Annotated in this window: 98 protein-coding genes and 1 tRNA gene (2 of these 99 cut by a window edge); 51 read left to right on the top strand and 48 right to left on the bottom strand. The window is 39.7% G+C overall.

Features of this window, described 5'->3' with window-relative positions:
- The 5 genes from alr to arfB form a co-directional block, all read left to right on the top strand.
- A protein-coding gene (gene alr, locus J1G40_RS00970) for an alanine racemase (protein ID WP_265240402.1) crosses the window boundary here: on the top strand, positions 1-1,018 show its 3' portion. Its footprint begins 89 nt before the window's first position; only the last 1,018 of its 1,107 coding nucleotides appear in the window; the start codon falls outside the window, past its left edge; the stop codon is at positions 1,016-1,018.
- Positions 1,019-1,097: 79 nt separating this feature from the next.
- Positions 1,098-1,502 (top strand): large conductance mechanosensitive channel protein MscL, encoded by a 405-nt coding sequence (mscL, locus tag J1G40_RS00965; RefSeq protein WP_265240401.1) that lies wholly within the window; start codon positions 1,098-1,100, stop codon positions 1,500-1,502.
- Positions 1,503-1,712: 210 nt separating this feature from the next.
- Entirely contained in the window at positions 1,713-2,702 is a 990-nt protein-coding gene (locus J1G40_RS00960; RefSeq protein WP_265240400.1) for an aspartate-semialdehyde dehydrogenase, read from the top strand.
- A 183-nt stretch (positions 2,703-2,885) separates the two neighbouring features.
- Complete coding sequence (locus J1G40_RS00955) at positions 2,886-3,860, top strand: ABC transporter ATP-binding protein (protein WP_265240399.1); 975 nt, start codon at positions 2,886-2,888, stop codon at positions 3,858-3,860.
- A 10-nt stretch (positions 3,861-3,870) separates the two neighbouring features.
- Positions 3,871-4,278, top strand: a complete 408-nt coding sequence (arfB, locus tag J1G40_RS00950) for an alternative ribosome rescue aminoacyl-tRNA hydrolase ArfB (protein ID WP_265240398.1) — start codon at positions 3,871-3,873, stop codon at positions 4,276-4,278.
- A gap of 5 nt (positions 4,279-4,283) precedes the next feature.
- Here arfB and J1G40_RS00945 read toward each other — a convergent pair whose 3' ends face one another.
- From J1G40_RS00945 to pdxA, 10 genes are all read right to left on the bottom strand, one after another.
- A complete protein-coding gene (locus J1G40_RS00945) occupies positions 4,284-5,120 on the bottom strand; it encodes a fumarylacetoacetate hydrolase family protein (RefSeq protein WP_265240397.1) in 837 nt (278 codons plus the stop codon).
- Between the two features lie 72 nt (positions 5,121-5,192).
- The gene (locus J1G40_RS00940) at positions 5,193-5,654 is read right to left on the bottom strand and encodes a 3-oxoacyl-ACP synthase (protein WP_265240396.1); all 462 of its coding nucleotides are present in this window, start codon (positions 5,652-5,654) and stop codon (positions 5,193-5,195) included.
- Between the two features lie 33 nt (positions 5,655-5,687).
- The gene (locus J1G40_RS00935) at positions 5,688-6,314 is read right to left on the bottom strand and encodes a hypothetical protein (protein ID WP_265240395.1); all 627 of its coding nucleotides are present in this window, start codon (positions 6,312-6,314) and stop codon (positions 5,688-5,690) included.
- A 152-nt stretch (positions 6,315-6,466) separates the two neighbouring features.
- Positions 6,467-7,585, bottom strand: coding sequence for an NAD(P)/FAD-dependent oxidoreductase (locus J1G40_RS00930; protein ID WP_265240394.1), 1,119 nt, complete (start codon positions 7,583-7,585; stop codon positions 6,467-6,469).
- A gap of 75 nt (positions 7,586-7,660) precedes the next feature.
- Positions 7,661-9,013: an acetyl-CoA carboxylase biotin carboxylase subunit gene (accC, locus tag J1G40_RS00925; protein WP_265240393.1), complete on the bottom strand. Its 1,353-nt coding sequence runs from the start codon at positions 9,011-9,013 to the stop codon at positions 7,661-7,663.
- A 95-nt stretch (positions 9,014-9,108) separates the two neighbouring features.
- Entirely contained in the window at positions 9,109-9,594 is a 486-nt protein-coding gene (gene accB, locus J1G40_RS00920) for an acetyl-CoA carboxylase biotin carboxyl carrier protein (protein ID WP_265240392.1), read from the bottom strand.
- Positions 9,595-9,623: 29 nt separating this feature from the next.
- Positions 9,624-10,619, bottom strand: coding sequence for a beta-ketoacyl-ACP synthase III (locus tag J1G40_RS00915; protein ID WP_265240391.1), 996 nt, complete (start codon positions 10,617-10,619; stop codon positions 9,624-9,626).
- A 291-nt stretch (positions 10,620-10,910) separates the two neighbouring features.
- A complete protein-coding gene (rpmF, locus tag J1G40_RS00910; RefSeq protein WP_265240390.1) occupies positions 10,911-11,108 on the bottom strand; it encodes a 50S ribosomal protein L32 in 198 nt (65 codons plus the stop codon).
- Positions 11,109-11,116: 8 nt separating this feature from the next.
- Positions 11,117-11,650: a YceD family protein gene (locus J1G40_RS00905; protein WP_265240389.1), complete on the bottom strand. Its 534-nt coding sequence runs from the start codon at positions 11,648-11,650 to the stop codon at positions 11,117-11,119.
- A gap of 117 nt (positions 11,651-11,767) precedes the next feature.
- Positions 11,768-12,814: a 4-hydroxythreonine-4-phosphate dehydrogenase PdxA gene (gene pdxA / locus J1G40_RS00900; protein WP_265240818.1), complete on the bottom strand. Its 1,047-nt coding sequence runs from the start codon at positions 12,812-12,814 to the stop codon at positions 11,768-11,770.
- Between the two features lie 58 nt (positions 12,815-12,872).
- Between pdxA and J1G40_RS00895 the strand changes: the two genes are divergently transcribed.
- Positions 12,873-13,466, top strand: a complete 594-nt coding sequence (locus J1G40_RS00895; protein WP_265240388.1) for a riboflavin synthase — start codon at positions 12,873-12,875, stop codon at positions 13,464-13,466.
- A gap of 20 nt (positions 13,467-13,486) precedes the next feature.
- On the opposite strand, the gene J1G40_RS00890 is transcribed toward J1G40_RS00895, so the two are convergent.
- Both J1G40_RS00890 and J1G40_RS00885 read right to left on the bottom strand, forming a co-directional pair.
- Entirely contained in the window at positions 13,487-14,575 is a 1,089-nt protein-coding gene (locus J1G40_RS00890; protein ID WP_265240387.1) for an acyltransferase family protein, read from the bottom strand.
- Positions 14,576-14,586: 11 nt separating this feature from the next.
- Positions 14,587-16,398 carry a sodium:solute symporter family protein gene (locus tag J1G40_RS00885; protein ID WP_265240386.1) on the bottom strand — a complete coding sequence of 604 codons (1,812 nt, stop codon included), beginning with the start codon at positions 16,396-16,398 and terminating at the stop codon, positions 14,587-14,589.
- A gap of 84 nt (positions 16,399-16,482) precedes the next feature.
- Here J1G40_RS00885 and J1G40_RS00880 point away from each other — a divergent pair, with 84 nt between their 5' ends.
- Complete coding sequence (locus J1G40_RS00880; protein ID WP_265240385.1) at positions 16,483-17,226, top strand: sulfite exporter TauE/SafE family protein; 744 nt, start codon at positions 16,483-16,485, stop codon at positions 17,224-17,226.
- A 13-nt stretch (positions 17,227-17,239) separates the two neighbouring features.
- On the opposite strand, the gene J1G40_RS00875 is transcribed toward J1G40_RS00880, so the two are convergent.
- Both J1G40_RS00875 and J1G40_RS00870 read right to left on the bottom strand, forming a co-directional pair.
- Entirely contained in the window at positions 17,240-18,100 is an 861-nt protein-coding gene (locus J1G40_RS00875; RefSeq protein ID WP_265240384.1) for an endonuclease/exonuclease/phosphatase family protein, read from the bottom strand.
- A 34-nt stretch (positions 18,101-18,134) separates the two neighbouring features.
- Positions 18,135-19,502: a glucoamylase family protein gene (locus J1G40_RS00870; RefSeq protein ID WP_265240383.1), complete on the bottom strand. Its 1,368-nt coding sequence runs from the start codon at positions 19,500-19,502 to the stop codon at positions 18,135-18,137.
- A 290-nt stretch (positions 19,503-19,792) separates the two neighbouring features.
- Between J1G40_RS00870 and J1G40_RS00865 the strand changes: the two genes are divergently transcribed.
- A complete protein-coding gene (locus tag J1G40_RS00865) occupies positions 19,793-20,512 on the top strand; it encodes a hypothetical protein (RefSeq protein WP_265240382.1) in 720 nt (239 codons plus the stop codon).
- Here the strand turns inward: J1G40_RS00865 and J1G40_RS00860 are convergent.
- From J1G40_RS00860 to J1G40_RS00835, 6 genes are all read right to left on the bottom strand, one after another.
- Complete coding sequence (locus J1G40_RS00860) at positions 20,509-20,928, bottom strand: hypothetical protein (protein ID WP_265240381.1); 420 nt, start codon at positions 20,926-20,928, stop codon at positions 20,509-20,511. The genes J1G40_RS00865 and J1G40_RS00860 overlap by 4 nt on opposite strands.
- Before the next feature lie 291 nt (positions 20,929-21,219).
- Entirely contained in the window at positions 21,220-23,172 is a 1,953-nt protein-coding gene (locus J1G40_RS00855) for a transglycosylase domain-containing protein (RefSeq protein WP_265240380.1), read from the bottom strand.
- A complete protein-coding gene (locus J1G40_RS00850; protein WP_265240379.1) occupies positions 23,169-24,050 on the bottom strand; it encodes a hypothetical protein in 882 nt (293 codons plus the stop codon). The genes J1G40_RS00855 and J1G40_RS00850 overlap by 4 nt, the downstream gene beginning before the upstream one ends.
- Before the next feature lie 2 nt (positions 24,051-24,052).
- Positions 24,053-24,784 (bottom strand): hypothetical protein, encoded by a 732-nt coding sequence (locus tag J1G40_RS00845; protein WP_265240378.1) that lies wholly within the window; start codon positions 24,782-24,784, stop codon positions 24,053-24,055.
- Between the two features lie 6 nt (positions 24,785-24,790).
- Positions 24,791-25,996 carry a hypothetical protein gene (locus J1G40_RS00840; RefSeq protein WP_265240377.1) on the bottom strand — a complete coding sequence of 402 codons (1,206 nt, stop codon included), beginning with the start codon at positions 25,994-25,996 and terminating at the stop codon, positions 24,791-24,793.
- A gap of 18 nt (positions 25,997-26,014) precedes the next feature.
- Positions 26,015-26,215 (bottom strand): hypothetical protein, encoded by a 201-nt coding sequence (locus J1G40_RS00835; protein WP_265240376.1) that lies wholly within the window; start codon positions 26,213-26,215, stop codon positions 26,015-26,017.
- 135 nt (positions 26,216-26,350) lie between these two features.
- On the opposite strand from J1G40_RS00835, the gene J1G40_RS00830 reads away from it, so the two are divergent.
- Complete coding sequence (locus J1G40_RS00830; protein WP_265240375.1) at positions 26,351-26,773, top strand: DoxX family protein; 423 nt, start codon at positions 26,351-26,353, stop codon at positions 26,771-26,773.
- A gap of 132 nt (positions 26,774-26,905) precedes the next feature.
- Here J1G40_RS00830 and J1G40_RS00825 read toward each other — a convergent pair whose 3' ends face one another.
- Positions 26,906-27,088, bottom strand: coding sequence for a hypothetical protein (locus J1G40_RS00825; protein ID WP_265240374.1), 183 nt, complete (start codon positions 27,086-27,088; stop codon positions 26,906-26,908).
- Between the two features lie 322 nt (positions 27,089-27,410).
- Here J1G40_RS00825 and ppdK point away from each other — a divergent pair, with 322 nt between their 5' ends.
- Positions 27,411-30,137 (top strand): pyruvate, phosphate dikinase, encoded by a 2,727-nt coding sequence (gene ppdK / locus J1G40_RS00820; protein ID WP_265240373.1) that lies wholly within the window; start codon positions 27,411-27,413, stop codon positions 30,135-30,137.
- 4 nt (positions 30,138-30,141) lie between these two features.
- Here ppdK and J1G40_RS00815 read toward each other — a convergent pair whose 3' ends face one another.
- Complete coding sequence (locus J1G40_RS00815; protein ID WP_265240372.1) at positions 30,142-30,438, bottom strand: hypothetical protein; 297 nt, start codon at positions 30,436-30,438, stop codon at positions 30,142-30,144.
- A gap of 25 nt (positions 30,439-30,463) precedes the next feature.
- Positions 30,464-31,345 (bottom strand): hypothetical protein, encoded by an 882-nt coding sequence (locus tag J1G40_RS00810; protein ID WP_265240371.1) that lies wholly within the window; start codon positions 31,343-31,345, stop codon positions 30,464-30,466.
- A gap of 404 nt (positions 31,346-31,749) precedes the next feature.
- On the opposite strand from J1G40_RS00810, the gene J1G40_RS00805 reads away from it, so the two are divergent.
- Positions 31,750-32,679, top strand: coding sequence for a nuclear transport factor 2 family protein (locus tag J1G40_RS00805; protein ID WP_265240370.1), 930 nt, complete (start codon positions 31,750-31,752; stop codon positions 32,677-32,679).
- A gap of 96 nt (positions 32,680-32,775) precedes the next feature.
- Here J1G40_RS00805 and J1G40_RS00800 read toward each other — a convergent pair whose 3' ends face one another.
- The 4 genes from J1G40_RS00800 to J1G40_RS00785 all read right to left on the bottom strand — a co-directional run bounded on the left by J1G40_RS00800 (position 32,776) and on the right by J1G40_RS00785 (position 37,982).
- Positions 32,776-33,336, bottom strand: a complete 561-nt coding sequence (locus J1G40_RS00800; protein WP_265240369.1) for a GyrI-like domain-containing protein — start codon at positions 33,334-33,336, stop codon at positions 32,776-32,778.
- 17 nt (positions 33,337-33,353) lie between these two features.
- The gene (locus tag J1G40_RS00795; protein WP_265240368.1) at positions 33,354-34,013 is read right to left on the bottom strand and encodes a WG repeat-containing protein; all 660 of its coding nucleotides are present in this window, start codon (positions 34,011-34,013) and stop codon (positions 33,354-33,356) included.
- An 82-nt stretch (positions 34,014-34,095) separates the two neighbouring features.
- Positions 34,096-34,551, bottom strand: a complete 456-nt coding sequence (locus tag J1G40_RS00790) for a DUF2267 domain-containing protein (protein WP_265240367.1) — start codon at positions 34,549-34,551, stop codon at positions 34,096-34,098.
- 140 nt (positions 34,552-34,691) lie between these two features.
- Positions 34,692-37,982: an amidohydrolase family protein gene (locus tag J1G40_RS00785; RefSeq protein WP_265240366.1), complete on the bottom strand. Its 3,291-nt coding sequence runs from the start codon at positions 37,980-37,982 to the stop codon at positions 34,692-34,694.
- Between the two features lie 307 nt (positions 37,983-38,289).
- On the opposite strand from J1G40_RS00785, the gene J1G40_RS00780 reads away from it, so the two are divergent.
- Together J1G40_RS00780 and J1G40_RS00775 are read left to right on the top strand one after the other, a co-directional pair.
- Positions 38,290-42,246: a hybrid sensor histidine kinase/response regulator transcription factor gene (locus J1G40_RS00780; protein WP_265240365.1), complete on the top strand. Its 3,957-nt coding sequence runs from the start codon at positions 38,290-38,292 to the stop codon at positions 42,244-42,246.
- A gap of 119 nt (positions 42,247-42,365) precedes the next feature.
- Positions 42,366-42,881, top strand: coding sequence for a hypothetical protein (locus J1G40_RS00775; RefSeq protein WP_265240364.1), 516 nt, complete (start codon positions 42,366-42,368; stop codon positions 42,879-42,881).
- A 470-nt stretch (positions 42,882-43,351) separates the two neighbouring features.
- Here the strand turns inward: J1G40_RS00775 and J1G40_RS00770 are convergent, their stop codons facing one another.
- The gene (locus J1G40_RS00770) at positions 43,352-44,242 is read right to left on the bottom strand and encodes an SDR family oxidoreductase (RefSeq protein ID WP_265240363.1); all 891 of its coding nucleotides are present in this window, start codon (positions 44,240-44,242) and stop codon (positions 43,352-43,354) included.
- Between the two features lie 144 nt (positions 44,243-44,386).
- Between J1G40_RS00770 and J1G40_RS00765 the strand changes: the two genes are divergently transcribed.
- From J1G40_RS00765 to J1G40_RS00740, 6 genes are all read left to right on the top strand, one after another.
- A complete protein-coding gene (locus tag J1G40_RS00765) occupies positions 44,387-44,791 on the top strand; it encodes a hypothetical protein (RefSeq protein WP_265240362.1) in 405 nt (134 codons plus the stop codon).
- A 176-nt stretch (positions 44,792-44,967) separates the two neighbouring features.
- Positions 44,968-45,282 (top strand): DUF1330 domain-containing protein, encoded by a 315-nt coding sequence (locus J1G40_RS00760; protein ID WP_265240361.1) that lies wholly within the window; start codon positions 44,968-44,970, stop codon positions 45,280-45,282.
- A gap of 152 nt (positions 45,283-45,434) precedes the next feature.
- Positions 45,435-46,280 carry a LytR/AlgR family response regulator transcription factor gene (locus J1G40_RS00755; RefSeq protein WP_265240360.1) on the top strand — a complete coding sequence of 282 codons (846 nt, stop codon included), beginning with the start codon at positions 45,435-45,437 and terminating at the stop codon, positions 46,278-46,280.
- Between the two features lie 113 nt (positions 46,281-46,393).
- The gene (locus tag J1G40_RS00750) at positions 46,394-47,353 is read left to right on the top strand and encodes a hypothetical protein (RefSeq protein ID WP_265240359.1); all 960 of its coding nucleotides are present in this window, start codon (positions 46,394-46,396) and stop codon (positions 47,351-47,353) included.
- Between the two features lie 251 nt (positions 47,354-47,604).
- Positions 47,605-50,208 (top strand): DUF2339 domain-containing protein, encoded by a 2,604-nt coding sequence (locus tag J1G40_RS00745; RefSeq protein ID WP_265240358.1) that lies wholly within the window; start codon positions 47,605-47,607, stop codon positions 50,206-50,208.
- A 197-nt stretch (positions 50,209-50,405) separates the two neighbouring features.
- The gene (locus tag J1G40_RS00740; protein WP_265240357.1) at positions 50,406-51,290 is read left to right on the top strand and encodes a hypothetical protein; all 885 of its coding nucleotides are present in this window, start codon (positions 50,406-50,408) and stop codon (positions 51,288-51,290) included.
- Positions 51,291-51,418: 128 nt separating this feature from the next.
- Here the strand turns inward: J1G40_RS00740 and J1G40_RS00735 are convergent, their stop codons facing one another.
- Positions 51,419-52,246 (bottom strand): helix-turn-helix domain-containing protein, encoded by an 828-nt coding sequence (locus J1G40_RS00735; RefSeq protein ID WP_265240356.1) that lies wholly within the window; start codon positions 52,244-52,246, stop codon positions 51,419-51,421.
- Positions 52,247-52,302: 56 nt separating this feature from the next.
- Positions 52,303-53,349 carry a YceI family protein gene (locus J1G40_RS00730; protein WP_265240355.1) on the bottom strand — a complete coding sequence of 349 codons (1,047 nt, stop codon included), beginning with the start codon at positions 53,347-53,349 and terminating at the stop codon, positions 52,303-52,305.
- 194 nt (positions 53,350-53,543) lie between these two features.
- On the opposite strand from J1G40_RS00730, the gene J1G40_RS00725 reads away from it, so the two are divergent.
- From J1G40_RS00725 to J1G40_RS00715, 3 genes are all read left to right on the top strand, one after another.
- A complete protein-coding gene (locus tag J1G40_RS00725) occupies positions 53,544-54,551 on the top strand; it encodes a hypothetical protein (RefSeq protein ID WP_265240354.1) in 1,008 nt (335 codons plus the stop codon).
- Positions 54,552-54,577: 26 nt separating this feature from the next.
- Entirely contained in the window at positions 54,578-55,291 is a 714-nt protein-coding gene (locus J1G40_RS00720) for a toll/interleukin-1 receptor domain-containing protein (RefSeq protein WP_265240353.1), read from the top strand.
- Positions 55,292-55,484: 193 nt separating this feature from the next.
- The gene (locus tag J1G40_RS00715; RefSeq protein WP_265240352.1) at positions 55,485-56,267 is read left to right on the top strand and encodes a DUF6090 family protein; all 783 of its coding nucleotides are present in this window, start codon (positions 55,485-55,487) and stop codon (positions 56,265-56,267) included.
- A gap of 9 nt (positions 56,268-56,276) precedes the next feature.
- On the opposite strand, the gene J1G40_RS00710 is transcribed toward J1G40_RS00715, so the two are convergent.
- The 5 genes from J1G40_RS00710 to J1G40_RS00690 all read right to left on the bottom strand — a co-directional run bounded on the left by J1G40_RS00710 (position 56,277) and on the right by J1G40_RS00690 (position 63,652).
- Positions 56,277-58,046 carry a PQQ-dependent sugar dehydrogenase gene (locus J1G40_RS00710; protein ID WP_265240351.1) on the bottom strand — a complete coding sequence of 590 codons (1,770 nt, stop codon included), beginning with the start codon at positions 58,044-58,046 and terminating at the stop codon, positions 56,277-56,279.
- A 4-nt stretch (positions 58,047-58,050) separates the two neighbouring features.
- A complete protein-coding gene (locus tag J1G40_RS00705) occupies positions 58,051-59,304 on the bottom strand; it encodes an amidohydrolase/deacetylase family metallohydrolase (RefSeq protein ID WP_265240350.1) in 1,254 nt (417 codons plus the stop codon).
- Between the two features lie 26 nt (positions 59,305-59,330).
- Positions 59,331-60,593, bottom strand: a complete 1,263-nt coding sequence (locus J1G40_RS00700; RefSeq protein WP_265240349.1) for an amidohydrolase/deacetylase family metallohydrolase — start codon at positions 60,591-60,593, stop codon at positions 59,331-59,333.
- Between the two features lie 27 nt (positions 60,594-60,620).
- Entirely contained in the window at positions 60,621-62,252 is a 1,632-nt protein-coding gene (locus tag J1G40_RS00695) for an aminotransferase class V-fold PLP-dependent enzyme (protein WP_265240348.1), read from the bottom strand.
- Positions 62,253-62,365: 113 nt separating this feature from the next.
- Positions 62,366-63,652: a Gfo/Idh/MocA family protein gene (locus J1G40_RS00690; RefSeq protein ID WP_265240347.1), complete on the bottom strand. Its 1,287-nt coding sequence runs from the start codon at positions 63,650-63,652 to the stop codon at positions 62,366-62,368.
- Between the two features lie 275 nt (positions 63,653-63,927).
- Between J1G40_RS00690 and J1G40_RS00685 the strand changes: the two genes are divergently transcribed.
- Entirely contained in the window at positions 63,928-64,191 is a 264-nt protein-coding gene (locus tag J1G40_RS00685) for a hypothetical protein (protein ID WP_265240346.1), read from the top strand.
- Positions 64,192-64,324: 133 nt separating this feature from the next.
- On the opposite strand, the gene J1G40_RS00680 is transcribed toward J1G40_RS00685, so the two are convergent.
- Entirely contained in the window at positions 64,325-65,179 is an 855-nt protein-coding gene (locus J1G40_RS00680; protein ID WP_265240345.1) for an SDR family oxidoreductase, read from the bottom strand.
- A 353-nt stretch (positions 65,180-65,532) separates the two neighbouring features.
- Between J1G40_RS00680 and J1G40_RS00675 the strand changes: the two genes are divergently transcribed.
- Entirely contained in the window at positions 65,533-66,420 is an 888-nt protein-coding gene (locus J1G40_RS00675; RefSeq protein WP_265240344.1) for a hypothetical protein, read from the top strand.
- Between the two features lie 74 nt (positions 66,421-66,494).
- Here J1G40_RS00675 and J1G40_RS00670 read toward each other — a convergent pair whose 3' ends face one another.
- The 3 genes from J1G40_RS00670 to J1G40_RS00660 form a co-directional block, all read right to left on the bottom strand.
- Positions 66,495-67,529, bottom strand: a complete 1,035-nt coding sequence (locus J1G40_RS00670) for a toll/interleukin-1 receptor domain-containing protein (protein ID WP_265240343.1) — start codon at positions 67,527-67,529, stop codon at positions 66,495-66,497.
- Positions 67,530-67,599: 70 nt separating this feature from the next.
- Entirely contained in the window at positions 67,600-68,412 is an 813-nt protein-coding gene (locus J1G40_RS00665) for a hypothetical protein (protein ID WP_265240342.1), read from the bottom strand.
- Between the two features lie 3 nt (positions 68,413-68,415).
- Positions 68,416-69,645 carry a ferritin-like protein gene (locus tag J1G40_RS00660; protein WP_265240341.1) on the bottom strand — a complete coding sequence of 410 codons (1,230 nt, stop codon included), beginning with the start codon at positions 69,643-69,645 and terminating at the stop codon, positions 68,416-68,418.
- A gap of 733 nt (positions 69,646-70,378) precedes the next feature.
- Here J1G40_RS00660 and J1G40_RS00655 point away from each other — a divergent pair.
- From J1G40_RS00655 to J1G40_RS00590, 14 genes are all read left to right on the top strand, one after another.
- Positions 70,379-70,801 carry a hypothetical protein gene (locus J1G40_RS00655; protein WP_265240340.1) on the top strand — a complete coding sequence of 141 codons (423 nt, stop codon included), beginning with the start codon at positions 70,379-70,381 and terminating at the stop codon, positions 70,799-70,801.
- A 139-nt stretch (positions 70,802-70,940) separates the two neighbouring features.
- Positions 70,941-71,918, top strand: a complete 978-nt coding sequence (locus J1G40_RS00650) for a bacteriophage abortive infection AbiH family protein (protein WP_265240339.1) — start codon at positions 70,941-70,943, stop codon at positions 71,916-71,918.
- Between the two features lie 567 nt (positions 71,919-72,485).
- Positions 72,486-73,766 (top strand): site-specific integrase, encoded by a 1,281-nt coding sequence (locus tag J1G40_RS00645; RefSeq protein WP_265240338.1) that lies wholly within the window; start codon positions 72,486-72,488, stop codon positions 73,764-73,766.
- Between the two features lie 5 nt (positions 73,767-73,771).
- A complete protein-coding gene (locus J1G40_RS00640) occupies positions 73,772-74,716 on the top strand; it encodes a hypothetical protein (protein ID WP_265240337.1) in 945 nt (314 codons plus the stop codon).
- A 179-nt stretch (positions 74,717-74,895) separates the two neighbouring features.
- Entirely contained in the window at positions 74,896-75,087 is a 192-nt protein-coding gene (locus J1G40_RS00635) for a helix-turn-helix transcriptional regulator (protein ID WP_265240336.1), read from the top strand.
- Positions 75,077-77,032: a VapE domain-containing protein gene (locus J1G40_RS00630; protein WP_265240335.1), complete on the top strand. Its 1,956-nt coding sequence runs from the start codon at positions 75,077-75,079 to the stop codon at positions 77,030-77,032. Before J1G40_RS00635 ends, J1G40_RS00630 begins: the two co-directional genes overlap by 11 nt.
- A 415-nt stretch (positions 77,033-77,447) precedes the next feature.
- Positions 77,448-78,311: an AbiJ-NTD4 domain-containing protein gene (locus J1G40_RS00625; protein ID WP_265240334.1), complete on the top strand. Its 864-nt coding sequence runs from the start codon at positions 77,448-77,450 to the stop codon at positions 78,309-78,311.
- Between the two features lie 37 nt (positions 78,312-78,348).
- The gene (locus J1G40_RS00620; RefSeq protein ID WP_265240333.1) at positions 78,349-78,756 is read left to right on the top strand and encodes a hypothetical protein; all 408 of its coding nucleotides are present in this window, start codon (positions 78,349-78,351) and stop codon (positions 78,754-78,756) included.
- Positions 78,757-78,777: 21 nt separating this feature from the next.
- Positions 78,778-80,340 (top strand): type I restriction-modification system subunit M, encoded by a 1,563-nt coding sequence (locus J1G40_RS00615; RefSeq protein ID WP_265240332.1) that lies wholly within the window; start codon positions 78,778-78,780, stop codon positions 80,338-80,340.
- Between the two features lie 17 nt (positions 80,341-80,357).
- Positions 80,358-81,488, top strand: coding sequence for a restriction endonuclease subunit S (locus tag J1G40_RS00610; protein WP_265240331.1), 1,131 nt, complete (start codon positions 80,358-80,360; stop codon positions 81,486-81,488).
- Between the two features lie 55 nt (positions 81,489-81,543).
- The gene (locus tag J1G40_RS00605; RefSeq protein ID WP_265240330.1) at positions 81,544-82,125 is read left to right on the top strand and encodes a hypothetical protein; all 582 of its coding nucleotides are present in this window, start codon (positions 81,544-81,546) and stop codon (positions 82,123-82,125) included.
- A gap of 4 nt (positions 82,126-82,129) precedes the next feature.
- Positions 82,130-85,309: a type I restriction endonuclease subunit R gene (locus J1G40_RS00600; RefSeq protein WP_265240329.1), complete on the top strand. Its 3,180-nt coding sequence runs from the start codon at positions 82,130-82,132 to the stop codon at positions 85,307-85,309.
- Positions 85,302-85,994 (top strand): M48 family metallopeptidase, encoded by a 693-nt coding sequence (locus J1G40_RS00595; protein WP_265240328.1) that lies wholly within the window; start codon positions 85,302-85,304, stop codon positions 85,992-85,994. Before J1G40_RS00600 ends, J1G40_RS00595 begins: the two co-directional genes overlap by 8 nt.
- Positions 85,995-86,096: 102 nt before the next feature.
- A complete protein-coding gene (locus tag J1G40_RS00590; protein WP_265240327.1) occupies positions 86,097-86,831 on the top strand; it encodes a hypothetical protein in 735 nt (244 codons plus the stop codon).
- A 255-nt stretch (positions 86,832-87,086) separates the two neighbouring features.
- Here J1G40_RS00590 and J1G40_RS00585 read toward each other — a convergent pair.
- The 3 genes from J1G40_RS00585 to mce all read right to left on the bottom strand — a co-directional run bounded on the left by J1G40_RS00585 (position 87,087) and on the right by mce (position 89,916).
- A tRNA-Ile gene (locus J1G40_RS00585) sits at positions 87,087-87,160 on the bottom strand.
- 221 nt (positions 87,161-87,381) lie between these two features.
- On the bottom strand, positions 87,382-89,223 hold the full coding sequence (locus J1G40_RS00580) for a pyruvate kinase (RefSeq protein WP_265240326.1): 1,842 nt from the start codon (positions 89,221-89,223) through the stop codon (positions 87,382-87,384).
- Between the two features lie 273 nt (positions 89,224-89,496).
- On the bottom strand, positions 89,497-89,916 hold the full coding sequence (gene mce / locus J1G40_RS00575) for a methylmalonyl-CoA epimerase (RefSeq protein ID WP_265240325.1): 420 nt from the start codon (positions 89,914-89,916) through the stop codon (positions 89,497-89,499).
- Between the two features lie 542 nt (positions 89,917-90,458).
- Here mce and rbfA point away from each other — a divergent pair.
- Complete coding sequence (gene rbfA / locus J1G40_RS00570) at positions 90,459-90,851, top strand: 30S ribosome-binding factor RbfA (RefSeq protein WP_265240324.1); 393 nt, start codon at positions 90,459-90,461, stop codon at positions 90,849-90,851.
- A 12-nt stretch (positions 90,852-90,863) separates the two neighbouring features.
- Positions 90,864-92,060 (top strand): ABC transporter permease, encoded by a 1,197-nt coding sequence (locus tag J1G40_RS00565; RefSeq protein WP_265240323.1) that lies wholly within the window; start codon positions 90,864-90,866, stop codon positions 92,058-92,060.
- 9 nt (positions 92,061-92,069) lie between these two features.
- Here the strand turns inward: J1G40_RS00565 and dusB are convergent, their stop codons facing one another.
- From dusB to J1G40_RS00550, 3 genes are read right to left on the bottom strand one after another with little or no spacing between them, the layout of a single operon-like run.
- Positions 92,070-93,062, bottom strand: coding sequence for a tRNA dihydrouridine synthase DusB (dusB, locus tag J1G40_RS00560; protein ID WP_265240322.1), 993 nt, complete (start codon positions 93,060-93,062; stop codon positions 92,070-92,072).
- A 52-nt stretch (positions 93,063-93,114) separates the two neighbouring features.
- Positions 93,115-95,526, bottom strand: coding sequence for an outer membrane beta-barrel family protein (locus J1G40_RS00555; protein WP_265240321.1), 2,412 nt, complete (start codon positions 95,524-95,526; stop codon positions 93,115-93,117).
- 47 nt (positions 95,527-95,573) lie between these two features.
- Positions 95,574-96,797: a M28 family peptidase gene (locus tag J1G40_RS00550; protein WP_265240320.1), complete on the bottom strand. Its 1,224-nt coding sequence runs from the start codon at positions 96,795-96,797 to the stop codon at positions 95,574-95,576.
- A 38-nt stretch (positions 96,798-96,835) separates the two neighbouring features.
- Between J1G40_RS00550 and J1G40_RS00545 the strand changes: the two genes are divergently transcribed.
- The 3 genes from J1G40_RS00545 to J1G40_RS00535 all read left to right on the top strand — a co-directional run bounded on the left by J1G40_RS00545 (position 96,836) and on the right by J1G40_RS00535 (position 100,270).
- Positions 96,836-97,942, top strand: coding sequence for a TolB family protein (locus J1G40_RS00545; RefSeq protein WP_265240319.1), 1,107 nt, complete (start codon positions 96,836-96,838; stop codon positions 97,940-97,942).
- Between the two features lie 167 nt (positions 97,943-98,109).
- On the top strand, positions 98,110-99,906 hold the full coding sequence (gene lepA / locus J1G40_RS00540) for a translation elongation factor 4 (protein ID WP_265240318.1): 1,797 nt from the start codon (positions 98,110-98,112) through the stop codon (positions 99,904-99,906).
- Positions 99,907-100,036: 130 nt separating this feature from the next.
- The gene (locus tag J1G40_RS00535) at positions 100,037-100,270 is read left to right on the top strand and encodes a GTP-binding protein LepA (RefSeq protein WP_265240317.1); all 234 of its coding nucleotides are present in this window, start codon (positions 100,037-100,039) and stop codon (positions 100,268-100,270) included.
- 31 nt (positions 100,271-100,301) lie between these two features.
- Here the strand turns inward: J1G40_RS00535 and J1G40_RS00530 are convergent, their stop codons facing one another.
- A complete protein-coding gene (locus tag J1G40_RS00530; protein ID WP_265240316.1) occupies positions 100,302-102,158 on the bottom strand; it encodes a cation:proton antiporter in 1,857 nt (618 codons plus the stop codon).
- Positions 102,159-102,269: 111 nt separating this feature from the next.
- On the opposite strand from J1G40_RS00530, the gene J1G40_RS00525 reads away from it, so the two are divergent.
- The 6 genes from J1G40_RS00525 to J1G40_RS00500 all read left to right on the top strand — a co-directional run bounded on the left by J1G40_RS00525 (position 102,270) and on the right by J1G40_RS00500 (position 110,693).
- A complete protein-coding gene (locus J1G40_RS00525) occupies positions 102,270-103,127 on the top strand; it encodes a universal stress protein (RefSeq protein WP_265240315.1) in 858 nt (285 codons plus the stop codon).
- Position 103,128: 1 nt separating this feature from the next.
- Positions 103,129-105,354: a SulP family inorganic anion transporter gene (locus tag J1G40_RS00520; RefSeq protein WP_265240314.1), complete on the top strand. Its 2,226-nt coding sequence runs from the start codon at positions 103,129-103,131 to the stop codon at positions 105,352-105,354.
- A gap of 72 nt (positions 105,355-105,426) precedes the next feature.
- Positions 105,427-106,287: an MBL fold metallo-hydrolase gene (locus J1G40_RS00515; protein ID WP_265240313.1), complete on the top strand. Its 861-nt coding sequence runs from the start codon at positions 105,427-105,429 to the stop codon at positions 106,285-106,287.
- A complete protein-coding gene (locus J1G40_RS00510) occupies positions 106,271-107,164 on the top strand; it encodes an SMP-30/gluconolactonase/LRE family protein (protein ID WP_265240312.1) in 894 nt (297 codons plus the stop codon). Before J1G40_RS00515 ends, J1G40_RS00510 begins: the two co-directional genes overlap by 17 nt.
- Positions 107,165-107,176: 12 nt before the next feature.
- A complete protein-coding gene (locus J1G40_RS00505; RefSeq protein WP_265240311.1) occupies positions 107,177-108,814 on the top strand; it encodes a S8 family peptidase in 1,638 nt (545 codons plus the stop codon).
- Positions 108,815-108,818: 4 nt separating this feature from the next.
- Positions 108,819-110,693, top strand: a complete 1,875-nt coding sequence (locus J1G40_RS00500; protein ID WP_265240310.1) for a M1 family metallopeptidase — start codon at positions 108,819-108,821, stop codon at positions 110,691-110,693.
- 26 nt (positions 110,694-110,719) lie between these two features.
- Here J1G40_RS00500 and J1G40_RS00495 read toward each other — a convergent pair whose 3' ends face one another.
- A complete protein-coding gene (locus J1G40_RS00495) occupies positions 110,720-111,925 on the bottom strand; it encodes a succinylglutamate desuccinylase/aspartoacylase family protein (RefSeq protein ID WP_265240309.1) in 1,206 nt (401 codons plus the stop codon).
- A 3-nt stretch (positions 111,926-111,928) separates the two neighbouring features.
- The gene (locus J1G40_RS00490; RefSeq protein WP_265240308.1) at positions 111,929-113,776 is read right to left on the bottom strand and encodes a CBS domain-containing protein; all 1,848 of its coding nucleotides are present in this window, start codon (positions 113,774-113,776) and stop codon (positions 111,929-111,931) included.
- 128 nt (positions 113,777-113,904) lie between these two features.
- Between J1G40_RS00490 and rnpA the strand changes: the two genes are divergently transcribed.
- Complete coding sequence (gene rnpA, locus J1G40_RS00485) at positions 113,905-114,294, top strand: ribonuclease P protein component (protein WP_265240307.1); 390 nt, start codon at positions 113,905-113,907, stop codon at positions 114,292-114,294.
- Positions 114,275-115,343 carry the 5' portion of a S41 family peptidase gene (locus J1G40_RS00480; RefSeq protein ID WP_265240306.1) on the top strand. It continues 560 nt past the right edge of the window, so the window shows 1,069 of its 1,629 coding nt (coding positions 1-1,069); its start codon is at positions 114,275-114,277; the stop codon falls past the right edge of the window. Before rnpA ends, J1G40_RS00480 begins: the two co-directional genes overlap by 20 nt.

The following is a 115,343-nucleotide window of genomic DNA, read 5'->3' as shown; positions in this document are numbered from 1 at the left end:
AACCAAATTTATGGCCGTGGTTAAAGCCTTTGCCTATGGAAGTGATACAGTAAATGTAGCGCTAAAGTTAGAGCAGTTGGGTGTAGATTATTTTGCTGTTGCCTATGTTAAAGAAGGCGTAGCACTAAGAGATGCCGGTATTACCATACCTATCCTGGTTTTACATCCTCAACCGGTAAATTTTGAATTACTCATAGCGCGTTGTCTTGAACCCAGTTTGTATTCCCCTAAAATTTTGCGAGAATTTCACAGGGCTGCAAACGCATTGCAACAAGAAAATTATCCGGTGCATCTGAAATTTAATACCGGGCTTAACAGGTTGGGATTCTGGGAAAACGATGTAGCATTTATTAAAGGGGTCCTGAAAAACAGTAATGAACTAAAAATAGTATCAATATTCTCTCATTTGGCAGCTTCAGAGGACAAAGCAGAATTAGAATTTACGACTACCCAGATTAAAACATTTAAGAAAATTGGGGAAGAAGTAGATAACATGTTGGGATATTCTCCTTTCCGGCATATTTTGAATACCTCCGGATTAATTAACTATCCAGAAGCACAATTTGATCTTGTTCGCTGTGGTATTGGACTTTATGGCTACGGAAATGACCCAACTGTAGATAAAGAGCTTAAACCTGTAGGCACCCTAAAAACCATCATTTCGCAAATACATAAAATTGAACCTAACGAAAGCGTAGGCTATAACAGGGCGTATAAAGCGGATCATTTCAGAAAAACGGCTACATTGCCAATTGGCCATGCAGATGGTATAGGAAGACATTATGGCAACGGGAAAGTATATGTTTGTATTGGCAACAAAAAAGCCCCAATTATAGGAAATGTCTGTATGGATATGATTATGATAGACATTACCGGTATAGATTGCAGGGAAGGTGATGAAGTAATTATTTTCGGACAAGAACAATCTGCAGAAACTTTGGCCGCCTCAGCTTCAACTATCTCCTATGAACTTCTAACAGCCATCTCCGCGCGGGTACCCAGAATTATTCTGGAGTAAACAGGAATTTTCCTGAGGCCGTGATATGCACTTTATTTTAGTATCTTGTAAAGGTATTAACCAACTAAACACTATTAGTATGCTTAAAGAATTTAAAAATTTCATTATGACTGGCAATGTCATTGACTTTGCTGTTGCCGTAATTTTGGCAGGTGCTGTTGGCCTGGTGGTCAATGGATTTGTTGCGGACATTATTATGCCCATTGTAGGCCATTTTGCAGGCGGAATGGACTTTGCTAACCTTAAATTTGTGCTTACTGAAGCGTCAGGAGTAGCAGGTGAAGAAGGTTTTGTTGCTGAAAATGCAATAAGATGGGGTGCCTGGATCAATACCATTGTAAACCTAATTATAGTAGGTTTTGTAATGTTCATGATTGTAAAGGCGTATAACAAAACGAAAGCGCCACCACCAGAAGCGGCTCCTGCTGGTCCTTCACAAGAAGATCTCCTTGCAGAGATCAGGGACCTTCTGAAAAAGAATTAGAATTCTTGTCCTTAAAAAACCAATAATAGTTTAAAAGGACGAACCGCTACACTTAATTAATTTAAACCGCAGCCGGGCTTCAAACCATGGTTGCGGTTATTTTTTAATATTGTGATATTCATAACATAATGTTATATTTTTATAATAACTGGGATTTTACTTGTGCGGTAATCTGTCTTGAGGTACTTTTACACCCCTAAATAAGAAATAATGAAAGTAGCAGTAGTTGGCGCCACTGGTATGGTAGGAGCGGTAATGTTGAAAGTACTGGAGGAGCGCAAATTTCCGATAACAGAACTCTTATTGGTAGCCTCTGAAAGGTCTGTAGGGAAGAAGATGAACTATGCAGGTTCTGAATATACTATAATTGGACTTGATCAAGCCGTTGAAGCCCAACCAGATATAGCCATTTTTTCAGCCGGAGGAGATACCTCCCTGGAATGGGCACCTAAATTTGCTGAGGCGGGTACTACGGTAATAGATAACTCTTCCGCCTGGCGTATGGATCCATCCAAAAAATTAATCGTTCCGGAAATCAATGCAGCTGAACTGACTGCAGAAGATAAAATAATAGCCAATCCCAATTGCTCTACAATTCAACTGGTAATGGTATTGGCGCCCTTGCACAAGAAGTACAGGATGAAAAGGGTGGTAGTTTCTACTTATCAGTCTGTTTCCGGTACCGGTGTTAAAGCGGTACAGCAGCTCGAAAATGAGATTGCCGGGCTTTCAGGCGAAATGGCTTATCCTTATCCTATTAGTCGAAATGCATTACCTCACTGCGACGTTTTTATGGAAAATGGCTATACCAAGGAGGAGATGAAGTTGGCAAGGGAACCTCAGAAAATTCTTGATGACAGAACCTTCTCTATTACTGCCACTGCGGTAAGAATTCCAACGGCAGGCGGACATTCAGAATCGGTAAATGTTGAATTCCATGAAGATTTTGATTTAAACGAACTTAGAACCCTACTGAGCACTACCCCAGGGGTAATTGTACAGGATAATCCGGACACCAATACCTATCCAATGCCAGTATATGCCCATGACAAAGATGAGGTCTTTGTTGGTAGATTACGAAGAGATGAGACGCAAAGACATAGTCTCAATATGTGGATAGTAGCAGATAATTTACGAAAAGGAGCAGCTACCAATGCGGTTCAGATCGCTGAGTACCTGACAGAAAATAGCCTGGTGTAATTTATAGTGCCAGCCACGATATAGTCTTAATACTTGCCTGCTCTGATCGTATTTTTGGAACTAACTACTTTCGGGCATAAGGCCGTAATCATAGAATACCCATTGAGTTTATGGGTAAATCAATAAATTAAGCCCTAAACCGTTTCTAATACAGAGATGGTTTTTCAATTTAAAAATAGTTGAATGCTTAAGGTAGCAAATGTTTCATTCGCCTATGAGAAAGAGCTGGTGCTCCAGGACATCAGTTTTAAAATTAAAAAGGGCGAACATGTGTCCGTTATTGGCGAAAGTGGTTGTGGAAAAAGCACGCTTTTGAAAGTAATTTACGGACTTCTTCATGTGGTCGAAGGTGAAGTGTATTGGGGGGCAAATCAAATCATGGGCCCTCTCTTTAATCTTGTCCCGGGAGAGGCCTATATGAAATACCTTTCTCAAGATTTTGACCTGATGCCGTTTACCTCTGTAAAAGAAAATATAAGTCAGTATTTATCTGCTTTCAGGCCCAAAGAACTCAAAAAGCGAACCGGGGAACTGCTCGAGATGATAGAACTTACAGAATTTGCAGATACAAAAGTGAGTAAACTTAGTGGGGGACAACAACAAAGGGTAGCCCTTGCCAGGGTACTTGCTCAGGAACCGGAAATAATCCTTTTGGATGAGCCCTTTAGCCATATAGACAATTTCAGCAAAAACAGTTTAAGACGTAACGTATTTTCATATTTAAAAGAAAAAGAAATTAGTTGCCTGACTGCCACACATGACCATAACGATGTGCTACCTTTTGCAGATAGAATTATTGTGCTAAAAGATAAACACGTTCTTGCAAATGAGAAAACGCTGAAACTATATGAACAGCCAAAAGACCTCTATATAGCGTCTCTTTTTGGAGAGGCTAATTTAATTCCTGTGAATATTGTCAAGTCCTATACAGATACCACACAAAGAATTATAGTATATGCTCATGAATTTAAGGTTTCCAAGAACTCGGGCCTTAAAACTGTGGTGAAAAAGGCATATCTTATGGGGAACTATTTTCTTGTAGAAGGGATTGCTGAAGGAGAAAAAGTCTTTTTTAACTCGGACAGTGCCCTGGAGCCCAATACTACGGTTTTCCTGAATGTTTCCCTGGAGACACTCAATAAACGCCTGGGCAACTGATATATTTGATTTGGACAAAGAACGTATTCTTCAGGAATTAAACTTCCAGGCCGTACGCAGTAGCGGAGCTGGGGGGCAGCATGTAAATAAAGTATCTTCCAAGGTAGTGCTCCAATTTAATCTGGATGCCTCAAAAGGGCTGACAGAAAAAGAAAAGGGCAGGATCGTTCAAAAACTAGCTAACAGGCTTACAAAAGAAAATTCATTGCAGTTGCAATGTGAAGAGAGCAGGAGTCAGCATAAAAACAAAGAACTTGTAATAAAGCGTTTTTTTAATCTTTTAACAGAGGCATTGCAGGTGCCCAAAAAACGAAAGAAAACCAAACCTTCCAAAGCGGCCATAGAAAAAAGACTTCAAAGTAAAAAAAAGGCTGCCTTAAAAAAGATAAGCAGGCAACGCCCAGGTACCGATCAATAATTGTCTTAAGCGACAGAATTCTTCAGCTCTCCAATTCCATCAATTCTAATAACTATATCATCTCCGGATTGCAAATTGAAATCGGAGCTGGGTACAATTCCTGTACCCGTCATTAGCAAACTTCCATTGGGAAAAGAACATTCCCTGTAAAGATATTCCACAAGATCCTCTAAGTTTCGCTTTATCTGATCTATCCCAATTGTTCCGTCAAAGACCGTTTCCTTATCTCTGGATACGCTAATACTTATTTTTGTGTCGGCGGGTAAAGGTTGCCCTGTTAACAATACACAAGGGCCAATTGCCGTAGCCCCATCATAAGACTTTGCCTGCGGAAGGTATAAGGGGTTTTCGCCTTCGATACTCCTGGAACTCATATCGTTCCCTATGGTATAACCAATGATCTTAGCATTAGAGGTTATACATAAGGTAAGTTCTGGTTCCGGCACATCCCAGGTAGAATCTGCCCTTTTTCTAACCATGCCGCCTGAAGGAACTGCCCTATAACCCATTGCCTTGAAAAAAAGTTCGGGCCGGTCTGCTTCATAAACCCTGGCATAAAAATTACTGCCTCCGGCTTCTTTTGATTCTTCTTCCCTCCCTAATTTACTATTGTAATAGGTGACTCCGCTTGCCCAGATTTCCTGGTTCTTTACCGGCGCTTCTAATTCCTTCTTTAAATATAAAGAGGCATTATCTATTTGGTTACCAGGATTTAATTTCTTCCTGGTATTATTATATACCTCATCATCATTAATAAACTTATCCCAATCTGTACCTTGTAACAGATGGCATTTTCCGTCTGCTTCAATTAATACACCACTTTTAACCTTATACGCTTTCATAGGGCCATACTTTATTATAGCAGCTCTCAATTTATAGAAAATATTTGATTATATGATCGAAAATAAAAGTGACTATAGCACCTCTTCGATAATTGTGGTATTGTTTTTAAATATAAGTCGGTTACCACTGCTTTTACCTATTAATTCTCTACCTATAGGTGTCCCTGCAGAAATACAATAAATGGTGTTATTACCCATCTTGTATTGCCCGGATGAAATAGCTATAAAATAACTATTTGTTGAAGTATGCACCAAACTGCCAAGACCAATTATTGCCGAGTTCTGGTTAACATCTACCTGGTTTAATATTTGCCTGGTTTTTTCGGCTTCCAAAAGTTGTTGCCCTAGCTTTTCACGCTCTAGTTGAAGCATAGCCCGACCTGTTTCGTGCTTGTCGCCTGCACTGCTTTTGGTTTCGGATTTCATGGAATCCTGAATCCCTCTAATTTCTTTTTGAATTCGTACTAACCTTTTATCTATATAATCTGAGCAAAATTGATAAAGCTCCTCTTTAATATTTACCAAAGCAGACATAGTAGTGAAATTATAATCAAGAAAGGATGAAGGCTACTGCTCAAAATGATATAAGTCGGCCAGTTTATACACCAAATAATTTATGATGGCCTCCTCAGACTGGGAAGCACTGATCATTGCAACCACTTTTTTTCTATGCTCGGCCTGAAAAAATTCCAGATCATCTGAGCCATACTCACTCATAATATTCCAAGACTTAAGTCCGTTCAGCATGGCATTATGTGCTTCGTATTTTTTGGCCGCCAGTACCAGTTCATTTTTATTTAATTTACTGGATGTTCCCTGATTCCCTTGCTGCGTAAGCCTTTCATATTCATTCTTTAATCTTCTATCAGACTTTTCTGCTTCTGCTATTATTTTAAAGTAAGCATCGGCCACGAGATTTTTGTATTTTTCATTGATACCGGCTTTACCCCCTGTTATAGTCTCTGCATCGAGTACTACCTCTTCGTTGCTGGTATAAAAATTCTGATCCTCCTGTAAATCCGTATCGGAACGGTCAACTAACGAAGCCTTCCAGGCATCAGATTTAATAGTTTCTTTCCATACCCTGGCGTACTCCTGTTTAAACTTGCTATTAGAGCCAGCACAGCTGGCTAAAATAACAGCTGACAAGAATATTATTCCCTTAAAACAATGATAATAATTTCTTATTCTCATAGCATAGCTTCTAGTTTGGCAAATAACTCTTGGTCTAAGAAGTTTCTTATTGACACAAGCAATTTAGTTAGCTCCCGATTTTACAAGAAACGACATTAATTTTAATATGAAAAAAGAAAATAGCTGTAAGCGCATTTTAATCGATTATCGCGCTAATCAGCTAAAAGGTCTGCCAATTGTATCCCTACATAACTCCCAATTGCTATCCCCATCCCTCCAAGGCGAACACCACAAAAAACATGATCTGAGTACTGTTTTAATACCGGTTTTTTTTGATTCCCAATGCCCATTATACCGCTCCACCTTCTTTCAATTTCAAAAGGGATATCGGGCAAGATTACCTCTTCCAATAATTGCTCCAGTTTATTTTGAACGCGTTCTGTAAGTCCAAATTCTGTTGTCTTCTCTGTATTAAAGTCCAAATTACGACCCCCTCCAAGCAAAATGCGATTGGCTACGTTTCTGAAGTAATAGTAGCCTTCATCCATATGAAATGTCCCAGTTATTTTAAGGTGTTCTATGGGTTTTGTTACCATAACCTGGGCCCGGGCAGGATTAACTTGTTCTCCAATAAGAGCAGATGCAAAGCCATTTGTTGCAATAAAGAGTTTGGCTGTAGAGAATTCAAAATTATCTGTTTTGATATGTACCCCATTTGCAGTTTCGCTTATCTCCTCCACTTTTGTCGCATTGAGTATCCTCACCCCTTGTTTTCTTGCTTTAGCAAGCAACTTGGCCATCATGGCCCCGGTATCTATCTGGGCTTCAAAAATGTTCGAAATATAGAGTTTTTTGGTATTGCCGAAACCAAACACATTGCTTGTCTTCTTAAATGCGTTTTGCTTAAAAACAGGAGTGAGAAGCTCATTGATATACCCAATATTATCCAGACAGTGATTATATCTTTCTGTTTCGTCTTTCAGGAAAATCTCGTGACCTCCATGGTTTTCATATCCTATATCGGCATCTCCAAGAGCGTCACGCAGCATTTGAATTCCTTCCCAGCGTAATTTTACTAACTCTACAACTTCCTCTTCGGTGTGATTGTCTAAATCTGATAATATTTCTGAAATACTGCCAAAACAAGCAAAACCAGCATTTTTTGTGCTGGCGCCCTGTGGTAAAACTCCCTTTTCTAAAACGAGGATTCTGGCACTGGGAAATCTCTGGCTTAAGCGCAGTGCGCAATTAAGACCAACAATCCCGCTACCAACTATGGTGTAATCAATGTTGGATAACCAGGTTTTATGTTCCCAATAACTTAAGGTCATTTAAAAATATCTGCATCTAGATCTGCAAGATATTAAGTTTCCGCTATTCCCGGGCAAATAATAAAAAAAGCTGTGCTAATCCTCTGCTGGCGGATCCATGACAAAATCGTCCATAAACGCCGTAGTATAGTTTCCAGCCAGATAGTCAGGATGATCCATTAATTGCCTGTGAAACGGAATGGTGGTTTTAACCCCCTCAATTACAAATTCGTCCAATGCCCGCTTCATTTTGTTTATGGCTTCCTCCCTTGTTTGAGCTGAGGTAATTAGCTTGGCAATCATAGAATCGTAATTCGGCGGTATAATATATCCGCTATATACGTGGGTATCTAACCTTATCCCATGTCCTCCCGGAGTATGCAATGTGGTGATTTTCCCAGGTGAAGGTCTAAAATCATGGTAGGGGTCTTCGGCATTGATCCTGCATTCGATAGAGTGAAGTTTAGGAGTATAATTTTTACCGGAAATAGGCACTCCTCCCGCTACCAGAATTTGCTCTCTGATTAAATCATAATCAATGACCTGTTCAGTGATAGGGTGCTCTACTTGTATTCTTGTATTCATTTCCATGAAATAGAAATTCCTATGCTTGTCTACAAGAAATTCTACCGTTCCGGCACCTTCATACTTTATATATTCGGCAGCTTTCACTGCAGCCAACCCCATATTTTCTCTTAATTTGTCTGTCATGAAAGGAGAGGGGGTCTCTTCAGTAAGTTTTTGATGCCTTCTTTGAATAGAGCAATCTCTTTCTGAAAGGTGACATGCCTTTCCATATTGATCCCCAACAATCTGGATTTCTATATGCCTGGGCTCCTCAATAAGTTTCTCCATATACATTCCTCCATTGCCAAAGGCAGCAGTGGCTTCCTGTACGGCACTGTTAAAATGGTCTTCCATTTCATCTTCACTCATTACCGCTCTCATACCTTTTCCTCCGCCTCCGGCAGTAGCCTTGATCATTACGGGATACCCCATTTTTTTGGCGATCTTTTTTGCGTCTGCTACATCTTTAAGCAATCCCTCAGATCCGGGTATTGTTGGTACCCCAGCCTCCTTCATTGTGGCTTTAGCCGTGGCCTTATCTCCCATTTTATCTATATGATCACCTGAAGCTCCGATAAACTTAATCTCGTGCTCGGCACATATTTTGGAAAATTTAGAATTCTCAGATAAGAATCCGTATCCTGGATGAATGGCATCTGCATTTGTGATCTCCGCTGCCGCTATTATATTGGGAATTTTTAAATAAGATTCACTACTTGGGGCCGGGCCAATACAAACTGCTTCATCAGCAAATCTGACATGAAGACTCTCTTCGTCTGCCTTAGAATAGACTGCCACCGTTTTAATGCCCATTTCTTTGCAGGTTCTGATTATTCGAAGTGCAATCTCTCCCCTATTGGCTATAAGTATTTTTTTAAACATAATTGTCAAAAATTAAGACTCCTTTGAGGTGTCAAATTCCAATTTGAACTTATTGTAACAGGCCAGAAAACAATCTGAGCCACTATGGACTAAGGTTAGGATGGATCTATTAAGAACAAAGGCTGATCAAACTCTACCGGAGAAGAATCCTCTGCCAATACCTTAATTATCTTTCCGGAAACTTCAGATTCAATATCATTAAAAAGTTTCATTGCTTCTATAACACACAAAACATCTCCCTTGGATATATTGTCTCCAACCTCAACAAAAGGTCCTTTATCCGGAGAAGGTTTTCTATAAAAAGTTCCAATTATTGGCGATTTAATCGTAATGTATTTAGAATCATCTTCCTCTTTGGCTTCTGCTGCAGGTGCTGCAGGTGCAGGGCTAGATTCCATAGGTACAGCTGCCACTGCGGGTGCAGTTCCCATAGGGATTTGCTGCACATAAGTGGGTTCTTGCCCCGAGCTTAACGCCCCGGTTCTAATGGTAATCTTAATATCATCTGTCTCCAGTTTAACCTCGCTGGCTCCAGATTTTGCCACAAACTTTATTAAGCTCTGAATCTCTTTAATATCCATGGTATTTTGGTTTATTAGTTGCTGTTTGATTAGCTATTATAGGCCCATTTTAAATAAATTGCCCCCCAGGTAAATCCTCCACCAAAGGCTGCAAAGACCAAATTATCCCCTTTTTTGAGTTGTTTTTCATAATCCCACAACAAAAGAGGTAATGTTGCCGAAGTTGTATTTCCATAGCGCTGTATATTCATCATCACCTTATCATTATCGAGTCCCATTCTATTGGCTGTAGCATCAATAATACGCTTATTTGCCTGGTGTGGGACCAACCAATGAACATCATCATGAGACAGCTTGTTGCGTTCCATGATTTTGGCGGCTACATCAGCCATGTTGGATACTGCAAATTTGAAGACCGACTTACCATCCTGATACACATAATGCTGTTTGTTTTTGACGGTTTCCTCCGAGGCTGGTAATAATGATCCACCTGCCTCTATTCTCAAAAATGGCCTTCCTTTACCATCCGACCTTAAAAATTCATCCTGAAGTCCCAATCCTTCCTCATTTGGTTCAAAAAGAACTGCCCCCGCTCCATCTCCAAATATAATGCAAGTGGTCCTATCTGTATAATCCAGGATTGATGACATTTTATCTGCGCCTATCAGCAATACCTTTTTATAACGTCCGGATTCTATGTAACTGGCTGCTGTAGACATTCCATATAAGAAATTTGAACAGGCCGCCTGCAGATCATATGCAAAGGCATTGGTTGCCCCAATTTCAGATGCAACATATACCGCTGTAGATGCTACCGGTAAATCCGGGGTTGCGGTTCCAACAATTACAAGATCAATTTCCGCCGGATCTACTTTGCTTTTCTTTAAAAGGTCTTCGGCTGCTTTTATAGCAAGATAAGAGGTCCCCTTATCTTTATCTTTAAGGATTCTTCTTTCCTTTATTCCAGTCCTGGTAGTGATCCACTCGTCATTGGTATCTACCATGGTTTCCAAAACTTTATTGGTAAGCCTGAAGTCCGGAACATAAGCCCCTACAGCCGTAATGGCTGCCGATATTTTACTCATACCTAATTTGGTTTATTATCAAGAAAGCTGAAAAATCCTCCAAAATCGTGGAAAAATAAGGATTTTTTGCGACTTTTTGTGCTAAAATAGATTATTTGAGGATTTTTTGAATTTTTAACTAAAGTCAGCTGCCCCATAGGATTTAAGGGCCATAATGGCGCCTTATAAATTTCCGAAGCCTGCATTTTTGTGCTCAAATTGTGAAATTCAAAAAAGATGAATTAGGAAAATATATTCCCAAAAAAACTCCCACTCTTTTGAAGTGGGAGTAGAAGTTGTACAGTGTCTTTTTTAAGCAGAAGCTTCTTCTGTTTTATCAATCAGAACCTGACCGCGATAATACAATTTACCTTCATGCCAATGCGCTCTGTGATATAAGTGCATTTCACCAGTGGTAGGATCTTTCGCCAGAGTAGGCGCAACTGCTTTATAGTGCGTTCTTCTTTTGTCTCTTCTGGTTCTGGATATTTTCCTTTTAGGATGTGCCATTATATAATCTATTTATCCGTTAGTAAATTTTTAAGTGCATCCCATCTGGGATCCGTTTTATCTTTATTTTTTATTGTCTCTTTTGGTTGTAGCTCTTCCAGTTTTTTAAGGATGTCCGATTTCAGCGTACCGTCAAGAACTCCGGGGTGAATCCTTTTTGAGGGCACAGCAAGAACCAGCATTTCATAAATATACTGAGCTACATTAATCTGATGTTCTCCATGTGGAATGATCAGAATTTCATCGTCCTCATTGTTAAATTCTTCTCCAAACTTAACCACAAGCTCAAGATGCGAACTTATTGACTGATCATAAGATTCGCCGGTTAAATCACAATCTACATTGACAGTTCCCTCACCACGCAAATCTAACTCCAACATGGTAACTTGTTTATTCAATACCAGTTCCAAATTAATATCGGTGGCATTAAATTCGTCATATCCAAAAGTAACAAAGAACTTATTTTCAATACTATACTTAAACTGGTGTTTTCCTTCTTTCAATCCTGAAAAAGGAATGCTATATTCCTTATGCTCCATCATCTATAACGCTAGTTTAAGGCGTGCAAAGATACCTTTTTTTTCTAAAACCCCAACCATTAACAAAATATATTTACTTCTGCAATCTTAAAGAAAATCGTGCTTGCGCGACAGCTAAAATTATCTTTTCATTCTTTGTTTTTGTAAGGGGTTTTCTGTCAGACCACGATACTCTTTCCTGTTTTTATAAATACTAAGTCCGGTAAAAACGGCTTCTTTAAAAGAACTGTGGTCTGCTTTGCCCTGCCCGGCAATTTCATAGGCAGTACCGTGGTCTGGAGAAGTTCTTACTTTGGACAGCCCCGCCGTAAAATTCACCCCTTTGCCAAAAGCCAGTGTTTTGAATGGAATTAAACCCTGATCGTGATAGGCTGCAAGGATGGCATCAAAATTCTTGTAACTATCTGATCCAAAAAAACTATCTGCGGCGTACGGGCCATAAACCAAATGTCCGGCATCTGTCAATTCCTTAATAGCGGGCTTTAGCACCTCTTCATCTTCCTTTCCGATTACACCGTCATCGCCACTATGCGGATTTATGCCCAAAAGGGCGATTTTTGGTTTTCGAATCCCAAAATCCATTTTTAGGGAATTCTCAATAATCCCGACTTTTGCCGCAATGAGCTCCGGAGTAATGGAATTGGCAATGTCTTTAACAGCAACATGATCTGTCAATAATCCTACTTTCAGCTCATCAGAAACCATAAACATCAGGCTTTCACCTTCCAATTCCTCTGCTAGAAAATCTGTATGCCCTGGAAAACTAAAGTGTTCAGACTGGATATTTTTCTTGTTAATTGGCGCAGTAACAAGCAGATCAATATCGTTATACTTAAGTGCCTTAACTGCAGCTTTTAATGACCTAATGGCAAATTCACCTGCCTTGTTCGTTGCCTTACCAAATTCTATCTGTGGGATCTCTTTCCAGACATTTACCACGTTTACCTTTCCGTCTATAGCTTTAGAAGCTTCCTGAACCCCATGAAACGCGATGTTTATTTTTAAATCGCTTTTTTGTTGTGAGATGGTTTTATTTGAAGCAAAAATAACCGGGGTACAAAAATCTAACATTCTTGAATCTTCAAAGGTTTTAAGAACCACTTCACAGCCAATTCCATTGATATCACCAATGGAAATCCCCACCTTAATTTTACTCTTTTCCTGCATTATATCTTTACCTTTGTATCCTAAACTGAACGACAAAACTACTTAATTTAAACGACACATGTTTACCGGAATAATCGAAGTTTTGGGAGAGTTAAAAGAACTTAAAAAGGAAGGTGAAAATCTTCACCTTACCATTGCAACTCCGATGGCAGCAGAACTGAAAGTAGATCAAAGTGTTTCTCACAACGGCGTATGCTTAACTGTTGTAGCCACTGACTCTGAGGAATATACTGTAACTGCCATTGATGAAACACTCCGGAAAACTACTCTCGGACACTTAATCCCAGGGGATAAAGTGAACCTTGAACGTGGAATGCAATTAGGCGCCAGGCTAGACGGGCATATTGTTCAGGGGCATGTAGATCAGAAGGGAACCTGTACAGGCATCGAGGAAAAGGACGGTAGTTGGATTTTTACATTCCAGTATGACGCGCTTCAGAACAACATCACCATTCAAAAAGGATCTATTACAGTAGACGGTGTCAGCCTAACTGTTGTGGATTCTGCAAATAGCCACTTTTCCGTAGCAATCATTCCATATACTTACGAACACACAGGATTTAAGTGCTACAAGTTAGGAACCGAAGTAAACCTGGAATTCGATGTTATAGGTAAGTATGTTGCAAGACTGTTAGGCAAGAGCTCTTCCTAAGCTTGCTGTCTTTATTCCTTTTATACTTTTATAAATATCTTCTTTTTGTACATCACATAAGCCAGAAAGCAATAAAACGAAACAACAGTAAGGCCATAAAGCAATGATGAAAGCTGGCCAGACATAAAATCGTGCACATAGATATTCTCGTATAGCCAATTGTGCAAGGAGATCTCCTCTGTTACCTTTATGGAATAGAAGATTTTTGTAACAAAACTCGAAAGAAAATATACAGTAATGGCATTGGCTCCCGCATAGCGGAAAATGCTTCCAAATTGCATCCCCCTAACATCGGTTAGGTAGTAGATAAGCGCAAGGAAAAGATTACCCCAACCTGCTGTCACCAATACAAAACTACTTGTCCAAAGGGCTTTGTTTATTGGGAATATTAAGTCCCACAAAGACCCTACAATAAGCATTGCACCTCCAAGACCAACCATAATTGTGGCTTTCTTGGCCTGTTTAGAAACCAGTATCAAGCCAGTAAAAATTCCTAATAAGGACGAGACAATTGCCGGAATTGTACTTAGTAGTCCTTCCGGATCGTAATCTGGCTTGTAGTTATGTGTTCCAAATACCTGTACATCCAGATAATTCGCCAGATTATTTGGTGCTCTTTCCAGGGTAGACGCCACCCCTTCTACAGGCACGTATACCATAAGTAACCAATAGCCAACTAACAGAACGGCGCTAACTCCAACAAGAGTTTTCCAATTGAAATTGATAAAAAGAATTGCGGCAAAAAAGAAGACTACTCCAATACGTTGCAGTACACCAGGAAAACGGATTTCTGCAAACTCTTTTATAAAAGGGAATGTAATAGTGAATGCCCCTAAAAAGACCCCCAGGCCAATTAATTTTAAAGTTCGTATGCTGATCTTTTTATAAGTTGCCGCGTTGGTGGGTTTATTCTTATATGCAAAGACAATAGAAGTCCCTACAATAAATAGAAAAAATGGAAATACAAGGTCTGTAGGGGTGTATCCGTGCCATTTAGCATGCAAAAATGGAGCATAAACACTGGTCCAGGTCCCGGGGGTGTTCACCAGTATCATAAGTACAATTGTGAGCCCCCTGAAGATATCTACCGATAGAATTCTATTTTTCATTTAAAGGATTTTTACAAAAGGTTGTCTTTCATTTTATTCCACGTCCTAATCAATAGCAGCCCCGAAACAAGGGCAATTCCTGAAATGATCAGGGCCGATGTGGTGCGCCCGTATATCCAATACCCGGTAGCAAACAAGAGTGAGTAGATAAGAGCAACCCCTAATAGCATAGCAGTAATACCTGAGGGCACACTCCATTTTTCATTTGTGTTTACTATCTCAACATCGTCATCCTTTGCCTCATTTACGACCTTAGACCATCCGGGGCCCCCTGGTTGAATTTTTTGGTAAAAGCTGCGTAATACCTCCTTGGATTCCGGTTGGGTCACAAAGGTCGCTGTAAGCCATACGACAGAGGTTACTATCATAATAAAAGGAAGTTCTCCCCATTCCGGGAATATACCTGTCTCCGGGCTAAAGAGGAAACCTTTCAATGATGTCGTTTCCATTAGGATGGCCAAAATTCCTGACGAAAACATGGCCGAAATTTCGCTCCACGAATTAATCCTCCACCAAAACCATCTAAGTATGAATATTAGGCCTGTACCGGCTCCAAAGGACAACAATAGATTAAATACCCCCATAGCGCTCTGCATAGCCAAGGCCAAAAATGCGCTTAAAACCATTAAAACGACAGTTGATAATCTTCCTACTGCTACCATTTGCTTTTCCGTAGCATCAGGATTTATTTGTTGTTTGTAGAAGTCGAACACGATATAAGAGGATCCCCAATTCAATTGTGTAGAAATGGTACTCATATAAGCTGCAATTAAAGAGGCCAGAACTACCCCAAGTAATCCACTCGGTAACTTCGTAAGCATTGCCGAATAGGCAAGATCATGGCCTAATTTATCTGCTGGCACATTTGGAAATGCTTCTGCAATACTGGCGATGTCGGGAAACACCACTAGCGAAGCCAGGGCAACAAGAATCCATGGCCATGGTCTGAGTGCATAATGCATTATATTGAAAAAAAACGTTGCCCCAATGGCGTGGTTCTCATTTTTTGCGGCCAGCATTCGCTGTGCTATATACCCGCCTCCTCCAGGTTCCCCACCCGGATACCATGAGCTCCACCATTGCACCGCCAACGGAATCACCATAATTGTAATCACAGCTTTGGTATCACTAAAATCCGGAAGGATATTTAGCTTATCCTTTACGTTTTCGCTATCTATTATTGCCTGTATTCCACCAACTTCGGGGATATTTACCAAATAATACGCTGCCCCAATAGCCCCGGCCATTGCGACAAAGAAGAGTAGGAAATCCGTATAAACTACTCCTTTGAATCCGCCTAAGGCACTGAAGACTACTGTAATTAGTCCCGCACTTACAACAGTCTCCCAAGGCTCCAAGCCCAACATTATACTCCCTATTTTTATTGCCGCCAGGGTAACGGCAGACATGGTGATTACATTAAAGAGAACGCCGAGGTATACCGCCCGAAACTTTCTAAGAAAACTTGCCGGCTTGCCCCCATATCGTAACTCGTAGAACTCCAGGTCGGTATTTAGGTTCGACTTACGCCAAAGTTTGGCGTAAACAAAAACGGTCAACATTCCGGTTAGCAAAAAACACCACCATCCCCAATTGCCCGATACTCCGGATGTTCTTACAAGGTCGGTTACCAGGTTTGGAGTGTCTGTTGAAAAAGTGGTTGCCACCATCGAAAGCCCTAACAACCACCAGGGCATAGTTCTTCCTGAAAGGAAAAATTCCGAAGAGTTTTTACCCGACTTTTTGGAGACATATACTCCTATCCCTAAAACAATTGAGAAAAATACAACGATAAAGCTGTAATCAATAACACTGAGTTCCATAGTTTGGTTTTGTAGCGACTAAAGATATTATTTTTTAGGATACATTTGCCTTTTGTGTGTTAAACCTAAGATCCGGAACTATTTATGACATCTGAAATCACCTTGATGGCCTGGCTAATAGCCTTAACGGCTGCCTTTGTCATTGGAGTATCTAAAGCAGGTATTAAAGGCATTGCAATCATCAATGTAACCCTTATGGCGCTGGCTTTTGGTGCTAAAGAATCTACGGGCCTTGTAGTTCCTCTGTTAGTTGCGGGAGATATTTTTGCGGTAGTTTACTACAATCGTCATACGAGATGGTCTTACATCTTTCGATTTTTACCGTGGATGTTACTCGGGATCTTAATTGGTGTTCTGATTGGCAACGACCTGCCGGATACCACATTTAAAATAACCATGGCCATCATTATCCTGGGCAGCGTTATTATGATGTATTGGTGGGATAGAAGGAAATCTAAGGTAGTGCCTACACACTGGCTTTTCGCCGGATTTATTGGAACTATCGCAGGCATCACTACCATGATTGGAAATCTTGCAGGGGCCTTTAGCAACATTTATTTTTTGGCCATGCGCATTCCGAAGAACGAGTTTATAGGAACAGCTGCGTGGTTATTCCTTATTATCAATGTCTTTAAACTGCCTTTTCATATTTGGGTTTGGGGAACCATTACCCCGGAAACGCTTTTAATAAATTTAAAACTACTTCCAGGGGTTCTCATAGGAATTGTTGTAGGCATCAAATTGGTTAAAATCATCAGGGAGGCGTTTTACAGAAAGTTAATCCTGATTCTTACCGCCGCCGGAGCAGTTTTAATACTACTTAGATAACCTGTTTATATTCCTAATTGATCCTAAGTCTGGCATACACCGGAAGGTGATCTGAAGGGTATCTGCAATCTTTGGAATCACTTAATATTGCATTTTTCAAAACACTGAAATCCCCCTTTGAAGTAAAAATGTAGTCTATCCTATTAATAACAGGTTCATTAAACTTAAAACCATTAAAAGTCCCGGCCGGACCAAAACTATTTTTTCCGGCCGCCGTATAGCTATCCTCCATTCTGTTTGCCAGATACATTATACTTTCATGCTGTGGTTCAAGATTAAGATCTCCCATCAGGATCACCGGCAATGCATCAGAATTAATCTCTGCTATCTTTTTTAAAATCAGTAAAATACTTTCTTTTCTGGCCTGCTGCCCAATATGATCAAAATGGGTATTGAAAACCCAAAATTCTACCTTATCCATTTTAGATTTGAATTTACCATAAGTGCAAACTCTCTTGATAGCGGCATCCCATCCTTTTGAAGGGATCTCCGGAGTTTCCGAAAGCCAGAATGTGTTGGAATCCAGCAACTCTATTCTATTAGTATTATAAAATATAGCGGAATACTCCCCGGCTTCTTTGCCATCATCCCTGCCCTTTCCAAAAAAGGTATATGTATCAAGGCCATTGTCTATATCTTTTAATTGATGTAACATTCCTTCCTGAGTTCCAAAGACATCGGGCTCATAGAAATTGAGTTGGGATATCAGAAAATCTTTCCTGTTATCCCAGGAATTGAGACTATCCCTGGGGGTATCGTATCTAATATTATAGGTTAGTACATTCAGGGTTTGAGCAATAACAGGGGTTAATAACCCTCCAAACATAAAAGCAAGGATGATGATTAATTTGTTTAGCCGTGTTGCTTTCTTCATTTGTTTAGCAAACTTAAATTATTGATTATTGTATTTAGTCAAATCCCAACTTTCCGAGCCCGTTCTGCACATCTTCATTGCCCATAAATAAGTTCCAGAGTAAACCACTTCTATGGTTTTCTATCATAATAATTTCCGGGCCCTGATCAATGGCCAAATATGCCTCTGCAACCCAGAAATCGTTTTCCGGACTAAAGGCGTCGTAAAACCCAGCAGGCCCAAGTAATTTATCCTTGTTTTTGTAAAAATAGTGCATGGCTTTTAATGAAGCGGTTGGGGCATAAGGAATAGAACTTATTGCCGCAGTTGGCGTTATTACTCCTGAGTCGTTCGCCGGATGATGTGCTGCATACCCCAGGCTTCCATCTGTATTTCTTGTATAGCTGGCCGTAAGTCCCCAGCAATCCTCGCCATAATCCTTGAAATTTCCAGGATTTTCAACGCAATAGTCATAATTTATCCCGACATGATTGATGTTTACTTCCCCGTAATCTACAAACTCATCTGCCAGCCCAATCGGATTCAGGCCAAGATAGGAATAATGTGCCCAGAACAAAGGACCTCCATATTCCTGGGCGCCATTGTGTGATACTACAAGGGGAATGTCATATTTGGTGTTCCCGGATTTAATATCTCCTCCGGATGCCCATCCATCGGTATACGCCTCTTTTGTAATCGAAAAATTTGGGGAAGAGGCCGCCAGGACATATGTAATAAGTACTTCGTTATATCCTTTTAGTTCAAAGTTAATATCAAAACCATATAATGGACTCCAATGCCAATAGAGCGCATTGTTTCCTTGTGTATACCAATCCCATTCTACTTCCTTCCAAAGCAAATCAGCCTTTTCCCCAATAGCCTGCTCTGATGGTAACCCGTCTTTGAGATACTCTTTTACACATATAAGCCCTTGTGCTAAAAAAGCTGTTTCTACCAGGTCTCCCCCATCATCCTTAGGACTAAAAGGAATTACCTGCCCATTGGTGCCGTCTAACCAGTGGGGCCAGGCACCGTGAAAACGATCTGCCGACTCCAGAAACGTCAGGATTTTCGAAAGTCTGTCCAAGCCCTCCCCCCTGCTGATAAAGCCTCTTTCCATAGCTACTATTATGGCCATTATACCAAAACCTGTACCGCCTATGGTGACTACATTTTCATCATATGAAGGTGTTGCAGGATGATATCTCTCCCTGGCACAACCAGAGGTCTGTTCTGCATACTCCCAGAAATACCTGAAGGTTTCCCTTTGCACAAGATCCAAAAGCTCCTCATCTGTAATACTGCTGCTCTGTTGGGTATTGTTCTTATCCTTGCCATCATTATCCTGGCCGCTACATCCAACAAAAATGAACGTTGCTATAAGTGCCGTTTTTTTTAAGAGCCTGATAGATAAGTGAATCATAAAAAATAGATGTTGATAATTTCAACGCAAATCCCAATAGTCTCCTAAGGTAGTAAATATCAACTATTGGGTGCAGGTCTTGTTCATAAATGCAATTTGGGAACAGAATTCTATTCCCTTCATTGGATTTCTTTGAAATTCGGTTCATTTATGGTTGCTACTTAAAATAAGTAGCTAAAGATTCCGTTATAAATAAGAGCCTCTCTAAAAACTTCGTATTTAGAACAATTACTTTAAAAACTGCTTGAGAACACGTTTTTTCAACAACCGATTAGACCAAATTTTGATCAATGGGGCTCAAACCATCTTACAATACCTCGTGGAATAAAGTCTACGCTTTTTTGAAAGATCCTGGCAATACTGAAAAGTATCGCGAGTATTATTCCTCTGTTGAACCACTAATTAAATATTGGCTGCTTACCCTCGGACTTAATCAGGATTTGGACGGCCATGCCAAAAGTGTTTTTTCCGACCTCTATCTCAAGGAGCAAAAACGATTTCAATCTGGAAAGTTGGTGCCAGAAAAATGCACCGCACTAATTACCTCTTACTATTTCCCAGTCATTAAGAACCTTTGCATAGATTATACCAACACCTTAAGCTGTAAATTACCTTTTAAAGAAGACGTCAGCTGGGAGCAAAAAGCATCAGAGCCCGGAGTATTTGAAACCCTTTGGGGCGAACATAAAAATACTGTGTTGGCAGAGATGAGCAGAAGTGTAAAAGACTGGATAGAATTATCCAACTTTGACCCTGCCAGGAAAGAGTATTTAAGAAAGCGTTATATAGACGGACATAAATTGCCCGAAATCATAAAAGGTGTTGAAAAATCAGAATTTGAAGCTCAGAGGAAATGGATTTGCCGTCAGGGTAAAAAAATTGCTCAGAAAATTGCCAGAAGCCTGCTGCCGGCGATTATCGATTGTTATAAATTGCCAATAAACAAAACGGTAGACCCTAAAATTATAGAAAAGCACCTGCTTGGCTTAAGAACAAAGCTGGCCATTTAAATGTTTAAACTCAGAAGTTCGGATACTACCTCTTTATACTCCACTATCCGATGATCTCTTTCAATATGATGCGTTATTGCTTCTGGCTCTTCTTTCATGGGGAATAAAAATGCCTTGACATCCTCCCAACCGGCATCCAGATTTACTGTGTCTTTCTCTAAATATTCCAGATGCAATAGCCGAATCTTCCCTCGAAAATCTTCATTAAGCTGAATCATCCTCCAAAGGGCCATTTTAATTTCGGGTTCAAGTAAAGTTTCTTGGCGGAGATAGAATTGATAAAGCAACAACAAATTTGCCCCTAGTTTGTTGTAGTAGAGTTCAGAAGTTGAAGGCAAATCTATGCCCTGGGGAATAGCACCCGTTTCAGTATTGCTGATTTTTCCAGCATCCTTTTTTTTATGCAACTTATTCATCTTTTTTGCATGTACTCCTGATCAAAGTTTGGATCCACCTTCCTGGAAACTCAAATAACTTGCAGAACAAATGACTTGACGAGATTAAAGAATATAAAGACGAGCAGAGCGATTCAATGGCGCAAACCGCGGAACGCATGAGTAAGGTTCCATTATGTAAAAATAAATGGTCTTTGCGGTTGCTTAATTCGTGTTTAAGCACTGATATCAGGTAGCAAGTAATCTTTATTTCGAATAAATTCTTCTTGTTAAATGTTTATTGATCAATAATTTAAAGCTAGCGAAAATAAACTAATTATACAATTTGGAATATGTCATTGCAGCCAGTATCCCTGCAGATCCAGCTCCGGATTTGGAGGGAACGGCAGGGGCATCTTTCCTTTTCAGAATACCTTCGTCGTTTTTTACGTAACCGGCCCAGGCTATAACCAACTTTTGTCCGTCACTTATGACAGTCCAGCCATCTTTCGCTTTTCCTGTAGTTCCTGTCTTACCATAATAGTTTCTGTCTTTTGGTAAGATTTTAAGTAATCTGTGGCAAGTTCCTCCACGTTCGAAAGCCGCACTCAAGACAGATTTTAAATTGCTGGCTGATTCTGAAGTGTAAATAGATTTTGTTTTTACACTATTCCCATCAACTATGGTATCCTGTAAATGGGGATCTATTATGTATTTCCACGGACTTAATTCAACAGCTTTACCATCATTAAAAAGCATCTGATAGGCCTGGGCTACTTCCCATGGGGTCATGGTTTTGGTGCCAAGTATATAAGATTCTCCAAGGCTGTAAGAGGGGTTTGAAGGTATTTCCATTTTAGAAAGTTTTCTTTCTACTCTCCTGGCCACTTCAAGCGGATTGGCCTTTACCCGATAATTAACCGCGGCCTTGTTGAGGCTGTACTTTAATACGTCTCGCACAGACACATCCTGGTTTAAAAGATTGTTATTAAAGTTACTTGGGTTGTACTTGTACTCCTCTAAATTTCCATTGAATAATTTACTGTTACTATTAAAATCATAATTCTCGAACAGTTCTAAAAATACCAGGGGTTTTAAAACGGATCCACATTGAAATCCGTCTCCATAGTCCGTAAAGTTGGCCATAGCCCCACTGTTTTTCCTATTGCCCAGCGCGGCTTCAATACGCCCACTCTTAATATCCAAAGCAATGAGTGAAACCTCCAGATCATATCCTTGCTTCTCTAATTGAGATCGAAATCGTTTTGAAAAAAGGCCAACAGCCTCATCTAATTTTAATTGATTATCCCTCTTAATTGAAGAAATATATTGCAAAGCAAACCGTCTTTTGGTTTTCCCCCTGTTTTTACTAAAAAAATTGGTCAATGCAGTGGTCTTTCTTAGTCCGTTTCTTTCAGCAAACCTCAACTCCATTCCTCGCATTGCCTTTAAACGTGTTTTGTCTTCCTGAGAATCTTCGGCAATAAGCGCAAAGTAAGATATGACCTGTTGCTTTATTACCGCTGCATTTTCAAACTTATCATCACAGAGCATTCTGAGATCCCGGGCATTCTTTAAAGTTCTTACAGTTAGCAACATCTCCAGATCATTCAATTCATGCGGGGGCCTGTTAAAAATGGCATAAGAAGCCAGTATGAGTCCGGAGAAATCTTTCTCGTACCAGAAATTGCCAGAATAATTGGTATAGGCCATTAGTATTTCCTGTGGGCTGGCCGACTTAACCATTTGAAAAGCTGCCAATTGTTCTCCATACTTCCGGGATAAATAGATTGTTCCCAGACCTTCCTTTTTGTGAATAGCATTCTTCAGTAACTGCTGAGGAATATTTGAACCCCCATCTGCCTTGCCCTTAAACAATCTGGCCACTCCTGAAACAGACATCCCATAAACGTTATCCTTTCCTGAACCAAAGAAGTTTTTGTTTTCCACCCTGGTTAAAAAGTAAATGTAATTCTCTGGCAATTCCTCATAGGATAAAACCGGGACAATAGGGTACTTGTTAAGGATTCCCCTGGCATCCATTTCATGGATTTCCTCGGCTGTTAAACGATTATTAAGCACCGTATTTTTTCCAAATACGGCCAGTAGATGGTGATTTTCGTCTCTTACAGAGGATATAAAATGAACATTGGGCTCTAACCTCATTTTAGAAGGCCATAAGATGTGGAACAGGATCAATGATAGAAATACCCCTGCGATAATAATTATGGCTTTAACCCAATCGCTTAAGGTAATATTCAACAATTTTTCGATCTTTTGGATCATAAGGCTTTGCGTTTTTCGAAATCCGATATAAAACGAATTAAATGATAAATTGCGGGGCTCACCCAACGCCAGAATACTAAAAGAAGGCCTCCGTTAAACAATAGTGAGATAATTAGTCCGAACTCAGTTTGTGAATACATTCTGATGTAGGCCGGTAATAAAAACATGGCTCCCAGGGCAACAAAAAACACGACAGTATTCCTGGGGGTCAAGAATACCCCGGAAAGCCAATAGTATCTGACGGAAAGCACCTTGGATTTTAGTGCGATCTTCACCCAGGGGTGGTGAAACTGCAACCAGGCAGCTATAAAAAGACATGCTGTAAAATGAATACGAGCAAGGAATACAGCAAAGAAGTTGTGGAAAATACGCCAACCACTGGCAAAAGTTTGAAATGGGTACGATACATAGAGTAATGTTTCAAAAAACATAAACAATCCAAGGCACATAAACTGTAGTTTCAATTTATCATGCGATAGATTGTACCTAGACCTGATATTGAGTTTGCTTAGGCAAAACAGCAAGGCATATAATCCGGAGAAGTACGCTATGGTATGAAGTCCAAAATACGAAATGGGATATTTTATGCTTCTTATTGGAGAAAGCAATTCCGATCCGTACCAGTACACATTATTCATCAGGATATTGTATTCTATAATACTTGATGATATCCCAAGACAAAGGGCAGAGAAAAGTAATTTACTGAAGAGAAAACACAACATACTGGTCCCCATACCTATCAGCAAGATCACCAGGGTTCCCCATCCTTCTTCCCTGGCAACTCTTAAATTAAACCAATTCTTCCTTGGAATATACAAAAGAATACAGCCCAGTAAAGCCAGGAAAATGAGTGCCAGATAAACTACAACAGCGGGCATGATTAAAGCGTAGATAAGCCGTCCGAAAAAGACACATTAAGTCCGAGGTTCTGTTCCAGCGCATATTTCCAAAAGGCCCTTGCCTTATGCACAACACCCGAATCTTTCGGCTCGGACATCACAATAAAAATTACCTCTCTTTCAGCACCTGGGCCAATTTGGTCTGGTAAATAATAACCTACCATATCTCTATATGCCTTATCCATTTCCTCTACTGTGGTAGGAGGACTTTTATAGAAATTTACCACAGGATTGTTTTCGATTAGATCGCTGACGACTATCACCGTTCCATCTGTCTTATTAATAGCCTTCATAAGCGTGGGAAAAAGAGAGGTTTTATCCATAACCCCAACAGAATCCAGGCGCTGCAAATTATCTTCGTGTACTTTGTAAAAATCCCGCCACCTGAGAATTAGTTTGTTTCTGGCTTCACCCCAATTGGTATGAGACAAAGCAGTAGAGACAGGGTTATAAAAGCTATGGGTAGAGATAATCCCAAAATCGTAGTTAACAGTAAAGCATTTTGGACCATCCTTAAGACCCAGCTGCTGATTGATAAGTTGCTCAAAATTCTCCTGGCGCAATTCGTTCTGTGCCTTGGTGATAAGCAATGAATCTGTGGCATCTACCAGGACAGTAATATTTCTGGTCGTGACGGTTTCGCATTCGGTTTCGCAACTTTCACCAACGAATGCCAGGAGGACTAAAACGAATAATATGATTAATTTTTTCATAGTGATCTATATCTGTGTAAAATCGAAATTCTTCCAGTGAATCGGGCCCTGTCCGTTACTATAGTTTTCAAAATGCTCCCGATATTTATTAATTTCCTCGAATGAACTAATCTCGAGAGCCCCTAATTCCTTTTCACAGTCCCCAATTTCTGAAGATATACCTGTGGTCTTGTTTTGGAGCACGGACACATCTCCCAGGATGCGCCTGAATTCGTTTTTCCCTGCTTCATGAGATGCAGTCAACTGATCTTGCAATTTACTCAGGAGTTTGTATGCTCCTTTGAGCTCATGAAATTTCAAATTAAGATCGAGCTGTTGTGGAGAATCCTTTCCTTTTACGGGTAACGATTCTGGCTTTTTCGGTTTAACTTTTGCATCTTTTCTGCTATAAATACTTTTAACAGCGTTCGTCAGGAATAGTGCAAGGGTAACCATCATTACTGCTCCAAGAATCAGGAAACCATTTTTAATAAAAAAGGAAGTAAAGGTCAGGGTCTCGTCTAATGCAAGCGATGAAAAATACCACTCCATCACAGTAAATGATAAGATGGCATAAACACTGAGAATCAGCAAAATTGGTAACCATACCCAGCGTAAAGAAATTCTCCTCGAGGTAAGGAAGCTGGCTGCAAAGACAATGGGAATAAAAAACACGCTTCTTAGAATAATTTCGGGAAGGTCATGTGTTTCGGTTAATATGTTATAAAATAGTATCCCCTCCCCAAATATAAAGATCACTTCCACAAGGTAAAGTAGCCAGAGTGGAATCCTCTTCGGACGTGTTTTCAGTTTTGGAGTGGGCTTTATTACAATGGGTTCAAAGTCTTCCAGGGCGGTGATCTCATCAACGTTATACATGCATTTAAGATCATCCCCATTTAAATGACAGCGCCGAATATGCTCCTTAATTTGAATTTTCTGATGAGCTATATTGCCCTTTAAGGTGATTATCTCCTCCTCTATGGCTTGTGTTTTAGCCTTATTGAGTGCCACTACTTCTTTAGACAACTGGCCTTTGACAATTTCCATTTTATGAAAGTGCTCGGAGAGCGACTCTCCAAGCTCTCCAATTCTTTCATTCAGGAAATACTTCTTTGTTTTATATCCGTTGATGATCTTCTTTTCATCTAGGATGAAATCTTGCTGTGGCTTCATTCCCAGGTTTGCGGCCCGATAAGCCATATTCTTTAATTGCTGATTTGAAAATACCATGATGATCAGATTAGGCTGTTAATAATGTAGCAGTAAATACAGTTCGGTTTCCAGAGACACTCTCTGGCCTGGTACTTCCGGAAGAATTGATTTGGCCTCCCCAATTTCAGATTGCCCGATCTCTGAAAACAGTTCGTTCATTTTGCCCTGATCGTATTCAATTATAGGTTTTCCCCAAATAGATTGATCTTTCTTAAAAAGATTTTGTCCCAATTTCATTTAAATAGTGTTTATGTGGTTTAAAGGTTTATCTCTGCTAATAACTTTTAGGGACATTTTGAGATAAAAGTTTTGTTTATCTCCTTATAAATGAGTACCTTATGAGGAGATGTTGTAGATTCATAATTCTGATTTATGGGCAGGATTAAGACATGGAATAAGTGGGCTAATGCTCATACCTATTACCTTTTGGACCTTTTAAGGGTGGCATTGGGCGTATTTCTTATTGCCAAAGGAATTAGTTTTATGTCGAATCCTGAACTTATGACTGAGGTCATGGAACCTTTCGAGGAGATCCCCGGAAGTTGGTTGACCATGCACTACGTGGTTGCCGCTCATTTTGTAGGAGGCTTTCTGATCATTGTTGGTTTACTAACCAGGTGGGCCGCCTTATTACAACTTCCCTTATTATTTGGCGCGGTACTCATTAATTTCATTGGCGAGATGAACGGCAATAATTTAATTATGGCCCTGATAGTATTAGCAGCATGTATATTTTTTCTTTTCTATGGTTCCGGCAAACATTCGGCAGATTATTACCTGAAGATGCAGAAATAGCGCTAATAATTCTAACTCTTACTTTCCGTTATCCCTTATTTCGGTAATTCTGATCATAAACCCGAATGATATAACTTAGCCATATAAGGAAGACTATTGCCACTATTATAGAATAGATTATTATGATCTCCATTATTTAGGTCTTTTTAGATAGTTCATAAATCCTAAAATTGTGGGAGCCCATAATCCAATAAATATGGCTTCGAGTTTTTGGCCATTGATAAAAGTAATTTCCGCAACAATAATAATGGAAATGACAAGCAACAGCATAAGGACATTTACAGGTCCTATTGCTTTAACAAAGTTTTTGAGCATAGCTATCAAATTATGTAAATAAAGTTAAGCAAGAAATTGGTTTAACAAAGAGAAAATAGAAATAGTGAAACCTCATCTTAGTAAATTGGCTTCCTGCCAAAAGCTTAAAATTGGAATATAAACCCACATTCAACGGGGAATAAAAACAAATTGTGTTTTTCGACGCATACAGTGATGACGGGCCACGTCATTTTATTTCCATTATCATCACCCTTTGAAATTGCTCAAATTATTATCCAATAGTGTGATATAAGTCATAAAATAGCATCCCTGTTGTTTATAATTTTAAAGCTTGTAACTAGTCGATCTAAACATCTACATCATGGAAACAATTCAGGAAATCGCCGCAAGAGTCTACGAGTTTGGTAACAATAGTGCAGATGGCAACAGCACAATGAAGAATCTTTTGGGCGGAAAGGGGGCCAACTTGGCAGAAATGAGTTCCTTAGGAATCCCAGTCCCGCCAGGATTTACAATTACTACAGAAGTCTGTAAAGAATTCAATGAACTCGGGCAGGAGGCGATAATAGGGTTAATTACCCCCGAAGTTGAAAAGGCAATAAAAAATATGGAGGGCATAATGGGAGCCCAATACGGTGATACCAAAAACCCGCTTTTAATTTCTGTTCGCTCCGGCGCACGTGTTTCCATGCCTGGGATGATGGATACTGTTTTGAATCTTGGACTTAACGACGAGGCCGTAATAGGTATTGCAGAAAAGACAGGCAATGAAAGATTTGCCTGGGATTCTTATCGTCGGTTTATTCAGATGTATGGAGGAGTGGTCCTGGGAATGAAGCCGCAGTCTAAAGAAGATATTGATCCTTTTGAAGAAATTATAGAACACCTTAAAGAAAAAAGGGAGATTCAACACGATACCCAATTTACAATCCAGGACCTTAAGGATCTGGTGTACGACTTTAAAGACGTTATTCAAAAAAGCACTGGTCAGAACTTTCCAACAGATCCCTGGGAGCAGCTCTGGGGCGCCATTATCGCAGTATTCAATAGCTGGAATGGGGCAAGGGCCATTTACTATAGAAAAATGCACGACTACCCGGACGATTGGGGAACTGCAGTAAATGTACAGGCCATGGTTTTCGGGAATATGGGTGCCGGTTGCGGTACAGGAGTGTGTTTTACAAGGGATGCCGGTAATGGTGAAAATAGATTTAATGGGGAATACCTTTTAAATGCACAAGGCGAAGATGTGGTGGCAGGAGTAAGAACCCCACAACAGATTACGAAAATGGGGTCTCAGCGTTGGGCACAACTAGCCAAAATTGAAGAATCTGACCGGGCTGAAAACTATATCTCTTTAGAAGAATTAATGCCAGATATCTATAAAGAACTCTTTAAATATCAAAACATATTGGAGCAGCATTATAAAGATATGCAGGATATGGAGTTCACCATTCAGAGTGGAAAACTTTGGATATTACAGACCAGGAATGGAAAGCGCACCGGATCAGCAATGGTCAAAATCGCGATAGATCTTTTAAAAGAAGGACTACTTGATGAAAAGCAGGCTTTACTGCGTATTGAGCCCAATAAATTGGATGAACTGTTGCATCCGGTATTTGATCCCAACGCATTAAAACGTGCAACGATTATTGAACAGGGCCTGCCTGCCTCTCCCGGAGCAGCCACCGGTCAGATCGTCTTCTTTGCAGATGAGGCGAGAAAATTCAGAAATACCATCCTTACGCGTATTGAAACCTCGCCGGAAGACCTGGAAGGAATGAACCTGGCCAAAGGTATTCTGACTGCCAGGGGCGGGATGACCTCCCACGCCGCGGTTGTGGCAAGAGGTATGGGTAAATGTTGTATCTCTGGTGCCGGCGCATTAAAAATAGATTACAAAAATCGTTTGCTAACTGTCGACGGCAAGGAATATCATGAAGGAGACTGGATTTCTTTGAACGGTACCACTGGTAATATAATTGAAGGAAAAGTGGCTACAATAGAGCCGGAGCTAAGCGGAGAGTTTGGCGAGATAATGAAAATAGCCAATAAATATGCAACAATGGCAGTTCGTACCAACGCAGATACCCCTAAAGATGCCCGTGCGGCAAGGAAATTTGGTGCAAAAGGTATTGGCCTTGCCAGGACCGAACATATGTTCTTTGAAGTAGATCGGATAAAAGCCATGCGCGAAATGATACTGGCAGACACTGTGAAAGGTCGCAGACATGCTTTGGAAGATTTATTACCAATGCAACGAAGTGATTTTGAAGGAATTTTCGAGGCCATGCAAGGACTTCCGGTTACCGTACGATTGTTAGACCCACCCCTGCACGAATTTGTACCACACCAGTTGGCCACTCAAAAAGAATTGGCCGAAGATATGCACATCTCACTATCTGCCGTAAAAAATAAAGTTGCGGAACTTCAGGAATTTAACCCAATGCTTGGACACAGGGGATGTAGATTGGGAAATACCTTTCCGGAAATTACCGAAATGCAAACCAGGGCCATACTAGAGGCCGCACTTAATCTCAAGGCCAAAGGCATAGAGGCCAAACCGGAAATTATGGTTCCTCTGGTGAGTACCTTAAATGAATTTATAGCCCAGGAGGAGATTATTCGGAAAACTGCCGATACAGTTTTTAAAGAATATGACGACACTATTCCCTATTTGGTTGGCACTATGATAGAGGTTCCACGAGCGGCGTTGATGGCAGATCTAATTGCAAAAAAGGCCGACTTTTTCTCTTTTGGAACCAATGACCTTACACAATTAACCTATGGGTATTCTCGTGATGATGCCGGTAAGTTCTTGCCAATCTATCTGGAAAAAGGAATCCTTAAGGCAGATCCTTTCGAAAAATTAGATCAGGAAGGAGTAGGTCAATTAATTAAAATGGCCACCGAAAAAGGCCGGAAAATAAAACCAAAATTAAAGGTAGGTATCTGTGGAGAGCATGGGGGAGAGCCCAGTTCAGTAGAATTCTGTCATAATAATGATATGAATTATGTGAGCTGTTCGCCCTTTAGGGTGCCCATAGCCAGGGTGGCGGCTGCACATGCGGCTATAGGAAAAGGTTAAATAGTCAGGCTCTTCTGGTCACTACAAAAGATATGGTTCTGCCAAGGGCATTGAACAATTTTTGCTTGTCTGCGGCACTGTCTATTTCCGATTTAATAGAAGCTAAATCGTTCATGTCTTTTTCTGTTGTTAATGTTCTGTCTTGCAATATTTTGGCCTGATATGCGGTTAAACTAGTTTGTACTTTGATCATTTCCGGAAATAACTCGGCCCGATCTGCTGTTGGAGCTATTTTAATTTTATAAGCCACAGTTGTCAGGATGTCCTGAAGTAAGGCGTACATTTTATCTGTATGGTCCATACTGGTAATAAATTAATTTGGTTCTTTATTGGTTTTCCGCAGCTATTAATCCACCCCAATAAGGATCTTCCTGGATAGTTGCCTTCATATCAATATACTTGGTCATAACTACCCCTATCTGCTGATCACCCATAAATTGAAGGGAATAACTAATTGGCCCTTCTACTATATTCAACATCTGACCAAGAGACATTTTCTTGTAATTTCTGGCCAGGTCTGCTACTGTTTTGCCTCTCTCAGCAGCCTTCAGGCATTGCATCAAAGTAATGTTCTTTGCATTTCTTTCTGCAGCCGTCAAGTCCATTATTTCACTTGCAATCTCTGCCAGCAATTCCGATTTTTCGGTAGAACTGGAATTCATATCCGTCTTAACCCTGTAAATCCTGGCCAAAAGATCAGATCGCTCTGCTGTAAACTGGTAGGGCGTTCTCTCTATTGCCTCGGCCAGTGTTATGAGTTGAAGCGTTAGCCTGATGGCATGTGCCTCGCTTTTTTTTACAGCATTGGCTGCAAAGTAATTCCCCTGATAAAGTGCATCAAAAGTGGTACTAAAATTAATGTATTGCTCTTTCAGTTTATCTATTTGCACTGTCAGCGGGTTGCTAGTTGGCAGGGGTAACGAAACCTGGGTAAGGGTATTTAGTAATTGAGGATTTATCTGAGTAGAGTCTGTGATGCCCTCTAACTGGGCATAAATAAGGTCTTTTTGCATATCTTCCATGGAGTATGCTGTACTACTTTTGTCACTTAATTGGTGAATACTTTCAAGCGCTGCCACTGCTTCAAGGCCGAATAGTTTAGCCGCATCCATTATAGCCGCTGCCTTCTGTTTGTTACATGAATTCAGCAGTAACATGCCGAAGGAAAGCAGCACAACAACCAATGATTTATTAAAGGTTCTTTTCATTTATTTTCTGGTTAGTTAGTTATCGTAAAAGCAATATGCTATCATTAAATCTCATCCTGATTTCCCCGCAATTAAGATAGCTAATACTCTGACGCAGTCTGTAAGATAGTGATTTTGTAATGACCTCCTTTGTACAAAACATAAGAGACAGATCTATTGTAAACCGCCAGTTTCACAGAATGCTGCATCTCTGGCTTGCCCATGTCTGAAAGACGCCTTAACAAGTGAGCCTTGCAGTTGTATTTATTACACTGATAGTTGCGCCCGAAAACTAATTAGGGCCTTTTGGAAGCAAAAAAGCCTGTTTCGTCCTTTTAAAGCAAATTTATAGAGCAATTTGTTGGTATATTGAATATACAGCTGCCAGAGTGGTAGCCAGAAATAATCAACAAACCACTATTAAAATGAAGAAATTACTATTACTGGCCCTACTGCTGGTATTTACAGTAGCCCAGGCTCAAAAGAAAAAAAACGGCACCATTTATCAGGATCACCCAACCATAGAAATAGCCAATGACATGATGGCTGCATTTGTGGCAGGGGATGAAACAAAGGTGGCAAGCTATCTGGCTGATGATTTTAAGGCCTATAACGGTACAAGCACAAACAAGAACAATACGGGAAGAACTAAAGAACAATATCTTAATAATGTCAAATGGTGGAAGAACAATATCGCTTACGGTTCAATAAGTGCATCTCCGGGAGCCTACCCAGATGCGCTCGAATATAAGGACGGGCAGATTTGGGTTCAGACCTGGAGCCAGTATAAAGGTGTTCATAATGAAACGGGTGTAAAAATAGACATGCCTTTTCATCAGTTGATGGAGTTTAATGCTGATAACAAGATTAAAACTTTAATAAATTACACCAACCAAAATGTTTGGCGTGAGATTGGCCGCAGTTATGGAGATCGGGAGAATGGAAAACTTTATGACCATCATGACTACATCAACAAGGTAAGGAGAATGATGAGTGCCTTTGAAAATAACGACCTGGAAATGGCCTATAGTTATTTTGATGAGAAATGCAGGTTTAATTCATTGGAATCTCCTGTAGGAGAAACCATGACCCTCGATGAATTAAAGGAACGTAATAAAGGAGTGATGGAGGCTTTTGATATCACCAGTATAGACGTAGTTGGGTATCCTGATTACCTGGAGTATGACCTGGGCGACGGACAAACTGTACAATCCTGGTGGAATTTTAGAATGACCAGGAAGTCTGACGGTAAAAAAATTGTAATGCCAGCGCTATATATCCACGACTTTAACGATGAAGGAAAAATTGTTAGGTCTAATGCCTATATCAGCACAAAAATAATGGATGCCAAGTAATTCCTTATAAGGTATATATTAGAAAAGAGGGCAAATGCCCTCTTTTCTGGTATTAGGTTAGTGTTTGGCTGCTGACCGTAAAAATCCTACAGCCATTTAATTCTGAATTTTGACAAGTTCTTTTCTATACTCAATCTTATTATTAGACAGATCCCAAATTTCCATTACCGGTGTATTTGGATCATAACCATTCTCTTCCACGTAGGTATTCAAGGCAGGGTATACTTTCATAATTCCAAAAATTACCGATGGCATCCCTTTAAAAGGAAAATCTGCCACCAAATAATTATCATTGGGGTATTCTTTTACTTCGAAATCTGCCCTGAGGTGTTCTACTTTTTCAAAATCAGACTCCAGAATACAGCCCACATCCGCCCTTAGGCTATCCTTATCTGTAGTTTTGGGATGATCGTAATAGATTCCAAATCCCCGGGTTGTTGTAATGTTATATTCTCTTAATAATTTGTTGTACACCTTGTCCGAAACATCGGGGCTTTGTGCATAATCCCCTGTCATCTTTTGATACACCAGGACTTCCCCGCCCTTTTGTTGAATTTCAGCTCTAACAGGATAAAAACCACCGTAGTAACCATAAATTAAGAAGAGCACAAGCAACAGTGACCCAATGATCAGGAGTGTGATTTTAGCTGCTCTCATAACCAGAAATTTGTGTCTTATAAGCTAAGTCTGTGTATTTCCCATTCATTGCTTTTGTTTTTCGAAGCAAGAAGTCCATCTGAAAGCAATTTAGACCTGAGTAGTGGTAACTCAAATCGTCTTGTTGACATTAAAATGTGGTCTCTCTCCATAATTGGCCAAAGAATTTCTCCCTGGGTATTTATAAGGACCTCAATAAAACTATAGTCAAAGACATTTAATTTAATTTCATTCTGCCCTCTGAAAGTTTTTTTTGCAAAGATTCCAATGGCTTTGCCGTTCTCAAATTGGGTTATGTTTACAAATTCTGGTTGAATAAGCTGCTCTCCTTTGGAATTTATAAATCCATAGAGCGGTATCCCCTCATCGGTAAGTGCCTGATTCATGCACAAACCATCCAGAAATTCCGGATAGCGTATCCCTCGTATATCCATCTTAGATGTATCGGCCTCAGTACTCCAGACCAGATCACTCCTGAAATCGATAACCAATTTCCCTTCAGTATTTATGAATCCCCATTGGTTTCCTTTTCTGACCGCGGCAAGACCTTCACTAAAAGGCCTGACCTCATCCAATTCGTCAAGAATTGGTTTGTTGATCGACTCTATAACCTGTGTTTTTCCAGCAAATGGTAAAGCAATTAATACAACAAATAATAAAGCATAGATACGTTTCATAACTTTGAGATTTAACGTTTCAACAAAGATATTCCTGAGCTCCTTTCCTTGAAATGATATAAGTCAGGTAATCGCCTTAAATTCAATAAAAAGTAAGCTTGGAAAAGATCATGTTTTTCAACCTTTTTGGGAGGCCGTCTCTTATGTCTTCCATTTCGCCCTGGGATACATATTTTCGAAGATATATAAAAGTGTTGTCGATGTATTTTTCGGCAACCTCATCGCTATATTCAAAATCGTTTACAGCGGCAGGGCCGTCATGATGACGTACCAGCTCTATAAACTCTGCCATATGTTTCACCTTGGGCTTTTTCTTTCTGAGTTTCCACCCGTGTACATAAATGCCTTTAATAAACATGGGCAATTGTGCGATAAGCTGCAGGGATTCTTCCGGTGGAATTATGTCGCGAAGAGCGTACATAATTGCCGTAAAAATACGGCCCCCTTTGGCGGTATCTGTACCCAGGTTCATTTGTTTGGTATAATCTTTTAAGAAGGTATTACCCTCTGTTGCGTATTGATTAAAATTTAGTGCCATGATTTATAGATTTTAGATGAGCTATAAAGATGAGAAATAGCTCTGCATCCTGAAATGACTACGGTCATAAAAGGATGATCAATAAGAAAATGCCCCGAAGGGCATTTTTTTTGAGTGGCGATATTTTAAATTGGCAAAAATTACTGATGCCCCAAATGACATCCACAACCAGGCCGGGTAAAACTTTGTGCTTCCTCGTGCCAGGGAAACGCTGTATTGTATTTGTTATTTTCCCACCAAAATTTGCTTCGTGAACTTTCGGTATTACCAATTTCGTTCATTGTTTCTGTATCGTACAAACGACCATTTATCATAGTATAGCTGACACTATCTGTATTTCTTATGTCCCGGAGCGGATTTTTATCAAGGACGATCAGATCGGCCAGCTTCCCTTCCTTTAGGGAACCTATTTCTTCTCCAGCCCCAATATAGTTAGCGCCATTGATGGTAGCAGCTTCCAGGGCTTCCATGTTGGTCATGCCCCCCTGTTGTAGCATCCATAGTTCCCAATGTGCTCCCAATCCCTGAAGTTGTCCATGAGCCCCAAGGTTTACTTTTACCCCGTTGTCTGTGAGGGCCTTTGCCGTCCTGGAAACCAACATATGTCCATTTTCATACTCCTCATCCGGAATCATCATGCGATAACGAGACCTGGCATCAACGATTGCCCTGGGAGTATACTTGAGCAGTTTTTCATTTTCCCAGACTTTATCATTCTGATAAAAATAGAACTCCCCGTTAATACCTCCATAATTTACAATCAGGGTTGGGGTATAACCAGAATTACTTGTCTTCCATAACTCCAGTACATCTTTATACACAGGAGCCACAGGAATATTGTGTTCAACACCAGTATGGCCGTCCATAATCATGGTCATATTGGTATAAAAGGTAGAACCTCCTTCGGGAACGACATTAATTCCCAATTCCCGGGCAGCCTGCATTACCTGCTGGCGTTGTTCTCTCCGTGGCTGATTATAACTTTTGACGGATTGTGCCCCAAAGGCCTTTGTTCTTCTGATGGCAGAACGAGCATCATCCAGACTATTTATGGTTGCTTTAAAATCTCCATCGGCCCCATAAAGAATGATCCCTGTTGAATATAATCTGGGTCCTGTCATTTGTCCGCTTTTTATCATTTCAGACATCGCAAAAACAGACTCTGTATTCGCTGAAGGATCGTGGGCCGTAGTTACCCCGTATGCTAAATTTGCAAAAAGCTGCCAGTGTTTCTGAGTACTTAATCCGTAGCGAAAACCCCCTATATGGGCATGGGCATCTACAATTCCCGGCATAATGGTTTTACCGGCCATATCATAAACCTTAGTTTTTGACTCCACAGTGATATCAGCAGATGGGCCAAGGCTTTCTATACGGTTCCCATTAACTACTATAGTGCCGTCTTCTATAACAGTGCCGTCTTCCATAGTAATGATCCTTGCATTTACAAAAGCAATTTTTCCTTCTGGTTTGTCCACTTTTGCCTTTACTCCCACCTGAATGCCTACAGAATCCATTTTGCCTACTTTTTCCGGAGAACCCGGTAAGAAGGTATAACGATCTTTTATGGCATTGGAGAAGTAGGTGTCGCCCAGGGTCCAGTGAATGGTTTCACTGTCCGAAGACCAGTGCAGGTTTATCCCAGCATCTTTTGCAATTTGGGAAACAGGGACCAGCTTGGATTTATTGTCTAAATCTATTTCCTTTCCATTGAGCAACAAAGGGGCAATATAGGCTTTGTGAAGCGTAGTAAATGCAATCCATTTGTTGTCCGGACTGGGAACAAGTCGGTTGGCATATTTAGATTTTATATGCGTCCGCTGATCCTTACCGTTGAGGTTGACCGACTTTAAAGTCTTGGTCAGATCTCCAAAATAAGTACCTCCGGTTTGGTAAAAAATACGTGTCCCCGAAGCCGAGAATTGCGGGTATTCCCCTTCTTTGGTAATGTGTTTTGGCTTACCCCCATTGGATGACATGGTATAAATTCCGGTCTTCTTATCAAAGCTAAAACCCTGATCTATATTGCCAGATTCCTTCCTGTAGGTAATCTGTTGTCCGGAAGGGCTAAATGCCGGTGTCCTGTAAATTCCTTTTTCTTTGGTTAGTTGGGTAGCCGTTCCCCCTTTAACAGGAATCTTATGTATTGCTCCTGAATTTTCGTCGTTCCAACTTACATAGACCAGCGTTTTCCCGTCCGGGGAAAAGGAAGGTTCAGATTCAAAATCTGTGGCCTCAGTTAGTCTTTTAGGCTTCCCATTAGGCAATTGCTTTATCCAAAGGTGCCCCAAGGCATTAAAAGCCATGGTCTTCCCATCAGGAGAGGTCACGGCATGCCTGATCACCTTTGCGGTAAATTCATTATCCGGTACAGGATTATTAAAATGAACAGTTGCCGCAATAGGAATACTGGCATCCACACTAAAAGGAATATTGCTCACCTGGAGGGAGCTGATGTCTATTTTATGGAGCTGCCCTTTATTCCAGAATACAATTTCTTTATCTCCGGGCATCCAGCTAAAATTCGGGTAGGTGCCAAATATGGCCCATGCTTCTTGCTGGTCTTTATTTAGGTTATCTAATAGGGGCCATTCTTCCCCTGTTTGCAGATCGTGGAGATACAATACTGTTTTGGTGCGAACCCTTTTTATAAAAGCCAGTTTTGTACCATCCCTGGATAATTGTGGCCTTGCAGCCCCACCCGGGCCTCCGGTAATAGTTATAGTTTCGCTGGTTTCAAATTCGTAGCGCTTTATGGCATATATCTGTTTATTGGGATCCTTATTGTACTGGAAAAAACCACCGGGGTAAACATCTTCGCTGTAGTACAGATATTTCCCATCTGATGAGATACAAGGTTCGTTCACATCTTGCTGGTCATTTTTACGCTTGGTCAACTGTACTCCCGACCCACCTGAAATATGATATTGCCAAATCTCCCCGGCTCCCAAGGAGCGTTGAGAGGTAAAGTGCTTTCTGGCCACCAGATAGTTGCCGTCTGATGTCCAGTAAGGATTATTAAGCAATCGAAACTTTTCTTTGGTAACGGCCCTGGCCTCTGAACCATCTGCATTCATCACCCAGATATTGTCTCCCCCTCCGGCATCACTGGTGAATGCTATTTTCTTACCATCCGGGCTAAACCTCGGTTGAATTTCAAAAGGAATACCGCTGCGGAGTACTTTGGCTTTACCCCCGGTAATGGGCATGGAATAAATGTCTCCCATAAGATCAAAAACCAGGGTTTTACCATCCGGGCTAACATCCAGGTTCATCCATGTGCCTTCATTAGTGGTGAATTCATGGTTTTTATACTTGAAGGAACTGCCAGGATTAGCTACATCCCATTTGGTGGTGTCTTTCTTTTTCTCCTGTGCACTTAAGGTAATGGCCCCTGCCAGCAGGGCAGTCAGCAAAAACTTATGAGTCATTTCTTTAGAAGGTTTATTTGAAGGCTAAATATAGGAAAATGAGATAAGATATCGTCGCTCAGGTGACTATAGTTGCGTTCTTCATAAAAAGAAATCATTTATGGCTTATCTGGTCTTTAGCATCACCCGTTAAGCATTATAAGTATAACTTCCTTTATTGGTTTAATGGTTATTAAATCTTGCTATAACACTGTTGTTACTAATAGTATTCAGGAGGTTACATCCCGAATATTTTATCGATTTTATTCGAATAAAAAGCTTCCAAATGGCTGTGCTTCAAAGGATTCTTTATTACTTTTAAATGTATATGTATTGTAAAAGCATAAAAATAATACGAGAATTCAGGCCAATATTGGTCGCAGGGTTTTTACTGCTTTTTGCAACCTATTGCACCGGACAATCCTCGCTTCAACTCCTCCGCTATTTTGAGTTGCCAAACGCAGATCCTTCAACAGATATTCAAATGATCCTACAGGATAGTGATGGCTTTATGTGGTTTGGCTCTAATCAGGGCTTATACAAATTTGACGGAGTGGAATACAAAGTCTATAAAACGGAATACAACAACCCCTATACGCTCCTCGATGACAATATCCGCGCCTTGTATCAAGACAAATCGGGAAGGCTATGGATAGGTACAAAATCTGGCATAATTAGCGTATTGGACATCGCTACCGATTCGCTTAAACATTACCGCGAACCAATAAATACATCTGGCATTGCCAGCAATTATGATATTTCCACTTTTTATGAAGACGCCAATGGGGTAATATGGGTAGGAAGTAATGGCAATGGTTTGGGCAAGTATAACCCCTCAATAGATGCTTTTAATTATTTACGCAACAAGGCCGATGAAAATAACAGTCTTGGGCAAGATTTTGTCAGCAAAATTTTACCAGATGCTTCGGGTAATTTATTCATTGGTCTAAATGGCTATGGCCTGGATCATTATTTAATGGCTAAAAATGAATTCCGTCATTACAGAAATTCGGCTTCAGGTAATCCTAATATAGATTTTAGAAATAATGTGATTAGAGATCTCGTAGCAATTGATGGTGATAATCTATTACTGGCTGCCTATGGTGGTATCAACAGATTAAATCTAGAAACAGGAGCTTTCGTCAATTATTCTATGGCTTCTGAGACACCACTGCTAACCAACTCCTTTAATTCCATATTTCGAGTACAGGAGTCTTATTTCATCACCTCCTATGCAGGTTATATCTATGAGGTTACTGATAGTACCAGACCTCCGGTTTTGGCTTATAAAGTAGAGAATAACATCAGAAGCTCATATGTAGACAAGGAGCAAATGGTTTGGCTGGGCCTGTCGGGTGGTAAAATTGCTTATTTAATTCCAAATAGTGAATTTGGATTTAATTCGATTTTAAAAGAGAATGACCGGGTATTCGGTTTGCAATTCATCAACAATAAATTATATCTGGGGACTCAAAAAGGCGTATACGAATTAGGGCCCGATAGGGCAGGCAAATACATCAATAGCACTCCTGGTATTCTTTGTATGGAAAAAGACAAGCAAGGTAGAATATGGTTCGGTTCTGATTCTGATGGAGCCACCGTATTAGATCTTGTAAGTGGGCAAACCAAAGTATTTCGATTTGATCAGGGAAAAAAGACCGGGCTCAGGCATGATACTGTCCTCGACATATACTGTGATCCTTATGGGGCAATCTGGGTAAGCACTTTTAGTGGAATAAGCCGATGGTTTCCAGAGAGCGGGACATTTAAAACATATGGTACAATCAGGGCTAATGATGTACTGAGGCTAAACAAAAACGAATTATGGACTGCTACAGATCAGGGTGTCGCCATTATAAATCTAAAGGATGACAGTTATTATATGAAACAGTCGAGCAGGGAAAACCACAAAGACAGCTTATTACACAATCAGGTACTGAGTTTATACTCCCCCAACAATGACAGTGTATTGATCGGTTCTAATCGGGGATTGAACCTGTTTATAAAATCGCGCGGTAAGATGCTAAATATTCATGAGCTGCTTGATATTCCTTATGTGGCCGTCAAAAATATAGTTCAGGATCAACATCAGAATTATTGGGCGGTGACCAATAAAGGTATTCTTCAATTTAACCTCCGATCAAAACGCCATAAATTTCTGGACAGCTTCGACGGTTTAGACTTTGCGAGAACATATAATGGTAAACATTTGGGTTTTGACCGGGAGACAACAACTTTATTTGTTGGCGGCAATGGAGGGTACTACCAGTTCAGGCCTAAAAAAACGATTTCTAATTCGGCTTATTTAAAGACTCAGATTACAGGTTTCAAAGTGCTGAATGCTGATTATCCTATCCCTGCTGCAGATGAGGAGGTTGTTCGCCTTTCTTATGATAAAGACCTGGTCGCTTTCAATTTTACAGGGTTGCATTATCCCAATCCCCAAAAGGTAGTCTATTACTATACACTGGAAGGCCTGGATGAGCAATGGATCACCACCGAAGAACGCTCAGCAACTTTTGCAAATCTCAGTCCGGGCGCCTATACTTTTAAAGTTAAAGCCAGTCTTGGGGAGGGCACCGCTACGGCACTGCCAACAACATTTACTTTTGCCATAAATCCGCCGATTTGGGGCACCTGGTGGGCCTATCTGATTTACGCCTTTATCTTGATATGGTTGGGGTTCTATTTAGTCCGCGCCTTTGTCGCAAGGGAACGGTTAAAAACACAATTGCATATTGAGCATATTGAAGTCGAAAAAGTCAGGGAAATGAGCAAACTCAGGTCCCAGTTTTTTGCCAATGTTTCTCATGAATTTAGAACGCCGCTAACTCTCATCAGCGGCCCTGTAAAAAGTCTGATGGAGAAAAATACAGATCCGTCAACGCAAAAATACCTTCAACTTATAGCCAACAACACAAAAAGACTTCAACAACTCATAAATCAATTGCTAGATTACTCAAAAGTTACGGCAAAAGGGCTCCCGTTAAAAAAAGAAGAGCGAGACATTTTTGCTTTCTTAAGAGCGATTTCTTCCTCCTTTGTGTCCCTTGCCCAAAGTAAGAATATATTATATCATGAGGCCATTCCTATTGCAACTCAACATGCTCTTATAGATACCAATAAAGTTGAGACCATTTTAAATAATTTGCTTTCCAATGCGCTAAAGTTTACGGAAAACGGAGGGACGGTTATAGTTACCGCTGTAACCCTGATTAAAGATAAGCATAACGCGGTACTAAAAATTAGTGTGAGTGATACGGGGATAGGGCTGAGTAATGAAGATAAAAAACTTGTCTTTCATCGGTTTTATAGAAGTATGCCAGAGGTCGAAGGAATAGGGATAGGTTTAGCCCTGACTAAAGAAATGGTAGAATTATTAGGAGGCACAATCTCGGTAGAAGACAATAGTCCGAAAGGGGCTGTTTTTGTAGTTGAGCTCCCAATTGAATTGGTTGAAAACCGCATATCGGGGAATACGGATACTGAGGTAAATAAGGAAAAGGACATTGTTGAGAATACAACCGAAAGTCAGAGTATCCTTTTAGTCGAAGATAATGTGGAATTACAGGAATATATTAGAGATTTGCTGCTGCCATACGGCCAGGTAATTCAGGCAGTAAATGGGGTTGCTGCTTTGGCGCTGGCAACAAGAGCTGTCCCGGATCTTATCATTAGTGATTATATGATGCCAGGAATGGATGGAGGAGAACTATGTAGGCAGTTACGTCAGCAGGAAGTTACCTCTCACATTCCTTTCATTATGCTTACTGCAAAGGCTACAGACGAAGATAAAATAGCTGGCTTGGCAGTTGGTGCAACAGACTATATCTTCAAACCTTTTGATAGTGCAGAGCTTATCTTAAAGGTTAAAAACATTTTATCCGAGCGTAAAAAGTTGCAGGAGCAGCTGCAAATACAGCTTTTTTCTAACAAGCAAACAAAACAATTACCTTCTCAGGACGATCGGTTTCTCCAAAGGATAAAAGAATTGGTTCTGGAACATAGCAATAGATCAGACCTCAGCGTGCAGATTTTAAGCGACGCAATAGGAATGAGTCGGGTACAATTATATCGTAAAATTACAGCGATTACCGGCATGTCTCCTTCAGATCTTATCCGAAATTTCAGGCTTCAAAGAGCAGCTGAGCTACTTGAGCAGAATTGGGGTAATGTATCGGAAATTGCCTATGAAGTCGGGTTCAGTAATCTCTCCTATTTCTCAAAGAGTTTTAAGGCCATATATAAACTCACCCCCTCCCAATTCGCAGCAAAAAAAGCTTAAAATCCTTGCTTAATAAGTTTTTAGACGCTAATGTAACCAGGATAACAGCATTGGTAACCAGAGAGACAAGCAACTTAGCTGGGTCATTGTAGTTTTGATTGCATCTAAAACACAATATTATGGTTATTAAAGTCAATAATTTTAAAAATCTGTTCTTGAGAAGAGCAATGCGCTCTGTCTTGTTTTTGCTCTTTATAGTATCAATAGCTTGCAGCAGCGATGGCGAAGAAGAAAAAACAATTGGTCTGGAAGGGACCAATCTATCTATGTCAGACATTGCCGGGTCATGGCTTGCAGACCAGGCGGTAATTACAGAAGTAGGCAACCCCTCTAACAGTGTGGACATTATTGGAGAAGGAGGTAGTGTTTCACTAAACATTCTTAGTAATGGCAGATTTACCTCTCTGATAGATCCTGTTCAATTATCTGGCTTAGAGCTTCAGGGCCAAATGGGTTTTGACGGCGCCAGTTTGGTTATCATTGAGGACGGTTTTGATATAGAAGATGCCGCTTATTATACTGTATCCCTGGATGCGCAAGATCGGTTACATCTAAACGGGGAATTAGAATTTCCTATAAGCGCTGGCGGGGGCTTCGTCCCAACCAGTATAGATCTTCGGATGATTCGCCAGTAATCCAGGAGCTATTCTGTAAAATGCCAAAATAAATGATTTAAAGTGCTCGCCTTGCAGTAGCTGATTTCGTTTTTAATACACCCTGGAAAAGCTAATTATCGATTAAATGCACAAAAAATACGATTACACCACAACTTTTGGGGTTTTCACAACAAACCCGTCCTGTTCAAAGCGCTTAAATTGTAACTTATTAGTAGAGAAATATTAAATAAATAAGCTATGAACGAGCAATATGAGAGAAACGGAATTTTGAATAGCATTCTTCGGGTGCTGAATGTAAGCTTAGAGGTTATACTGTTATTAATAGCCCTTGGTTTTATCATCGGAATTTGGCAACTATTAAGTTAATTGATAATTGGTCCCATTAGACGAATAATTGAAAAAAAGCCTTCTATTTTAGAAGGCTTTTATAGTTGTTACAGGTACTTATTTTGTCCAATATGAAAGCAGGTCAAAACCAGTAAGGCAGGCTATCCTTCCTGAACTTTAATCGCTGGTGACGGGCCGTCTAAATCGGCTATTTCCATCGCTGCCAAAGCTCCCTTTCTTATGGGTTCTATTGCATCATTAGCCGCCTGAGCGCCAAAATCGAGCCCCGCTATGGTACGCAGTGGGCGTTGTCCGGGAGGAAGGTTAATTAAAGCTTCAAAGGTTTTAACTACAATCATGGGATCTGTAGGTGCTTCTTCACTTTCGAAGAGTTCCGTAACCTGTGCTCCAAAACCCTCATTAAAATCGGTAACATGTTGATAGGCCTGTGCCACATCTTCGCTACTAGCCGGGATCATATTGCCAAAAAAGTTGGTAGAGAAAGGTCCTGGTTCTACCATTACAACATCAACTCCATGTGGTGCAAGTTCATATCGCATAGATTCGCTCAGCCCTTCCAGGCCCCATTTGCTGGCGTGATAAACTCCAAAACCAGGGAATGCAAGACGCCCTGCTATGGAACTCACCTGAATGATAAGGCCAGATTTGCGTGCCCGCATACCGGGTAATACCGCCTTGGCCACACGCAAAGTGCCAACAATATTAAGATCTAGTTGATCCAGACATTGCTGAGAGGTAAAGGCTTCTACGGCCCCACCAAAACCGAGGCCGGCATTGTTAATAAGTACATCTATATCTGGAAGTTGTTCCGCAGCCTTAGCCACGCTATCATCAGATGTTACATCTATTTCAAGAACGTCTATTTTATAGCCATTTTCGCTGGCATAGTTTTTTAAGTCGGCCGCGGCCTGGGCATTTTTACCATCAATATTCCGCATAGTGGCAATAACATGATGCCCCTTTTCCGCCAGGTATTTTGCTGCGTCATGGCCAAAACCAGAGCTACAGCCAGTGATCAGGATTGTTTTCATTAGTTTAAATTTTTAGATTAAAAGTATATTAAATAAAAGAGGGGATAACCTATTAAAGATAGCAAAAAACTAGAGATAAGATGGCGGCCATTACTATTTAATTACTACCTTTTTTCCTTAAATAAACAGACAAAACTTATTCTTATGAAAAACTTTGGTAAATGGCTAAAGGCTATTGCACTCTTCTTAGTTACTGTTATTCTCTTTCAAAGTTGTGTGGTTTATGACTTAAAGCGCCCTGTGACATTAAAGCAAGCTTCCCTGGAACAGAAAAAAGTAAAGATCAAAACAAAAGCCAATCAAACTATTAAGTATCACTATATTTCATTTGAAGACGGTAATTACTACGGCGTTAAAAGAAAATCAGGTGAATTCACCAAAGTAAAATTAAATGATACTGAAATCATTCAGGTATTGTCACAAAACAAGTCTGGATCAGACTGGGCAACTGTTGCCGCCATTGCCCTTCCTGTAATAGCTATACTAATATTGGCATTGACCTACGAGCCCTCAATTGAAATAGGCTCACCTATTGGCCAGGCCAATTAAATAACACCTCTACATTCAAAATGAATTTATAAAATCGACTTTTAGCAACATAATATAAATCAACTCATTTAGCTCATACTAAACCGGCATATTTGACAAATCAACGATATACATCATAGGAATTTCTTTTGTACCTTAAACACATATAGCTACCAAACCAACTAAACTAAAAAATCATGGAAAATTCATCAGGTTATTATTCTGTCTTAGACGTAACACCAAGCAGCGATGCATGGATTCCGGACTATCTCCCGGTTGCGAGTAAACTTGTTGCCAAACACGGGGGGAAATACCTTGCCAGAACTGCCAGCCATGAACAGGTAGAAGGTGATACGGGCGCCGTAGGACTTCGTGTTATAATAGAATGGCCCTCCAAAGCAGCTGCCCTTGCCTTTATGACAGATGAGGAATATGTTCCTCACCTCGAGGCCCGAACAGCAGGTTCTGCCAGTAATCATTATCTGATAGAAGCTAAGGACCAGTTTGCCTGAGGTTGCCATCTATTGGTTAAAGTATTAGAGCTGAATGCAAGACTATACATGTACGATGGTTGCGCCACCTGACGGATTTCCACTGTATACCAAAATGGACAGACGGATAGAATTTTGCGGGTCATCTTCCTAATACCCTATATTTGTCGGGAATGGATTCTACTCATACCTTCTTCCATACTACCCGCTATAAGTGGATATTGAGTATCGCAAACGGGACATTCCTATATCTTTTTCTAATGGTGTTCCTGCCGTTTGGGGTAAGTAATTACGATCCATTTCACGAATACACTGCAAATTTCCTTTTGGAGATTGGCATCTTTATGCCAGTAACCATAGTGCTAACACTCATTAATGAGTTTGGTGTAAAATTTTTCTTCAGAAACCAAACCAGCCTAAGTTTTGTTGTTGGATGGACACTATGGACACTGATATTCACAGGATTTATTGTTTTCCTTACCTACAATATCATGGGAGACTGGCACGACTGGAGACTATCTAGTGTCCCTGGATTTATTATAGATCTGTCGGCCGTTTTGCTCTTCCCAATGGCTGGAACCTATTTCTATTTCAGGTATAAAAAGTTACAAGAAAATTACGATGCGGTACTTACCAATCTGGAAGCTACCATAGACCGCACCCAGATGCTTCATTTTGCAGGCGAAGGGGTAAAAGACAAAATTTCTATCTCTGTGTCCGATTTTATATATGCCCGGGCACAGGATAATTATATAGAATTGTTCTACCTGAAAAATGGAACCCCGTCAAGGTTCCTAATCCGTTCTTCCCTGAGCAGATTGTATAGTACACTAGGGCAAGACTTCCTGGTGCGATGCCATCGCTCATATATGGTAAACCTGTATAATGTACACTCTATCAAAGGCGGAATTACAGACCTCCGGATTACCATGAGCCATATTGATTCGGAAATCCCCGTATCCAAAACCTTTGCTACAGACACTCTGGACAGCCTTCACAAGTACAAGCGGTTTCAATAGGTTAAATTCACCCCAAATAGGCAAATTTCACCCCAAACAGGGCCAAATTCTGGCGCAGGTCTTTTTGCGCTCCTATATTCGCTTTCACATCAATCATTTAAATTTTATAAATCATGAAAACAAATTCAAAAACAAACAATTATTGTATCAATTTCATCCTGGGGGTTGCGCTATTGTGCTGCTCCAATTCAGCCGTTTTAGGGCAGCAACAGCACCAGAACACCCAGGAAATTCTCCAGTCTTTTGCGGAAAGTTATAAAACAGACCCTATGGCCCTGTCAGCAACTTTTGGCATAGTCGTAGGGGACGACTGGTGGTATATTGTATCTAAAAGGAAAGAAGAAGGATATAAAGTGGGGAAGAAAAAACAATATACCTTCCACAATTATGGACCAAACCAGGTTGGGTTGTACAAAGGAAAACCCAAAAAGCCTACATGGTATTTTAAGTTTGACGATGCAGAAGTTCTAAAAAAGATCGACTCCAAATTCTGGACGGCCAGTACAGCTTCTGCCCGCTCTACCGCTGCCGATAAGGTTGCTCTTGACATATTGGTGATGGACGGTTATTCTTTTACGCATAAAGACGATGGCATCTCTTACCAGATCCTGGAACATTTCTGGAAAAAGGACCCAGTGGAGATTACAAGATTCAACAGAGATAGTTCATTACCCAGCCACGGGGCAGCTTTAGTGTCGCTCTACACAATGAAAGACAAGCGCATAGGCTGGTTTAGTTTGGGTACAGATGAAGCGGCCAATGACGACCGGAATCTGGATAAGGGGCAGGTGCCCAACCTGATGATCTTTACCAAAGGACGCGGTAAGGGCCTGTTTGGAGAGGGAGAATATGATATTGAGCCCGGCATGAGTGTATTTATTGGGCCTTATGTAAAACATGTTATTTACAACCCCTATAAAGAGCCATTGGAAGGGATTGTTGTACTGTTTGGTGATAATATAGATTTTGCCAAAGGACAGTCTTATGTAGAGTTTCTGGAACAAGAATATCAGTTTCTTGAAACCAACCAAAAGAAGGTGCAGCAAAAAGACACTGCCATAAGCGGACAGTAAAGGATTTAAACTTTATTTTGAAAAGCCCGGGATTCTTTAGGGGTTCCTGGCTTTTTCATTTCTCTAAAAATGCAGTAGGTATCAGATGTTCTTCCCAACCGTCTGTTTTCCTGGTCACAGCGATGGAGGAGCACCTTATTTGTTTGGAATGCAGTATCTACTATTATTTTAAACCAGGATTTAAACAACTATCTTGGCCAAAACACGTTAAGGCTAAGGCCTAGAAATAAACAGCCTTTTAAAACAGCTCTATGACAGATCATCAGCGTCAAATAATGTTGCTTCTGGAAAAACTTGAAGCATTATTAAAAAAACAGGAAGATTTTTCCTCAGAAATAAATGACTTACGTACGGAAATCCTTTCACTGCAAGCTGAAGCGCAACAACCCCCTGTTATTGAGGAACACAAAGTTGATTTACCTCCGGAAGAAGCCCCCGCCCCTGCAGCAACTATGGTGGAAGAGCAGCCCGTTGAGCAACCAAAACCCGGTTTCGCCCGTGATACAAGAAATAAGGTCTTAGGTGGTGTTTGTGCAGGCATAGCAGCTTATTTTGGAATCAATGTACTAGTAGTGCGTTTGTTCTGGATACTGCTTTCGGTGTTTTTCTGTATTGGTGTCCTGGTCTATCTCTTACTTTGGGCGGTTATACCGGCAAGGGTCATCGATCTGAAAGTCGCTCAGAAAGCCACAGAAGCAACCCCTGGAATTCCTGAGAGCCCTGCGAGTACTCCGGGTCCTGTAAAGCATTCTGATTCCACCGAAATTAAAACTGGGAACAAGGGACAAGTGGACCTGGAAAAATATATTGGTGAAAATCTGATTAGCAAAATTGGTATTGCCATCCTGATCATAGGCGTTGCCATAGGAGCAAAGTATTCTATTGACAATGATTTAATAAGTCCGTTAGTACGGATCATCCTTGGTTATATAGTAGGCCTGTCATTATTGGGGATCAGCATAAAGCTAAAGAAGAACTACCTGAATTTTAGTGCCATATTGGTTAGTGGGGCTATGACCATCATGTATTTTATAACCTTTGCCGCCTATTCATTTTATGCGCTCTTCCCATTGGTCTTCGCCTTTATACTAATGCTATTGCTTACGGTAGCAACGGTGGTTATCGCACTAAATTACAACAGGCAATTAATAGCTCATATTGGGCTGGTTGGCGCTTATAGTGTTCCTTTTTTATTAAGCGAAACCAGAGGTGATGTAAGCATTCTTTTTAGCTATATGGCCATCATAAACTGTGGCATACTGTTTATTGCCTTTAAGAAATACTGGAAGCCGCTTAATGTGGTATCCTTTGGCATAACCTGGTTAGTGTTCCTTAGCTGGTATGCCTTTAGCTATCAAAGTAATGAAGATTTCTGGCTGGCCGTTATTTTTTCAGCGCTGTTCTTCGTGATTTTTTATCTTACGTTCCTTGCCTATAAGATATTCAAGAAGGAGGATTTCAAAATGCTTGATGTCTTTTTACTGCTGGCCAACTCCTTTGTTTTTTATGGTATTGGTTACAGTGTCATAGATGCTACTGTAGATGGCCATGCCTATTTGGGTGGATACACTCTTTTAAACGCTGTTTTGCATTTGTTGGTCAGCCTGCTTATTTATAAACAAAAGCTGGCAGATAAAAATATATTCTTTTTTGTGACTGGTTTGGTATTGGTGTTTTTAACGTTAGCCATTCCCGTTCAATTAGATGGTAATTGGGTAACGCTGCTGTGGGTGGCGGAGGCAACCCTGTTATTTTGGATTGGGAGAACAAAAAACACCCCTCGTTATGAAAAAATAGGGTACGTATTGATGCTCCTGGCCTTTTTTAGCATTACCCAGGATTGGAGCCAGACGCTTAATTACAATGATATCAATGCAACTTCCAAAGGCTTTACGCCAATACTCAACATTGATTTTCTAAGTGCGTTGATCTTCGCTGCGTTATTTGCATATATAAACCTACTGCATTATAGTACTAAACATAATTCGCCCTGGGTTGGGAGGAAAGAAATCATGAATTTGGTTTCTTATGGTGTTTCGGGGATTCTTTTAGTAGTAGTGTTTGCAACATTCGGCATTGAAATATCACTTTACTTTGATCATCTTTATGCTGATTCAATGACCAATGCCGCAATAGAAGATGGCTCTTACTCAGGGACCCTTTACAATTCGGATTTAAAGTATTTTAAAATCGTTTGGCTGATTAATTACCTCTTGCTTTTTGTTTCAGCACTCTCCTTTGTAAATATCCTAAAGTTTAAATGCAGGAGCCTGAATTATGTAAGCATAGCTTTGAACATCCTGGCGCTGTTTAGCTTTTTAACCCTGGGGCTATTGGCATTAAGTGAGTTGCGAGAGAGTTATTTAAGTCAGGAGCTATCCAGCTATTATGAAATAGGAGGGTTCCACATTGGAATCCGATACATTTCATATGTGTTTGTAGCGGTAGTGCTCACTGCCTGTTACAAATACATAAAACAAGGCTTCCTGAATAGTTCTTCCTCCCTGGTTTTTGATATTGGCCTGCATATTTCTATCGCCTGGATTATAAGTAGTGAACTCATCAACTGGTTAGATCTTTCTGGTTCGTTAGATTCCTATAAACTTGGACTAACGATACTTTGGGGCGTTTATGCTCTGGCATTGATTGTCCTTGGCATCTGGAAGAAGAAAAAACACCTTCGTGTAGGGGCTATAATATTGTTTTCGGTGACCCTGGCAAAATTATTTTTTTACGATATATCGCACCTCAGTACACTTTCAAAAACCATTGTCCTGGTGGCATTAGGGGTGCTCCTTTTGATCGTATCGTTTTTGTATAACAAATTTAAGGATGCTATTTCCGGCGAAAATTAAAACGGTTATTCCTTATTGTTGTATAGTCTCATCCAACCTGCCGGAAGTCTGGCCGGGTTGGCCCGTTATTTTAGCAAAAGACCAGAAAATCTCCGAAGTCTTTGAGGGGTTGACAATTATCATATTTTATGAATGTTCATTGATAGACCTTTAAGCCGTTTCGTTATTCATTAAAATTTCAAAACAATATGAAATCAATGAAGAAGATTTCAATCTGGATTGGGCTGAGCATCCTGATGATGATTTTATGGGGGGGAGGTTTGATGATTGGGAATTTGGTTTTTCCCAGCAGTCTTATGGAAATGGAAACGGATAGCAATGCCGCTGCAGGATTCATTTTCTTTTTGGTCAGTGCGCTTAATGCAGGGATTATACTTCAACTAATTTACAAGGCCCGATATAGGGGATGGGAACTGGCTGGTTATGTCTTCCTTGTTTCCTTTGGAATCCAGTATTTCATGTCTCAAATAGAGACGGTTTGGTTTAATGATAGTCTTGGGTTACCCGGCAATGGTATTGCGGCGATAGTTCTTGGTGGGGCATGTACCCTTGCTGCCTTTTCCGTGATAGCAACTTGGATCACTGGTAAATTTAAATCTAAGCCCGACAAAAGTGACGATGGGGTTCCTCATAAGTTCAGCATCAAAAGGATATTATTTCTTTCGGCCGTCATTTGGCCATTGATCTATTTTGCCTTTGGCTATTTCGTTGCATGGCAATTTGAAGATGTTCGGCTCCTGTACTCGGGTACCACGGAGATGGATTCGTTTGTGGAGATCATGAAAGGAAATTTCCAATCCGGACTTTACCTGTTTCAAATTTTAAGAGGGTTTTTATGGATTCTTATTGGTATCCTGGTCTTAAAGATGGCCAGGGGTAATAAAATCTCGAATGGTGTTCTTCTGGGGCTTTTATTTACCATCCTTGGCAGCAGCGGATTATTGCTGCCTAATCCTATCATGCCCGAAATGGTGCGGATAGCTCATCTGATAGAAACCAGTACTTCCGACTTTATTTGGGGATTTATTATAGTATGGACCCTGTGGCGGCCGGTAGCAGGAACAGAAGTGGAAAACAATTAGATGGAATAAGGTTTAGTAGCTCTTTGTGGTTGTTATCCAGGACACTCTCGTGAACCGCCCCGGAGGTGAAACCCAACCACAAAAGAAAGGGAACTACCCCACTTGTTCCAGATAAATTGATTCCTGATCTAACTCACCCTCATGTTATTGCCAGAAAGACGGCTATTATCTCGGAACTCCTGAGGTGTAATGCCCTGTGTTTTTTTAAAATACTGGTGAAAGGATACTTTGTTGCTAAAGCCAGAATCCATGGCAATGGCATACAACTTGTTAAAGTTAGCAGGGTCTGCCAATAACTTTTTAGCATGACGTATTCTTTGGGTGTTAACCAAATCGGAAAAACTTCCCTGAAAATTTTCATTAATAGCGCGGGAGACCTTATTAATCGGAACATTAAGGCGCTGAGAAACTTCTGTAAGCTTTAACCCACTTCTTAAATAATATTCCTGGCCAACTAGTAAATTCATCACTTCAGAAAACACCTTTTTGGATTCCGCCCTGGTCATTTTCATGTTTTCATACTTGGCCTTTTGAGCCCGGGACTCTTTCAAATAATAAATCAGCAGACTGATCGTGGCATAGGCAGCCCATACAAAGGGCAAATGATATAAACTGAATTTTAACCCATTCCAGAAATTATAGTTCTTACCAAATTCTACCCATTCTATAAACGATAGCACCCCAATATAGATCAGGCTAAAAACCAAGCCTGCCAATACCACCCGAAACCACCTGTAATGATTACTTTTTTTACCCCAGCTCCAGGGAAATAAGAAGACAATAAAAGCATAGGCAACATACTCCCAGATAATACTCGAAACCAACAATATGGACGGCTCGTCGTATTGGAGTTCTGCCATCCAGTTTTTGTAGATTTCTGCCAGAGCAACCACCAAACCACAAAGCAGCCAGAAGCCAAAAAACCAGTAATTATTTTTAAATATGCCTTTTTTCAACTGTTATATCTTTTATCAAACTTGCGTATTCTGACCATTAAATATAGGTATAGATGCTATACTTTATTAATTATCCGGCGTTTCATTTCCAAAGCCACCGCATTAAACGGGTTTATGGCAAGGCATTTTAAAACCATATTCCTTGCCTTATCTGGCTGTTTGGTCCTGAGATAAAAGCTCGCCAATTCTGCCAAAATGGTATCATCCTGTGGAAAAGACTCCATATTGCGGAGCAGGAGTTGCTCGGCCCTTTTGTAGTTGCCTTCTATGAGTATCACTTTAGCGACCGTATTGAGATCCTGCCCGGTAATTGCATCAAAACCATCCTCATTTTTATCTGCTTTGTTTTTATAAGCTTCTTTTTGTTGTTCCAGTACACTTATTGCCTTATCAACCCCACTGGTTGTCGCAGCTTCATAAAGGACAGTTTCATTTTCATAAAACCGGCTTTTAATAAACTCGGGGGTTTGTAATTGGTAAGCTATGGAGAGATGTATCTCTACAAAATCGTCTAATTGGGCAATGCCCTCAATAACATTGTTCCACCAGGTGTCTTCTCCTATTGAGAACTCCTTGCGGTTGATTTTGGTACTTCCTTTAAAGGCCAAATGGTGCCCAAGATACGATTTCACATATCCCGAAGGTTTTTGCATATTAAGAGTAATGTCTTTAGTAATTCCTTTCATGGTAAGCTGGCCCTTCCAATCGAACCCAGTATCTGTCAGCGTTATTTCATCACTTTGGAACAGTATGTGTGGATGGTTTTCTTTGTCGAACCATTTGGCAGATTGCAAATCTTTATCCCTCCAGGTCTGATTGGTGTTAATGCTGCCAACATCAATAACAAATGTTGTGCTAAGTTGTTTCAGGTCTTCTGTGTTATATACCAGGGCGCCCTTAAATCCGGAAAAGGAACCGGAAACATCACTTATTCCCATATGGCCAATGGTAAAGCCCACCGTGCAATGAACAAAATCCAAGTCGTAATAAAGTGCTCCTCCATTCACCGGGGTAGAAGATGCTGCAATATTGGAATTGTCTTGCTGGGCATGTAGCTGGGAGGTTGCAAAAAGGCCTATCAACGTCAAAATTAAATATCTCATGATTTTAGAATTTTGATTGAAAGTAATTGATTTACAAGGAGTTTCGGAATAAAATGGAGTAAGACGGGTTAAATATTGGCATTGTAAACTCCAATTGGTAAATGTGTATTAATATTCTTCATATTTAATTGATCAATTTCATCTATACTCCTTAGAAAAACTTACCTTTAAATTGATTCGAATTAATTAAATAAATGTCTACTAGTATTGATAAATTAGTAATAGACTCAAATCAGTTGCAGCTGGCCCTGTCCGCCTTAGAAATAGAAAGGAACGCTACCGTATTTACTAAGCGACAAAATAAAATGTTTAAGATTCTACAATTTAGCTCCATAATTTATGTCGCTATTACAGTTGTTACCATGATTATTCTTTCAATCGACCTAATCCCCAGGACTAGCGATTCATTCTTTTATTTTTTACTTCCATTTGGATTAATCCAGACAATACTAATTTTTATTATTATTTGGTCGTATCTACCCGTTAGTTCCCTAGTTAAAAATATCCGTCAACAGACCAAAAGATTTCGTAACCTTGGTTTTGAAGAAGCAATTAGCTCTCCCTGGAAAAAGGAAAGAGAAAAAACCAAATTGCTTAATATTATTGATAAGATTCTCAAAGTTTGGACCTATCTAATCATAATATCATGTATTTATGTGTTTATTAGTTTTGGTGTCGAATCTGGTGGTGCATTCTTATTTGTCCTGTTGATTATTCATTTTCTAATAAATGGATTACTCTCAATTGGAATAGTCAGAAGAAATAATAGTCGCTTACAGGTTATAGATCGCTTATATAAATCATTAGTTAATTATAATATGGATGCTAATGATAAAAACATGCAAATACTTATCCCTGTTGATGACTATGAAGTTATTGCCAAGATTGCCAGGGCCCAGATAAGGAGGAATCAAGCAATTAGCACAATTGAAAATGATAAACAGGTTAAATCTGGAACGTTCGCCATTCTAAAAAGTAGAAATTTCAAAGACTCCTTCCGCGTTCTAAGTGAATCTTCACGAATTGCAATACAAGAACAAATAGACAACTTTCTTTTAGAATTGGAATCTCAAACTACTAAATCAACGAATAAACTGGCGACTATTGCAGTTCCAGACATTCCTCTAGAAATTCTTTGTCAAATTGAACATGATAGTAATCTAGTGAAGATTATAGCCATAGAAAACCAAACTTTAAATTAATTGTGTTTTGATAGATAAATAGAAGAATGGATGCAAGTTTAGAATTTACAGAATATTCATTTATATACTCAAGGACGGCCAAACTATCACGCCGAGCTATGCCTCAGGAATTACGGCCTATTTTAGATGAAATTGAAGATACGCTTACCGAAGACCCTGATCAATTTCCTTTACAGACTTTACCCTTATCGAAAGACACATACATCTATAAACATGATCAACCTTCAATAGAAATTACTTATAATATTGATCGTAATAAAAAAATTATATATTTCTTACATGTTGCCGTACCCACTTTAGAAACGGCCAAACCTTTATTTATAAGTTATAGCCATAAGGACGAAAAATGGTTGCTTGAGTTAAAAAAATGGTTAATCCCTCTTGAAAAAGCGGATCTTATCAAAATATGGGACGACCGTAAAATTAATGCAGGTGATCAATGGCGAGATGAAATTGAAACCTCTCTAAATTCAGCCAAAGCGGCTGTTCTGCTAATTAGTCAAGATTTTATGGTGTCTGAATTTATTTCAGAAGTTGAGTTACCAAAACTCCTCAATGCGGCAAAAAACAAAAAACTAAAAATACTTTGGATAGCATTAAGACACAGTACTGTTGAAAGCTCCGAAATAATTAATTACCAGGCTGTGCATAAGGACCCTCCGCTCGTTGAACTTAATCGCTCTCAAAGAGAGAAGAAATTTCTTCATATTTACCAAAAAATTCGAGAAGCCATTAATTAGACTTCCTTCAAAAAGTATAATAGCACTTTTACTTTCCATCATGTTTTTTATTGAAAGTCAAAAATAAATTCATACGCTTACTTGGATAATTTGCTCTGGAATTGTGTCTAAGAATCTCCGTTACTGTAATTGTTATTCGAGCCATATTTTTTAATTCCCTATCTTGAGTAGCATAACCAACTACTTTCTTTGCATGATCAGTTTCTTTAGAAAAATCCGGAGAAAACTCTTTGATGGTAACAAGCCCTTTAAATATCTAAGGTATGCACTTGGAGAAATTTTGCTTGTGGTCATTGGGATTTTGATTGCCCTTCAGATTAACAATTGGAATGAAGAAAACAATGAGCGGACAGAAGAAATTTTTTTTATAAAATCTTATTTGGTTGATTTGGAAAAAGACCGGTCCGTAATGCAACGCAATGCTGAATTTGGTAAAATAACCATCCTCGGTGCAGATTCATTGAGTATAGAATTGGAGAAAAGGCCTTTAAAAGGCAGGGAGAGAAAATTGTACCATTTCCTGGCTTTGCAAAATACTGGTTTTGGGGTGCCACATCATGACCGAACGATGACACAACTTAAATACTCCGGAAAGTTTAGTGTTATAGAAAATCAAAATGTTGTTGATGCCCTGATAGACTATGACGCTGGTTTAATTGAATTAATGAAATTCTCAGGAAGCCAATTCAAATGGGACATTGCAAACAATACGTTGATAGACATTGCTAAGGTTTTTGACTTAACAATAGCACATCAATATGAAGCGGCTTCCCAAAAGAATATGGAGGATGTAAACAAAGTAAATTATCCTGCAGACCTGCGTTTGTTAAGTTATGATGACAATGACATCATGCATTTACGCAACACTTTAGTACAGGGACGAACCCTGGATGATATGTTGCTAAAAGGCAATAATATGATGTTAAAGATGAACGTGTCATTAGACTCCCTGATTCGCAGTGAATATTTTGATTAAAGATTTTGATTATTTGTCACCGGAAGCCCGGTTTCGTATTTCCTCTACCTTCAGTGTACTTACGGGTGTAGCTTCGTTACCGAACCTTTTTCGAACATATGTTAATATAGAGGCTATCGCATAATTGTCTAAATGTCTATTTGAAGGCATTAAGCCATTATATGTTATTCCGTTCACTTCTATTGGTCCTTGCATGCCATTGAGGACAACATCTATTAACCTCTCCTGGTTTCCGGTGACCCATTGGGACCCTTCCAGCGGTGGAAAGCGATTGTTATCCCCCTTGCCATTTCTTTGATGGCAGGCCGCACAGTAGGTGTTGTACATAACCCTTCCGCTATAGGTGTTTCCCTCCGGAATGACGTCTTTTACAGGATCCGGGTCCTTGATATAACTTTGTGTCTGCTTGCGTAATTCCATGGCCGTAAGGGCATCAGGGCCAAATTCTTTTTTGGCTCCATTATACATGATTCGCCATATTCTCCCCTGGTTAGACTCACTTATATACAAGGATCCATCGGGCCCTGTTGAAAGTCCCATAGGTCTGAATTTAGCATCGCTGGTATTTTTAACAACTTCTACCCCTGCAAAGCCATCGGCGAATACTTCCCATTCTCCCGTAGCCTGGCCCTGATCATCAAAAGGAACAAAGCAAACTATAAAACCCGCCATAGGATAGGGTGCACGATCAGTAGACCCATGAAAGGCCACAAAGGCACCATTATTATACCGCTCAGGAAATTGATTGCCATGATAGAACATAACGTCCATAGGAGCCCAATGCCCGGGAAATCCAATAGACGGCAGATCATATTCACTGGCCCTGCCAACAATACTGCCGTCTCCCCCATAGCCCGGTTGCAGCACATTCTTTTGTTTCATATGGTCATAATATGCATAGGGCCAGCCGTAATTGGATCCTTCTGTTATCTTAATTAACTTCTCGGAGGGCAGTACAGCAGCCTGCCAGGCAGTAAAAGTATCTGGGAAGATCGTATGGAAATTATCTATGCCATTCCCAATGGCATATAGTGTCTGGTCTTTTGGATTCCATTCCATGCCCACTACACTTCGGATCCCCGTTGCAAATTTTACACCGTCTTGCTGTGTCAGGCCAAGGGCGTTGGCATCAAAACGCCATATGCCCGCGTGGTATTCTAATTCCGGACAAGGATCAAGGCCTTTGCCTCCAGGAATTCCCACGGGACCAAATTTCTCAATATCCTGGCAAGCGTCAGAAGGGCTTCCGAATGGTACATACATATATCCCTTGTCATCAAATGCCACTGGCTTGGTGGTATGCCAATTCCGATCTACATTGGGGTCCATATCTGTAAATACAACCTCTGTTTTGCTAAGAGGAACCAGTTGTCCGGTTTGAAGTTTAGTTCTGTAAATATGTTTCCTGGTGCTGGTATAGAGGTAGTTGTTATGTATGGTAAGACCCGTAGCTCCCCTTCCTTTATCGACATAATCGCCAAAATGCACAATGCTATCCACCTTGCCGTCGTTATCAAGATCTCGCATGGCAACCGTTCCCTTGCCGTCTTTTGAGTTGCTTAGTTGGGCATAAACATCCCCGTTTTCACGCACTGCAATATGCCGTGTTTTCCCAACGCTATCTACCACCACAAGGGCTCCAAAACCCTCTGGAAGAAACAAGCCCCCATTATCAGGATCGGGATCTGGTAATTGCTCTCTGCCGCTGGTGCATTGCACCAGGGTTATTACAATGATGAACACTGGAAGAATCAGTAAATAAATAGCCTTATTTTTCAAAATATTATTCTTTATTAAAATTAATTGGACGTGCTGCAAGTCCATTTAAATCCCAGACCACCTTCCCATTTTTAATGGTAAGTTCGGCTTCTAATTTCCGATCTCCTTTCAGTACATTATTCCTGGCATCTATGTAGCCAAAGGAGCCTTTTTTTAGTCGGAGTATGGCCAAATCGGCAATAGCCCCGGGACTTAAATTTCCCAGGTCTTCTCTATTGATGGCCCTGGCAGGGTGCCAACTGCCCCTGGCAAGTACCTCTTTTAATGGCATCCCCATATTGAGAAACTTCGACATCAGGTTCAGCATATCTTTCATGCCAGCGTTCATACTAAATCTATGCAGGTCTGTCCCGAAAGAATTGGGCCATAATCCCTGCTTAACGGCCGGTAGTCCCTGGTTGAACCAGAACCCTGCCCCTCCATGGCCCACATCAAAAAGCACGCCCCTATCTCTTGCGGCCAGCACGTAAGGAAGCACCTTTCCCTGATGATCCACAACAGGGGTACGTTCCGAGATGTTTTCAAACGCATGTGTAATGATGTCTCCCGGACGCATCCGGTTTAGCTGTTGCTCTAATTTATATTCCGGCAAATGACATTCAACAAAAAGAGGCCGATTTGTAGTATTTCCGACTTCCAGAGCACGGTCAAAAGGAGCCCATTCCGCACCATCATAATGACCGATCTTAACCCCGACGATGGCATCAGGATATTTCAGCATCAGTTCAACTGTTTTGTCTACATCCATTTCGCTAAGATCATTTTGAAGGTCATCACCAGTCATGCCATTAGAAGCAATGTTTAAAAAGGCCAATATTCGTGTCCTGGATTGATCTATTACCTGTGTTTTAAACAATTCATAATTTCTCCATCCCGAAGTGCCGGCATCCACTACGGTGGTTATTCCGGCTTTAAAACTAAAATCATCTGGTGACAGACTATTGTTTCCATCAGCAAATTTATTGGGTTTAGGCCCGACAAATACATGCGTATGCAGATCGATAAGGCCGGGCATTACATACAAATCAGTGGCATCAATTACTTTTTTGGCATGCTTATCTGATATATAAGAAGCAACCTGAAGAATTTTACCGTCGGTGATAGCAACATCGGCTATAGTGTCTATTTTATTTTTTACATCAACAACATGGCCATTTCTGATTAGAAGATCTATTTCCTGGGCCTGAGCAGACAACGGTATGCCTACCAGCACCAGACCAATAGTATTCCATATACTTTTGAAATTGAGTAGTCTCATTGGTATATTAAATGGTTGTTTTGCTTTTAATCTTTATACGCTTTAGCGGCTATCCCGTTAAGGTCCCATACTACTTCTCCGCCCATAATGGTAAGCTCAGCCTCCAGTTTTTTATCGCCATTAATCCTTATTTTCCTGACATCAAGAAAACCAAAATTACCTTTTCGTAAGTTGAAGACAGCCACATCCGCTACTGCCCCTACACTTAAATGCCCCAGGTCTGTCCTGTTAATCACCTTTGCCGGCGACCAGGTAGCTCTTGATATCGCATCTTGCAGGGAAGCGCCAAGCGCCATAAATTTTGAAAGTACGTTGCTCATATCTTTCATTCCTGAATTCATGCTCTGTGTATGCAAATCGGAACTGACCACATCAGCTTTAAAACCTTGATTAAATGAGGGAACGGCCTGCTTCCAGGTAAAGGCGCCACCGCCATGACCCAAATCAAATATAATCCCCCTTTCCTGTGCCCTCAGCACCAATGGTTTTAACTTGCCCTTTCTATCCACTATCGCTTCTCGTTGGTCGGGGCCATTAGAATAGGTGTGTGTAAAAATATCTCCGGGTCTCAGATGATCCATAAATAAAGCCTCGATAGAATTAGGAGGCTTATGTTCGCCAAAATCTACCATTACCGGCACATTGGCTTTCTTTCCTGCCTCAACGGCTCGGTCTACCTGAGTAAAATCTCCCCAATAGTGTGCTGCCTTAATCCCTACCAGGATATCCGGATACAATTTCGTTATACTGTATGCGGTCATTTCCGGGTTCATATCGGTGACATCCTGCTCCTCAAATCTACTCCTCATGCCAGTGCCAACGATATTGAGTAGTGCAAGCACCCTGGTTTTTGATCTGTCTATGGTCTGCTGTTTAAATAAGGGGAAATTCCTCCAACCAGAAGAACCTGCATCCACGACTGTGGTTACCCCTGCCCTAAAGGTAAACCCGTCTGGCATTACACTTGTGGCCCCATTTGCAATGTAAGCGCCTGCTTCGTTCCCCATAAAAACATGAGTGTGCATATCTATTAAACCAGGGGACACATAAAGCCCGGAAACATTTATTGTCCTTATGCTTTTATCTTCCGGGATGCCCGGGGCAACTTCGGCAATTTTACCATCCTTAATGGCGATATCCATTAGTTCATTAATGTTATTTTTTGCGTCTATAAGGTGGCCCCCCTTCAATAACATATCGTATTGTTGGGCACGGACTTTGGCAAATAACATCAGCAAAAAAAGCAATAAGATTACAGGCTTCTGAACCCCGTTAATTGGTCTGTACATTGTGTCTGGTATATTATTAATCCTATTTTAAGTGGCCAATGGCGGGCCTCCGGGAACCACTATTTTCTTGTGGTGCATTTTATATTCCGCTCGTTTGGCGGTGAACGTGGCAGTAAGGTATTCTCCAAGGAAAACGTCGCCAGTGAGTGTGTCTCCATCCTGGCGGGCAGAGAACCAATAACTAATACTATTTCCGGGTATCCGGTAGTTACTCCTAAGCTTTATTTCGTCTTTTTCTGCAAAGCCAGCAATTTCCTGGGTGGAAAAATCGCTTTGGTGCGATCCGCTGATCCAGTTGCCGTCTTGCTCCAGGAAAAGGTAATGGGTGCTTTTACTGGTAAAAAATTCCATCGTTACCTCCCAGTGTCCGGTCACATCAACATTTGCAGCGGCCAAATCATCAGAGATTGGTTGGCGTTTTTCTGAGAGAATTTCATACAGCCTGTTTGCTACCACCCTGGCATTGCCCGGGCGCATTTGGCTTGGTGTTATATTAATAGAGGTTTTGTCTTTATAAGATCCTGCCCCAATAGCAATCCTCGGTTTACTGCGCGCCACAATCTCTGCAATTTCCTCCCCGGTAATATGCAATTTATCCGGATCCCAGCTAAGGTTTAATCTCGGGGTTCGGTTCGAGAGGCCTTCAGGTTGGGTCACCTCAGCAGTTACCCCTTCAATTTTTGTTAGCTTTTTGGAAATCTCATCGAGCCATGAAAGCCATGTAGCCCATTCTTTTTTATGGTCTCTTGTGGTCCATGCCTCAACAGCGGCTAACATGCCGAGCATTTCTTCCTTCCCCACTTTATTGTCGCGCCCCGGACCATGATGTGGTGAACTTGCCTGCCAGGCAGACATCAGCAGGGCCTTGTCGCCCAGCAAAAGGCCGGCACATTGCGGGCCGCAAATCGCCTTGCCGCCACTATAAGCAACTACGGTAGCTCCTCGCTGTAAATGCACACATGGAATTGTCAGGTCTTCGGCGGCTGCGTCTACTAATACCGGAATGTTCTTTTCTTTGGCAATTTCGGCTATTACCTCGAGTGATAATGGCTGACCCGTATCCGAGTGCCTGCCAGAATTGACATATATCATGGCTGTCTTAGGGCCTATTGCTGATCTGAGTTCTTCCGGAGATGTTATGTCTATCATTGTTACACCAACATTACGTATCGCATGGTCGTAGACATTTCGGGAGTAACGGGGTGAGATCACTTCGGTTTTTTCCATACCCGAGAGGTTAGGAATCCGTATCAGTTTTTCAGGATTGCCCCCTGTTACACAAGCCGCAGTAACATGTTTTAACCCTGCCGCACAGCCTGCTGATACCATTCCCCAATCGGCCTTGGTCAGCTCGGCAAGCCTTTGTCCAATCCCTGAGGCCAGTTCGTCATATTGTATAAAATAACCCGAGGCATCCTCAATAGCTTTTAATACTTCCGGGCGCTCTGTTGAGCCGCCAAGAATTGTAAAAGTACCCCTGCAGTTAATTATTGGCACCACCCCAATTGCATCATAAATAGCTGCATCTCCGGGCATACTCCCTGCGGCAGATAATAGTGAATCCCTGGCAACTATATTGCCATAGACCGATTCGTTTATGAACAGACTGCCGGCCAGGGGGACGGCACCCAAATGTTTAATAATGTCCCTGCGTTTCATAATTTTAAAAGGTTAAATCAATTAATATGGCGTAGATCAATTCTTGAATATAGGAAAATGTGATAAAAAACTAACTATAGTCCCAGTTACTACATCCTATCTATTACGGCGTTCTAAATCAAATCCCAGGCCTTTCTCGCTTTACGGCTGAGCAACTTATTTGCTTTGCTATTACCGACGAATTTTTCTTTCTCAGGATTCCATTTTAATGGTTCTCCCAGCCTCCAGGAAATAAGCCCCAGATGCATGGGTAGTGTCATCTCACGGGCATATTCTAAATTGGACTCTGGCTGAGTGCGCGACTTAACAGCATCGACGAAGTTTTGTTGATGACCGGGCGAGCGGGGAATTGATATTGACACCTCGTCCAAATCGGTTACCGTTTCTCCGTTTATTGTTATTTCACGCGTTTGATAGTCACATAATAATGTTCCGTTTTCGCCTTCAAAATATGCGCCTATATGCCTGTCTTTTGCCCCAGGAACATTGGGGGGTTCAGTAGTCCAATGAAGCTTGAGGTTATCAAATTCAAAATCAACATCTATCCATCCAGGAGTGTCCGAAACCCCTTTTGCTACCTCTCCCTTGGCGCTAACAGATCGCAGGCCTTTTGGTTGCAACGACCAATATACAATATCGGCGATATGACACCAGAAATCTGCATACGTCCCTCCCGAATAATCCAAAAAGTGGCGGTATGTATTATGACATCGCTCCGGAAAGTATTCCCTTTCGGGGGCGGGCCCTTGCCACATATCCCAATTTAATGTACTGGGTACTCTTTGTCCTTTTGTCATTTGAAGTTCCGGAGAGCCTCCTTGCTTCCATAAGCGGACAGTCTTGATGTCGCCCAGGATGCCCGACTTAATTATTTCTACAACTCTGTGATAATTATCCCCGGCATGAATCTGCGTTCCCAATTGAAAAATACTATTATGCCTGTTCAGAGCAGACAACATCTTTTGTCCTTCACGAACATCATAAGACAGTGGTTTTTCGCCATAAACGTCTTTTCCTGCCTGGAAAGCCAAAGTTGCTATGGTAGCGTGCCAATGATCTGGAGTTGCACAAGTAATTGCATCAATATCCTTTCTGTCTAGAATACGCCTAAAATCTTCGTAGGCATCCACTTTCCAATCGGGCTGTAGCTTTTCCAAACTACCTATGGTCGATGTCAGATGTGCCTGATCTACATCACATAAGGCTACAATCTTTACCTCGGGCAAGTTGGCAAACCAATTCATATGATTATTACCCATTCCCCCTACACCAATATGGGCCACTCGTAAGGTGTCGCTCGGAGCAACGGCTTGCAATGACCAGGGCAAAATTGTTAGTCCTAAGGTTCCTATGCTGCTTTGTTTAAGAAATGCTCTTCTGTTTTGTTGGCGTTTTTTCATCTTATGAATTTCAATTTCAAAAATTAAGATACTAAATATCAGAGAACATTGTACACAAAGTGATTAACTGTTGTATGTTTCTCGCCCGCCGCATCATCTCGCAGCAATTCTTATTGCTAATTGTTAATTGTTTACTGCTAATTATCTACCCTTTAATACCCTCTTTCACCCTCCGCATCATCTCGCAGCCTTTTTTAATCATCCACAGGATAATCAAAAAAGATCTCGTGTTTACTAATTATTAATTTATTACCTTATAACTAAACAAAAAAATCATGCCTAAAGTAGTTTTTACACACGCGGTCAAGGATGTTGATCTTTGGATGAGCAAGCATGCCGAGCGAGTAGATTTATTCGCAGAATGGGGGTCTAATGTTGTCGGTTACGCTATAGCTGATGGAAGCAATATGGTAGCACTGACCATTGATGTTAACGACATGGACGCCATGGAGCAGTCTCTGGGAACAGCAGAAATGGACAAAGAAAAGGAAGCTCACGGGGTTACCGGGCCTATTGCGATGTTTGTAGCGCCAGAATAATTCTTAGCCCTTAGAAGAGCGGCCAGAGGATACACTTCAGATGATCTGTTATCAGGTCTTTTGACAGGCCGACTATTGTCTGAATTGAAGGGGTTTTCTGTTGCTTGATGATTGATATCATGCAACAGGCACATCATCTGGCATTAATTCCAAAATCTTGTTCCACAGACTTATACCATTCTTCGTCGTCGGCAGCATTCCAATCCACCCATTGTTCATCACTCATAGATGCACGCCAAGCAATAAACGGTTCCGCATCTGGTCCGACGGGATGTCTTAATTTCCAATCATTGTTCTCTGCAACTTCAAAAATCTTGTCGGCAACAAGTGAAGGTGGCGTTGGTGTTTTGAGCGATGCCGTAAAAAGACCGGCAAAACGTTTTGAATGTGGATAGATAGACTCGTCATTTTTAGCTATATCACTTGCCATTTGGGTGTTGATAATCCCTGGTTCTATAATAGCTACTTTAACATTAAATGGTTTTACTTCCTGTGCCAGAGCTTCACTAATGGCTTCAAGGGCATGCTTACTTGCGGCATATCCCCCCAACGGACTATTTGCAATATGACCTGCAACAGATGCCACATTTATAATACAGCCTTCTTTGTTTTTTCGCATTTGAGGTAAAACGGCTTTGGTGCAGCGCAGAACTCCCAAATAATTGGTGTTAATAATTGCTTCAAAATCATCCATTGACATTTCTTCAATAGAGCCATGACGTTCAATTCCAGCATTGTTCACAAGAACATCTAACGAACCATGTTTTTGAAAGAAGTCATCCATACATTCCTTTACAGAAGCATCAGAGTCAACATCCATTTTAGAAATCGTGATGTCCAAAGATTCGTTTTTGATTTTTTGCTTCATGTCGGAAGCTGCTTCAGGATTACGCATTGTGGCAAATACTTTGTAACCAGCACGACCGAATGTCAGCGCTGTTTCAAGACCAATGCCTTTACTTGTTCCTGTAATGAGTACTGTTTTCATATGTTTTTGTTTTTAAACTTAGTTTCAGATTTATTTACTATAAAATTAAAGTGCAGTATTGAAATTCTACTGGTCGGCTATTGGATAATGAAGGTTAACGAGTTCGTGTATGGTTTCGTTGCAACTTCACTAAGATATCAAATAGGAGCGAGACCCCACGGTTCAGAAGCGAAAGAAATTCCGAATAGGAATTTCCGAACAATGAAGTATACACCTTATGCACATTCTGATCTGAAGTCCTGTCTGGAATCATTCCCAAACAAACACTTTATGTAACATAAAGCTTGGATAATCGTCGAAAAGGAACAACCAAATCATAGCTTTAGTCAGTTAAGAATTTAAACAGTGGAAATATGATCTTAGTTCAAATATTTTTTGCCTCCCTGATAATAGGCCCTATAGTATGGGGAATAGTCAATTGGTTTAAATACAAAGGTCTTACCACTCCTAAAGTTGAAATCCACTACCCTACTATGATTAATTCTGCGGTGTTTTTTGCACTGGCATTCAATATAATTTTCTTTCTGCAAGAAGTATTTCTTGTTCTTGGTAAAAAGGCGCTTGGCCTGCAATCTTTTCTATACCATAACAATCACACCTGGATAGGAGAACACCCTATGGCTTCATTGATGCAGGGTTCGGGAGCGCTAGCCATTTTCTTGATTGGATTGATCTGTTTGGCGATTTTTAGATTTATTCGAAACTCCGGAAGTATTTGGAAACTTTTCATATTGTGGATGGCTTTTCATGGACTCATACAGTCTATTCCTCAAGTGATAATCGGGTTTTTAAGTCCAGGCACCGATGTGGGTCAGGCGCTTGTAGGATATTTAAAACTTAGTGAACCCTTGCTGATAATCCTGGCAATAGGAAGCGCCATTGCTATAGCTTTGCTTTGTATTTGGTTTAGCAAACAACTACTGGAATTTGCGCCTGTTGATGCCCTCTTAAACCATCCTAAAGTGAACCTGAAGTATATTCGGTATATCGCCGTAGGAGCAGCTATTATAGGCAGCATTCTTGTTGTGCCTTTTAGAATTCCTCCAATGGGTCAGGCAGCCACTCCTTTTATTGTCTCTGCTTTTTCAATTCCCTGGATATGGGCAGCCGCAGCTCGTAGCAGACCCATAAGACATGTTCCCAATAGAATAAATGAGAAAGTATATTGGAGCCCCTTGATAGTGCTTCTGCTGCTTTTGATTTTTTTTAGATGGGCCCTGGTACCCGGGGTGGAATTTTAAGAGTTATGCCGGTTCATCAGGCTGGGTTTATGCCGCTTTGCAGAATGGACGAGAGACTCCCTATCTCTAGATGTCTATTTTAAAGGTTTTTTACTGATTTCCAATAATAAACTATAGATTGATTTGTGATCAGACAATGTATATCTCAAAATTAGCGACAAAAGGTATGCCCATAATCCAGTTGCAATAATTATCGGTATTGGTTCTGGATTAGAGCCAGTCCCAAGATATGGGAGCATTATTGCTGCAACTAAAGCGCCTAAGCTCGCGAATATAGTTGTTATTATCCCCCATAATGGCCCTCCTGATTTACCCGCAATTATTCCCGTTCCAAAAATCGTGGCGATCGCACCAATTTGTTCAACTAATTTTACGCCTCCAGATTTTGTGAAAATAAAAGCACTTATAGATATTCCCGTAATAAGTGCAAGGTACATACCAGATTGATTGATTGTCTTGGCGGAAATTTTCAATTGTCTATTGCCAAAAAAGAGTAAAGAAATAAGAATAACTGACGTGGCAAGGGAGGCAGTTAATAGTTTCATATTATGACTTAATTCGGAGCTAATAATACCATAAATACATATATAACCAAGAATATGAAAAACTATCCAAGCTATAGTAAATTGCAACCAGCTTTTCCTTAGTCTCGAATACTCTAACAATTTTTTAAATGCTTCATCATTCTTTACTTTTATGGTTGTCTTGTATGCATTTACCATATCAAAAAGGGCCAATTCGTTTCCATTTCGAAAATCAATCCAATTTAATCTGTTAATTACCTGGCTGACGATATATTTAGGAATATCCACATTGTTCTTATAACTAGGAATTAAAATGGGTACTACTGGCTTTTCTTCTTCATTAAATTCTCTTAATACATTGCCTATTTCTTTTTCCTGGATATGTCCAATTCCATTGTTTCCAATAAAAATGAATATTCCTCCACATTCATCAATATGCTCAAAAATCCATTTATACCAATCAGCTCCCTTTGGAATATCTTCAATATCAAACCAGGTCGGTATTCCATTTAAATTTAAATTTGCATTAACCACCTTTACAAATGATTTGTCCTTACTATTATGACATAAAAAAACCTTTTTCATTATAACGTTTTTCTCTAATAAATAGCTGTAATCAAAAGAGCATAAAAACAATCATGCGGGGCAATTAATTTTAAACAAGCTTTGCAAAAGGAATACGTAGTACTCCATTGACAAATCCACATTGTGCATCCGGATCCCATGCACCCATCCAAAAATTCATGTTCCAGGGGTAATCATTATCGATCTTTATTACATTATCTATATTCTCGGCGAGAATATTTCCGGCTAGACCTCCTTTTTCAATTCGTGAATTATATGCAAGTTGCCAAAACATTCGAGCCGAAAAAAATCGTTTTGCACTTGGACTCTTTAAGAATTCTAATCTTTTGATTATGCAATATTTTTCCATTTTATCTATGGTAATTGCAAGATCATCTTGCAATGCCTTTACTCGATTGTCAATAACCTCATCAAAATTCCATATTGAAGTTTTTTCGTAAATATCAGCACTTTCTCCAAAAATAGGTTGCGACAATGTATCTCTAAACGGATAGGTCATTGATCCCTTTAGAATTGAGCGCTGAAGTTTGAATTGACCATTTCCTATACTGATAATAAATGGAGCAATAGGTTCTTCTCCATCATCCGCAATTATGGAATTAAAGCCAAAAAACTTAGGGTCAGATTCTAAATTAAATTTTGATCCTAAAATCGAATGATCATCTATTGGCTGATTATTATTGTATAGTCCTGAGACGTAAACCCCCACATTGGGAGTATGGCTTCTTTTAACTAGCGGATTATGAAACCTGATTATTCTATCCAAATCTGGCTCGTTTGGAAGCGCAAACATGTAACCGCTAATTCCACGAGGTTCATCCGATGGGTCGGGATCTGTAGCAAGCCGAACCTGAAACCAGCCTTGAAACTTTATAGAAATCATTCTTTATGGTTTAGTATAATTATCAATGTTTTGTGACATCCATTTTATTTTATTGCTCACATCTGGCATTCTTGGGTGTATATTGATCAGTCCGTCTGCTGATTTTGAATGGTCTTTCCATCTTTCATTTAATATTTGGAAACGATTTGTTTTGGTAGGGGACATTGAATATTCTCCGTATATTTCAAAGCCCGGGCCTGCGCTCCCTTTCTTATCTGTAAATGCAGGTAATTGCGTCAATATCTCGCCAAGGGGCCTGATTATAGCACTCATAGATTGCCATGAAATATTTTTAAGAAGTGTTTTTTCTGTTTGAGATTCACCTAAATGCGAGTAGTACTGGATAAGAGAGATCAACATGCTATTGTATAATGAATTAAAGAGTTCACATGCTTTCAAGGTCTGTTCATTGGTTATCAGAGATATATCCATACTTTGGTCGGAGTCACGATGTTGTCTTGTTGATGGATTACTAACTACATCTCTTGAAGGTTCAAAATTTATTTCTTTTAGCCTCTTTTTAATATCAAGAAATCTTCCGTAATGTGAGTTTTTAATTGAATCTGGATCACTAGCTGACCCTTCACCCTCTTCTACAATATTGGCAATTGCCTGTTCGACATCTTTTAATGTCCTTATAGGCTTTAAAATTCTCTCAGACATAGCCTTAGGCCGTTCTAAACCCCAACCATCCTGATCTTGCATCGTGGGATCACCTATTAAAATATTGGGTATTTTCTTAAACGCCTCCAGTATTTTATTATATAGCTCACCAACTTTGTTGTATCGCAATGGATCGGGGGCAAAACCAAGTGTTCTGATGCCAAATGATTTATCAATTCCTTGTGGAAGTTCAAAGATTGTAAACCTTTTAACGGTTTTTAAATTAAACCTAGTAAGTTCAAAAGGAGCATCCAAACCATAAAAATAATCCGTTCGTTTAGGGAAATTTGATCTTAATATTCTGGGGCCCGATCCAATAGCAGAGAGTAAATTACAAACAGATCCAAAATGAATCATTTCTTCCCTGGCTACCTGAAGAATTGTTCTCTTCCAATCATTTACCTCCTCAAGTTCCAGTGGGTTCAAACCTTCATCAACAGATTGTTTTAATGTAAATGATGCAAACAAATACTGTATTAACAAAGAGTGTTCTATCTCTGCGGCCTCATTAAGGGCAAGTATCAATTCTTCTCTGGTATCAATTTTGGGTTTAGCGTCGTTTCTAATCATCAAAATGGCTATTTAAATATATCTGGAATTTTAGTAGTTAAACACTGATAACTAATATAGGTAAATACATTATAAAATGAAATGTTGTAGATTAAAAGCAAGCAACTTCATATCGGATATTCAAAACTTGTTTTACAATCTTAAGTGCAGCTAATAAAATATATACTTAGATAAGGATTCTACTACTTAGTTACGGATTTTACTAGTGGTGACACCTGGGTTAGCACGCTTCGCTCATGGACCAGAGAAGTACCGCTCCTGCAAATAGGGCCGTACGGTGGAAGATTGTCCGGTGGACTTAGAAAACAATTTATCAGCTATTTGATAATTGTTTATTGAAGGAAGCCTGGGTTAGTTCGCTATACTCATGGACCAGAGGTCATCTGTGGGTCAAATGAATATTTTAAGACCAAAACATAGTCCAAATACAAACCACAGAATTATTAAGGTTTTTGTTTAATCAATTATAAGACAGATTTATTAGATTTAGCTTTTCTATGAATATCCCCCCTAATCATTTTTATATAATTGTATAAATGTCTCTAAAAGTAGATGCAAGAAAAGGTTCGGTAAAGTCTCAGGCTTTTGAAAGTGTAAATGTCAGGTCAAATAGGAAAACAAGGATCACTGATCCTAGACCTTTGAGTTGTGCTTTAGACACTGAGAATTGAATGATCTATAGTAATTAATATTTTAACCATTTATAATTCAACTTTTTTTAAAACCAACTATTATGGAAAGACAGTTCAATATCTCAATTTTTATTTTGTTTTTGGTGTGCACTGCCTCCGGATTCAGTCAATCAGGTGACATTTATACCGCAACCAAAATAGATAAGGTTGAAACTTATTTTTATTCGCCATATAGAAGCCAGTTAAAGCAAACTAAAGCTAGATTAGAGGTTCAAGGTTCTGATCCAATAGCAGAAAAGAAATACACTTTTTCTTTAAATTTTTACGAAGACCTCTCCACTGCTGGGCGAAATAATATAAGGGATGCCGGTAATAGAATTATAATAATGCTGCATTATCCAATAAAGGATTTTAATTACTATGACAGAATGTTAAATGAAGTTGATAGATCTCAATTAAACGTCACTTATGAGGTAAATGAAGCTGCTTGGGTTGATCATTTTAGGATTAAAAGGACAAAATAGATTAAAGATTTCGGTGTTTATATTCAAACTTTTTTTGCAAGGTTTTGAACATGAATTGAATCTTTGGTGGTATAGTAAACGGCTTTTATGAAATCTAACAGAATGAAAACTCAATGGTTTAAAACTCCAAATATCTACAATGAATAAACTTATCATCTTAGGAAACGGATTTGATCTTTCACATGGATTAAATACTTCCTATTCGCACTTTATAGAATATTTAATCAATGAATCAATTCAATATAATGATGATATTAGAAGAGATTTGATCGATGTTGGTTTCCTCATGAGTGAAAATCAATCCTTTGAATTTATTAAGGAAAATTATATCAGATTGGCAACTTTTCCGCCTAGTCCGACAAGATCTGGCAGAATAATTCCCAAAAATAAACTGTTTCATATGATTTTGAAAAAATTCTTTGAGGCTGACTGGGTAGATATTGAAGGTTATTATTTTAAAGTTCTTACAGAAACTGAAGAAAACCAAATAGACCAATTAAATATAGATTTTGAAATTATTAAAAAATATCTTTTACATTATTTAAAAAATCGGATTGCTACTGCTAACTTGAAATTAATTCCAGATTACTTTGACATATTTAACGAGAATAATCCATCTCGAACACTTTTTTTAAACTTTAATTACACTGAAACTATTAAACAATATTTAAAGACATTGTCACTGCCAAAAATAGATCTCATCAATATACATGGGAATCTTTTAAATATTGAAAATCCCATGGTGTTTGGTTGTGGTGATGATACAGATCCCGAATACATTAGGCTCATTGATAAAAATAATAACTCTTATTTAAGGAACCTCAAGCGGCAGCAATATAATCTGGCTTCTTCTTATGCTAAACTTTTAGAATTTTTAAATTCAGTGGGAGAATTTGAAGTATACACATTAGGACATTCTCTTGGGCTTACTGATAAGACATTACTAAGTGAAATTCTAAATGATAATGGCTTAAAAAGATTAAAATTATTCTACTATAAAGATAGGGATGGATATAGAAATTTGAATAACAATATTCGTAGAATTGTAACGAATGATGTATTTAACAATAAAATTCTAAGCTTCCCAAATTCAATTCCAATTCCCCAAAGCACATAGAAAATTAACGACTCTAAACGAATTTGTTGAGCACCAACATACCGCAATAGCAGTATAATTCTTGGACAACAATTAGTTATTCAAGAGATTGCGATAAATTATGTTCAGAACAATTTACATTACAAATATCGTACAATTATTAACAACCATGAATCGCAACTTTCTATAATCAAGAGAGTTACGATTTCTATCTGTGGTCCCACCTGGGTTGCTTCCTCCTAGGTCGGAAGCGACCAGAGAGCCGAACGGTGGCAGAAGGTCCGGTGGACCTTCTGCAGTGAGGAGCCAGATGATGCGTTGGCTTTTACATTTCCAATTCGAAAAATCATGCAAGCATGTTTTTCTTTCAGGAACTAAAAAAACCCACGCCGTTTGGCGTGGGTTTTCTGCTTGATGTGGTCCCACCTGTACCACTTCATATTTAATTGCAAATTACCACACTTAATTTATATTTACTCTTAAGCCTTATATTATCTGGTATTTGTGAAAGTTTATAGTAAAGCACAATTAATATATGTTTATATTCGTTAAGTATTATTTACACCCTAATTAACACCCTATAGACATATGAGTGTAATAGAACGGACAAAAGGCACAATCAGATTTGCTTTTAAAGAGTCATTAAAGTCACTATCCAAAACTCCTAATCAATCTTCACTTATCTATTTGCATTTCTCTTATGGTAAAAAGAGGTTCAAATACTCGACTGGCTATAGTTGTAGTTTTAATGATTGGGATTTACAAAAGCAACGGGTAAGGAACAAAGCACATATTCTTAATAGAGGAGAAATCAATGATTATTTAAACAGACTTGAATCAGAGTTAAAAAAAGAACTCACAAGGTTGGACTCACTTGGCATTCCAATAACCATTGAAGGTCTAAAATCAAAACTAGACCAAATTACTAGCAAGTCAGAATCTAAAGAAGATGATGGAACTGTAGCCTTTTACCAGTATTATGATGTTTTTTTAAAGAGAAATGAGAATAGATTGAAACCAATTACCTTAAGGTCGTATAGACAAACAAGGCGTTTGTTAAAAGAATTTAATACGAAATTGAATTTTGATGATTTCGATTATGACTTTTATGATGACTTTGTTCAGTTTCTGCAGGAGGATGGAAAAAAGGCTAATACCGTTGGAAAACATATAAAGAACCTCAAAGCGGTTTTGAGAAGTGCTACAAATGATGGGCATAATCAAAATCTAATATTTACTTCTAGGCATTTCAAGGTTATCTCTGAATTAACCACAGCCATTTACTTAAATGAAGATGAACTAGAAAAAATCAGAACTCTTGACCTTTCAGGGTTTCCAAATTGGGATAGAGCAAGGGATATTTTTATAATCGGCTGTTATACAGGACAGAGAGTAAGTGATTATAATGGATTAACTGATAATAATTTTCATGAAAGTGAGGGTATTAGATTCTTTAGAATACACCAACAAAAGACAGGTAAAGAAGTGTTCTGTCCAATCACAAAAGAGATTGACTACATTATTAATAAAACGGTGAACAATGGACTACCTCCGAAAAAGATGAATGAACAAGATATAAATGAGTTTATTAAAGAAGTAGGTCGAAAGGCAAGCATTGATGAAATTATTACAACGAAATTTACAAAAGGAGGTAAATTAGTAAGCAAAAATCTCCCAAAATACCAACTTATTGCAACTCATACTGCAAGAAGGTCATTTTGTACCAATATGTACAAAAAGGGGATGTCAACTTATGAGATAATGCATTTTTCTGGACATAGTACAGAGAAAGAGTTTTACAAGTATATTAGAATTGAGAAAGAACAAAGAGCGGTTAACATTGCTAAAAGCGGATACTTCAACCTTTAACCAATATGAGCATTAATTATAAAGACCCTTATTTCCCCAAACTTAAAGGGGAATATAAAAAAGATGAGGAAATCCTATTAAAACAGATAGGGCAATTGCCTGTAATGAAATTCTTCGAAGGGTGGCTTAATTATACATTCAAAAAGATTGATAACGAAGGAACTATAAAATTTAAGGAAGATGAAGGTTCTGGGTTTATAGAAAACAAACTGATTCTTTCAGAGGACAGAAGACAGTTTATTTCTAAGAATTATCTATGGAATGGGATTGAGGCAGAATTTGATGATATAAAACATTTCCTGCCATTGTTCCACATGAGATACAAAAGTCAGCACTCGTTTGGTATGGCAAAAACCTATTCTAAATGTTTTCTATTTCTAAGGGGGGTTCTGGATACGAAAAACTTAAATAAACTTAGTATTGAGACGAGTGGTTTAAAACTGGATTTGCTTAAATCTAATTCAACTAGGAAACTTGATGAACTTAATCAGCATATTTTGAATTTACTAGACGACCTTAATTCCAGCTATAAAGACTATGAAGTAGACTTACTTGCTGAACATGAAGAATCTAAAAAGAGTCAGCCAAAGTATCTTCAAACTTATAATTTGATAAATAAAGAGAAGTTCAATAAGAATTTTGAAGAAATCTATTCCAAATTAGTTCCTATATATTTCAATGAGTCTACAACTAGAGAAGATGTTAAATTAATCTTTTCGGGAGGTATAAAGTCGATTATTGATTCTATAAGATGGATGCAAAACCCTAACCAATTACATTATTTTATCAAACATCTTAACGATAGAGACAAAATTTCCAATGGGCGATTTTATAAGATAGCAGAACAACTCTTTGTTGACCGAAATGGAAATAGATTTAAGAACCTAAAGAATAACAATTCAAAACCTGAACAATCCTATAAAATCCATTTCCTTGTGGACTTATTTTAAATACGGCTACACCTACCTACCCCTTTTTTCATCACTTCTTTAAGGCTCATTCTGACTAGCTACCCCTTACTACTTAGAACGCTCTATATCAGCGTTTTGCAAAACGAATCCATGTGTATTGGACTTAACTTTGTACTCAAGTTCACCAAAAAGGTGTGCGGTTAACTAAAATTATAAATATGAAAAAGTTCTTATGTAGAAAAGAAGTAGCAGAAATGCTCGGCATTTCACTCGTAACACTTCACAATCACAACAAAAGGGGGATTTTAAAACCATCCCATAAAATTGGGAGAAAACCACTTTATCTCTTAGAGGATGTTCTTGCACAAATTGAATTGTCTAACCCTAAAAACCTACGTTATGCAAGCTAAAAGAACAATAAGTTATTTCGAAGGATTTAGTAAACCGAAATGTGAAATGGATTTATCGGATGTCTTATCAGGAATAAAGAAAGGTACTTTTCAAAAAGAAGTATTGCTAGAAATTAGAGACCAAAAAAAGAGAGGTGAAGACTATAGCCAGTTGAAGAGGGGTTTGACAGGTTTTACTCCCTGTGGAACATTCAACGTATCTCGAAAAGAAGGAAATCTAAAAGAATATTCAAGTCTTGTTGTACTAGATTTAGACAACTTAGGAGTAAGAAAGTTGCCACAGATTAAACAACAAGTAATTCATGACCCTCATACGTTAGCTGTGTTTGTGTCTCCCTCTGGCGCAGGACTTAAAATCCTAGTACAGGTCGATTCAGATATAGACTTACATGCTGTAGCTTTTAAACAGGTTGCCGAATATTATGAATCTCTCTTGAATTTAGAAGTAGATAAAAGCGGCAAAGATGTGAGTAGGTTGTGCTTTGTATCGTATGACCCTGAACTATACCATAATCCAAATTCAAAGGCTTTCCAAATTGTTGATTTAATTGAAGAGCAATTTTCAAAGGCTCTTGCTCTTACTAATAAGTCTTATCAATTCGTTGAGGGGCAGAGAAACAATTTTGTTTTTTCACTTGGGCGTAACTGTAATAGGCTAGGGATACCCATAAAATCAGCATCTAAGTTGATAATGGGTAAATATGCTTATGATAAGTTTGAGGTCTCAAAGTCTATAGAAAGTGCATATTCTAGGGTTTTAGCACCCTTAAAAGATTCGTTTAAGGAAACAGACCCCATAGAAACTTATTTATTATCAAAATATGAATTTCGATTTAATATTGTCAGAGGTACAGTTGAATACAAAAAACTAGGTCAAACTCATTTCTTGATGTTAACAGATAGAATGGTCAACTCATTGGTTAGAGAGTTGAAACTTGAAGGTCACAATATTCATAAGAATAAATTGGTCGACCTCCTTCAATCTGACTTTTCGCCTGAATTTCATCCAATGGTGGAGTACCTAACTGAACTGCCCGTGTGGGATGGGGAAACAGATTATATAGCCGACTTGGCTAAAAGAGTCAGTACCGATGACAATGAGTTCTTTACAGATGCTTTCAAAAGATGGTTTGTAGCAATGGTGGCTTGTGCTATTGATTCTCATATAGTCAACCAATCGGCATTGATATTTTCGGGAGGACAAGGTATTGGTAAGTCTACCTTTATTAGGAATCTATTGCCGAAACAGTTACAGCAATATCAGTATTCTGGAATGATTGACCCAAAAAGTAAAGATTCGCTTATTCATTTAGCTGAATGCTTTATTATCGATTTAGATGAACTTTCAAATCTTACTAGAAAGAGCAATAACGAAATGAAAGAAATGATTACCAAAGGAAAGGTTAAAGTTAGGAGACCATATGGGAGGATGGTTGAAGATTTACCTAGAAACGCATCATTTATTGGCTCTGTTAATGAAGACCAGTTCTTGACGGACACTACTGGTAATAGAAGATATTTATGTTTTAGAGTTGAGAAAATAGACTATACAAGTCCAGTAAATCATCAAGGGGTATTTTCACAAGCCTATAAGTTATTGACATCTGGTTTCAAGTACTACTTTGACCAAGATGATAACAAACAGCTTACTGAAAGGAATGAGAAATTCAGGCAAAAAAGTCTTATCGAAGATTTAATTGATAATTATAAACCTGCGAATAATACTGATGATGCGCAATTATACTTAAGTGCAGGTGAATTTCTTAATCATCTTAGTGACGAGTTCAAAGTACCAATAGATGAACGAAACAATGTTAAGTTAGGTAAACTTCTTTCTCAACGTGGTTACAAGAAACGAAAAAGAGGTGGTAGGTATGTTTATGCAATTGATAATCAATCCAACGATGACAATGATGAGCAAGTGTTTTTAAAGTTATCAGCTTAATATAGGGGAGGGGGTAGTAGTTTCCAAAGACTTTTAAAATATATATTTAATTAAGTATAAGTATATAAGTGAAAGTTCCAAATGTTACCTATCCCCCCCCTTTCCTTTTAAAAAGCTATCAAGGAAAGAAAATGGTTAGTTATTTGGAGAGTTTAGGTTAGATATGTAATACAAAAGACCTCCCTTAACAGACTACCCGTTTTTGCTCCTTGCATAAAGTAGCTTAACTCCACAATAGTAGTATCTTAGGAAGGATATTCAGTTTGTACATTCCCATACTTGAGAACAACTCTAATTACTTTTAAAAACTACTTAAAAGACAGCCTAAATTGCTGTCTTTTTTATTTTACCATTACGAGACATTTTATTAACATCCTTTTATATCTATATTTATTTCTTGTAAGAAATAATGCACATGAATTTTTCACAAAGAATAGGTGTTACAGAAATATCAAAACCAATGCAGGTTGAATCTATTGATGAAGACCTTTCTAATGGTTTATGGAATGTAATTAAGATTCAAATTCTAGACCGTAAAGGAGAGTATAAAAACCACTATAAAATTTCAGAATTTGATGAATTTGCAAGGAATTTATGGCACGAGTTTTACAAAAAACCAGTTGATGAAATTGAATACTTTGAACCATATGATATAAAGGGGAAAATAAAAAAAATATATTTTGCGAGTGAGTGGTTTGAAAAATATGATTTCGTTGAGTTCTGTCTTAATACACTCTTTGAAAAGACTGAAATCTTCTTATTTTCAAGAGAAATCAATAAGGTTTTAGAGAAGGAATATGCTGGATACAGAATAGTAAAGGATGAATTGATTCGAATTTCCAATGATTTAGAATTGACTTCAATTCAGGAAACGATGAAATTAACTAAAGATTATACTTCTTTAAATGGTGCAAATATTCACTTAACAAAGGCTTTAAGTTTGTTGTCTGACAGAAATAAACCAGACTATAGAAATTCTATAAAGGAGTCAATATCAGCTGTAGAGGCTACTTGTAAATCTTTAACTGGAATCAGTACATTAGGCAAGGCTTTATCGAAAATGAATAAGTATGGAATACATATAAATAGTCAACTAAAATCTGGTTTCGAGAAGATTTATGCTTATAGCAATCAAGGCGAGACTGGTATTAGGCATGGGATTGATACCGATTATATCGAAAGTGAATTTAGTGATGCACAGTTCATGCTTGTATCTTGTAGTGCGTTTATTAATTATTTGGTTTTAAAATCAAAAAAAAGCGAAGAACTGAAAACTTAGTAGAATATCTTATTAAAGTATCAAAAACCATTTTACAATGACCTTAAAAGGATATTACCTAAAAGATTTATTAGAATACAAGGATTGCGAAATATTTTGCGAACGAGGTAACATATACAGAGTTTCGGTTATTGAATCTTCCCCATTAGTTACAATGTCCGTTCAGCCATATAATAAATCTGAATTTACCTTTGAAAAGTTACCATCCAAAAATCATGGAATAATTCCTTATGGTTGTAACTATAGTCTAGAGTATTTATCTTCTAGCAAACAACAATCTACTATATTTTTTAAGTTAAATTATCTGGCAGCTATAAGAACTAGATGGGTATTAAGGAAATATCTAATCCAGTCAAAAGAAATGAAAACCGATGTGTTGAAATATGTAATAGGACTGATTATTGGTTTTATTTTTGCTTTAATCACTCAAAGATTTTTAAATTAACCCAACAGGAAGACATATTTAATGACTCAAAACAAACTAAACCTATCCACACTAGAATCATGGCTGTGGGATTCAGCAAACATATTAAGAGGAAGTATCGATTCTTCTGATTTCAAAAACTACATTTTTGGATTACTGTTCTTAAAGCGTTCCAATGATGTTTTTGAAGAAGAGGTTGAAAACATTATGCAGCGTGATGGTGTTTCCAGAGCAGATGCAGAAGACGAAACCTATTTTCAGTTACCAGAGGAATCTCGTTGGGAGAACATAAAGAAACAAACCGAGAACATTGGTATTGCATTGGACAAAGCCTTTGCTGCCATAGAGCGCGAAAACACTTCTTTAGAGGGGGTCATGACAGCCACAAAGTTTGGAGACAAAGAGAAGCTGTCAGATGAGTTATTACAGCGTTTGTTGCGACACTTTAACCAACATTCATTGCGCAATGACCACCTAGAATCTAACGACCTCTTAGGGGATGCCTATGAGTATTTGATTAAAATGTTTGCCGATGATGCAGGTAAGAAAGGTGGTGAATTTTATACACCAAGAGGTGTAGTTCAATTAATAGTACAGCTGATTAAACCAGAACCTAAACAAAAAGTATATGACCCAACTTGTGGCTCTGGCGGTATGTTGATTGAATCTGCCAGATACATTGCACAGCAACCTAACGGTAAGGTTGGGAACAACGTTAATGTTTCCCTGTTTGGGCAAGAAAAGAACTTGGGTACTTGGGCAATAGGTAAACTGAACATGCTACTCCATAACTTTATGGATGCCGATATTAGAAAAGGTGACACCCTTACTACTCCACAGCATAAGAATGACAATAACGAACTGACCCTTTTTGACAGGGTAATTGCCAACCCACCCTTTTCACAAGATGGGTGGTGGACACCAGCCGAAAACTCTATTGAAGTGAAACTGGACAAGAACGGTAAAGAGAAGAAAGTATCACCTAACTATAACAAGGTAGTGAGCGACCCATACGGACGTTTTCAATATGGGATACCACCAAGAGGATATGCCGATTTAGCCTTTTTACAGCATATGATTGCTGTGCTTAAACAAGATGGTAAAGCTGGTGTGGTCTTGCCACATGGTACGCTGTTCAGAAGTGGCACAGAAGGTAAGATTAGGAAAGCCTTATTGGAAGCCGATTTGGTTGAAGGCATAGTTGGTCTGCCAAGTGCCTTATTTTACAATACTGGAATACCAGCTTCTATTTGGATAATCAACAAAGACAAAACCAAAGCACAGAAGGGTAAGGTAACCATCATTAATGCTAGTAGCGATTTTAAGGATGGCAAAAACCAAAATGAATTGCTGGAAGAACATGTTAGTAAAATTGTTACTGCTTACGATGGTGCTATAGATGTGGATAAATACATGCGCATTGTAGATGTTAAAGAAATAGCCGAAAACGATTACAACCTCAACATTTCACGTTTTATTGATACCAGCGAACCCGAACCAGAGGTGGATATTAAAGAAGTTCACCAAAAGTTAGCTGTATTGGAAGTAAAAGAGGCTGATATTAATAAAAAATTAGCTGGGTTTTTAAAGGAGTTAGGTATATGATAGCTAACTGGGTAATAATGAATCTTGGAGATATAGCCGATATTAAAAGAGGTCTTGCCTCGCAGCATTTGAATTATGTTGAAAATTCAGATGAAGGCATTAGATTAATAAGAATAAATGATTTTAAATCAAATTCCCCGAAATTCATTGAAGAGACAGAAGAAACAAAAAAGTTAACTGTAAGAAAAGGTGATTTGCTAATGGCTGGTACTGGTGCAACAGCTGGAATTTCTTTTTTGGTAAAAGAATTATGGGATGGGTTGCCATTTTCTTACAATGCTCCTAGAATTCGAGTTAAAGAAGGAAATGATTCAAAGTATATTTATTATGTGTTGAACAGCGATAAAATCAAAAAGCAGCAGAATAAGCTATTTACTGGTAATGCTCAACCATTTCTAGATACAAGAGCAATGGCTAGTTTTAAGATTCCAGTCCCACCCCTACCAGAACAACAAAAAATAGCTGAAATACTAAGCACAGTAGATGCCAAAATTGAGGTCATAGACCAACAGATTACCGAAACCCAAGAACTCAAAAAAGGCTTAATGCAACGTTTATTGACCAAAGGCATTGGGCATACCGAGTTTAAAGATTCTCCTTTGGGTAAGATTCCTAAGAGTTGGGAGGTTGTGAAAATTGGAGATGTTCTAACACTAGGAGGAGGTAAAGATTATAAACATCTAAGTGAAGGGAACATACCCGTTTACGGTACTGGGGGTGTAATGACATATGTAGATGAGTATTTATATGATGGCGAGAGTGTTGGAATTGGCAGAAAAGGAACTATTGACAAACCTGTTTTTCTAAATGGAAAATTCTGGACAGTTGATACTCTTTTTTACACTCATTCATTTGTCGGTGTTATCCCTTTTTATGTTTATGTTGTATTTCAGTCCATTAATTGGAGAAAACATAGCGAGGCAACAGGCGTTCCAAGCTTATCAAGGTCAATAATAGACCCTATAAGAATCCCATTACCATCATTGACAGAACAAAACAAAATAGTTGATATATTTCAATCGATAGATGAAAAACTAGAGGTTTTATTAGAAAAGAAAACCAACTACCAAGAATTAAAACAAGGCTTAATGCAACAGTTATTAACAGGTAAGGTTCGAGTGCAACTTAATAATACTATTATTGTATAAGTCAAACAATGGAAAACATAATAAAGGGAGTTTCTGTCCCAAAACCATTTGATTTATGAATCTTGACTTCAAGTTATATAAGCAAATTAGTGACCATATTAAAGGCGATATAGAAAGCCATGAGGAAGGAGAATGGTATCAATATTCTTATAAAATTTATACAAATCACAATCTAGACACTATAGATGATTTTTGGAAGATTGTTGCTTTTGCGTATTCTTGGATGCCTACAATACCAACTATTCATTTTGAAAAAATAAAAGGATTGGAGGAAAAGGTTTTTTATGAGCTTAAAAAGTTACAACAAGGTGATGGAGATATTGTTTGGTTGTTCAATACACTTTCTCCAGTAATCAATAATAGTGTAGTAGGGACTTCAAAAGCATTACATTTTATCGCCCCAAATAGGATTCCAATTTATGACAGTAGGGTAAAAGAAGCTTGGTCTAAACTATTTGATAGTGCTAAAAATCTAACTCTTAAAAAAAGACCTGACGGTAACATAGGTAAAGTATTGTTCTACACAACCAAAATGAATGACTGGTTAAAGACTTGTAATTTAGAAGACGATTCTATAAGCCTAAGAGATTTAGAATTAGCCCTGTATTATTATGGCAAAAATAAAACAGCAATTTAGATAAATGAGTCAATCACCAGAATACATACACAGCGAGTTGCCAGCCATAAAGCTGTTCCAGCAGATGGGGTATCAATACTTTGATGCTAGTCAGCAAGATGAAAGAACAGACATCACAGAGGTTATCTTAAAAGACAGGCTGTTGGCTTCAATCAAAAGGCTAAATGTTTGGATTAATGATAACAACCTCAATAAAGCATACAATGAAATAACAACCGTTAATGGGGCATCATTAATGGAGATAAATGAAAAGGTCTGGGAACTCATTAGAGGGGGAACATTCGCTGTGAAGCAGACCATAGATGGCGTTGAAGAATTTAAGGTGGTTCACTTTATAGATTACTTACATCCAGAGAACAATGACTTTTTGGTGGTAAATCAAATGAAGTATCATGGCAGGTATCAACACTCCGTACCTGACTTGGTAGTATATATCAACGGCTTACCTATTGGTGTAATTGAATGCAAGTCGCCTACGGCACAAAACGCTTGGGACAAAGCCTTTGGTGATTTAAAGTATTACCAAGAAAATTCAGAAAAGCTATTTCACTACAATCAAATCTGTGCAGGTATTTGGGACGTTGGTGGTAGGTATGGAGCGATAAATTCACCACAGCAGTTCTATTCTGTGTTTAAGACCAGTAAGGAAGATACGGACATCATCAAACAAGCCAAGAAAGACCAAGACAAGCTAATCATAGCACTTTTCAAGAAAGAGAGGGTGTTGGACATCATTCGACACTTTGTATTGTTTGAATTGGAGGAAGGCAGTACCATTAAAAAGTTGCCTAGATACCAGCAACTTAGAGCCACCAATAAAACCATTGCACGCTTACAAGGGGGTGAAGGTGGCGTGGTATGGCATACACAGGGTTCTGGTAAGTCCCTAACTATGGCGTATGTCACCCGAAAGCTGCAAGCACCTGAATATGGTTTTGACAACCCTACGGTACTGATAATGACAGACCGTAAAGACTTGGACAGACAGATTACCACTACCTTTCAAAATGTTGGTTTTAAGAATGTGAATCAAGCATCTTCTGTGGTTCATCTGGATAAATTATTGCGCAACGATTATGGGGGAATCATCACAACTACCTTGCAGAAATTTCAAGAAACAGATAAAGATGCGACCACCTCAACCGACCAAACAGAATTAGAGGAGCGAGGAAATCTCATGATTGAAAAACACCTGAATGAGAAAACCCTCACTAAGATTACCAAAGAACTTCAAAAGGGTAAATGGGTCGAGATAGAACGAGTGGAAATAGAACTGGAAGAACTATCTAAAAAGGAGAACCTTTATATTCTGGTTGATGAAGCACACCGCAGCCATTATGGGTTTCTAGCGTCCTTTATGCGTACAGTATTGCCCAATGCTAAGTTTGTCGCCTTTACGGGAACACCCATATCAAAAGAAGATAAATCCACCCTTGCCGAGTTTTATGGTGGTAAATATATTGATGTATACACCATTATGGAATCTGTTGCTGATGGGGCAACAGTTGAGTTATTGTATGATGAGGGCATAGCCAAACTAGATGTTAAAAAAGAGGAACTAGACCAAGAGTTTGAGGAGACCTTTGGGCATCTTTCGGAAGACAAAAAAGATAAACTGAAAAGGGAAGCCTTACGGAAATACCAGTTGTCGGCAGAGCGGATTGATGCCATAGGCAGACATATGGTTGACCATTATAGGGATAAGATATTTCCAGATGGTCATAAAGCCATGATAGTCTGTAGCGGTAGAGAAGCAGCAATTAAATATCAAGAAGTATTAGAATCACTAAAAGCAGAAGGCTATCACAACTTTGATTCTAAGGTGGTCATAAGTATGGGGTCTCCAAAGTCGGACGGTATTGCAAAAACGTACTATGAGACCTTAGAGTGGAACAAGGAAAATCCAAAAGACAAAAGACCTGTTTTGGTCGTTCCACCAGAAGATATCAAGGATGCCACCAATGATTTCAAGTTACCCTTTGGGAACGCAGCAGAAAAGGAGAAGTCAGGTAAAAAGAAGTATGACAATACAGCATTCATAATTGTATCGGATATGCTGTTGACAGGCTGGGATGCACCTATAGCCTCTTGCTTGTATTTAGACAAGCCATTAAAGGAACATAACTTGTTGCAAGCTATTGCAAGGGTCAACCGTTCCAGAAAAGGAAAGAACGCTGGGTATATTGTAGATTATAACGGTATCACAGCGTATTTGATTCAGGCATTGGAAATCTTTTCAGGGGATATAAGACCCGATGATATTTTAAAGAACATCAATGAAGAGTTTCCCAAATTGGTAATGAACCACACCAAGCTGGTGGAGTTCTTTAAACCAATGAAAATTGACAGGAACTATAAACGTGAGGAGTATATCGATGCTGCTGTGCGGTTCATTGAACCAATCAATAAGCGTGATGATTTCAAGGTATTGCTAAAGGATTTCAATAAGTCGATTAATATTGTGCTACCCAATACCAAAGCATTGAAGTATCAAGGGGATTTTAAATTGTTCAATGAGATAAAGTTAAGAGCCAGAAATGCCTATCCAGAGGACGAGGAATTGAAAATCACCAAAGACGAAAGCAAGATGCTTCAATCTATGATAGATGAACATTTAAAGGCAGAAGGAGTTGAAAGTTTATTGGCTGAACCTATATCCATAATTGACAAGGATAAGTTTAAAGAGGAAATAATGAATGCATCACCAGCCACTAAAGAGTTGAAGATGCGAAATAACTTAAAGCATACTATAAAAGTAGGTATTGATAAGAGTCCTGATTTCTACAAACCTTTGGCACAGCGATTAGATGAATTATTGAAGCTAAAAAACGAACAACGGATTACCCAATTAGAATTGCTAAAAGCCTATACGGAGATACAAGATGAAATCATTGACCAACAAAAGGAAGGAGAACAAAAAGGCTTTGTTACAGAGCGTGAGAGAGCCGTTTACGACTCCATGAAGGTCTTGTTTGGAGAAGATGCGGAAGACGCTACAAAGACCATATTTGACCTCATAAAAGGTGAATTGGATATTGTTGGATGGCAACGAAAAGGACAAGTGAAAAAGGATATTGAAAACAAGATTAGACGCTACTTGACCACAGCCAAAATAGAACGTGAAGATGCTAAATTGAAAGCAAAGGAAATGGTAGAAGTGCTAATAAAGAATAAGGATGCCTAGCGTACAATACGGACATAAAACCATAGCATATTCCTTTAAAGAAAAGGAGAAACTTAAAGCGCATTATATTACTGTGGATAAGGGTGATGGTGTGGTCTTGAAAGGTAAATCCATTTCTGATGAGAAAGCGCAAAAGCTAATCCTTAAAAAGGCTAAATGGATACTGGATAAACTAGACTTAGTTAGTTCCATTGGTGATGATGATATTGTTACAGGTTCAAGAATCCAATACTTAGGTAGAAAGTACTATGTTGAGGTATTTGAGAACAACCAAGTTGATGAAATAATCATAGATTTCACAGAATCTAAATTCAAAGTTTCCTTACCTAAATCATTAAATAATCAAGAAGAATTAAAGAAAGCCTTTGAAACCTTTTTGAGAGCCAAAGCCGAAGAGAAGTTAACGCCAAGAATCAATAAATTGGCAAAAGCTACAGGGTTAGATTTTAATCATTTCAAGATTAGAAAACTAGAGAAACGTTGGGGAAGCTGTACACCAGCAAACGATGTCATTATTAATATTGATGCGGTGAAACTGCCTTACAGCTTAATTGATTACCTATTAGTTCACGAACTAGTACATACCAAGATAAAGAGTCATTCAAAGGAGTTTTGGGCAGAACTTTCCAAACACATTCCAAATTGGAAGGAATTGGATGATAAAATGTATGGGATGAAGTTATGAGGATTTTATTTTTGAATGCTTTAATTAGTAAGAAATATCTAATACAGTAAATCATCGGAGTAAGTTTGATTTTACAAAAGGAATAAAGTAAAACATCGTAGAATGGGAAAGTATAATAAGATTCCTTTAGAGATTACTAGAGCGGCTAAGTCGGGTTTTGACCAATTGAGGAATGTTGCGAAACTGCACAGCGAAATAATGATTATCGATAAAGACAAAGATTTGCAATTTCATTTGACAGGTCTTGGTGACAATTCCGATTATTATTTTAGAGTAAATAAACCATTTAAAGAAAATGGGAAAGTTCTTTTTATTGCGAATTATCTTCCATACAACAAGACTGAAATTAAAGCCAATTCATATAAAGGAGAGATAAAAACAATTCTAAATGTTCTTAACAGTTGGAAAGAAATAATTCATCAATTAGATACAATATCTGTTCATCCAGAAGATGAAATTGAACAGCAATACAAAGAAGAATTTGAAGAGTGGTTTCAAATTGTTGAAGAGGATGCCGATACCAAAGCATTTTCTGCAAAACAACAATTATTAATTCAAAATGTCATAGAAAAATCAATTCCTCTTCTTTTGCAAGAAGGTATTAAAGAGGATGACCCAATAATTGAAAAAGCAACTTGGTTAAAGCTAAATCTAGGTAGGTTGACCAAAAAACAAGTTATATGTCAGGTTAAAGAACTCTTTGTTCCATTACGGAAAATGGGCATGAAAACCATTAAAAAGATTTATGATGTTGCTACTGTAGAAACAATCTCGATGGGTTATAGATTAGTCATTAGCAATATTGGCGATAGTATATTTAAATTATTAGAAGGATAGAACATTACAGACCAATTAAATGGTTAGTAATAAAATATATAGATTTTTGGACAAGGATGGTTACAACCTATTTTACGACCTACCCCTATTAAAAGAAAAACCGAATATAAAACCACCCCCACCTCTTTTCTTAAAACTTCCAACAAAATAGTTTCGGAATGCAATAACTATTATTTAAGAACACCCTTACAAACACCCTCTTATATGCAAAAAACCACAACAACCTAATTATCAGGAAGCTGTGGTTTCATTAAGTGGTCCCACCTGGGCTCGAACCAGGGACCCCCTGATTATGAGTCAGGTGCTCTAACCAGCTGAGCTATAGGACCAAAAATTATTGCTGGTTTGTTTCAGTAAACTTCCGAAAACCTTCAAATTTCGGACTGCAATATTACCACTTATTTTTAAACGCCGCAAGAAGAGCCTGCTGCTATTCGCTCTTTATTTGCTGATAAAGATCTACCAAAACCCTATTGTTGCTTTTAGGCTGCAATAAAGTCGCCCTCTTGTTGTCTGCTCGTCATTAACACACACACTACTATAAAATAGCTTAATGTTTATCTGCCCTCTCCATGGCAGGCCATAGGCGTACGTTTTTTTCCTGGTAAAGTTCCATATCCTTTAAGATGGTGCTTAGCAATTCAATAGCCTGTAGAATATAAGGCCCTTTGCTAAGCATCACACAATCTGTGCGTTGCGCCATGGCGGCATCGGTCATTTCGGCCCGGGAAGGTATCCCCTGCTTTGAGAGGTTTTCCAGTACCTGTGTTGCCCAGATCTCAGGAATATGTGCCGCCCTGCATAGCGAAAGAATTTCCCTTTGAACCCTGCCTATATTGTCCCAGCCACATTCTATGGCCAGATCTCCCCTGGCGATCATTACTCCTACAGGGTAGGTCCTCATAGCTTCCAAGAGAATCTCGGGCAGCTTATTAAAACCACTTTGTGTTTCAATCTTAAGAATGATCCCAAATCCCAACGGGGCGTTTAATTTTTGCAATTCAGTATGAAGATTGCTTACGTCCCGCTTTTGGTTTACAAAAGACAGGTTTACGATATCTGCGTTTTGAACCACAAAGGCGAGATCTCTTTTGTCTTTTGGAGTTATGCCTTTGAGCGCTAACTTACTATCGGGAAAATTTATGCCTTTGTCTGCCCTTAGTTTAATTCCCACTTTCCGGATATTGACAATCTCTATGAGCAATTCATCCGGAGCTTGTTGTCTAATAACGCCTTCAATCTTGCCATCATCAAAAAAGACCGGTTCCCCTTCCTTTACCTGATCAAATATTTCTGACGAGGTACAGGAAATATGTGCCGGGCTCATTAAATTACCTTCTTCATCCCTGATTGCAGGTCCGCCGGGTACGGCTTCCTTGTGCAATCGTAAAAGATCTCCCGAGACCAGTCTCAGGTAGTCTTCCGTCCTGGGTAGTTCCCCTACCTCAATTGGCGCGGAAGAATACTTAATATCGGTATACATTTGCATCCCCGTTTCCAAAAAGGTGGTTTTACCACATTGGGCCAAACAGCCCTCTTTTGTTGTCTTTGTAATGGTTATTTTCCTCTTCTTATTTCGGGTGTCTCTGAAGAATAAACTGTCTCCCGCTTTTAGCTTTTCCAAACTTGTTAATGCTACGGGCAGATGCAACAGCTGCGGGTTGGGATGCGGCAATGGGCCTACCCAGAGCTCACAATCCTGAATAACCTTGCCCATTACATCCTTTACAGGTCTGAATCTTTTAACTTTTGGCCCTGCGGGCAAAGTACCGGTCCGTACTTTTGGCCCCCCCAAATCCATGGAGATCTTACATTTCTTTTTCAGTTTTTCGGAAGCCGTCCTGATATGTCCAATCATCAGGCTCCACTCTTTTTCACTGTCATGTGCACAATTTATACGTGCGCAATTCATTCCGCTGGCAATCATATCATGGGCCAGCTGGTAATCATAGGCAACTGCTGTAGGTATGGTAACCATTATTCGCGTCCGCCTTCCCCTGGAGCGATAACCCAACAGCGCTTTTGCGTTGGATTTGCCCATCCTGTTACTTTTTTTAAACGTTAACTGGGCCTTGTGTTTTTTAATAGGTTCATTGTTCAGAAAGCCCTCCAGGATAGCCTTGCTGGCTAACAAACTTGCCATAACATGGCTTTCCGGTTTGTCCAGGCGGGATAGTCCCAGGTTGGCAAGCTTTTTCTGGATTGGCCTTATGTCTTCTTTGCGCAGCGCGCAGTAATGGATAAAATTACGGGCGCTTTTGATAAATTTAGGGTGCACCTCGGAAAGTTCGGCGGAAGTTTCGGCCTCAAATTGCTCCAATCGCTCTATGATAGCAGAAATTTCACCTATCAAGCGTTGTATTTTTTCTTCTTTTTTGCCAATTTCTGCCATTATCCAATCCTTTAAAAGCCGGGGACATTCTCTGGTCGCTTCCGACACCGGAGGAAGCAACCCAGGCTTCTTTCAATTAACTATAAGCAATTAATATTTATCAAACAGCGGATTAATTGCTCACTTAAGCCAACGCACCATTCAGGCCGGTTATTTTGCACTTAATTTACTGCTTACTTCATCCAGCCCCATCATCTCGTAGCCTTTTTCAATCATCCACAGGATAATCAAAAAAGATCTCGTGCTTACTGTTCACGGCTAATTGTTTATTGTTTATTGCTTATTGCTTATTGATTTTATCTCCTGGCATAACTCTACTAAAACCCCATTAGCACTCTTAGGGTGTAAAAAAGCAACGAGTTTATTGTCCGCGCCCTTTTTGGGAGTTTCATTTAAAACCCGGAAGCCTTCTGCACTTAATCTTGCTATTTCTGCTTCAATATCGTCTACCTCAAAAGCAATATGATGTATGCCTTCTCCTTTCTTTTCAATAAACTTACTAATAGGGCTGTCTTCATTTAACCCCTCTAACAACTCCACCTTATTGGGGCCCGCCATAAAAAAGGAAGTCTTCACCCCTTCGGAGGCTACCTCCTCGGTTTTGTAATGCGCTTTCCCAAAGAGTTTTGCAAACAGTTTATTTGAGGCTTCAAGGTCCTTTACGGCAATACCAATGTGTTCTATTTTGTTCATTTGTGGATTATCTTATTCGGCAGTTATTGTTCCGTGATATTTCAAAAATACGATTTTAGTATAATCAACTTTTAAATATCAAGTAATGGCTTTTCCTTTTTTTGCATTGCCCAAAAAAAGAAAGAAAAAAACGCTAGGCTGATTTTTATTTTATTGAAATCTATAGGTATTTTACTACCCCGCCGCCCAGGCCGCTTTTGCTGTGCAAAATGCTCTATGGACGGCTTCCTTCGCCAAATGTAAAATCCCCTGGATTTACTACTAAAATAAAAATAGGCCGACTTACTTTAGTTTGCCATTATTTCCGAAAAACCATCGGTTAAAACAAGCTGCAAACTTCAATCCTGGGAATTCCCTTATCCAAGAATAGGTTTCAGAAGCTTTGAATGGTACTCGGCCCGCTAAGGCGGGGTGGCAAAGTTCTGAAACCGGTTTTTCACCAATTGTGAAAAAATTCATGTGGATAAGGTGTCTTTTCTTTTGCTTCGTTTTCTTTGGACAAGCAAAGAAAATGAAGAACAATTATTCCGTACTTTTGCCCCATGGAAACACAAAGACAGAAAAAGATCTCTGGGGTAATTCAAAAAGACCTGGCAGAAATTCTCCAGAGAGCCGCTACGGACGGAGGGCTCAAAGGCACCCTGATCTCAGTTTCCAAGGTAACAGTTACCACAGACCTTTCTATAGCAAAAGTCTATGTGAGTATCTTCCCTACTAAGAATGCAAAAGAACTATTGGAAGGAATAAAAGGTAATCAGCCCATAATTAAACACGAACTGGCCTCACGTACGCGCCACCAATTGCGCCGAATGCCGGAGCTCAACTTTTACCTGGACGATTCTCTGGATTATATAGACAAAATAGAAAAGTCTTTGGATGGTAGGGAAAACCCCATCAAAAACCCTGATCTTTTGGCCAAAAGAAAAAAATCTTAATTCCACCTCGCTTTGAACTTTCCCTTGTACATCGCAAAGCGATATGTTCGGTCTAAAAGCAGTCAGAATGCAGTAAACATCATTAATTTTATCACCTTTTTGGTCATCGTAATAGGTGCCGCTGCTCTCTTTGTTGTCCTCTCTGCCTTTGCGGGTCTTAAAACCTTCAGCCTTTCTTTTAGCAATACCTTCGACCCAGACCTTAAAGCAGTTGCAGCCATAGGAAAATTTTATGCTGTCACTGCTGATGAAGAAGAAAAATTAAAACAGGTTCCGGGCCTGGCCTCTTACTCCAAGGAGCTCGAAGAAAGGGTATACCTTACACATCAGCAAAAGAGCCATATCGCCTATATTAAAGGGGTAGACCAATACCAAAATGCAACTACCGGGGTAGACAGCACCCTGTATATGGGTCAGTGGGATCTTGAAAACCAACAGGTGGTTGCGGGTATAGGCATAGCCAATTTACTTGGCCTCCCTGTCAATAACTACAGAAGTCCACTTATCATCCTCGCACCAAAGCCCGGCACAACATCTATCTCGCAAACCACCCAGCCCTATAACCAATTATCTGTAGTGGTCTCTGGCGTCTATGCTATAGAAACCAACCTGGACGAAAAGTACGTGTTTGCGGAATTGCCTTTAGTACAGGCGCTTTTGGAAAAGGACAGTAGCCTGGTTTCTGCAGTCAGTTTTAAATTAGGGCCAAATGCCGATCAACAAGGCGTTAGCAGCGAAATCAGGGAAATTTTAGGCCAGAAAGCGCTTATTAAAAACAGACAGGAACTCAACAGCACGCTTTACAAAATGTTGAATACTGAAAACCTGGCTACCTATCTCATTTTTACCCTGGTACTCATTATTGCTCTGTTTAATGTTGTAGGGGCCATTATTATGATGATCCTGGATAAACAACTCAATTCCAAAACGCTATTTAGCCTGGGGACCACCATAAAAGAACTTCGCCGCATCTATTTTATCCAGGGGATTCTGGTAACGGGCTTCGGTGGTCTTATAGGGGTGCTTTTGGGCTCTCTACTCATCTGGTCGCAACTGGCCTTCGGTTGGTTAAGAATAACTCCCTCCCTGGCCTATCCTGTAGAATACCAAATTATTAATGTGATTATAGTAATGAGCACTATTCTTGTATTGGGGGTAATTGCAGCAAAAATTGCCAGTAGCAGGGTAAGCAGGAAATTGGTCGCTTAAGAAGGTCTCCTAGACAAATACATGATCCCCAAATTTTTCCAAAACCTCATCAAAGGCTGCAAATACATCTTCAGAAGCATCGCTGGTAACCATCTTCATACGATAGGGTTTAAAATCTGGTATCCCTTTAAAATAATTGGTATAGTGCCTGCGGGTTTCAAACACTCCAAGTTTTTCGCCTTTCCAGGCTATAGACATTTCCAGATGTCTGCGGGCAGCACTGACCCTTTCCTCCATAGTAGGTGGGGCAAGGTGCTTCCCCGTATTAATAAAATGTTTTACCTCTTTAAAAAACCAGGGATATCCAATACTGGCCCTGCCTATCATGGCTCCGTCTAAGCCGTACTGATCTCTCATTTTTACTGCCGCCTCAGGGCTGTCAATATCTCCGTTTCCAAATACTGGGATATGCATCCTGGGGTTGTTTTTAACCTCAGCTATAGGCCCCCAATCGGCCGCACCTTTGTACATCTGCACCCGGGTACGTCCGTGTATTGCAATTGCTTTGCAACCCACATCCTGCAGGCGTTCAGCTACTTCCACAATTCTGATTGAATCCTGATCCCAGCCAAGACGGGTTTTTACCGTCACAGGTAGTTTGGTATGATCTACCATAGCTTTGGTAAGCGATACCATAAGGTCTATATCTTTTAATATGCCGGCACCAGCGCCTTTGCTCACCACTTTTTTTACCGGACAACCAAAATTGATGTCGATAATGTCCGGCCCGGACTTCTCCACAATTTCAACAGATTGCAACATAGAGTCCAGGTTAGCACCAAAAATTTGTATTCCTACAGGCCGCTCTTTTTCATAAATATCGAGCTTCATGACACTTTTTGCCGCATCGCGGATAAGGCCTTCCGAAGAAATGAATTCTGTATATACCACGTCTGCCCCCTGTTCTTTGCAAAGTGCTCGGAAAGGCGGGTCGCTTACATCCTCCATAGGGGCAAGCAATAAGGGAAAATCCGGAAGTTGTATGTCTCCAATTTTAGGCATAATGGTATCCTTGGCCTGCAAAATTAAAAATAAAGTAGGAAACTATGGGTATTTACTCGTTTTCGAGTCGGTCTAACTCGCTTTTCTGCAAGCTTCTGTTAGTACCACTAAGGCCGTAATTCCCAAAATTATAGGTAAAGCCAAGACGAACAAATTGCGTTTCCGGCACACTAACTATTGTATTGTCCTGGTTGGCATATCGCGAGGTATAGGTAGCATTAGCCCTTCCCAACAAATCTTCTGCAACCAGGGAAACTACTGCCTTTTTATTCCATAAAGATTTGCGCAAGCCAATATTTAAGTTGATGGTCTCCGTTCTTTTGTAAGAGCCAAGGAGAAATCCGCTCAGATAGGTCAGAGAGGTATCTCCGGTAAAGGTGCCATCTTTAGAAAGCGTTAAAGAGTTGCTCAGATAACAATAATATCCAGTTACTTTGTTTTTGTAGGATTCAATACTGCTTTCCACGGCCATAAAAGTTTCGTCTTCATAAAAAACAGAATTGTAAAAGTACATATACCAGGAAGGGGTTACCGAGGTGGCGATGGTAAAATCCAGCCCAAAGGAAATACTTTCAAGAACATTTTGTTTTAATTTTCTGATGGTTTGATTCTCATTGTCTTGAAAACTGAGTGTGCTGATATATCGGCCATTATCCCTGTAATAAATATCGAAAAAATAGGTGTCCTTAATATTAAAATTCAGATTGAAATTGTGGCTAAAGTTAGGCACCAGATCCGGGTTACCCTCATCAAAATCGTTCTCGTTTAAAAAATACCTGAACGGATTAAGGTCCGAGTATTTTGGGCGGGTTAGTTTTCTGCTATAATCTAAAGAAATGCTATGATCATCCCCAAGTTTTCTGGTCAGGAATAAAGAAGGGAAAAACTCCAGATAGCTTTGGTTGTTGATCTGTTGCAAGGTTTCAGATCTGGCCTTTACACTAGTCTGCTCTGCCCTTATTCCCAACTTTATCAGCCAGTCTTCCCAATCTCCGGAGAAACTAGCATAAGCCGCCAAAACCCCTTCCCTGTAATTAAACCGGTCCGAAAGCGCAATATTAAATGGGGGTTGCGTATCGTTTACATCAAAATAGTCTATCCCGCTCTGGGACTCTATAAGCGATCCTTTTACCCCACTTTCAAAAACACCAGATTTAACAGGGTTATAGTAATCTAGTTGCCCGGTGTAAATATTAATGTCCTGAAGGGCGTCCGTAGAGAAACTGAAGTTCCTTAAAAAAGTTCCTGAGGCATCAAAATAATCGCTAGATCCATCTTGCTGTCGTGAAAGTTCATAATAAGTGTAGTGGGCATTCATCTTTAAGAATTCACCCTCTTTTTTAAACTTTCGCTCGAAGTTCAGATCAAAAGAAAGGTTTAGTAAGTCGTCATTAATGGTGCTTTCATTTACCAGCGTCGAGTCTAGCTGTCCACTCCCATTGCGCATTTGGGTCTGCACTTCATTTTCATCCTTTTTGTTAGGTGAAAAACTGAGGTTAGAGGTTAAATTAATTAAATCCCTATCGCTGGGATTGAAATCTAAAATTAAATTGGCCTGCTGGGCAGAAGAACGCGTGGTTTTGTTATAATCGGTGGTCCAATCCGCAAAATTGGTGTTTTGCTCATCAATAAAATTAACCCTGCTGTCAGATTTTCTAAATTCTTTTCTTGGATTGATAACATAATTAGCGAAAATGCTAAAGTTATCACTCTTGTAGTACTGGCTTGTTCCTAAACTGTATTTAGGGAAAACTGCCTGCTCTATATGGCCGCGAACACTCCCTTTATATCCTGGCACTATATTCTCGGTAGTGCGGATATTAAGTATGGGGCCATCTTCTGCTTCATAACTTGCGGGAGGGTTTGGAATAACCTCTATTGCCGAGATCATATTTCCCGAAAGGCCCCTTAAAAAATCCTGGATTTCGGAAGTGGATAATTGTACCTTCCGATTGTTCAGATAAACTGTGGCCTCCTGCCCCCTTATTTCCAGGCTTTCCTCTACTACGATAACTCCAGGTGCATTTCTTAGGATGTCCAGCGTGGTGCCTTCACTAACTACGGTATTCTCCACATTAAATACAACACGATCTGCTTTCCGTTCAATTGAAGGCAACTGGCCGGTGAGGACCACCTCATCTAACCACTCCCCATCTGGCTCCATCACTATAGCACCTATTTTTACATCTGAGGAAATCTCCAGAGGAACCAGCACGGATTGATAACCAAAATATTTCGCTTGTAAATAGTATAGGTTTGGGGAGACATTTCGCAAAACAAAGCGTCCATTATCATCGGCAGATATGCCTTTTATGAGGGTGCTATCCGAAACTTGTAATAATACCACATTGGAAAAGGGCAAGGGTTTGCCTTCGGTATCTCTGACAGCTCCAGAAACTTCATAGGTTTGGCCTGTCAATAAAAGGGGAAATATCGCCAAAATGACAAATAAGGGGAGTCTCACGTTCTGGTAGGTTAATGCCCAAAGCTATAAAATAAATTAAACTTGGGTTAAAAAGTGATCTCTGCCTCTATTTTCTCTCCATTTCGATCTACTATAACTTTAGTAACATCACCAATATCAAAAACAGACAATGCCCTCATATAACTCATCATATCCACCACCGTACTATCACCCAGTTGTATAACCACATCGCCTTTCTGAAGCCTCGCTTTCTGCGCAGGTTTGTCTTCGCTAATACCGTCTATTCGCATGCCCTTGCCATCGAACAAATAATCTGGTATTACCCCCAGGGCCACTTTAAAACGCGGTACCTCTTCGCTTTCGTTTTTGGTTTTCTTAAAAACCAGCTCCCCGTCATCATCCAATTCGCCAATAACTGCCATAATATAATCTGAGATCATCTCCATGCCTTTGTAATTTAATTTCTCAGCGTCGTCAGAGGGCTTGTGGTAGTCTTCGTGCTGCCCTGTAAAAAAGTGCAATACCGGAATGTCCTGTAAATAAAAAGAGGTGTGGTCCGACGGGCCAACTCCAGAAGGTTTCAGCACCAATTTAAAATCCGTATTACTCGCGTTGAGTACCTGATTCCATATGGGTGAAGTGCCCGTGCCGCTTACAGATAAGGTACTGTCTTTTCGGAGTCTGCCTACCATATCCATATTGATCATATAATTTATTTCTGAAATATCAACGGTAGGGTTTTTAGTGAAGTAATTAGATCCTAATAATCCCATTTCCTCCCCGGAAAAAGCAATAAACAAATAATTATTCCCTGTATTATTCTCCTTCAATTCGTACGCAAGTGATAAAAGCAAAGCCACTCCGCTGGCGTTGTCATCCGCCCCATTGTGAATTGCCGTTTCTCCCCTGTACAAAGACCCTTCGCCGCCCAGGCCAAGATGATCATAATGTGCCCCGATAACAATAGTTGATGTGGCCTGATTATCTAAAAACCCAATAACATTGGTTCCTGTAATAGTACTATCCCCGGAGACCGAATACTCTATCTCCTGGTGGGGGTCTCTTTTGGATTTAAAACTGAAGGTTTGAAAATAAGTGTCTTCTTTTCCCTTAGGTTGTAAGCCAATTTCGGACATCCTTTGCTGCAGGTAATCCGCCGCCTTTATTTCATTGGCTGTTCCTGTCTCACGGCCTTCAAGGGAATCACTTGCAAGAAAGGCAACATCCTCATTAATCGTTACTTTGGGGCCACTTTCTTTTTTACATGCCAAAGCGATTATAAAAAATATGGGTAGAATAATTTTTTTCATCAGATTTGCTTCTAATTTTGGGTAAAATTAAACATCCTATGAGAAGTATTTTCATCCTTACCCTTTTATTAATACTGGGCAGTTGTAAAACGGAAGTTAAAAAGGAACAGCAAAAGGAGCAAGAAAAGGTCTCCCTTATGGCGGGCAGTGATACCCTGATCTATCCGGAAGAGAAATATTTTAAGACAATCCGCCAGGTTACTTTTGGAGGAGACAATGCAGAGGCCTACTGGAGTTTTGACGATAGTAAAATGGTGTTTCAATCTAACAATGCCGCCTGGGGGATGAAATGTGATCAGATGTTTCTAATGAATAAAGGGGAGGTATTTGATGGCATACAGCCACCGATGATTAGCACCGGGATGGGACGTACCACCTGTGCCTACTTTTTGCCAGATAACGAGCATATTGTTTATGGTTCTACACACCTTGCAGATAAGGAATGTCCGGAAGTTCCGCTGCGAAAAAATGGTAAATACGTATGGCCGGTCTATGATAGTTTCGACATTTTTGTGGCAGATCTAAAAGGTAATATTGTTGGGCAACTTACCGATGAACCAGGATATGATGCAGAGGCAACGGTATCGCCAAAAGGGGATAAAATTGTCTTTACTTCCATGCGCAGCGGGGATTTGGAATTGTACACCATGAACCTCGATGGTTCCGATGTGAGACAAATAACCGATACACTGGGGTATGACGGCGGCGCTTTCTTTTCTCCCGATGGCAGTAAAATTATATTCAGGGCCTCCAGGCCAGAAACAGACGCCGCTATTGCCGAGTACAAGGAGCTCTTATCGCAAGGGCTGGTACAACCAACGGAAATGGAACTGTTTATTTGCGATGCAGACGGAAGTAACCTAAAACAACTTACTTTTCTGGGCAATGCCAATTGGAGCCCGTTCTTTCACCCCTCAGGGGAAAAAATCCTTTTTTCGAGCAATTTTGAAGCCGAAAAAGGCTTTCCGTTTAACCTCTACTTTATTGATATCGATGGGAAAAACCTGGAGCGTGTCACCCACGGAAAAACCTTCGACGCCTTCCCGGTATTTTCAAACGATGGCAAATACCTGGCTTTCTCCAGCAATAGAAATAATGGGGGTACCAGAGACACCAATTTGTTTATTGCAGAATGGCAGGAATAAAGGGTGAATATTTTGTTTAGAGACCATCTTCTTATACACTACCTTGCTCTTTATTATCTTCTCGATAGGAAACAAGCTGTCAGGCACAGGTTTTTATATTGGTTCAATTCCGCATATAGGCTCAAAAAAATGTATCTTTGCAGCCTTAATTTGAGGAGTTACTTCACATGAAGCACATTCGGAATTTCTGCATTATTGCCCATATAGACCATGGTAAAAGTACTTTGGCAGACAGGCTTTTAGATTTTACTGGAGCCGTTACGGAGCGCGAGAAAAAGGAGCAGCTTCTGGACAATATGGACCTGGAACGCGAAAGGGGCATAACTATTAAAAGTCATGCCATTCAAATGGAATATACCTATAAGGGCCAGGAGTATGTCCTTAACTTGATTGACACCCCCGGGCATGTAGATTTCTCCTATGAGGTTTCCCGCTCTATTGCCGCTTGTGAGGGGGCATTACTAGTAGTGGATGCTGCGCAGAGTATTCAGGCGCAGACCATTTCTAACCTCTACCTGGCATTAGAGAATGATCTGGAGATTATTCCGGTGCTCAATAAGGTGGACCTTCCCAGTGCAAATCCGGAAGAAGTAACAGACGACATTGTTGATCTTTTAGGGTGCAAACCCGAGGAAGTGATCCCGGCTTCGGCTAAAACAGGTATAGGAATAGAAGAGATCCTGGAAGCCATTATTGAGCGTGTTCCTGCTCCTGAAGGCAACCCCGAAGAGTCCTTACAGGCCCTGGTTTTTGATTCTGTTTACAATCCGTTCAGGGGCGTAGAGACCTATTTCAGGGTAATCAATGGGGAAATTAAAAAGGGGCAAAAGATAAAATTTGTCGCTACAGGAAAAGATTATTTTGCCGATGAGGTGGGTACTCTAAAATTAACACAACAGGTTAAGCCCAGTATTAAAGCCGGAGATGTTGGCTATTTAATCACCGGAATAAAAGATGCCAGAGAGGTAAAAGTCGGGGATACTATTACCGATGCTGCCAATCCGACACAAAACGCCATTGCTGGTTTTGAAGATGTGAAGCCTATGGTTTTTGCGGGTATTTATCCTGTGGATACAGAAGATTTTGAGGAGTTGAGGTCTTCTATGGAAAAATTACAACTGAACGATGCTTCCCTGGTATTTACCCCCGAAAGTAGTATGGCCCTTGGTTTTGGTTTCAGATGCGGATTCCTGGGGATGCTGCATATGGAAATTATTCAGGAACGATTAGAGCGGGAGTTTGATATGACGGTGATTACCACTGTTCCTAATGTAAGTTATCATGCCTATACCACCAAGGACAAGGAGACCCCGTTTGTTGTTAATAATCCGTCAGATTTGCCAGACCCTTCTACCGTTGATCGGGTAGAAGAACCTTATATAAAAGCGACTATCATAACCAAATCAGATTTTGTGGGGAATGTTATGTCGTTGTGTATTGAAAAACGCGGGCAAATTACCAATCAGACCTACCTGACCACAGAACGGGTAGAGTTAACTTTTGATATGCCCCTGGCCGAGATCGTTTTCGATTTCTATGACCGCCTCAAAACGGTTTCTAAAGGCTATGCCTCTTTTGACTATTCACCTATAGGGATGCGGGTCTCTAAACTGGTAAGGGTAGATATCCTTTTAAACGGACAACCGGTAGATGCCTTGTCTGCATTGATCCATTTTGACAATGCTCAAAATATTGGCAAGAAAATGTGTGAAAAATTAAAAGAGCTTATCCCCCGGCAGCAATTTGATATCCCTATTCAGGCTGCTATTGGTTCTAAAATTATTTCAAGGGAAACTATCAAAGCATTAAGAAAAGATGTTACAGCCAAGTGTTACGGAGGAGACATTTCAAGGAAGCGGAAGCTGCTCGAAAAGCAGAAAAAAGGTAAAAAACGAATGCGACAGGTTGGAAATGTAGAAATTCCACAACAAGCATTTATGGCCGTTTTAAAGCTCAATGATTAGAGACTTCCTAACCACAAGATTCTGGCCTTTCACAATTGAATTACTTATTTTTCCTACATTTTAAGAAAGTAAATGCAATTTTACCCCTGTCTTTTGTGTTATTGGTACAATTGAATCATAGTACAACCAAATGACTACCTACATCGCTAAATTCTGTGCCCATCACAGAATTATCCAGATTATGCAACACTCTGTTTTTACCTGGAAACAGGAAGGCGGAGATATCGACAAAGATTTATTAATAGGAAAAATTAAGCGGGAATCCTCTTTGCATTTTTTTAAATTACTGGCCGGGGATCATTATGCGGTTAATATTGAAGATATCGATATAGAAGTAAGCAATATGAAGCCATTCTATAGCTAAATCAATTCATATGGCGCCGTGCAGGAAATGATCAGGCTTCTTCCTGTTCTGTTTCGCCAGGTGAATCTGTCTGTAACATTTTCCCAAGGTATGCCAGCTTATACCCTTCTTTAATATCCTTGAACTCATTGCTAAATGAGGAGATAATCCTTAGCTCACCATCAGGTGCTTTTAAAAACATGGGGACAACATCTTCTTCCATTTTAGTAACCTCGATGAGCCCTTCATAATGCTTATCATCTCTAAGGTCTATTTCGTGAATGGCCGGATATTTTCTGGCAGCTTCGGTAATTTTAATAAAATCATCGGTATGAGAAAAGAGCCCTTCCTTTGGATTGTCTTCCGGGTTGTTCATTTCATCGGCTGTGATTAATCTAAATGCTCCATTTTCACCAAATTGTTTACCAAATTTGTTGATTGCATAGGTATTTATTTCAGAATTCCCTGTAAGGGCCATCAAAATACCTACATCGTTTAACTCAATATTATCGGTAAGTGAATCTGAATATATATTTGCAGTCATGGCCTCCAAACCATGCTCTTTGGCTTTGTTTATATTGGTTTGGTTATTGTCTATAAGAACAACATGCCGTCCATTCTGGTGCAGGTAATTGGCAATCAGCCTCGATGCTTTTGACGCCCCAATTATAAGTATCCCTTCAGATTTTTTAAGGAACACACCCATAATTCTGGCAAAGAATCTGGCCGTGGTGGCATTCAATAGCACCGTGCCCAAAACAATCATAAAGACCAAAGGGGTGATATATTCTGCTCCGGGTTCGCCTTTTAGCAACAATTTGGAACCAAAAAGAGATGCTATCCCAGCAGCGACAATACCCCTGGGGCCAACCCATCCAATAAACAGCTTTTCATTGAGTTTCAATGTAGATTTTCCAGTGCTCAAAAACACACCCACAGGACGTATTACAAACACTACTACGCTAAACAGCAAGAGTGTTTTCCAATTGTATATAAGCTCCATATCACTTATGTTGATATTGGCGGACAAGAGTATAAACAATATAGAAATTAAAAGCACACTGAGCGATTCCTTAAAATAAAGTAACTCCTTTAAATTGGGCACATTGGTGTTTCCCATAACCATACCCATAACAACTACAGAGAGTAATCCGGATTCGTGGGCAAAGGCATCCGATACCACAAACACCCCTAATACCACAGATAACACAACGACATTCAGCAGGTAGTGCGGAATGAAGCTCTTTTTAATCGCGAAGGCAAGTGCATGTGCAAAGGTAAAGCCGAAGGTGCAGCCAAATAAAAGTATCTTCCCAAAGTCTATCAACGCCGTTTTAGTATATGCCTGCCCTTCCCCTACACTTATAAATTCAAAAACCAGTACCGCAACAAGTGCGCCTATAGGATCTATTAGTATTCCCTCCCATTTCAGAACTGCCGATATGTCCTTTTTTAAGGGAATATTTCTAAGAATGGGTGTTATTACCGTGGGGCCGGTAACTATAATGAGAGCAGAAAACAGAAATGAGATTTGCCAGCTAAGATCAAAAATAAAATGCGCTGCCACCCCTCCGCAGATAAAAGTAACAAAGGTGCCAACGGTAATTAGCTTTGTTATCACTGGCCCGACATTAGCAACCTCGGAGCGTTTCAGGGTTAACCCTCCTTCAAAAAGGATAATACTAATGGCTAATGAGACAAAATAATACAATGCCTCCCCAGGGAAAAGACCTACTTCCCCGTTCCATATTGGTTCTATTAATTTGCCTCCACTATCGGTATACAAGGTTGCTATTGGCCCCACAAGCAGCCCTATAATAATTAACGGGAGAATGGCAGGTAGCTTAAGTCTCCAGGCCACCCATTGTGCAATAATCCCAAGAATAACGATACCGGCGAGTTCAATCATATAGTAATTCCTTAGTTAATAAAGCATATATTCGCAAAAATAGGGAATTAGCGTTTCTCTCAGATCCTGTTATATATTTAAGAACTATATTGGCCCTGAAACTGCCTCTCAATGACCAACGATATTCAGCCTTTCAAGACATTATTGTTCGGATTTGCATTTTCTCCAACCCTGGAGGCCAATGTTTTGGAAACTAGTAGGATTGCACACTTTTTCAATGCCAAGCTAATCTTGCTTCACGTAGGAGAAAAGACTCCCGAAAAGCAGTCCAAGATAGATGCCATTCTTGAAAAAACGCTTTATAAAGACTTTCCAATAGAAATTAAGTGGATGGAAGGCAAGCCGGTGGCAACAATTCTGCTCGCCTGTAAAAAGTTTAATGTAGACCTATTGGTATTAGGTGCCTTACAGCACGAGAATATTTATCAGTTTTACGTGGGTTCCATTGCCCGCAAACTAACCAGAAAAGTAAATTGTTCAGTGCTTTTGCTTGTAAGACCTTCTGCAGAAAGGGTTCCTTGTAAACATGTGGTAGTAAATGGCCTGGACGCCCCGGAGACCCCGGTGGCAATAACCGACGCCTTTTACGCGGCCTATGCACTGGGGTCTCAACAAATCACCGTTGTCGAAGAAATCCTCCAGAGAGAAATCCATGTTACCGTTGAGGATGACAAATCTCTAAAAAAAGCCAATATAATGAAGGAAAGGCTAAAAGAAAGAGAAGAGTCCAGGGTAAGAAAGATTATTGCTCAGCTTCCAGAAAAATTAGTAAAGAATATCAAAGTAAAAACTCAGAGTATTTTTGGAAAGAGAGGATATTCTATAGGACATTATGCAGAGGTGGTCAGGGCAGATTTGCTGGTGATGAATGCTCCTTCAAAAACCGGGCTTCTGGATCGTATCTTTACCCACGACATTGAATATATTCTATCAGATTTACCCACCGATTTATTAATCATCAGAAAATAATTTGAATTCTAATCCCAGCCATACTGCAACGTTTTTTAAAACGCTTCCGAAAAATATTTTTTCTGGTTTTGTGGTGTCTCTAATTGCCCTGCCACTAGGTCTCGGCCTTGCCCTCGCAAGTGAAGCCCCGCCAATATCGGGTATCATCGCTGCCATAGTAGGTGGAATTGTAGTGGCCATACTTGGAGGGTCTCATGTTACTATAACCGGGCCGGGAAATGGCCTTGTAATAGTTCTCCTTGGAGCTATTACTACTCTTGGAGGAGGAGATCTGTATCAGGGCTATTTGGTTACCCTTGCAGCTATTGTCTGTTCAGGAGTTCTAATGATTATTCTAGGGTTCCTTAAAATGGGTCGTTTGGCCGATTTCTTCCCGGCTTCTGCCATTGAGGGTATGCTCGCTGCCATTGGGATAGGAATTCTTTCCAAACAATTTCATATCATGCTTGGGAATATGGGTGCTTCCGGAAGTATCATAAACATGCTCTCAGATATTCCCAGGGAGATATTCTCGGTTTTTCAGACCAGTGATTCCGGGGTTATAATTGCTGCAATTATAGGCGTATTCAGCCTTTCAATAATGGTCTTTTATTCTAAAATAAGAAACCGATGGTTTCATCTGATTCCGGCGCCCATGTGGATACTAATAATTACAGTGGGCTTAAGTTATGTCTGCGATTGGTTGAATATCCCTTATCCCCTGGATGCTAAATATCTTGTAAATATTCCGGATAATGTTATAGAGAGTTTGGCCTTTCCTGATTTTTCAATGATAGGCGACCGTGAATTTATCCTGGCTGTTTTTGCCATTACACTGATCGCCAGTATAGAGTCGCTGCTGAGCATAAAAGCAGTAGACAAGTTAGATCCGGAAAACAGGCGTTCTAACGTAAACAAAGATCTAAAGGCCCTGGGCATAGCTTCTGCGGTAAGTGGTTTTTTTGGTGGCCTTAATGTGGTAACTGTAATAGCCCGCAGTTCTGTTAACGTAAATAGCGGGGCAACAAACAGGTCTGCCAATCTTTTTCATGCGCTATTTCTTATTGCCTTTGTCCTCTTGCTTCAAGAGCAACTCAGAAAAATTCCACTTGCGGCCCTGGCGGCCATCCTGGTGTATACCGGCTATAAGCTGGCTACCCCTAAAACGTTTAAAAAGGTAGCAAAAATAGGAAAGGAACAAATGGTCATTTTCCTGGCAACCTTACTGACCACTTTATTTACAAATCTGATAACAGGTATCGGTGTTGGGATATTGGTCACTTTTGTAATCCATGTTATAGTCAACAAAAGCTTTACATTGTTTGTGAGCCACCTGATAAAGCCAAACATTCTTCTGTTTAAAGAAAAAGATGAGGGAAACTATTATATCAGTGTTAAACATTTCTGTAGTTTTCTGAATTTTTATAAGCTCAAAAACAAATTGGACGTCATTCCCGAAAATGAAGATGTGGTCCTGGACTTTTCGATGTGTAGTTTTGTAGATGATACCGTTATGGAGGGATTGGAAAATTATGCAGACACTTTTACAAAAAAAGGAGGAAGTGTTGAAATCATTGGGCTAGATAAGCACGAAACAGACTCAACACACCCCTTCGCCATTCGTAAGATCATCCCATTAGCCGCCCTGAATCCTATTGAGCGCTATTTTACCAAAAGGCAGGAAGACCTTAAAACTACAGCCAGGGAGTACCACTGGGAATATATCCCTAATAAAAATACGAACACAACTATCCTGAAAAGCTTTGTGTTCTTCAGAACCAGAAATATAAGTTACTACTATAACAACCTTTTAGACCGCGACAAAAACTGTAGTGTGTTTGATATTGAATTCAGTGAAGGAGAATTTATTGCCAAAGAAGTGGTGAAAACAACCGTAATGCACATAAAACTGGTCCAAAACATCCCCGTATTCACATTGGACAAGGAAGGCCTCCTACAGTTTCTTTATGGCCTTGCCGGTTTTAAAGATATTGATATTGAGCATCATTCGGATTTTAACAGGCGGTTTTACCTCAGTGGTCCGGACACAGCCGCCATTCTGTCTTTCTTCTCTGATGAACTGGTGCTATTTCTGGAGAGCAATCCATATTATCACATAGAATCTAACGGTAAGTCACTACTCATCATGAAAAAAGAGAGGTTACTGGGAGTTCAGGAGATTAAGAGAATGATCTATTTTGGGCAACAGCTGCAACAATTACTCTTAAAGGAAGAAATTCCCTATTGATTTGTTAAAATGATATGCAATAAAGGCATAACCCTTTAGCTTTGCGTATTTTGCAAAAAACTGTTTCCCTATATGAAATTATACCCCATTGAAACCGGTAATTTTAAATTAGATGGGGGTGCTATGTTTGGGGTGGTGCCTAAAACCCTCTGGTCCAGAACAAATCCGGCCGATAGTAACAACATGATTGACATGGCTGCTCGCAGCCTGTTGATAGAAGATGGAGACCGCTTAATCTTAATAGATACAGGACTGGGTAATAAACAATCCGAAAAATTTTTCAGCTACTACTTCAGGTGGGGAAACCATACTTTAGAATCCTCCCTTAGAAAACATAACTTTCACCCGGATGATATTACAGACGTTTTTATGACGCATTTGCATTTTGATCATTGTGGGGGAAGTGTACAATGGAATAGCAACAGAACAGGCTATGAACCCGCTTTTAAAAATGCTGTCTATTGGACTAACAAAGCGCATTGGGATTGGGCCATACAGCCCAATATAAGGGAGAAGCCATCATTTTTAAAAGAGAATTTATTGCCAATGCAAGAAAGCGGTCAGCTTAAGTTTATAGAGCGGCCTGCATCTTCTTTCCTACGGCAATCAGCTTTAGGTTTTGACATCCTGTTTGTAGACGGGCACACTGAAAAACAAATGATCCCGCATATCAGCTATCAAAACAAAACTCTGGTGTTCACCGCAGATCTTTTGCCTACAGCGGGTCATATTCCACTGCCTTATATTATGGGTTATGATACCCGGCCCCTGCTGACACTCAACGAAAAAGCTGCTTTTTTGGAAAAAGCAACCGAAGCCGAATATTACCTTTTTCTGGAACATGACGCTCACAATGAAATTTGTACTTTGCAGCCTACCGAAAAAGGTGCAAGACTAAAAAACACACATACTTTTGATGAAATTTTTAATTAAAATACTACTCCCTGCATATCTGATTATTGGCGCTGTTTCCTGTAAGGACCCGGAAATTAAAAGTGCCGACTTTACCAGTGAATTTGGTTTTACCAAAGGTATAGAGGGGCCCGCTGTTAACGCTCAGGGAGATCTTTTTGCCGTAAATTTCGAAAGTGAAGGCACAATTGGCCGTGTAGATCAACAGGGAAATGGTGAAGTCTATCTTACTTTGCCAGAGGGGAGTATTGGTAATGGCATACGCTTTGATACTGAAGGTAATATGTTTATAGCTGATTATATGGGGCATATCGTGTATCGTGTTAAAAAGAACACGAAAAATCCGGAAATATGGGCTCGCGATTCTACAATGAACCAACCTAACGACCTTGCGATAAGTCCGGATGGCACCCTTTATCTTAGTGACCCCAACTGGTCTGAAAGTACCGGCCAAATTTGGATGGTTTCCCCCAATAGAAAGATAGAACTTCTGGAAGCAAATATGGGAACTACGAACGGGGTAGAGGTAAGTCCCGATGGTAAAAATCTATATGTAAATGAATCCGTTCAAAGGATGATATGGAAATACGATATCCTGGAAAATGGTAAGCTTGCCAATAAAAGGCAATTTCTTTCTTTTGAGGATTTTGGTTTAGATGGTATGCGTTGTGATATTAAAGGGAACCTTTATATCACTCGATATGATAAGGGCACAGTACTCATTGTGAGTCCGGAAGCTGAATTCATGAATGAAATTAGCCTGAAAGGGAAGAAGCCTTCTAATATTGCCTTTGGTGGCGAAGACGGCAAAACGTGCTATGTGACTATGGCAGATCGCGGATGTTTTGAACAGTTCAGGGCGCCATTCCCTGGAAATTATTATAGCAAAGTACACTAATAATTATACGTAATGACTTATAAAACTTTTAAATCTATCTTCCTGGCCGGCGCAATGGCGCTGTTGTTTTCTGCCTGTGGTGCTACAGCACTGGTAAGCACTCCAATAGAAAATATTGACAATACCCCCTTAAAAATTGCTGAACTATCAGAAGCAGAAAAAAAATCATGGATGCACGCCGACCTGCGTAGCGATACCATTCCAGGGATGAGTGTAGACAAGGCTTACAAAGAAATTATTGGCAACAAACGAGGGAAAACCGTAATAGTTGCTGTAATGGATACAGGAATAGATTTAAAACATGAGGACCTCGATGGTGTAATATGGGTAAACAAGGGTGAAAGAGCCGGCAATGGAAAAGATGATGACAAAAACGGATATATAGATGATATTCATGGATATAACTTTTTAGGAGAGGCATATCACGAACAACTGGAAATGACCAGAATTGTGAAGCTCAAAAAAGGCGATGCATCATTACAAAGCAAAGCAAAATCCAAATTAGACGCAGAGCGTTCGCAAACAGTTCAATACAAACAGCAGTATGAACAAATTCTTCAGGCTGTAAAAAATGCCGACGCAGCTGTAAAACAACATCTGAAAAAGAACAGCTATACCAAAAAAGACATTATAGCAATCAAGACAGAAGACCAGGCCTTGCAACAGCATATAGCTATTTTAAGGCATATGTTCGACATCAAAGACACCATTCCCGAAGTAATAGAAGAGCTCAATAATGGGTTAAAGCACTTCGATGAACAAATGAAATATCATCTAAATCTAGATTTTGACGGTCGTGCTGTGGTTGGTGATAATCCTTATGATATTAAAGATGTGAGCTACGGTAATGGAAATCCCATGAACCGCTCTGCAGATGAATCGCATGGAACACATGTAGCAGGGATTATCGCGGCAGAAAGAAATAATGGTAGAGGCATGAAAGGCGTGGCAAATAATGTAAAAATAATGAGTATACGCACTGTGCCCAACGGTGATGAGTACGACAAAGACATTGCTTTAGGGATAAGGTATGCCGTAGACAATGGTGCCAAAATAATCAATGCAAGTTTTGGCAAATCTTTCTCACCAAATGCTCTCTGGGTCTACGACGCCCTTAAATATGCTGCCGAGAACGATGTTCTGTTTATCCATGGCTCCGGGAACGACTCAGAAAACCTGGACGATCCTAATAATCCCGGATTTCCAAACGACCACAACAATCATCTTGGGGCTGAAATAGTTAATAATGTATTGGAAGTAGGCGCATTAGAACCAAAATACGGCGCTCAGATGGTTGGCAGTTATTCTAACTACGGACATAAGAATGTGGATGTCTTTGCCCCGGGAAGTGCAATTTATTCGACCCTCCCAGGAAACAAATACGATTTTCAGGATGGTACCTCTATGGCGGCACCTGCAGTTGCCGGGGTAGCTGCCCTGATACGCTCTCATTACCCTAAATTGACTGCGGCTCAGGTGAAAAAGATAATTATGGTTTCTGGCCAAAAAACTAAGGCCACGGTTATATTAGAAGGCGATACAGAGAATGTAAGAACTTTTGATAAAATCTCTAAATCGGGGAAAATGGTCAATGCTTTCAATGCCCTGATACTTGCCGAAAAAGTCTCCAGAGGAAAAATAAATATTTAAGAATATGATGTTGAAAAGGAAGGCCTTAACAATTTTGGGCTTATTTATTCTTGTTGCACTTAAAGCCCAGGTTTCACCCGGATATTGGCAGCAACATGTAGATTATACAATGGAAGTAGCTATGGATGTAGACAACTTCCGATATAATGGCACCCAAAGATTAATTTATACCAATAATTCCCCTGATGCACTGTCCAGGGTTTTCTATCATATGTACTTTAACGCTTTTCAGCCAGGAAGTGAAATGGATATGCGCTTGCAAAGCATTAAGGATCCGGACAGCAGAATGTATAAAAATGGTAAAAGCAGAATTGCAGGTCTCTCTCCTTCTGAAATTGGTTATCTACGGGCTACTTCGCTTAAACAAGATGGAAATGATGTTGTTTTCACCATGGAAGATACTGTTCTAGAAGTAACGCTCAATACCCCTATACCCCCAGGGGGAAAAACCACTTTTGACATGGTTTTTGAAGGTCAGGTTCCCGTACAGATAAGAAGATCCGGGAGAAACAACAATGAAGGAGTTGCTCTTTCTATGAGTCAGTGGTATCCTAAATTGGCTGAGTATGATTTTGAAGGCTGGCATGCCGATGCATACATTTCTCGAGAATTTCATGGTGTATGGGGCAACTTTGATGTAAAACTGACACTTGATAAAAACTATGTGGTTGGGGGCAGTGGTTATTTGCAAAACCCCAATGAGATTGGACACGGTTATCAGTCGCCAGGTACCCAGGTTAAAAAACCAAAAGGAAAAACGCTGACCTGGCATTTTAAAGCGCCCAATGTCCACGATTTCATGTGGGCGGCAGATCCCGAATACATTCATGATACACTTCAGGTAGAGAACGGGCCTAAGCTTCATTTCTTTTATAAAAATAATCCTGATATTCTGGAAAACTGGAAGAATTTACAGCCAAAAACTGAGCAGGCACTGAGGTTTATTGAAAATAATATCGGAGCATATCCATATAAACAATATTCGGTAATACAAGGAGGTGATGGTGGAATGGAATATGCAATGGGCACTCTGATTTTGGGAGAAGGAACATTTAGCGGACTAGTAGGTGTCACGGTGCACGAGTTGGCACACTCCTGGTTTCAGCATATTCTCGCGAATAATGAATTAAAGCATGGATGGATGGACGAAGGGTTTACCGAATTCATCGAAACACTTTGTAAAAATAGCATTATGGACCAGAATAAACCCAATCCCTTCAGGTCGCACTATGCAGGATATTATTCTCTGGCCAGATCGGGCAAAGAACAGCCACAAACAACGCATGCAGACAGGTATGACGTTAATTTTACATATGGTCAGGCCATTTATAATAAGGGGGCGGTGTTTTTGTCTCAATTGGGCTATGTCATTGGCCAGGATAAGTTGATGGAAACACTTAGAAAATACTATAATGACTTTAAGTTTAAACATCCTACTCCAAACGATTTAATAAGAACTGCAGAAAAAGTTTCGGGAATAGAGCTCGACTGGTATCTTATGGACTGGACCCAGACCACAAATACTATTGACTATTCGGTAAGTAAAGTGGAGGAAGACGATGGGAAAAGCAAAATTACACTGCAGCGTATTGGTTTAATGCCTATGCCAATAGATATTTTAGTGGTTTACAATGATGGTTCACAGGAATTATTCTATGCGCCTTTAAGGATGATGCGCGGAGAAAAAGACAATCCCTATCCCAGCCTGAAAAGAACGGTGCTTGATGATTGGCCCTGGGTGAGCCCAACTTTCCAATTTAGCCTGGAAACCCCCATTGATCAGATTAAAGCAGTGGTTCTGGATCCTTCAGAATTAATGGCCGATATAGACCTTACAAATAACTTTTGGCAAGCAGAAAGTATTGCGCCCAAGGAATAGACTAGTGAAATTTAAGGGCTTCTTTGTTATTTTCTCCTGAACCAGGCTGTATGTTTGTACATGTCTTTTTTCGACTTACTTTCTCTATTACTCATTACAACTTTATTCCCCTCTAAAACACCTCTGCGGTATCCAAAAAGGTGAAAAATTGGCTTCCTGAAAAACTTGGCAATCTTTATATTTACTTTTAAGCTTTCCTTGTTTGCTGTCCAGGAAACCCCTGGAAAGAGAGAGAAAAAATTATCCCATTTAAACTTTCTTAAAACTTCTGATACTCGCAATGCCCATATCGGAATTTTACGAATAAAAAAGAACCCTTCTTTCCCCAACACCTGGTAAAGCGGCATAAAAATAATACTGTCTTTTGGGGCAAGAATTTCTTCACCATTGTGTTCTGCAAGCAAAATTCCCTCAGGTATTTTTTCAAAACTCTGAAATCCTTCCTCCATTTTAAACTGGTCTCCGGGAAACAGTTCTCGTCTGGAGAGTATTTCGTAAAAACTGCGGTTACCGTAAGTAGCGTTTTTAAGTTTGTGGTAATGCACTTTAAGCTCGGGCAACTCCGAAGCGGGGATTAATTCTGCAGATACAAGAGCGATCCAAATAAATGATATGGCATTGTCTACAGCCTCAACAGCATCGTGCTGACCAGACTCTATACCCACTGCCAGATATCCTCTCTCATTGATGTAGCTCAGTAACGGCCCATGTAGGTATTCTTCAATCCCTAAAACTACCGGCAGAGGAAAACATCTGGAAAATCGCCTGTTAATAAGGGCGTCGTTTATAGTTATAAAGGGGACTGTCCTACTTGAAGTAGTATGAATGTCAATAAAATAAAAAGGAGCTGTATTAGTATCCAATATTTCCTTTAGCAGCGCATAAATTTCCATCAATTCCGCTTCCTCAACGGAGCGTTCTTCCGGCGCCTTGTTTCTAATGATTGGAATATTGCTATTTGTCCATAGTCGGTTGAGGTCATGGTCTAAAAACCTCTTCCTGGCTGATAATCCCTTGAGATTGCCCCGAATCCCATAAATCTTCCCTTTAATTGGTAAAGAGTACTTTTTAAGGTCATCAAAAACCCTTTCAAGAGCGAGAATTCCGGCAGGTTCATTGCCGTGAATTCCGCCAAAAAGAATAAATGTGGGCCCCTTTTCCTGACCCGATATTTCTCCAATTAAACGTGTGGAAAGCGATTTTTCTGAGATAATCGGTTGTGTTTGGATCATTATTTACACATCATTAGACGTAATAATTCCGATGAGTTTATTGCCGATTACTACCGGCAGGCAATTTATGCTATTACTTTCCATAAGCTGAACAGCACTTTCTAAAGATGCATCGGCCGTAGTGGTTATCAAGTCTTTCTTCATCAAGGTACTAATACTCAATTGCAATTTTTCCGGGTCTTCCAGATAGGTCTCCACATCTGTCCAGGTCAATAGCCCGCTTAAATCCAGATCGTTATTCAAAATAGGTAAATGGTGTATGTTATTCCATTGCATCATTCTTAAAACCAGCTCTGCACTGTCCGCTTCCTGGGCCGTAATTGTCCTGGGGTTCATACAATCCCGAACGGTTTTATCTTCTTTTGGCAGTACAATTTCATCTCCCCTGGGTAACTGCCAGGCATCAATTGCATAGTTTTTTTGTTGTCTTTGATACATGGTGGCAGTAAGCACTTTAAGCGCGTCGGGCTTCTTGTGTTTCTTCTGTAATTTTCTATAGGCATCTACAATCCACCGCGAGCCGTTTGTAGACTTAATTCTGTTTTCTATTATGGATAGATAGTATTCCGCATCCTCAGGAGCGACATTCATGCTGTACAACCCTCTAAATGCCATTGGCAATAAGTAGTCTGCTAAAAGATCCTGACTGGAAATTAATTCCCCATCCCAATAGAATTGCGCGGCCATTCCGTATCTCGCAGCATTGAAGAAATTGCTTTTAGTTTCTTTAAAATCCATTTTAGTATGGATGTCCTTATATTTTGCAGGTCTCCCTCTCATTACTCCAACCCAAAACATCATATTGGCAATTTCATCCTGTGTGCTGGGCCCGGAAGGCAAATACCTGTTTTCAATTCTCAAATGCGGGGCCCCATCCGTTTTTCCATAGCAAAGGCGATTCCATTTGTATACCGTTCCATTGTGAAGGTTGAGCGCTTTTAATTTAGGAATCTTTCCCTTGTCGAGTTCGGCAATACTGTCCGATTCACAATCTGCTGAAATAAGGCTTCTGAACCTAACGATAGACTCTTTAAAAAAATCGGCTGCAGAACCAGTTGCCCAATCACGACCAAAACCAACTCTGGGTTCCTTTTCATTTAAATAGAATGTACTGGCTCGGGTGTCAACACTTTGCGTAAAAAGAGCTATTCGGGTTTCTTCCCATAACTCCCTTCCCATCAACAGAGGAGAATTGGTGCATATCGAAAGAATAGGTCCCGATATGGCCTGAGCCCAGTTGTAAGAATCTCTGAAATCATCCGGATCTATTTGCAGGTGGGCCTGAAAGCTGGTATTACAACCTTCGTACATAATGGTGTCGTGATGTAAATTAACTTCATCTACCCCTTTAATATGGAGTTCAATATCGTTCTTCCTGATCTTCTTTATGGTTTCATTTAAATGCTGGTACCTTGTTTTAGGCGTCATATAATCCAACTCCAGGAACTTCGTCCGCAAGGTGGGCAGAATGCCCGTCAATAAGACTTTATTATTATACTTTTTTGCTGCCGCCTCGGCTTTATCAAGGAATTCGTCTAGTGTTTTATGCATCTCAGAAAAACACCTATCTCCTAATTTTAAGGGATCCAGGTTTATTTCCAGGTTATAGAGGGTTAATTCTGATGTAAATTGAGGTAAGTCAATTTCCTGTAAAATTTCAGAGGCCATCTTAGATGGCTCCCAGGCATCATCAACCAGGCAAAATTCCTGTTCGGCGCCAATATGAATTGGGGATTTCTGAAACTTGTTTTCCTTTAGCATGCGCTCAAGGGCATCAATATCATTAATCAATTGTTTGATGTAAATGGCCCTATCGCCATTTGTTAATTTTTCTAATTCTAATTCACCCATTATTCAGCTATTTCAATCCTAATTTACAGAATATTAATCCTGGCGCAAAGTACTTTTGGGGTAAAACTTTTCCTATGACAAATATCATGTTATACTGGCGCCTATTTATTTGTTAATTTTATGCCCCTATGGCTTTTACATTCCCAAAGAAAGAAAAACTCCGGAACAAACGCACTATAGATCGCCTATTTAAAGAAGGCCAGTCTGTTTCGGTTTATCCTTTAAAACTTATCTATCTGAATATTACAATTCCTGCAGAGGCTAAAATCCAAACTGCAGTTGCTGTCCCAAAAAGCAACTTCAAAAGTGCAGTTAAAAGAAACAGGGTTAAGCGGTTAATGAGGGAAAGTTATCGCCAAAACAAACAGTACATTTTTAACAACATGGAGGGAAACTTTGCGTTTCTATTTTTATATCTTGGAAAAGATATGCCAACTTATGCTGTTGTAGAAAAAAGTATGTTGACTATATTTAAAAAACTTGTTAAAAGGTTGTCTGATGAGAAAGTTGCTGAATAAAAAAGTATTAATCCCTGTTTTTGCTGTTGTGTTTTTAGTTGCCGGGAGCAGCTTTAAAGGTGATTTTTTTGAAATTGCCAAACAGATTGAAATTTTCACCACGCTGTTCAAGGAACTCAATATGAATTATGTGGATGAAACCAATCCGGCGGAATTAATGGATACTGCTATTAAAAATATGCTGGAAGATTTGGATCCTTATACCAAATTTCTGAATGAGCAGGATGTAGAAGCTTATAAGATTAATAATGCAGGGGAATATTCTGGCATAGGGGCATTGGTGAGGTCCTATAATGATAAAATATTAATTGTTGAGCCTTATAAAAACTCTCCTGCGGACAAAGCTGGTCTTAAAGCTGGCGATGAGATTATTAAAATTGGAGATATTACTATTTCAGATTTTAAGGATGATGCCGGTGAGTTATTAAAAGGGGCTAATAACACAAATGTGGTAATTAGTTACAAGAGGCAGGGGGAAACCAAAACTGCAACCATCAAAAGAGAGGGTATTGAAGTCGATGCGGTTCCATACTATAATATGGTTAATGAAACTACAGGATATATTGTGCTTTCTAAGTTTAATGCCAAGGCCTCATCCCAAACCAAAACAGCCCTCAACGATCTTAAGGGAAAAGGAGCTTCAAAAATAATTCTGGACCTTAGAAACAATCCTGGAGGCCTGCTTTCGGAAGCAATTAATGTCACCAATCTATTTGTGCCCAGGGGAGAGCTGATAGTGACCACTAAGTCCAAAGTAAAAAAATTCAACAGGGAGTACAAAACAAAGAATCAGCCGGTTGACACCAGTATCCCGCTAGTTGTGCTTGTGAATGGCCGCAGTGCCTCGGCCAGTGAAATAGTCTCTGGGAGTCTTCAGGATCTTGATAGAGCCGTTATTGTTGGAGCCAGAAGTTTTGGTAAAGGACTGGTTCAGCGTCCTTTGAGACTTACATATGGTACTCAGCTAAAAGTTACTATTTCCAGGTATTATACCGCCTCCGGCAGGTGTATTCAATCGCTGGATTACTGGAACAGGGACGAACTTGGCA

The sequence above is a fragment of the Muriicola sp. Z0-33 genome, from assembly GCF_026126425.1.
Classification (GTDB): Bacteria; Bacteroidota; Bacteroidia; order Flavobacteriales; family Flavobacteriaceae; genus JAFMPW01.
Note: the sequence above shows the minus strand (reverse complement) of the source record. Positions and strands in the feature narration are given on the sequence as shown.

Excerpts from the sequence above, each read along its gene's own strand:
- J1G40_RS00915 (WP_265240391.1), bottom strand. The coding sequence starts at position 10,619 with ATGAGTAAAATATCGGCAGCCATTACGGCTGTAGGGGCTTATGTTCCG.
- J1G40_RS00740 (WP_265240357.1), top strand. The coding sequence starts at position 50,406 with ATGAAGAAGATTTCAATCTGGATTGGGCTGAGCATCCTGATGATGATT.
- J1G40_RS00590 (WP_265240327.1), top strand. The coding sequence starts at position 86,097 with ATGGGAAAGTATAATAAGATTCCTTTAGAGATTACTAGAGCGGCTAAG.
- J1G40_RS00865 (WP_265240382.1), top strand. The coding sequence starts at position 19,793 with ATGGGGCTCAAACCATCTTACAATACCTCGTGGAATAAAGTCTACGCT.
- J1G40_RS00790 (WP_265240367.1), bottom strand. The coding sequence starts at position 34,551 with ATGGCACTAAATTTTAATCAATACGCAACAGAGGGTAATACCTTCTTA.
- J1G40_RS00890 (WP_265240387.1), bottom strand. The coding sequence starts at position 14,575 with ATGAAAAATAGAATTCTATCGGTAGATATCTTCAGGGGGCTCACAATT.
- ppdK (WP_265240373.1), top strand. The coding sequence starts at position 27,411 with ATGGAAACAATTCAGGAAATCGCCGCAAGAGTCTACGAGTTTGGTAAC.
- J1G40_RS00785 (WP_265240366.1), bottom strand. The coding sequence starts at position 37,982 with ATGACTCATAAGTTTTTGCTGACTGCCCTGCTGGCAGGGGCCATTACC.
- J1G40_RS00595 (WP_265240328.1), top strand. The coding sequence starts at position 85,302 with ATGCCTAGCGTACAATACGGACATAAAACCATAGCATATTCCTTTAAA.
- J1G40_RS00795 (WP_265240368.1), bottom strand. The coding sequence starts at position 34,013 with ATGAAACGTATCTATGCTTTATTATTTGTTGTATTAATTGCTTTACCA.
- J1G40_RS00830 (WP_265240375.1), top strand. The coding sequence starts at position 26,351 with ATGGGCAGGATTAAGACATGGAATAAGTGGGCTAATGCTCATACCTAT.
- J1G40_RS00850 (WP_265240379.1), bottom strand. The coding sequence starts at position 24,050 with ATGCCCGCTGTTGTAGTTTATCTGGCACTCATTTTCCTGGCTTTACTG.
- J1G40_RS00510 (WP_265240312.1), top strand. The coding sequence starts at position 106,271 with ATGAAATTTTTAATTAAAATACTACTCCCTGCATATCTGATTATTGGC.
- J1G40_RS00685 (WP_265240346.1), top strand. The coding sequence starts at position 63,928 with ATGCCTAAAGTAGTTTTTACACACGCGGTCAAGGATGTTGATCTTTGG.
- dusB (WP_265240322.1), bottom strand. The coding sequence starts at position 93,062 with ATGCCTAAAATTGGAGACATACAACTTCCGGATTTTCCCTTATTGCTT.
- accB (WP_265240392.1), bottom strand. The coding sequence starts at position 9,594 with ATGGATATTAAAGAGATTCAGAGCTTAATAAAGTTTGTGGCAAAATCT.
- J1G40_RS00505 (WP_265240311.1), top strand. The coding sequence starts at position 107,177 with ATGACTTATAAAACTTTTAAATCTATCTTCCTGGCCGGCGCAATGGCG.
- J1G40_RS00930 (WP_265240394.1), bottom strand. The coding sequence starts at position 7,585 with ATGACCTTAAGTTATTGGGAACATAAAACCTGGTTATCCAACATTGAT.
- J1G40_RS00800 (WP_265240369.1), bottom strand. The coding sequence starts at position 33,336 with ATGAGAGCAGCTAAAATCACACTCCTGATCATTGGGTCACTGTTGCTT.
- J1G40_RS00885 (WP_265240386.1), bottom strand. The coding sequence starts at position 16,398 with ATGGAACTCAGTGTTATTGATTACAGCTTTATCGTTGTATTTTTCTCA.
- J1G40_RS00935 (WP_265240395.1), bottom strand. The coding sequence starts at position 6,314 with ATGAGAATAAGAAATTATTATCATTGTTTTAAGGGAATAATATTCTTG.
- lepA (WP_265240318.1), top strand. The coding sequence starts at position 98,110 with ATGAAGCACATTCGGAATTTCTGCATTATTGCCCATATAGACCATGGT.
- J1G40_RS00845 (WP_265240378.1), bottom strand. The coding sequence starts at position 24,784 with ATGAAAAAATTAATCATATTATTCGTTTTAGTCCTCCTGGCATTCGTT.
- J1G40_RS00630 (WP_265240335.1), top strand. The coding sequence starts at position 75,077 with ATGCAAGCTAAAAGAACAATAAGTTATTTCGAAGGATTTAGTAAACCG.
- J1G40_RS00605 (WP_265240330.1), top strand. The coding sequence starts at position 81,544 with ATGAATCTTGACTTCAAGTTATATAAGCAAATTAGTGACCATATTAAA.
- J1G40_RS00550 (WP_265240320.1), bottom strand. The coding sequence starts at position 96,797 with ATGAAAAAAATTATTCTACCCATATTTTTTATAATCGCTTTGGCATGT.
- rbfA (WP_265240324.1), top strand. The coding sequence starts at position 90,459 with ATGGAAACACAAAGACAGAAAAAGATCTCTGGGGTAATTCAAAAAGAC.
- J1G40_RS00870 (WP_265240383.1), bottom strand. The coding sequence starts at position 19,502 with ATGATTCACTTATCTATCAGGCTCTTAAAAAAAACGGCACTTATAGCA.
- J1G40_RS00500 (WP_265240310.1), top strand. The coding sequence starts at position 108,819 with ATGATGTTGAAAAGGAAGGCCTTAACAATTTTGGGCTTATTTATTCTT.
- J1G40_RS00780 (WP_265240365.1), top strand. The coding sequence starts at position 38,290 with ATGTATTGTAAAAGCATAAAAATAATACGAGAATTCAGGCCAATATTG.
- J1G40_RS00730 (WP_265240355.1), bottom strand. The coding sequence starts at position 53,349 with ATGAGATATTTAATTTTGACGTTGATAGGCCTTTTTGCAACCTCCCAG.
- J1G40_RS00825 (WP_265240374.1), bottom strand. The coding sequence starts at position 27,088 with ATGCTCAAAAACTTTGTTAAAGCAATAGGACCTGTAAATGTCCTTATG.
- J1G40_RS00665 (WP_265240342.1), bottom strand. The coding sequence starts at position 68,412 with ATGATTTCTATAAAGTTTCAAGGCTGGTTTCAGGTTCGGCTTGCTACA.
- J1G40_RS00940 (WP_265240396.1), bottom strand. The coding sequence starts at position 5,654 with ATGTCTGCTTTGGTAAATATTAAAGAGGAGCTTTATCAATTTTGCTCA.
- J1G40_RS00535 (WP_265240317.1), top strand. The coding sequence starts at position 100,037 with ATGACTACCTACATCGCTAAATTCTGTGCCCATCACAGAATTATCCAG.
- J1G40_RS00690 (WP_265240347.1), bottom strand. The coding sequence starts at position 63,652 with ATGAAAAAACGCCAACAAAACAGAAGAGCATTTCTTAAACAAAGCAGC.
- J1G40_RS00600 (WP_265240329.1), top strand. The coding sequence starts at position 82,130 with ATGAGTCAATCACCAGAATACATACACAGCGAGTTGCCAGCCATAAAG.
- J1G40_RS00815 (WP_265240372.1), bottom strand. The coding sequence starts at position 30,438 with ATGGACCATACAGATAAAATGTACGCCTTACTTCAGGACATCCTGACA.
- J1G40_RS00875 (WP_265240384.1), bottom strand. The coding sequence starts at position 18,100 with ATGAAGAAAGCAACACGGCTAAACAAATTAATCATCATCCTTGCTTTT.
- pdxA (WP_265240818.1), bottom strand. The coding sequence starts at position 12,814 with ATGCAGGAAAAGAGTAAAATTAAGGTGGGGATTTCCATTGGTGATATC.
- J1G40_RS00490 (WP_265240308.1), bottom strand. The coding sequence starts at position 113,776 with ATGGGTGAATTAGAATTAGAAAAATTAACAAATGGCGATAGGGCCATT.
- J1G40_RS00745 (WP_265240358.1), top strand. The coding sequence starts at position 47,605 with ATGACAGATCATCAGCGTCAAATAATGTTGCTTCTGGAAAAACTTGAA.
- J1G40_RS00670 (WP_265240343.1), bottom strand. The coding sequence starts at position 67,529 with ATGAAAAAGGTTTTTTTATGTCATAATAGTAAGGACAAATCATTTGTA.
- J1G40_RS00525 (WP_265240315.1), top strand. The coding sequence starts at position 102,270 with ATGACCAACGATATTCAGCCTTTCAAGACATTATTGTTCGGATTTGCA.
- J1G40_RS00680 (WP_265240345.1), bottom strand. The coding sequence starts at position 65,179 with ATGAAAACAGTACTCATTACAGGAACAAGTAAAGGCATTGGTCTTGAA.
- mce (WP_265240325.1), bottom strand. The coding sequence starts at position 89,916 with ATGAACAAAATAGAACACATTGGTATTGCCGTAAAGGACCTTGAAGCC.
- J1G40_RS00495 (WP_265240309.1), bottom strand. The coding sequence starts at position 111,925 with ATGATCCAAACACAACCGATTATCTCAGAAAAATCGCTTTCCACACGT.
- J1G40_RS00715 (WP_265240352.1), top strand. The coding sequence starts at position 55,485 with ATGATCAGTTTCTTTAGAAAAATCCGGAGAAAACTCTTTGATGGTAAC.
- J1G40_RS00615 (WP_265240332.1), top strand. The coding sequence starts at position 78,778 with ATGACTCAAAACAAACTAAACCTATCCACACTAGAATCATGGCTGTGG.
- J1G40_RS00610 (WP_265240331.1), top strand. The coding sequence starts at position 80,358 with ATGAATCTTGGAGATATAGCCGATATTAAAAGAGGTCTTGCCTCGCAG.
- J1G40_RS00775 (WP_265240364.1), top strand. The coding sequence starts at position 42,366 with ATGGTTATTAAAGTCAATAATTTTAAAAATCTGTTCTTGAGAAGAGCA.
- J1G40_RS00755 (WP_265240360.1), top strand. The coding sequence starts at position 45,435 with ATGGATTCTACTCATACCTTCTTCCATACTACCCGCTATAAGTGGATA.
- J1G40_RS00750 (WP_265240359.1), top strand. The coding sequence starts at position 46,394 with ATGAAAACAAATTCAAAAACAAACAATTATTGTATCAATTTCATCCTG.
- J1G40_RS00895 (WP_265240388.1), top strand. The coding sequence starts at position 12,873 with ATGTTTACCGGAATAATCGAAGTTTTGGGAGAGTTAAAAGAACTTAAA.
- mscL (WP_265240401.1), top strand. The coding sequence starts at position 1,098 with ATGCTTAAAGAATTTAAAAATTTCATTATGACTGGCAATGTCATTGAC.
- J1G40_RS00725 (WP_265240354.1), top strand. The coding sequence starts at position 53,544 with ATGTCTACTAGTATTGATAAATTAGTAATAGACTCAAATCAGTTGCAG.
- J1G40_RS00695 (WP_265240348.1), bottom strand. The coding sequence starts at position 62,252 with ATGAAACGCAGGGACATTATTAAACATTTGGGTGCCGTCCCCCTGGCC.
- J1G40_RS00580 (WP_265240326.1), bottom strand. The coding sequence starts at position 89,223 with ATGGCAGAAATTGGCAAAAAAGAAGAAAAAATACAACGCTTGATAGGT.
- J1G40_RS00635 (WP_265240336.1), top strand. The coding sequence starts at position 74,896 with ATGAAAAAGTTCTTATGTAGAAAAGAAGTAGCAGAAATGCTCGGCATT.
- J1G40_RS00805 (WP_265240370.1), top strand. The coding sequence starts at position 31,750 with ATGAAGAAATTACTATTACTGGCCCTACTGCTGGTATTTACAGTAGCC.
- J1G40_RS00960 (WP_265240400.1), top strand. The coding sequence starts at position 1,713 with ATGAAAGTAGCAGTAGTTGGCGCCACTGGTATGGTAGGAGCGGTAATG.
- J1G40_RS00770 (WP_265240363.1), bottom strand. The coding sequence starts at position 44,242 with ATGAAAACAATCCTGATCACTGGCTGTAGCTCTGGTTTTGGCCATGAC.
- J1G40_RS00655 (WP_265240340.1), top strand. The coding sequence starts at position 70,379 with ATGGAAAGACAGTTCAATATCTCAATTTTTATTTTGTTTTTGGTGTGC.
- J1G40_RS00645 (WP_265240338.1), top strand. The coding sequence starts at position 72,486 with ATGAGTGTAATAGAACGGACAAAAGGCACAATCAGATTTGCTTTTAAA.
- J1G40_RS00835 (WP_265240376.1), bottom strand. The coding sequence starts at position 26,215 with ATGAAATTGGGACAAAATCTTTTTAAGAAAGATCAATCTATTTGGGGA.
- J1G40_RS00855 (WP_265240380.1), bottom strand. The coding sequence starts at position 23,172 with ATGATCCAAAAGATCGAAAAATTGTTGAATATTACCTTAAGCGATTGG.
- J1G40_RS00720 (WP_265240353.1), top strand. The coding sequence starts at position 54,578 with ATGGATGCAAGTTTAGAATTTACAGAATATTCATTTATATACTCAAGG.
- rpmF (WP_265240390.1), bottom strand. The coding sequence starts at position 11,108 with ATGGCACATCCTAAAAGGAAAATATCCAGAACCAGAAGAGACAAAAGA.
- J1G40_RS00860 (WP_265240381.1), bottom strand. The coding sequence starts at position 20,928 with ATGAATAAGTTGCATAAAAAAAAGGATGCTGGAAAAATCAGCAATACT.
- J1G40_RS00840 (WP_265240377.1), bottom strand. The coding sequence starts at position 25,996 with ATGGTATTTTCAAATCAGCAATTAAAGAATATGGCTTATCGGGCCGCA.
- J1G40_RS00765 (WP_265240362.1), top strand. The coding sequence starts at position 44,387 with ATGAAAAACTTTGGTAAATGGCTAAAGGCTATTGCACTCTTCTTAGTT.
- J1G40_RS00905 (WP_265240389.1), bottom strand. The coding sequence starts at position 11,650 with ATGATGGAGCATAAGGAATATAGCATTCCTTTTTCAGGATTGAAAGAA.
- J1G40_RS00620 (WP_265240333.1), top strand. The coding sequence starts at position 78,349 with ATGACCTTAAAAGGATATTACCTAAAAGATTTATTAGAATACAAGGAT.
- J1G40_RS00955 (WP_265240399.1), top strand. The coding sequence starts at position 2,886 with ATGCTTAAGGTAGCAAATGTTTCATTCGCCTATGAGAAAGAGCTGGTG.
- J1G40_RS00660 (WP_265240341.1), bottom strand. The coding sequence starts at position 69,645 with ATGATTAGAAACGACGCTAAACCCAAAATTGATACCAGAGAAGAATTG.
- J1G40_RS00810 (WP_265240371.1), bottom strand. The coding sequence starts at position 31,345 with ATGAAAAGAACCTTTAATAAATCATTGGTTGTTGTGCTGCTTTCCTTC.
- J1G40_RS00515 (WP_265240313.1), top strand. The coding sequence starts at position 105,427 with ATGAAATTATACCCCATTGAAACCGGTAATTTTAAATTAGATGGGGGT.
- J1G40_RS00945 (WP_265240397.1), bottom strand. The coding sequence starts at position 5,120 with ATGAAAGCGTATAAGGTTAAAAGTGGTGTATTAATTGAAGCAGACGGA.
- J1G40_RS00650 (WP_265240339.1), top strand. The coding sequence starts at position 70,941 with ATGAATAAACTTATCATCTTAGGAAACGGATTTGATCTTTCACATGGA.
- J1G40_RS00640 (WP_265240337.1), top strand. The coding sequence starts at position 73,772 with ATGAGCATTAATTATAAAGACCCTTATTTCCCCAAACTTAAAGGGGAA.
- J1G40_RS00760 (WP_265240361.1), top strand. The coding sequence starts at position 44,968 with ATGGAAAATTCATCAGGTTATTATTCTGTCTTAGACGTAACACCAAGC.
- J1G40_RS00705 (WP_265240350.1), bottom strand. The coding sequence starts at position 59,304 with ATGAGACTACTCAATTTCAAAAGTATATGGAATACTATTGGTCTGGTG.
- J1G40_RS00530 (WP_265240316.1), bottom strand. The coding sequence starts at position 102,158 with ATGATTGAACTCGCCGGTATCGTTATTCTTGGGATTATTGCACAATGG.
- J1G40_RS00625 (WP_265240334.1), top strand. The coding sequence starts at position 77,448 with ATGAATTTTTCACAAAGAATAGGTGTTACAGAAATATCAAAACCAATG.
- J1G40_RS00880 (WP_265240385.1), top strand. The coding sequence starts at position 16,483 with ATGACATCTGAAATCACCTTGATGGCCTGGCTAATAGCCTTAACGGCT.
- J1G40_RS00675 (WP_265240344.1), top strand. The coding sequence starts at position 65,533 with ATGATCTTAGTTCAAATATTTTTTGCCTCCCTGATAATAGGCCCTATA.
- J1G40_RS00545 (WP_265240319.1), top strand. The coding sequence starts at position 96,836 with ATGAGAAGTATTTTCATCCTTACCCTTTTATTAATACTGGGCAGTTGT.
- rnpA (WP_265240307.1), top strand. The coding sequence starts at position 113,905 with ATGGCTTTTACATTCCCAAAGAAAGAAAAACTCCGGAACAAACGCACT.
- J1G40_RS00700 (WP_265240349.1), bottom strand. The coding sequence starts at position 60,593 with ATGTACAGACCAATTAACGGGGTTCAGAAGCCTGTAATCTTATTGCTT.
- accC (WP_265240393.1), bottom strand. The coding sequence starts at position 9,013 with ATGTTTAAAAAAATACTTATAGCCAATAGGGGAGAGATTGCACTTCGA.